The 112,951-nt window shown below is 67.2% G+C and carries 106 protein-coding genes and 3 pseudogenes (1 of these 109 cut by a window edge); 32 read left to right on the top strand and 77 right to left on the bottom strand.

Features of this window, described 5'->3' with window-relative positions; translation table 11 throughout:
- Together ACT3S2_RS01840 and ACT3S2_RS01835 are read right to left on the bottom strand one after the other, a co-directional pair.
- Positions 1–1,201, bottom strand: partial view of an NAD(P)/FAD-dependent oxidoreductase gene (locus ACT3S2_RS01840; protein WP_444561127.1) — the 5' portion only. It extends 47 nt beyond the left edge of the window; only the first 1,201 of its 1,248 coding nucleotides appear in the window; its start codon is at positions 1,199–1,201; its stop codon lies beyond the left edge, outside the window.
- Positions 1,198–2,241, bottom strand: a complete 1,044-nt coding sequence (locus tag ACT3S2_RS01835) for a Gfo/Idh/MocA family protein (protein ID WP_444553906.1) — start codon at positions 2,239–2,241, stop codon at positions 1,198–1,200. The genes ACT3S2_RS01840 and ACT3S2_RS01835 overlap by 4 nt, the downstream gene beginning before the upstream one ends.
- 179 nt (positions 2,242–2,420) lie before the next feature.
- Here ACT3S2_RS01835 and ACT3S2_RS01830 point away from each other — a divergent pair, with 179 nt between their 5' ends.
- Positions 2,421–2,849 (top strand): LapA family protein, encoded by a 429-nt coding sequence (locus tag ACT3S2_RS01830; RefSeq protein WP_444553907.1) that lies wholly within the window; start codon positions 2,421–2,423, stop codon positions 2,847–2,849.
- Positions 2,850–2,919: 70 nt separating this feature from the next.
- Here ACT3S2_RS01830 and ACT3S2_RS01825 read toward each other — a convergent pair whose 3' ends face one another.
- Positions 2,920–4,512, bottom strand: a complete 1,593-nt coding sequence (locus tag ACT3S2_RS01825) for a GMC family oxidoreductase (protein ID WP_444553908.1) — start codon at positions 4,510–4,512, stop codon at positions 2,920–2,922.
- A gap of 36 nt (positions 4,513–4,548) precedes the next feature.
- A complete protein-coding gene (locus tag ACT3S2_RS01820; protein ID WP_444553910.1) occupies positions 4,549–6,066 on the bottom strand; it encodes an aldehyde dehydrogenase family protein in 1,518 nt (505 codons plus the stop codon).
- Positions 6,067–6,374: 308 nt separating this feature from the next.
- Here ACT3S2_RS01820 and ACT3S2_RS01815 point away from each other — a divergent pair, with 308 nt between their 5' ends.
- Complete coding sequence (locus tag ACT3S2_RS01815) at positions 6,375–6,671, top strand: DUF503 domain-containing protein (protein WP_444553911.1); 297 nt, start codon at positions 6,375–6,377, stop codon at positions 6,669–6,671.
- Between the two features lie 18 nt (positions 6,672–6,689).
- On the opposite strand, the gene ACT3S2_RS01810 is transcribed toward ACT3S2_RS01815, so the two are convergent.
- Entirely contained in the window at positions 6,690–7,877 is a 1,188-nt protein-coding gene (locus ACT3S2_RS01810) for an NAD(P)-dependent malic enzyme (protein ID WP_444553912.1), read from the bottom strand.
- Positions 7,878–8,109: 232 nt separating this feature from the next.
- A complete protein-coding gene (locus ACT3S2_RS01805) occupies positions 8,110–8,955 on the bottom strand; it encodes a carbon-nitrogen hydrolase family protein (protein ID WP_444553921.1) in 846 nt (281 codons plus the stop codon).
- A gap of 83 nt (positions 8,956–9,038) precedes the next feature.
- Here ACT3S2_RS01805 and ACT3S2_RS01800 point away from each other — a divergent pair, with 83 nt between their 5' ends.
- Positions 9,039–9,449: a helix-turn-helix domain-containing protein gene (locus ACT3S2_RS01800; protein ID WP_444553922.1), complete on the top strand. Its 411-nt coding sequence runs from the start codon at positions 9,039–9,041 to the stop codon at positions 9,447–9,449.
- A gap of 58 nt (positions 9,450–9,507) precedes the next feature.
- A complete protein-coding gene (locus ACT3S2_RS01795; protein ID WP_444553913.1) occupies positions 9,508–10,803 on the top strand; it encodes an aminotransferase-like domain-containing protein in 1,296 nt (431 codons plus the stop codon).
- A gap of 31 nt (positions 10,804–10,834) precedes the next feature.
- On the opposite strand, the gene ACT3S2_RS01790 is transcribed toward ACT3S2_RS01795, so the two are convergent.
- The 6 genes from ACT3S2_RS01790 to ACT3S2_RS01765 form a co-directional block, all read right to left on the bottom strand.
- Entirely contained in the window at positions 10,835–11,557 is a 723-nt protein-coding gene (locus ACT3S2_RS01790) for an NUDIX hydrolase (RefSeq protein ID WP_444553914.1), read from the bottom strand.
- Positions 11,558–11,574: 17 nt separating this feature from the next.
- Positions 11,575–12,156 (bottom strand): isopentenyl-diphosphate Delta-isomerase, encoded by a 582-nt coding sequence (gene idi / locus ACT3S2_RS01785; protein ID WP_444561126.1) that lies wholly within the window; start codon positions 12,154–12,156, stop codon positions 11,575–11,577.
- Between the two features lie 56 nt (positions 12,157–12,212).
- Positions 12,213–13,598 carry a dihydrolipoamide acetyltransferase family protein gene (locus ACT3S2_RS01780; RefSeq protein ID WP_444561125.1) on the bottom strand — a complete coding sequence of 462 codons (1,386 nt, stop codon included), beginning with the start codon at positions 13,596–13,598 and terminating at the stop codon, positions 12,213–12,215.
- Between the two features lie 41 nt (positions 13,599–13,639).
- Complete coding sequence (locus ACT3S2_RS01775) at positions 13,640–14,614, bottom strand: alpha-ketoacid dehydrogenase subunit beta (RefSeq protein WP_444561124.1); 975 nt, start codon at positions 14,612–14,614, stop codon at positions 13,640–13,642.
- Entirely contained in the window at positions 14,611–15,774 is a 1,164-nt protein-coding gene (gene pdhA, locus ACT3S2_RS01770; protein WP_444555643.1) for a pyruvate dehydrogenase (acetyl-transferring) E1 component subunit alpha, read from the bottom strand. The genes ACT3S2_RS01775 and pdhA overlap by 4 nt, the downstream gene beginning before the upstream one ends.
- A gap of 122 nt (positions 15,775–15,896) precedes the next feature.
- Positions 15,897–17,018, bottom strand: coding sequence for a histidinol-phosphate transaminase (locus ACT3S2_RS01765; RefSeq protein ID WP_444555644.1), 1,122 nt, complete (start codon positions 17,016–17,018; stop codon positions 15,897–15,899).
- A 115-nt stretch (positions 17,019–17,133) separates the two neighbouring features.
- On the opposite strand from ACT3S2_RS01765, the gene ACT3S2_RS01760 reads away from it, so the two are divergent.
- A complete protein-coding gene (locus tag ACT3S2_RS01760) occupies positions 17,134–17,544 on the top strand; it encodes a phage holin family protein (protein WP_444561157.1) in 411 nt (136 codons plus the stop codon).
- Between the two features lie 15 nt (positions 17,545–17,559).
- Here the strand turns inward: ACT3S2_RS01760 and ACT3S2_RS01755 are convergent, their stop codons facing one another.
- Both ACT3S2_RS01755 and ACT3S2_RS01750 read right to left on the bottom strand, forming a co-directional pair.
- Positions 17,560–19,023 carry a hypothetical protein gene (locus tag ACT3S2_RS01755; RefSeq protein WP_444561123.1) on the bottom strand — a complete coding sequence of 488 codons (1,464 nt, stop codon included), beginning with the start codon at positions 19,021–19,023 and terminating at the stop codon, positions 17,560–17,562.
- Positions 19,020–19,238 (bottom strand): hypothetical protein, encoded by a 219-nt coding sequence (locus tag ACT3S2_RS01750; protein WP_444555647.1) that lies wholly within the window; start codon positions 19,236–19,238, stop codon positions 19,020–19,022. The genes ACT3S2_RS01755 and ACT3S2_RS01750 overlap by 4 nt, the downstream gene beginning before the upstream one ends.
- A gap of 201 nt (positions 19,239–19,439) precedes the next feature.
- Here ACT3S2_RS01750 and purB point away from each other — a divergent pair, with 201 nt between their 5' ends.
- Positions 19,440–20,849 (top strand): adenylosuccinate lyase, encoded by a 1,410-nt coding sequence (purB, locus tag ACT3S2_RS01745; protein ID WP_444555648.1) that lies wholly within the window; start codon positions 19,440–19,442, stop codon positions 20,847–20,849.
- A gap of 3 nt (positions 20,850–20,852) precedes the next feature.
- Here the strand turns inward: purB and ACT3S2_RS01740 are convergent, their stop codons facing one another.
- The 14 genes from ACT3S2_RS01740 to ACT3S2_RS01675 form a co-directional block, all read right to left on the bottom strand.
- On the bottom strand, positions 20,853–21,680 hold the full coding sequence (locus tag ACT3S2_RS01740; protein ID WP_444555649.1) for an ABC transporter ATP-binding protein: 828 nt from the start codon (positions 21,678–21,680) through the stop codon (positions 20,853–20,855).
- Positions 21,677–22,831, bottom strand: coding sequence for a FecCD family ABC transporter permease (locus ACT3S2_RS01735; protein WP_444555650.1), 1,155 nt, complete (start codon positions 22,829–22,831; stop codon positions 21,677–21,679). Before ACT3S2_RS01735 ends, ACT3S2_RS01740 begins: the two co-directional genes overlap by 4 nt.
- On the bottom strand, positions 22,828–23,799 hold the full coding sequence (locus ACT3S2_RS01730; RefSeq protein ID WP_444555651.1) for a FecCD family ABC transporter permease: 972 nt from the start codon (positions 23,797–23,799) through the stop codon (positions 22,828–22,830). Before ACT3S2_RS01730 ends, ACT3S2_RS01735 begins: the two co-directional genes overlap by 4 nt.
- An 85-nt stretch (positions 23,800–23,884) precedes the next feature.
- Positions 23,885–24,925 carry an iron-siderophore ABC transporter substrate-binding protein gene (locus ACT3S2_RS01725; RefSeq protein ID WP_444555652.1) on the bottom strand — a complete coding sequence of 347 codons (1,041 nt, stop codon included), beginning with the start codon at positions 24,923–24,925 and terminating at the stop codon, positions 23,885–23,887.
- A 132-nt stretch (positions 24,926–25,057) separates the two neighbouring features.
- Positions 25,058–25,669, bottom strand: coding sequence for a response regulator transcription factor (locus tag ACT3S2_RS01720; RefSeq protein WP_444555658.1), 612 nt, complete (start codon positions 25,667–25,669; stop codon positions 25,058–25,060).
- Entirely contained in the window at positions 25,663–26,796 is a 1,134-nt protein-coding gene (locus ACT3S2_RS01715; RefSeq protein ID WP_444555653.1) for a sensor histidine kinase, read from the bottom strand. Before ACT3S2_RS01715 ends, ACT3S2_RS01720 begins: the two co-directional genes overlap by 7 nt.
- An 11-nt stretch (positions 26,797–26,807) precedes the next feature.
- Positions 26,808–27,560 carry an ABC transporter permease gene (locus ACT3S2_RS01710; RefSeq protein WP_444555654.1) on the bottom strand — a complete coding sequence of 251 codons (753 nt, stop codon included), beginning with the start codon at positions 27,558–27,560 and terminating at the stop codon, positions 26,808–26,810.
- Positions 27,561–27,598: 38 nt separating this feature from the next.
- A complete protein-coding gene (locus ACT3S2_RS01705) occupies positions 27,599–28,546 on the bottom strand; it encodes an ABC transporter ATP-binding protein (protein ID WP_444555655.1) in 948 nt (315 codons plus the stop codon).
- A gap of 89 nt (positions 28,547–28,635) precedes the next feature.
- On the bottom strand, positions 28,636–30,177 hold the full coding sequence (locus ACT3S2_RS01700) for a M81 family metallopeptidase (protein WP_444561122.1): 1,542 nt from the start codon (positions 30,175–30,177) through the stop codon (positions 28,636–28,638).
- Complete coding sequence (locus tag ACT3S2_RS01695) at positions 30,177–31,382, bottom strand: aminotransferase class I/II-fold pyridoxal phosphate-dependent enzyme (RefSeq protein WP_444561121.1); 1,206 nt, start codon at positions 31,380–31,382, stop codon at positions 30,177–30,179. The genes ACT3S2_RS01700 and ACT3S2_RS01695 overlap by 1 nt, the downstream gene beginning before the upstream one ends.
- Positions 31,379–32,218: an oxygenase MpaB family protein gene (locus ACT3S2_RS01690; protein ID WP_444554762.1), complete on the bottom strand. Its 840-nt coding sequence runs from the start codon at positions 32,216–32,218 to the stop codon at positions 31,379–31,381. The genes ACT3S2_RS01695 and ACT3S2_RS01690 overlap by 4 nt, the downstream gene beginning before the upstream one ends.
- An 81-nt stretch (positions 32,219–32,299) precedes the next feature.
- Positions 32,300–33,562 (bottom strand): 23S rRNA (adenine(2503)-C(2))-methyltransferase RlmN, encoded by a 1,263-nt coding sequence (rlmN, locus tag ACT3S2_RS01685; RefSeq protein WP_444554763.1) that lies wholly within the window; start codon positions 33,560–33,562, stop codon positions 32,300–32,302.
- Positions 33,563–33,600: 38 nt separating this feature from the next.
- The gene (locus tag ACT3S2_RS01680) at positions 33,601–34,299 is read right to left on the bottom strand and encodes a DedA family protein (protein WP_444554764.1); all 699 of its coding nucleotides are present in this window, start codon (positions 34,297–34,299) and stop codon (positions 33,601–33,603) included.
- A gap of 101 nt (positions 34,300–34,400) precedes the next feature.
- Positions 34,401–34,925, bottom strand: a complete 525-nt coding sequence (locus ACT3S2_RS01675) for a universal stress protein (RefSeq protein WP_444554765.1) — start codon at positions 34,923–34,925, stop codon at positions 34,401–34,403.
- Positions 34,926–35,049: 124 nt separating this feature from the next.
- On the opposite strand from ACT3S2_RS01675, the gene ACT3S2_RS01670 reads away from it, so the two are divergent.
- Positions 35,050–35,478 (top strand): pyrimidine dimer DNA glycosylase/endonuclease V, encoded by a 429-nt coding sequence (locus tag ACT3S2_RS01670; protein WP_444554766.1) that lies wholly within the window; start codon positions 35,050–35,052, stop codon positions 35,476–35,478.
- A gap of 107 nt (positions 35,479–35,585) precedes the next feature.
- On the opposite strand, the gene ACT3S2_RS01665 is transcribed toward ACT3S2_RS01670, so the two are convergent.
- From ACT3S2_RS01665 to ACT3S2_RS01620, 10 genes are all read right to left on the bottom strand, one after another.
- The gene (locus tag ACT3S2_RS01665; protein ID WP_444554767.1) at positions 35,586–35,987 is read right to left on the bottom strand and encodes an ectoine synthase; all 402 of its coding nucleotides are present in this window, start codon (positions 35,985–35,987) and stop codon (positions 35,586–35,588) included.
- 60 nt (positions 35,988–36,047) lie between these two features.
- Positions 36,048–37,316, bottom strand: coding sequence for a diaminobutyrate--2-oxoglutarate transaminase (gene ectB / locus ACT3S2_RS01660; RefSeq protein ID WP_444554768.1), 1,269 nt, complete (start codon positions 37,314–37,316; stop codon positions 36,048–36,050).
- A 90-nt stretch (positions 37,317–37,406) separates the two neighbouring features.
- Positions 37,407–37,955: a diaminobutyrate acetyltransferase gene (gene ectA, locus ACT3S2_RS01655; protein ID WP_444554769.1), complete on the bottom strand. Its 549-nt coding sequence runs from the start codon at positions 37,953–37,955 to the stop codon at positions 37,407–37,409.
- A 169-nt stretch (positions 37,956–38,124) separates the two neighbouring features.
- Positions 38,125–39,336, bottom strand: coding sequence for a hypothetical protein (locus ACT3S2_RS01650; protein ID WP_086996669.1), 1,212 nt, complete (start codon positions 39,334–39,336; stop codon positions 38,125–38,127).
- Positions 39,337–39,457: 121 nt separating this feature from the next.
- On the bottom strand, positions 39,458–39,850 hold the full coding sequence (locus tag ACT3S2_RS01645) for a VOC family protein (RefSeq protein ID WP_086996672.1): 393 nt from the start codon (positions 39,848–39,850) through the stop codon (positions 39,458–39,460).
- A gap of 305 nt (positions 39,851–40,155) precedes the next feature.
- Entirely contained in the window at positions 40,156–40,560 is a 405-nt protein-coding gene (locus ACT3S2_RS01640; RefSeq protein WP_086996675.1) for a DUF779 domain-containing protein, read from the bottom strand.
- A gap of 101 nt (positions 40,561–40,661) precedes the next feature.
- The gene (adhP, locus tag ACT3S2_RS01635) at positions 40,662–41,696 is read right to left on the bottom strand and encodes an alcohol dehydrogenase AdhP (RefSeq protein ID WP_086996678.1); all 1,035 of its coding nucleotides are present in this window, start codon (positions 41,694–41,696) and stop codon (positions 40,662–40,664) included.
- Positions 41,697–41,784: 88 nt separating this feature from the next.
- Positions 41,785–43,308, bottom strand: a complete 1,524-nt coding sequence (exaC, locus tag ACT3S2_RS01630; RefSeq protein ID WP_444554770.1) for an acetaldehyde dehydrogenase ExaC — start codon at positions 43,306–43,308, stop codon at positions 41,785–41,787.
- 141 nt (positions 43,309–43,449) lie between these two features.
- On the bottom strand, positions 43,450–44,766 hold the full coding sequence (locus tag ACT3S2_RS01625) for a GAF domain-containing protein (protein ID WP_444554771.1): 1,317 nt from the start codon (positions 44,764–44,766) through the stop codon (positions 43,450–43,452).
- A gap of 145 nt (positions 44,767–44,911) precedes the next feature.
- On the bottom strand, positions 44,912–45,394 hold the full coding sequence (locus ACT3S2_RS01620; protein ID WP_444554772.1) for a MarR family winged helix-turn-helix transcriptional regulator: 483 nt from the start codon (positions 45,392–45,394) through the stop codon (positions 44,912–44,914).
- Positions 45,395–45,506: 112 nt separating this feature from the next.
- Between ACT3S2_RS01620 and ACT3S2_RS01615 the strand changes: the two genes are divergently transcribed.
- The 3 genes and pseudogenes from ACT3S2_RS01615 (at position 45,507) to ACT3S2_RS01605 (ending at position 47,453) form a co-directional block, all read left to right on the top strand.
- Positions 45,507–46,295, top strand: coding sequence for an MFS transporter (locus ACT3S2_RS01615; RefSeq protein ID WP_444554773.1), 789 nt, complete (start codon positions 45,507–45,509; stop codon positions 46,293–46,295).
- Positions 46,296–46,299: 4 nt separating this feature from the next.
- Positions 46,300–46,992, top strand: a pseudogene (locus ACT3S2_RS01610) (MFS transporter); the annotation flags it as partial.
- A 161-nt stretch (positions 46,993–47,153) separates the two neighbouring features.
- Positions 47,154–47,453 carry a DUF4193 family protein gene (locus tag ACT3S2_RS01605; RefSeq protein WP_444554774.1) on the top strand — a complete coding sequence of 100 codons (300 nt, stop codon included), beginning with the start codon at positions 47,154–47,156 and terminating at the stop codon, positions 47,451–47,453.
- Positions 47,454–47,514: 61 nt separating this feature from the next.
- On the opposite strand, the gene ACT3S2_RS01600 is transcribed toward ACT3S2_RS01605, so the two are convergent.
- Together ACT3S2_RS01600 and ACT3S2_RS01595 are read right to left on the bottom strand one after the other, a co-directional pair.
- Positions 47,515–47,682: a hypothetical protein gene (locus tag ACT3S2_RS01600; protein WP_444554775.1), complete on the bottom strand. Its 168-nt coding sequence runs from the start codon at positions 47,680–47,682 to the stop codon at positions 47,515–47,517.
- Positions 47,683–47,765: 83 nt separating this feature from the next.
- Positions 47,766–48,914: a lipid II:glycine glycyltransferase FemX gene (locus ACT3S2_RS01595; protein ID WP_444554776.1), complete on the bottom strand. Its 1,149-nt coding sequence runs from the start codon at positions 48,912–48,914 to the stop codon at positions 47,766–47,768.
- A 165-nt stretch (positions 48,915–49,079) separates the two neighbouring features.
- Here ACT3S2_RS01595 and ACT3S2_RS01590 point away from each other — a divergent pair, with 165 nt between their 5' ends.
- The 8 genes from ACT3S2_RS01590 (at position 49,080) to ACT3S2_RS01555 (ending at position 57,772) form a co-directional block, all read left to right on the top strand.
- Positions 49,080–49,421: a metal-sensitive transcriptional regulator gene (locus ACT3S2_RS01590; RefSeq protein WP_444554777.1), complete on the top strand. Its 342-nt coding sequence runs from the start codon at positions 49,080–49,082 to the stop codon at positions 49,419–49,421.
- Between the two features lie 19 nt (positions 49,422–49,440).
- Complete coding sequence (locus ACT3S2_RS01585) at positions 49,441–49,662, top strand: heavy-metal-associated domain-containing protein (protein WP_444554778.1); 222 nt, start codon at positions 49,441–49,443, stop codon at positions 49,660–49,662.
- Between the two features lie 24 nt (positions 49,663–49,686).
- Positions 49,687–51,948 carry a heavy metal translocating P-type ATPase gene (locus tag ACT3S2_RS01580; RefSeq protein ID WP_444554779.1) on the top strand — a complete coding sequence of 754 codons (2,262 nt, stop codon included), beginning with the start codon at positions 49,687–49,689 and terminating at the stop codon, positions 51,946–51,948.
- Positions 51,949–52,060: 112 nt separating this feature from the next.
- Positions 52,061–52,567, top strand: coding sequence for a MarR family winged helix-turn-helix transcriptional regulator (locus ACT3S2_RS01575; protein WP_444554780.1), 507 nt, complete (start codon positions 52,061–52,063; stop codon positions 52,565–52,567).
- Complete coding sequence (locus ACT3S2_RS01570) at positions 52,564–54,240, top strand: MDR family MFS transporter (protein WP_444554781.1); 1,677 nt, start codon at positions 52,564–52,566, stop codon at positions 54,238–54,240. The genes ACT3S2_RS01575 and ACT3S2_RS01570 overlap by 4 nt, the downstream gene beginning before the upstream one ends.
- 25 nt (positions 54,241–54,265) lie before the next feature.
- Positions 54,266–55,204, top strand: coding sequence for an NADP-dependent oxidoreductase (locus tag ACT3S2_RS01565; protein ID WP_444554782.1), 939 nt, complete (start codon positions 54,266–54,268; stop codon positions 55,202–55,204).
- Positions 55,205–55,375: 171 nt separating this feature from the next.
- Positions 55,376–57,403 (top strand): choline BCCT transporter BetT, encoded by a 2,028-nt coding sequence (gene betT, locus ACT3S2_RS01560; protein WP_444554783.1) that lies wholly within the window; start codon positions 55,376–55,378, stop codon positions 57,401–57,403.
- Between the two features lie 183 nt (positions 57,404–57,586).
- Positions 57,587–57,772, top strand: a complete 186-nt coding sequence (locus tag ACT3S2_RS01555; protein WP_444554784.1) for a hypothetical protein — start codon at positions 57,587–57,589, stop codon at positions 57,770–57,772.
- A gap of 12 nt (positions 57,773–57,784) precedes the next feature.
- Here the strand turns inward: ACT3S2_RS01555 and ACT3S2_RS01550 are convergent, their stop codons facing one another.
- From ACT3S2_RS01550 to ACT3S2_RS01540, 3 genes are all read right to left on the bottom strand, one after another.
- A complete protein-coding gene (locus ACT3S2_RS01550) occupies positions 57,785–58,003 on the bottom strand; it encodes a hypothetical protein (protein ID WP_444554785.1) in 219 nt (72 codons plus the stop codon).
- A 193-nt stretch (positions 58,004–58,196) separates the two neighbouring features.
- Positions 58,197–59,033: a phosphosulfolactate synthase gene (locus ACT3S2_RS01545; protein WP_444554786.1), complete on the bottom strand. Its 837-nt coding sequence runs from the start codon at positions 59,031–59,033 to the stop codon at positions 58,197–58,199.
- Entirely contained in the window at positions 59,030–60,451 is a 1,422-nt protein-coding gene (locus tag ACT3S2_RS01540; RefSeq protein WP_444561120.1) for an MmgE/PrpD family protein, read from the bottom strand. The genes ACT3S2_RS01545 and ACT3S2_RS01540 overlap by 4 nt, the downstream gene beginning before the upstream one ends.
- A gap of 337 nt (positions 60,452–60,788) precedes the next feature.
- Between ACT3S2_RS01540 and ilvA the strand changes: the two genes are divergently transcribed.
- Positions 60,789–62,042 (top strand): threonine ammonia-lyase, encoded by a 1,254-nt coding sequence (ilvA, locus tag ACT3S2_RS01535; RefSeq protein ID WP_444554788.1) that lies wholly within the window; start codon positions 60,789–60,791, stop codon positions 62,040–62,042.
- 5 nt (positions 62,043–62,047) lie between these two features.
- Here ilvA and ACT3S2_RS01530 read toward each other — a convergent pair whose 3' ends face one another.
- The 3 genes from ACT3S2_RS01530 to ACT3S2_RS01520 form a co-directional block, all read right to left on the bottom strand.
- On the bottom strand, positions 62,048–62,809 hold the full coding sequence (locus tag ACT3S2_RS01530) for an IclR family transcriptional regulator (RefSeq protein WP_444554789.1): 762 nt from the start codon (positions 62,807–62,809) through the stop codon (positions 62,048–62,050).
- A 92-nt stretch (positions 62,810–62,901) separates the two neighbouring features.
- Positions 62,902–64,122, bottom strand: a complete 1,221-nt coding sequence (locus ACT3S2_RS01525; protein WP_444554790.1) for a glycine cleavage T C-terminal barrel domain-containing protein — start codon at positions 64,120–64,122, stop codon at positions 62,902–62,904.
- Between the two features lie 188 nt (positions 64,123–64,310).
- Complete coding sequence (locus tag ACT3S2_RS01520; protein WP_444554791.1) at positions 64,311–65,255, bottom strand: EamA family transporter; 945 nt, start codon at positions 65,253–65,255, stop codon at positions 64,311–64,313.
- Positions 65,256–65,386: 131 nt separating this feature from the next.
- Here ACT3S2_RS01520 and ACT3S2_RS01515 point away from each other — a divergent pair, with 131 nt between their 5' ends.
- Together ACT3S2_RS01515 and ACT3S2_RS01510 are read left to right on the top strand one after the other, a co-directional pair.
- A complete protein-coding gene (locus ACT3S2_RS01515) occupies positions 65,387–65,935 on the top strand; it encodes a CGNR zinc finger domain-containing protein (protein WP_444554792.1) in 549 nt (182 codons plus the stop codon).
- A gap of 52 nt (positions 65,936–65,987) precedes the next feature.
- The gene (locus tag ACT3S2_RS01510) at positions 65,988–66,320 is read left to right on the top strand and encodes a hypothetical protein (protein WP_444554793.1); all 333 of its coding nucleotides are present in this window, start codon (positions 65,988–65,990) and stop codon (positions 66,318–66,320) included.
- 10 nt (positions 66,321–66,330) lie between these two features.
- On the opposite strand, the gene ACT3S2_RS01505 is transcribed toward ACT3S2_RS01510, so the two are convergent.
- The 16 genes from ACT3S2_RS01505 to ACT3S2_RS01430 all read right to left on the bottom strand — a co-directional run bounded on the left by ACT3S2_RS01505 (position 66,331) and on the right by ACT3S2_RS01430 (position 83,271).
- Positions 66,331–66,636, bottom strand: a complete 306-nt coding sequence (locus ACT3S2_RS01505) for a hypothetical protein (RefSeq protein ID WP_444554794.1) — start codon at positions 66,634–66,636, stop codon at positions 66,331–66,333.
- A gap of 37 nt (positions 66,637–66,673) precedes the next feature.
- Positions 66,674–67,240 carry a DUF308 domain-containing protein gene (locus ACT3S2_RS01500; RefSeq protein ID WP_444554795.1) on the bottom strand — a complete coding sequence of 189 codons (567 nt, stop codon included), beginning with the start codon at positions 67,238–67,240 and terminating at the stop codon, positions 66,674–66,676.
- Between the two features lie 81 nt (positions 67,241–67,321).
- Entirely contained in the window at positions 67,322–68,704 is a 1,383-nt protein-coding gene (locus ACT3S2_RS01495) for an MATE family efflux transporter (RefSeq protein WP_444554796.1), read from the bottom strand.
- Complete coding sequence (locus tag ACT3S2_RS01490; protein WP_444554797.1) at positions 68,697–69,941, bottom strand: MFS transporter; 1,245 nt, start codon at positions 69,939–69,941, stop codon at positions 68,697–68,699. Before ACT3S2_RS01490 ends, ACT3S2_RS01495 begins: the two co-directional genes overlap by 8 nt.
- Complete coding sequence (locus ACT3S2_RS01485) at positions 69,938–70,717, bottom strand: lysostaphin resistance A-like protein (RefSeq protein ID WP_444554798.1); 780 nt, start codon at positions 70,715–70,717, stop codon at positions 69,938–69,940. The genes ACT3S2_RS01490 and ACT3S2_RS01485 overlap by 4 nt, the downstream gene beginning before the upstream one ends.
- A gap of 46 nt (positions 70,718–70,763) precedes the next feature.
- On the bottom strand, positions 70,764–71,555 hold the full coding sequence (locus ACT3S2_RS01480) for a DeoR/GlpR family DNA-binding transcription regulator (protein WP_444554799.1): 792 nt from the start codon (positions 71,553–71,555) through the stop codon (positions 70,764–70,766).
- A 7-nt stretch (positions 71,556–71,562) separates the two neighbouring features.
- On the bottom strand, positions 71,563–72,420 hold the full coding sequence (locus ACT3S2_RS01475; protein ID WP_444554800.1) for a carbohydrate ABC transporter permease: 858 nt from the start codon (positions 72,418–72,420) through the stop codon (positions 71,563–71,565).
- A 3-nt stretch (positions 72,421–72,423) separates the two neighbouring features.
- Positions 72,424–73,383: a carbohydrate ABC transporter permease gene (locus ACT3S2_RS01470; RefSeq protein ID WP_444554801.1), complete on the bottom strand. Its 960-nt coding sequence runs from the start codon at positions 73,381–73,383 to the stop codon at positions 72,424–72,426.
- Positions 73,384–73,507: 124 nt separating this feature from the next.
- The gene (locus tag ACT3S2_RS01465) at positions 73,508–74,761 is read right to left on the bottom strand and encodes an extracellular solute-binding protein (protein WP_444554802.1); all 1,254 of its coding nucleotides are present in this window, start codon (positions 74,759–74,761) and stop codon (positions 73,508–73,510) included.
- Positions 74,762–74,954: 193 nt separating this feature from the next.
- Positions 74,955–75,812, bottom strand: coding sequence for a class II fructose-bisphosphate aldolase (locus tag ACT3S2_RS01460; protein ID WP_444554803.1), 858 nt, complete (start codon positions 75,810–75,812; stop codon positions 74,955–74,957).
- 49 nt (positions 75,813–75,861) lie between these two features.
- Entirely contained in the window at positions 75,862–76,824 is a 963-nt protein-coding gene (locus ACT3S2_RS01455; protein ID WP_444554804.1) for a 1-phosphofructokinase family hexose kinase, read from the bottom strand.
- On the bottom strand, positions 76,821–77,762 hold the full coding sequence (locus ACT3S2_RS01450; protein WP_444554805.1) for an ROK family protein: 942 nt from the start codon (positions 77,760–77,762) through the stop codon (positions 76,821–76,823). Before ACT3S2_RS01450 ends, ACT3S2_RS01455 begins: the two co-directional genes overlap by 4 nt.
- A 29-nt stretch (positions 77,763–77,791) precedes the next feature.
- A complete protein-coding gene (locus ACT3S2_RS01445; protein WP_444554806.1) occupies positions 77,792–78,700 on the bottom strand; it encodes an SIS domain-containing protein in 909 nt (302 codons plus the stop codon).
- A 126-nt stretch (positions 78,701–78,826) separates the two neighbouring features.
- Positions 78,827–79,492, bottom strand: coding sequence for a pentapeptide repeat-containing protein (locus tag ACT3S2_RS01440; protein ID WP_444561119.1), 666 nt, complete (start codon positions 79,490–79,492; stop codon positions 78,827–78,829).
- A gap of 23 nt (positions 79,493–79,515) precedes the next feature.
- The gene (locus ACT3S2_RS01435; protein WP_444561118.1) at positions 79,516–81,537 is read right to left on the bottom strand and encodes an ABC transporter ATP-binding protein; all 2,022 of its coding nucleotides are present in this window, start codon (positions 81,535–81,537) and stop codon (positions 79,516–79,518) included.
- Complete coding sequence (locus tag ACT3S2_RS01430) at positions 81,538–83,271, bottom strand: ABC transporter ATP-binding protein (protein ID WP_444554809.1); 1,734 nt, start codon at positions 83,269–83,271, stop codon at positions 81,538–81,540. It lies immediately after the preceding gene.
- A 221-nt stretch (positions 83,272–83,492) separates the two neighbouring features.
- Here ACT3S2_RS01430 and bcp point away from each other — a divergent pair, with 221 nt between their 5' ends.
- Together bcp and ACT3S2_RS01420 are read left to right on the top strand one after the other, a co-directional pair.
- A complete protein-coding gene (gene bcp / locus ACT3S2_RS01425; RefSeq protein ID WP_444561117.1) occupies positions 83,493–83,969 on the top strand; it encodes a thioredoxin-dependent thiol peroxidase in 477 nt (158 codons plus the stop codon).
- Between the two features lie 248 nt (positions 83,970–84,217).
- Positions 84,218–85,615: pseudogene (locus ACT3S2_RS01420) on the top strand (IS1380 family transposase).
- Positions 85,616–85,789: 174 nt separating this feature from the next.
- On the opposite strand, the gene ACT3S2_RS01415 reads toward ACT3S2_RS01420, so the two are convergent.
- Complete coding sequence (locus tag ACT3S2_RS01415; protein WP_444554810.1) at positions 85,790–86,368, bottom strand: NADPH-dependent FMN reductase; 579 nt, start codon at positions 86,366–86,368, stop codon at positions 85,790–85,792.
- 157 nt (positions 86,369–86,525) lie between these two features.
- On the opposite strand from ACT3S2_RS01415, the gene ACT3S2_RS01410 reads away from it, so the two are divergent.
- On the top strand, positions 86,526–86,780 hold the full coding sequence (locus tag ACT3S2_RS01410) for a hypothetical protein (protein WP_444554811.1): 255 nt from the start codon (positions 86,526–86,528) through the stop codon (positions 86,778–86,780).
- A 184-nt stretch (positions 86,781–86,964) separates the two neighbouring features.
- On the opposite strand, the gene allB is transcribed toward ACT3S2_RS01410, so the two are convergent.
- The 8 genes from allB to ACT3S2_RS01370 form a co-directional block, all read right to left on the bottom strand.
- On the bottom strand, positions 86,965–88,338 hold the full coding sequence (allB, locus tag ACT3S2_RS01405) for an allantoinase AllB (RefSeq protein ID WP_444554812.1): 1,374 nt from the start codon (positions 88,336–88,338) through the stop codon (positions 86,965–86,967).
- A 195-nt stretch (positions 88,339–88,533) separates the two neighbouring features.
- On the bottom strand, positions 88,534–90,339 hold the full coding sequence (gene gcl, locus ACT3S2_RS01400) for a glyoxylate carboligase (RefSeq protein ID WP_444554813.1): 1,806 nt from the start codon (positions 90,337–90,339) through the stop codon (positions 88,534–88,536).
- A gap of 205 nt (positions 90,340–90,544) precedes the next feature.
- Positions 90,545–91,441, bottom strand: coding sequence for a 2-hydroxy-3-oxopropionate reductase (locus ACT3S2_RS01395; protein ID WP_444554814.1), 897 nt, complete (start codon positions 91,439–91,441; stop codon positions 90,545–90,547).
- A gap of 42 nt (positions 91,442–91,483) precedes the next feature.
- Positions 91,484–92,275 (bottom strand): hydroxypyruvate isomerase family protein, encoded by a 792-nt coding sequence (locus tag ACT3S2_RS01390; RefSeq protein WP_444554815.1) that lies wholly within the window; start codon positions 92,273–92,275, stop codon positions 91,484–91,486.
- A 338-nt stretch (positions 92,276–92,613) separates the two neighbouring features.
- Positions 92,614–93,450, bottom strand: coding sequence for a bifunctional allantoicase/(S)-ureidoglycine aminohydrolase (locus tag ACT3S2_RS01385; RefSeq protein ID WP_444554816.1), 837 nt, complete (start codon positions 93,448–93,450; stop codon positions 92,614–92,616).
- Entirely contained in the window at positions 93,443–94,756 is a 1,314-nt protein-coding gene (locus tag ACT3S2_RS01380; RefSeq protein WP_444554817.1) for a DUF6986 family protein, read from the bottom strand. The genes ACT3S2_RS01385 and ACT3S2_RS01380 overlap by 8 nt, the downstream gene beginning before the upstream one ends.
- Positions 94,753–96,378, bottom strand: coding sequence for a malate synthase A (gene aceB / locus ACT3S2_RS01375; RefSeq protein WP_444554818.1), 1,626 nt, complete (start codon positions 96,376–96,378; stop codon positions 94,753–94,755). The genes ACT3S2_RS01380 and aceB overlap by 4 nt, the downstream gene beginning before the upstream one ends.
- A 10-nt stretch (positions 96,379–96,388) precedes the next feature.
- Positions 96,389–97,777: an NAD-dependent malic enzyme gene (locus ACT3S2_RS01370; protein WP_444554819.1), complete on the bottom strand. Its 1,389-nt coding sequence runs from the start codon at positions 97,775–97,777 to the stop codon at positions 96,389–96,391.
- A 259-nt stretch (positions 97,778–98,036) separates the two neighbouring features.
- On the opposite strand from ACT3S2_RS01370, the gene ACT3S2_RS01365 reads away from it, so the two are divergent.
- Positions 98,037–98,801, top strand: coding sequence for an IclR family transcriptional regulator (locus ACT3S2_RS01365; RefSeq protein ID WP_444554820.1), 765 nt, complete (start codon positions 98,037–98,039; stop codon positions 98,799–98,801).
- Between the two features lie 532 nt (positions 98,802–99,333).
- Here ACT3S2_RS01365 and ACT3S2_RS01360 read toward each other — a convergent pair.
- The 4 genes and pseudogenes from ACT3S2_RS01360 to uraD form a co-directional block, all read right to left on the bottom strand.
- Positions 99,334–100,809: pseudogene (locus ACT3S2_RS01360) on the bottom strand (nucleobase:cation symporter-2 family protein); the annotation flags it as partial.
- 73 nt (positions 100,810–100,882) lie between these two features.
- A complete protein-coding gene (gene pucL, locus ACT3S2_RS01355) occupies positions 100,883–101,803 on the bottom strand; it encodes a factor-independent urate hydroxylase (RefSeq protein WP_444561116.1) in 921 nt (306 codons plus the stop codon).
- 2 nt (positions 101,804–101,805) lie between these two features.
- The gene (uraH, locus tag ACT3S2_RS01350; protein WP_444554822.1) at positions 101,806–102,162 is read right to left on the bottom strand and encodes a hydroxyisourate hydrolase; all 357 of its coding nucleotides are present in this window, start codon (positions 102,160–102,162) and stop codon (positions 101,806–101,808) included.
- A gap of 68 nt (positions 102,163–102,230) precedes the next feature.
- Complete coding sequence (gene uraD, locus ACT3S2_RS01345) at positions 102,231–102,728, bottom strand: 2-oxo-4-hydroxy-4-carboxy-5-ureidoimidazoline decarboxylase (RefSeq protein ID WP_444554823.1); 498 nt, start codon at positions 102,726–102,728, stop codon at positions 102,231–102,233.
- Between the two features lie 338 nt (positions 102,729–103,066).
- Here uraD and ACT3S2_RS01340 point away from each other — a divergent pair, with 338 nt between their 5' ends.
- Entirely contained in the window at positions 103,067–103,267 is a 201-nt protein-coding gene (locus tag ACT3S2_RS01340) for a hypothetical protein (protein WP_444554824.1), read from the top strand.
- Between the two features lie 342 nt (positions 103,268–103,609).
- Here the strand turns inward: ACT3S2_RS01340 and aceE are convergent, their stop codons facing one another.
- Positions 103,610–106,297 carry a pyruvate dehydrogenase (acetyl-transferring), homodimeric type gene (gene aceE, locus ACT3S2_RS01335; RefSeq protein ID WP_444561115.1) on the bottom strand — a complete coding sequence of 896 codons (2,688 nt, stop codon included), beginning with the start codon at positions 106,295–106,297 and terminating at the stop codon, positions 103,610–103,612.
- 208 nt (positions 106,298–106,505) lie between these two features.
- On the opposite strand from aceE, the gene ACT3S2_RS01330 reads away from it, so the two are divergent.
- The 4 genes from ACT3S2_RS01330 to ACT3S2_RS01315 are packed head-to-tail and all read left to right on the top strand — an operon-like array spanning position 106,506 to position 110,074.
- Complete coding sequence (locus ACT3S2_RS01330) at positions 106,506–107,600, top strand: exo-alpha-sialidase (protein ID WP_444554826.1); 1,095 nt, start codon at positions 106,506–106,508, stop codon at positions 107,598–107,600.
- Between the two features lie 5 nt (positions 107,601–107,605).
- Positions 107,606–107,893 carry a MoaD/ThiS family protein gene (locus ACT3S2_RS01325; protein ID WP_444554827.1) on the top strand — a complete coding sequence of 96 codons (288 nt, stop codon included), beginning with the start codon at positions 107,606–107,608 and terminating at the stop codon, positions 107,891–107,893.
- Positions 107,894–107,951: 58 nt separating this feature from the next.
- On the top strand, positions 107,952–109,079 hold the full coding sequence (locus tag ACT3S2_RS01320) for a tellurite resistance/C4-dicarboxylate transporter family protein (RefSeq protein ID WP_444554828.1): 1,128 nt from the start codon (positions 107,952–107,954) through the stop codon (positions 109,077–109,079).
- The gene (locus tag ACT3S2_RS01315) at positions 109,076–110,074 is read left to right on the top strand and encodes a pirin family protein (protein WP_444554829.1); all 999 of its coding nucleotides are present in this window, start codon (positions 109,076–109,078) and stop codon (positions 110,072–110,074) included. The genes ACT3S2_RS01320 and ACT3S2_RS01315 overlap by 4 nt, the downstream gene beginning before the upstream one ends.
- Positions 110,075–110,100: 26 nt before the next feature.
- On the opposite strand, the gene dnaB is transcribed toward ACT3S2_RS01315, so the two are convergent.
- Positions 110,101–111,432 carry a replicative DNA helicase gene (dnaB, locus tag ACT3S2_RS01310; RefSeq protein WP_444554832.1) on the bottom strand — a complete coding sequence of 444 codons (1,332 nt, stop codon included), beginning with the start codon at positions 111,430–111,432 and terminating at the stop codon, positions 110,101–110,103.
- Between the two features lie 565 nt (positions 111,433–111,997).
- Here dnaB and ACT3S2_RS01305 point away from each other — a divergent pair.
- Both ACT3S2_RS01305 and ACT3S2_RS01300 read left to right on the top strand, forming a co-directional pair.
- Complete coding sequence (locus ACT3S2_RS01305) at positions 111,998–112,420, top strand: DUF1801 domain-containing protein (protein WP_444554830.1); 423 nt, start codon at positions 111,998–112,000, stop codon at positions 112,418–112,420.
- An 80-nt stretch (positions 112,421–112,500) separates the two neighbouring features.
- Positions 112,501–112,947, top strand: a complete 447-nt coding sequence (locus ACT3S2_RS01300; RefSeq protein ID WP_444554831.1) for a hypothetical protein — start codon at positions 112,501–112,503, stop codon at positions 112,945–112,947.
- The last annotated feature ends 4 nt before the right edge of the window (positions 112,948–112,951 follow it).

Genomic DNA, 112,951 nt, shown 5'->3' with positions numbered 1-112,951 from the left:
CGGGGTCCACGCGGATCCGCCGGTCGATGATCCGGCGGGCCGCCTTCACCGCCAGCCCGCCGTCGACCGCGGCACAGCCGAGCAGATAACCCTCGCCGTCAACCCGGAAGGCCATGACGGGCACGCCGTCGGCCTCGCGGATCACGGTGGTCCCCGGGGCGGTCATCGACCCCACGCCCTCGACGTGGACCCCGTGGCGGTCGGACCAGAACCAGTCGGCCCGTGGGGCCGGGGCGTCGCCCCCGATGATGGCCGAGGCGGCCTGGTGTCCGGAGTTCATGGCGTTCTCCCAGTGCTCCGCCCGGCGTTTGAGCACGCCGCCGGTGGTGCGGGTCCGGGCGCAGTCCCCCACAGCGTAGACGCGTCGGTGGCTGGTGCGTTGCCTCTCATCCACGATGATCCCGCCGTCGACCTCCAGCCCGGCCGACTCGGCGAGCGCCGTGTTGGGGGTGATCCCGACCCCCACCAGGACGGCGTCGGCGGTGATCTGCTCCCCGCTGGCCAGCGCGATCCGGTGGTGTTCCCCGTCGCGGGTGATGGTTTCGGGGATGCCGGTCACCACGGTGATCCCCTTCTCGGTGTGCATGGCGTGCAGACGCCGGGCCAGTTCCGGGCCGACGGCCGGGACCAGGGGCGGATCCATGGGGTCGATGAGGACGACGACGGCCCCGAGTTCACGGGCGGCGGACGCGGTTTCTGCCCCGATGAGTCCCGCCCCGATGATCGCCAACCGGGTGCCGGGCCGCAGCACCGTGCGCAGCCGGTCCGCGTCGGCCCGGTGGCGCAGCTCCAGCACGGTATCCAGGTCGCCGCCGGGGATCGAGAGCTTGCGGGCTGTCCCCCCGGTGGCCAGCACCAGCACGTCCGCGGCCAGGGCCGTACCGTCGGCCAGGACGGCTTCGCCGGCCCCCGGGCGCACGGTGGCCACGGTGCCGGTGAGGATCTCGACCTCGTGCTCCCGGCACCACGCGGCGTCGGCGAGCAGCAGGCCGGCCTGATCGGTGTGCCCGAGCAGATAGGCCTTGCTCAAGGGGGGCCTGTCGTAGGGCAGCCCCTCGGGATCCACGATCCGCACCCCGCCGGTATGGCCCAGGCTGCGCAATTGGCGGGCCACGGAAAATCCTGCCAGCCCGGCACCGATGATCAGGACCGAGGCTTCCGGCCCCGGTGCCGCCTGGTCGTGGCTGGCTACGGGGTTCATGCCCGGTTCCTCTCGTGGATGTCTTCGATGATCTGCAAGGTGGCCACGGCATCCGCCGGGTCCACCGGAAGCGGGCCGTGGCCGTGGACCCCGGCGGCGAAGCTGCGATAGAACTTCGGATAGGCGCCCACGTCGGAGGGCACCGTCTCCATGGCCCCCGGCACGCCGAGGCGGCCCCACTCGTTATCGGGCACCCGCCCATATCCGGCGTCGTCGGGTTCCATTCCGGCGTCGAGCGCCGCCTCCTGCCCGTCGGTTCCCCACGTTTCGAAGCCGGCCTCGGTCCCCAGGACCCGGAAGCGGGGTGCCGGGACCGCGAAGTGCAGCCCGACCGATAGATGCGAGTCCACCCCGCTGTGGTGCCGGATGACGATGGAGGCATCCTCATCGGCATCGGAACCGCCGGTGCTGAGGCGCCGGGTCAGCCCGTACACCGAGTCCGCCGGCCCGAACAGGACCAGTGCCTGGTCGATGACGTGGGTGCCCAGATCGAACAGGACTCCCCCGCCGCCGGCGATCCCCGCGCTGTCCTTCCAATCGCGCAACCCCGCGGGTTTCCACCGTTCGAACCGTGATTCGAAGGTGTGCACCTCGCCGAGCGCCCCGTCCCGGACCAGACGCGAGAGAGTCAGGAAGTCGGCGTCCCACCGACGGTTCTGGAACACCGAGAGTTTCACGGCGGCGGCCCGGGCCGCCTCGATGACTTCACGCCCCTCGGCAGCGGAAGTGGCGAAGGGCTTGTCGAGAACCACATGCAGGCCGTGGCCGATCGCTCTCAGGGCCAGGGCGGCATGGGTCGCTGGCGGGGTCCCGATGACCACCACATCGAAGTCGGCGGCCCGGGCGAAGAGGCTCTCGGCGTCCGGCATGATCAGCGTGTCGGGATGGGCCGCGGCGGCAGCAGCCGCGCGTTCGGGGTTGCCGGTGATGATCGCGTCGAGGGAATAGTCGGGGTCCGCGGCAATCAGGGGGGTGTGGAAGACCCGGCCGGACAGCCCGTATCCCAGTACGGCAGTACGCAATTTCGGGCGCGGGATCACGTTGGCTCCTTCGGGACGGTCATACGCCAAACCCTACCAATCCGGGCGCCGGCGGCGCGGGCACGTAAACTGTCCCCAGGGTCCGGAACGCATCCACGCACCGGCCCACCCCCGGCAGTCCGGGCCCGGAAACAACCGGGGACGGACGGAACCGGCCCGCGTCGACGAAAGGTAGTGCCATGGCCAAGGACCCGCAGGATCGCCCGAAGCCGGCGAAGACCCCCCGGGAGCCGGCACCCGGAACCCCCTCGGGTGGCGCACCCGCCGGAGGGACCCCCGAGCACCGCCCCGGAACCAGCGACGGGGCCGGACGCCCCGAGGACCCGATGCGGGTGACCCGCAGCGGGGTCATGTGGACGGCAACCGTCCTGGCGTTGGTGTTCCTGGTGCTGCTGATCATCTTCATCGCGCAGAACACCAATACGGTGCAGCTGCGCTACTTCGGCTGGGAGGGGACGGTCCAACTCGGACTGGCGCTCTTCGTTGGAGCGGTCGGCGGCGGCATCATCGTAGCCATTGCCGGTGCCGCCCGCATCGTCCAATTGCGCAGCCACGCCCGCAAGGGAAGAGTCAAGCCGGGCAAGCCCGGGAAGAAATCCACGCAGTAGGTCCCCACAGACGAAGGGCCGCCCCGCATTCCGCGGGGCGGCCCTTGACTTTTTCCCTGCCGGCGACCGGTCAGCCCTTGCGGGCCTGCTTGATCAGTTCGGCGCACCGCTCACCGATCATCATGGTGGTGATGTTCGGGTTCACGGTGACCTGCTCGGGCATCACCGAGGCGTCGGCCACGCGCAGCCCCGTGACCCCCTTGACCCGCAGTTCGGGGTCCAGCGGCGACAGATCGTCGTCGATGGGCCCCATGCGCACGGTGCCGACCGGATGGTAGACGGTGTTGTGCGTGCGCCGGATGTAGTCGGCGATCTCCTCGTCCGACTGGGTTTCCGTCCCCGGGTAGAGTTCGCGCCCGGCCCATTCGGCCATGGCCGGCTGGGAGACGATCTCGCGGGCCTTGCGGATGCCGGCGATCATCACGCGCATGTCATGGCCTTCGGGGTCGGTGAAGTAGCGCGGGTCGACCTTGGGCTTATCGCGGAAGTCGCCGCTGCGCAGGCGCACGGTACCGCGTGACTTCGCGTGGGTGACGTTCGGGGTCAGGCAGAAGCCGTTCTCCGTGGTCGGGTAGCCCTGACGCAGGGTGTGCATGTCGAAGGGCACCGAACCGTAGTGCATCATCAGGTCGGGACGATCCAGGCCCTCGGTGGTCTGCGTGAAGATCCCGATCTCCCACCACTGGGTCGATTCGGACACCATCGGCTGCTTCGCTTCCCACTGGATGACCCCCTCGGGGTGGTCCTGCAGGTGTTCGCCCACCCCGGGGGAATCCACGCGGACCTCGACCCGGTTCTCCTTCAGCTGTGCTGCCGGGCCGATCCCCGAGAGCATCAACAGCTTCGGCGAGTCGATGGCCCCGGTGGAAACGATGACCTCCTCGCGGGCGGTGAGGTGATGGGTCTTGCCGAATCCGTTGTCCACGACCGCGACGCCGGTGCACCTGTTGGCCTCGTCGAAGGTCAGGACCTTGGCTCGCAGCCCGGTGAGCAGATGGAAGTTCTTCCGGTCGGCAATCGGGTGGATGTAGGACACCGAGCTGGAGGAGCGGGTGCCGTCGGCCTTGCGGTTGATCTGGAAGAAGTTCGCCCCGTTGGTGACGGTGGCGTTGTCGTTGAACTTCGCCCGCGGGATCCCGGCCTGTTCGGCGGCGTCGAGCACCGCCACGCCGCTGGGATCCGCCGGGGGGACGTTCATCAGGTGCACGGGCCCGGAGTCGCCGTGGTGCGGGGCCCCGGGCCCCGCGTCTTCGTTGGTCTCCAACTGCTTATACAGCCGGAAGGCGGTCTCGGCGTTCCAACCGGTGGCCCCGTATTTCGACTCCCATTCGTCCAGGTCCTCGCGCGGGGCCCAGAAGGCGATGCAGGAGTTGTGGCTGGAGCACCCGCCCATCACCTTGGCGCGGGCGTGGCGCATGAACGAGTTGCCGTTCTCCTGCTCCTCGATCGGGTAGTCCCAGTCGTAGCCGGATTCGAGTAGTTCCATCCAGCGGTCCAGCTGCAGGATCTCATCGATTCCCCGGTCATCGGGACCGGCCTCGACCAGGGCCACCTCGAGTGAGGGATCCTCGCTCAGGCGGGCGGCGACGGCGGCACCGGCGGACCCGCCGCCGACGACGATGTAGTCGAAGGCCGAACCGTCCAACGTCTCGAAATCAGTCATTTTAAGTACTCTCCTTGGCTCAGGCTCGGAAACGGGCTAGGCGCGGTCGGCGAACCAGCCGGTGACTTGCGGGGCCGTGTTCTGGTAGATGTGCTTGGCTTCCTGGTACTCGCCCAGCCCGGTCGGGCCGAGCTCGCGACCGACGCCCGACTGGCCCATGCCGCCCCATTCGGCCTGCGGCAGGTAGGGGTGGAAGTCGTTGATCCAGATGGTGCCGTGACGCAGGCGTCCGGCGACCCGCTGGGCCCGTCCGGCATCCTGGGTCCAGACGGCGCCGGCCAGGCCGTAGACGGTGTCATTGGCGGTGGCAACGGCTTCGTCCTCGGTGGAGAACGTCTCGACGGTGACCGTGGGACCGAAGGCCTCGTCCGTGACGACGGACATGCCCCGGCTGACCTGGTCCAGGATGGTCGGCAGGTAGTAGTGCCCGGCCCCCAGCCCGGTTCCGTCCTCCTCGGTGGCGGCCCGACCGCCGGTGCGCAGACGGGCGCCTTCGGCGACGCCCCTCTTCACGTAGGCGTCCACCTTCTGAAGGTGGGCGGCGGAGATCAGCGGGCCGGTTTCGGCCTCGTCGTCGTAGGGGCCGCCGATGCGGATGTCCTCGGCCCGGCGGACCAGTTCATCCACGAAGGCTTCGGCGATGGACTCGTGGACGAGCAGCCGGGCCCCGGCTGAGCAGACCTGGCCGGAATGCACGAAGGCACCGTTGAGGGCGTTGTCCACGGCGGCGTCGAAGTCGGCGTCGGCGAAGACGACGTTGGGGTTCTTGCCTCCCAGTTCCAGCGCGACCTTCTTCACGGTTCCTGCGGCGCCTGCGGCGATCACCCGACCGGTGACCAGGCCGCCGGTGAAGGAGACCATGTCGATGTCGGGGTGGCTCGACAGCGGGGCCCCCGCGGTGGCCCCGGCACCGGTGACCAGGTTCGCGACGCCGTCGGGCAGACCGAGTTCGGCGAAGAGGTCCATGATCAGGATGGACGTCGACGGCGTCAGCTCGGCGGGCTTGAGCACGAATGAACACCCCGCGGCAATGGCCGGGGCCATCTTCCAGGCGGCCTGCAGCAGCGGGTAGTTCCAGGGGGTGATCATCCCGCACACACCGACCGGTTCGTAGGCGATGCGGGAGACGACCGTGTTGTCCCCGGCATCGACGACGCGTCCGGCATCCTGACCGGACAACCGGCCGAAGTACTCGAAGCAGTTGGTGATGTCGTCCATGTCGATCCGCGATTCGAGGATGCGCTTGCCGGTGTCACCGGTCTCGGCGCGGGCGAACTCCTCCTTGCGTTCACGCAACCGCTCGGCGACCTTGAGCAGGAAGGCCCCGCGTTCGGGAGCCGGAACCGAGGACCAGACCCCGGAGTCGAAGGCCGCCCGGGCCGCGGCGATCGCCCGCTCGGTATCGGCTGCTGCCGCCTCGGAGGCCGTGGCGACATGCGTGCCATCGGCCGGGCAGATGATCTCGCGGGTTTCACCGGAGGCTGCCGCCTCCCATTGCCCGCCGATGAACAGTGTGTGCTGGTTGGGGTACGGGGTCTGCGGCGTAGCGGTCATGCCTGCTCCTTCGGGTTGCGGGGTGCTTCGTCTTCGGGGCCGATGGCGGCGCCGAAGCAGGCGAACTGGTGGGTCAGCGTCCGGTCGGGTCCCGGGGGCCGTCACCGGCGGGTGGCCAGGCATTCGGTGGCCGGGCGGATCCGGCCGTTTTGCTCGAAGTCATATTCAGCACAGTAACAAGAAGGAGGGCCGACGTAGAGTGCCCGTGCATGTTAGCACGGGGTATCGGTGAGCAAACGCACACCGGAACCGGCCGGTCGCCGCCGGCTCCCCTTGGCCCTTCCCCCGGCATGACGCAGGATGGGGGCATGTGGTTCGGTTGGGTTGAGTTCGATGTGCTGCTCGGCGATGTGCACTCGCTGAAGGCCAAACGCGCCGTCGTCCGCCCCCTCGTGGCCGAACTGCGGCGACGCTTCGAGGTGTCCGTCGCCGAAACCAGCCACCAGGACCTCCACCGGCGGGCCGGCATCGCCGCCGGTGTCGTGGCCGCGGATGCCGGCCACGCCATCGAGGTGCTCGACGGCGTCGAACGCCTGGTCGCGGGCCGGCCCGAGATCGACCTTCTCAGCGCCCGGCGCCGGCTCCACTCCTCCGAGGACGAGTAGGGTCCTCCCCGGTCCGGCCTACTCCCCGGAGGCGACCTCCTGCACGGCCGCGGCCACCGCGGCGGCCACCCGCGGGTCCAGGGGCGAAGGGACGATGAAGTCGGCAGCCAGGTCCCCACCGACCAGATCGGCGATGGCCCGGGCCGCAGCGATCTTCATCCGTGGGGTGATCCGCCGTGCCGACGCGTCCAGGGCCCCGCGGAAGATCCCCGGGAAGGCCAACACGTTGTTGATCTGGTTCGGGAAGTCGCTGCGCCCGGTGGCGACGACCTGCCCGAAACGGGCCGCGACCTCGGGCATGACCTCGGGGTCCGGATTCGACAGCGCGAAGATGATCGCGCCGTCGTTCATGGCCTCCAGATCCTCCGCGGGGACCTGCGAGGAGGAGACCCCGATGAAGGCGTCGGCCCCGTCGAGGGCCTCGCGGATCCCGCCCATGACCGAATCGCGGTTGGTGATGGCCGCATATCTGGCCTTGATCGGGTTCAGGTCGTTCCGGTCACGGTGGATGACCCCCTGTGAATCGACCAGCACGACGTCGCCGATGCCGACATTGACCAGGATGTCGGTGATCGCGATGCCTGCGGCCCCGGCGCCGGAGACGACCACGCGCAGCCCGGCCAGCTCCTTGCCGACCACCCGGGCCGCGTTGGTCAGTGCCGCCAGGACCACCACCGCGGTTCCATGCTGGTCGTCGTGCATCACCGGGCAGTCCAGGGCCTCGATGAGGCGTTCCTCCAGTTCGAAGCAACGCGGTGCCGAGACGTCCTCGAGGTTGATCGCCCCGAAACTGGGACGCAACCGGACCAGGGTCTCGATGATCTCCTCGACATCGGTGGTCTCGAGCACCAGCGGAATGGAGTTCAACCCACCGAATTCCTTGAACAGGGCACATTTCCCTTCCATGACGGGCAACGACGCCGCGGCGCCGATGTCGCCCAGCCCCAGCACGGAGGTCCCGTCGGAGACCACGGCCACCAGCCGGGAAGCCCAGGTGTGGGTGGCGTGGCGGGCCGGGTCCTCGGCGATCGCGCGGGAGACCTGGGCGACCCCCGGGGTGTAGGCGATGGACAGGGCCCGCTTCGAATCCAGGGCCATCGTGGACTGGACGGAGAGCTTTCCGCCTTCATGGGCGGCAAAGACCTCCCCGCTGCTCACGGGCGTCGTGGGGCCGGGGGTGGTTTCAGGGGTGGTCGAGATGGACATGTGGATGCTCCTGGAGAAAGACTGCCGTTCGGGAAGCGGGCCCGGCGCGGATGAACGCGGACTGCCTGTTCTCCGGCGACCGGGTCGTCACGCGAAGGGCAGCCTGCCCTGCTCTGCGGCGGCCGGCCCGGGGTGGTGGCTCGCGGCGCTGGCGCAGTGGTCAGTACTTTCTTTAGACCGTTGTCCACCAGAGTAGGGCATCGATGGAGCCGACCCAACCATGACGGTGGCCCTAGCCGGCCTCGGCCTCGGTGGCCCCGGGGGCGACCACCCGGCCGTCGGGGCCGATCCGTCGGGCGTTGGCCAGCACCGGCAGTTTCCGGCGGGCCTGCTCGACCTCTGCGAGGTCGAGGTCCACGACGGTGAGCTCGGGGCCCTGCGGCAGGCAGGCCAGCGTGCGGCCCAGCGGTGAGATGACGGCGCTGCGGCCGACCCCCAACGGGGTGCTGTCGGTGGCGGGGCGTCCGCTGGCCGCGGGGTCGGCCTGGTCGCAGGCGACGATGAACGTCGTCGTATCCAGTGCCCGGGCCCGGATGAGGGCCTCCCACTGCTCGGCCTTGTCCGGGCCGTCGCCCCAGGAGGCACACACCAGGTTCACCGTGGCGCCGGCCGCCGCGTTCGCCCGGAACAGATCGGGGAAACGCACGTCGTAGCAGATCGACAGCCCGAAGACGACGCCGTCGAGTTCGAAGGTGGCGATCGATCCACCCGCGGTCACGGCATCGGATTCGGCGAACCCGTAGGCGTCGTAGAGGTGGATCTTGTCGTAGCTGGCCTCCACCCCGGGGCCGGTGGCCAGCAGCGTATTGCGCACGCGCCCGTCCTCGCCGGGGGTGAACATCCCGTGGACCGTGACGATGCCCAGTTCGGCCGAGAGGGCGCGGATCCGTCGGGCCCAGTCCCCGTCCAGGGGCTGGGCCACCTCGGCCAGCGGGTTGCCGAAGGCGCACATGGTGGCTTCGGGAAAGACCACGACGGCGGCACCGGCGTCCCGGGCCCGGGCCGCCCGGTCACGGACCAGACCGAGGTTGGCCTCCAGATCGGCGGTGGAGTTGATCTGGGCCAGAGCGATTTTCAACGTCATGTCTTCGAGGTTGCCATACCCCGCCGATCCGCCCAAGGGCCCCGCCGGCAGGGCATGATGGTCTCATGCCACAGGAGATGACTGCCTTGACCAGAACCACCCAGCATGAGGCGCTGGCGGGACCCGACGCCGCCCGGCTGGCCCGGGCGTTGGGGGAGTCCGCCGATGCGACGGTGTTCGTCAACGGCACGGCACTGCGCCTGCCGTCGGCGGCGGCCGGAGCCGTCTTGGATCTGCTCGGCCGCCTGGCCGACGGGGAAGCGGTCGTGCTCAGCACCGCCGAGCGATGGCTGAACACTTCCCAGGCGGCCCGGCTGGCCGGGGTGTCCAACACCTACATGCGCAACCTCACCGATGCGGGGACCATCCCGGTCGAGTACCGCGGCAGCCACCGCAGGATCAAGCCCGCGGACATCACGGCCTGGGTGGCCTCCCGGCGGGTGGAGGCCCCGCCCGCGGATCAAGGGGGCGGCGAGACCCCCGAATAAACATCTCCTCGGTAACAACTGTTGCCTCATGGTGAACCCATGTTGTTACGATGTGAGGGTGAACACAGCAGAGAACCCCACCGCCCAGGACCGCGAATCGTTGCCCACCGAATCGGAGCTTGCCCTTGAGCGGGCCGAGGCCTCGACCCGACACGAGAGCCTGTTCTCCGAACGCGCCGCCAACATCAAGCAATCCGCCGTCCGGGACGTCTTCGACATCTCGCTGCGCCCGGGGCTGGTCTCGCTGGCCGGGGGAAACCCCTACCTCTCGTCGCTTCCCTTGGAGAAGATCGGGACGATGGCCCACCAGCTCATCGCCCAGGAGGGGCTGACTGCCCTACAATACGGTGGTGGCAAGGGCACCATCGAGCTGCGCCAACACATCTGCGAGGTCATGGCCGAGGAGGGCATCACCGACGTCGACCCCGAGAACATCGTGGTCACCGCCGGCTCACAATCGGCCCAGGACGTAGCCTGCAAGGTCTTCTGCGACCCCGGCGACGTCGTGCTGTGCGAGGACCCCACCTACGTCGGGGCCCTGAACACCTTCGAGGCCCACCAGATCCAGGTCGAATCGGTCGCCATGGACGAGGACGGGCTGGTTCCCGAGGCCCTGCGTGAACGCATCGCCGAGGTCACGGCCACCGGTAAGCGGATCAAGTTCCTCTACACGATCCCCAACTTCAACAACCCCTCGGGCATCTCGCTGGCCGCCGCACGCCGTCAGGAAGTCGTCGACATCTGCCGCGAGGCCAACATCCTCGTCCTCGAGGACAACCCCTACGGGCTGCTGAAGTTCGACGGCGAGCCCTACCCGACGCTGCGGGCGGACAACCCGGACGACGTGATCTACATGGGCTCGTTCTCCAAGATCCTGGCCCCCGGCCTGCGCATCGGCTGGGCGTTGCTGCCCGAGCACCTGACCCGCAGGTTCTACCTGGCCAGCGAGGCGGTGGTGCTCTGCCCACCGACCCTGAACCAGATGCTGATCACCAGCTACCTCGACGGGCATGACTGGCGCGGCCAGATCTCCGCCTACCGCGGACTGTATGCCGAGCGTTGCACGGCCATGCTCTCCGCCCTCGAGGAACTCATGCCGGAAGGGGTCCACTGGACCACGCCGACCGGGGGCTTCTTCATCTGGGTCACCCTCCCGGAGGGGATCGACACCTACCCGCTGCTCGCCGAGGCCATCGACGACGGCGTCGTCTTCATCCCCGGGGCGGCCTTCACCCCCGGGGACGAGCCGAACAACCGGTTGCGACTGGCCTTCAGCGCCATCGACCCGGAGAAGATCCACGAGGGCGTCAAGCGTCTGGCGGTCGTGTTGAACCGGGCCATCGACGCCGCCTGATCCCTCCGTGGGCCTCCAGGCCCCCGGTTCGTTACCGCTGCCCTGCGGACTGTTCGTGGAACCACGGCCGGACATCGAGGGTGATCCGGTTCCGGGCCCCCGGGGGTCCGGGGTGCCCGTCCAGGTCGTAGGCCTCGTCGCCGGCCCAGGCCACGATCGGGTGGCCCTCGTCGTTGCGGGCCCCGACGCTTTTGAAGTCCGCCGGTTCACTGGCCCGTGCGGCGGCCACCGCCGCTGCCGCGCTCCGGTGGCCGCTCAACCAGTTCAGCGTCATCCAGGTGGGCGGGACCAGTTCCATGGACCCGCCGGCGTGGCGTTCCAGGGCCTCGGCCGGGGTCAGCCACGCGTGATCGACATGCTCCTCGGGACTGAGCCGGAGCGGCCCGGTGGCCTCTGTGTCCACCGCCGCCAGGAAGAACCAGGTGAGCAGCCGTTTCGGCACGCTGGGCGGCGGGGTCCAGATGGACAGGGCGGCCAGATCCTCCTGGGCGATCACCATCCCGGTCTCCTCCCGGGTTTCGCGTACGCCGGCACACCGGGCGGCCCCGGCGGGCGGATCGGGGCAATCCCGCGGGACCTCGTCCCGGTCCTCCGGATCGACGTGGCCTCCGGGAAAGACCCAGGCCCCGGCGAAGGAACCGCGGTGGGAGGGCCGTTCCAGCAACAGCACCTCCAGTCCGCGGGGCGCATCGCGCAACAGCACCACGGTGGCCGCATCACCGTGCAGGGCGGGCTCGTGCGTGGCCTCGGGCATCGACGGTCCTTCGTCCCTCATCGGGTGGGTTCCGGACCGGGACCCCGGTAGGGGATCTCCCGGGAGTCCAGCTGCTCCAGCTGCAACACCAGCCACGGACTGAAGGCCCAGGGGGTGGCGCGGACCGCGGCGACCAGGTCCTGCGGAGCCACCCAGTGGTGTTCGGCGACTTCGCTGGGCCGGGGGTCGACCCCGGAGGCGGCCCGGGCGAAATACACCGGGCAGAACTCGTTCTCCACCACCCCCGAGGCATCCTCGGCCCGGTAGGCGAACTCCGGCAGGACCATCTCGACGGCACCCAGCTCCATCCCGAGCTCGAACCCGGCCCGACGGTGCACGGCATCCTCGCGGGGTTCACCCGGTGCGGGATGCCCGCAGACGGAATTCGTCCACACCCCAGGCCAGGCCTTCTTGGCCAGGGACCTGCGGGTGACCAGGACGCGCCCTTCGGCGTCGAAGACATGGCAGGAGAAGGCCAGGTGCAGCGGCGTCGTCCCGGTATGTACTTCCGCCTTGTCAGCGCTGTCGATCTCCTGGTGGTCGGCGTCGAGCAGCACCACGTTTTCGGCGGGCCCTGGTGGTGGCGTCCGGGTTCTCACGATGGGTTCCTCTCCCCTGGTCCTTCGGTGAAATCCGACATCCCCGGCGGATGCGGCTAATCGAGCAGCAGTGCCGGCTCTTCCATGATCGCGGCGATGTCGGCCAGGAAGCGGGCCGATAGATCGCCGTCGACCACCCGATGGTCGAAGCTACCACCCAAGGTGGTGATCCAGCGGGGGACGACGTCCCCGTCGACCACCCACGGCTTCTGCCGGATGGTGCCGAAGGCGATGATCGAGACTTCGCCGGGATTGATGATGGGGGTCCCGGTGTCGACGCCCAGGACCCCGATGTTGGTCACCGTCAGCGTGCCCTCGCGCATGTCCTCGGGCCGGGTCCGCCCTTCCCTGGCGGTGGTGGTCAGCTCGTTCAGGGCCATCGCCAGTTCCTTCAGGCTCAGATCCTGGGCGTCCTTGAGGTTCGGGACCACCAGGCCCCGCGGGGTCGCGGCTGCGATCCCGAGGTTCACGAAGTGCTTGACGTGGATTTCGGCGCCCTGCCCGGTATCCACCCAGCTGGCGTTGACGCCCGGGTTCCGCGCCGCGGCCCAGATGACCGCCTTGGTGAGGATCAGCAGCGGGGAGACCTTGATGCCTTCGAAGTCGCGGGACTTCTTCAGACGCTGGATGAACTCCATCGTCCGGGTGGCGTCGACATCGACGAAGATGCTCACATGCGGAGCGGCGGACACGGAGTCGACCATGGCCTTGGCGGTGGCCTTGCGCACCCCGCGCACCGGTTCACGGGTGATCCGCTGCGCCGTGGCCCCACCGGTGGGCCGGTGGTTGGTCAGGTCCTCGCGGGTGATCTGCCCGTGCGTACCGGTTCCGCGGACATCGGAGAGTTCGATGCCCAGGTCCTTGGCGATCTTGCGGACCGGCGGCTTGGCCAGCACCCGCTCGGGCGCCGGGGGCCCCGGGGTCGGAGCAGGCTTCGTGGCGGCTTCGGCCACCGGTGTTCCCGCGGGGGCAGGTGCGGGGCGGGCCGCGGCGCCCGGCGGGGTCGCGGAGGCACCGGGACGGGTGCGGGGGCGCCGGCGGACGGGATCCGACTTCGGGCCCGAGCCGACCAGCGGGCCTGGGGCCTGCTCCTCGACGGACGCCTCGGCCACCTCCCCGGGGGTCGGGGCCGGCGGCGGGGCAGCGCCGTCAGTGGGCGCCGGGGCGGCCGTGGCTTCCGGCTCGGCCGGGGCGCCGGGCTGTTGCCCGATTTCGTCGACGGAGAACAGCGGCTGGCCGACTTCCACGACCTGTCCTTCGGCGGCGTGCAGTTCGGTGACCACCCCGGCATACGGGCTGGGCAGTTCGACCAGGGACTTGGCGGTCTCGATCTCCACGAAGACCTGGTTGATCTCCACATGGTCGCCGGTCTTGACCTTCCAAGAGGCGATATCGGCCTCGGTCAGGCCTTCGCCGACATCGGGCAGGTTGAAGGTACTCATGGGTGGCTCCTTGGGCGCATGCTGTTCGGGGTCCCGGGCATCTAGTACTCGAACGAACGATCCACGGCATCGAGCAGCTTGTCGATATCCGGCAGGTACTGGTCCTCGACCTTGGCCACGGGGTAGGGCATGTGGAATCCGCCCACGCGGATCACGGGGGCCTCCAGCGAAAGGAAGGCCCGCTCCGAGACCCGGGCGGCGATCTCGCCGCCGATGCCTCCGAACGTGGGGGCTTCATGGGTGACGATGAGCCGGCCGGTCTTGCGGACCGAATCGGTGATGGTGTCGAAATCGATCGGACTGATCGAGCGCAGGTCCACCACCTCGATGCTGCGCCCGTCCTCCGTGGCTGCCTCGGCGGCAGCCAGGGCCACCGGGACCAACGGACCATAGGTGACGATCGTGGCGTCGGTCCCCTCACGGATGACCTGGGCGCTGAAGGCATCCTGCGCCGGATTCTCGGTATCGACCTCGCCCTTGAGCCAATAGCGGCGTTTGGGTTCGAAGAAGATGACCGGGTCCTGGCATGCTGCCGCTTGCTGGATCATCCAGTAGGCGTCGTGGGGGTTCGACGGGGTGATGATGCGCAGGCCCGCGGTATGGGCGAAGAGTGCCTCGGGTGATTCCGAATGGTGTTCGATGGATCCGATGCCACCGCCGTAGGGGATCCGGATGACCACGGGGGCGCCGAAACGGCCCTCGGAGCGGGCGCGCATCTTGGCCAGCTGGGTCGTGATCTGGTTGAACCCGGGGAAGACGAAGCCGTCGAATTGGATTTCGGCGATCGGCTTGTAGCCGCGCAGGCTCATGCCGATCGAGGTGCCGATGATCCCGGATTCGGCCAACGGGGAATCGATGACGCGTGAGGTCCCGAAATCGGCCATGAGCCCCTCGGTGACCCGATACACCCCGCCGAGCCGGCCGATGTCCTCACCGATCAGCAAGGATTTGGGGTTCTCCTCCAGCACGCGGCGCAGGCCGGTGGACAGGGCCTTGGCCATGGTCATCCTGGTCATCGGGGACCTCCGGATCCGGGGGTTGCTGCCGGGTCGGCATCGGTGAAGCCCGCCTCGTAGCGGCGATGGAATTCCAGTTCCTCGCGGACCAGCGGGTGCGCTTCGGCGTAGACGTTGGCGAAGGACTGGGCCAGGGTCGGGTCCGGGAAGTCCATGGCCTCCCGGCGGACCCGGGCAGCCATCTCATCCCCGTCCGCCGAAAGCCGGGCGAAGAAGTCCTCGTCGACCAGTTCCGCGGCGCGCAGGTACTTCTCCAGCCGGGCCAGCGGGTCCTTGAGATCCCAGGATTCCTCTTCGTCCGTCGTGCGGTATTTCGTGGGGTCGTCGGCCGTGGTGTGGGCGCTGCGTCGGTAGGTCTGCGCTTCGATCAGCACCGGTCCCCCGCCGCCACGGGCGTGCTCGAGGGCCCACCGGGTGACCGCATGCACGGCCAGGACGTCGTTGCCGTCCACGTGGATGCCCGGGAAGCCGTACCCGGCGGCCCGCGCGGCCAGCGGCACCCGGGACTGGACCTCGAAGGGGACCGAGATGGCCCACTGGTTGTTCTGGCAGAAGAAGACCACCGGGGACTGGTTGCTCGCGGCGAAGACCATCGATTCGTGGGTATCGCCCTCGGAGGAGGCACCATCACCGAAGTACGCGACGACGGCGGTACCCTCCTGCGCCAGACGCTCCTCGTCCCAGTCGGCCTGGTCGCGTTGGATGCCCATCGCATAGCCGACGGCATGGGGCATCTGGGCGGCCAGCACCATCGTGTACATGTGGAAGTTGTTCTCCCGCGGATCCCATCCACCGTTGGAGATGCCGCGGAAGACGCGGAGCATCTGCGGGAAATCGACGTCGCGGGTCAGCGCGACGCCATGCTCGCGATAGGTCGGGAAGAGGTAGTCGCGGGCTTCGGTGGCCCGGCCGGAACCGATCTGCGCGGCTTCCTGGCCACGCAACGGCACCCAGAGCGCCAGTTGCCCCTGCCTCTGCAAGGCGGTGGCTTCCTCGTCGAACCGGCGGGTCAGCGCCATATCGCGGTAGAAGCCGCGGAGCGCATCGGCATCCACATCCGCCAGATAGGGCGAATACTCGCTGTCGGTGACGAGTTCTCCATCCGGCGTCAGCAACTGGATCAGCTCCGGTGCCGCGGCCGCCTGGGCGGTTGAGGTCATGCGCGTGGGTACCCTTCACTTAGAAATATGCCTCCCGCGGCATAGGTTCCGCAGGAGGCATATAACGGAAATACCACTCCAGCCTACTGGCCCGTGGGCCCGTGGCCGGAACCGGCTACCGGCTAGGAAACGGCGGGTCGTTTTGGATACTTGCTACAAACCTCGAGGAAACGCGTATTGGCCTCCTCCTCGCCGATGCTCACCCGCAGGCCCTCGACACCGAAGGCCCGCACGGACAGTGCCTGCTCGTCGGCAACCCGGGCGAAATCGGGGGTATCGGCCCCGAAGTCGAGCCAGATGAAGTTGCCCTGGGGGTCGGGGACCTCCCAGCCGATGGCCCGCAGACCCTCCACGACACGGGTCCGTTCGTCGACCAGGTGTTGTACCCTTTCGACAACCTGGTCGATGTTCTCGATCGAGGCGACCGCCGCCTTCTCGGCCAGACTGGATACCGCGAACGGGGTGGCGATGACGCGCAGGTACTGCGTGATGGACGGATGCGAGATGGAGTAGCCGACGCGCAGGTTGGCCAGCGAGTGGGCCTTGGAGAAGGTTCGCAGGACCACGACGTTCGGGTACTTCCGGTACATCTCGATGCCGTCGACGGCGTCCTCGAGGCGGACGAACTCGTTATAGGCCTCATCGATGACGATGAGCACGTTTGCCGGGACCGAGTTGATGAACTTCTCCACCTCGGCGGTCGTCAGCGCCGGGCCGGTGGGGTTGTTGGGGGTGCAGAGCATCACGACGGAGGTCTGGGCATTCACGGCTGCCGCCATGGCGTCGAGGTCATGACGCCCGTCGGGCAGGTTCGGGATCTCCACGGCATCCGCGCCGGTGGTCTGGACCACGATCGGGTAGGCCTCGAAGGAGCGCCAGGCGTAGATGACCTCATCGGCGACGTCATCGTCGTTCTGGCCGGCAAAGGTCTGCAGGATCTGGGTCAGCGCGCCGAGGCTGCCGGCGCCGGTGACGATGTCTTCGGCGGGAACGTCGAGGTATCCGGCCAGTGATTCGCGTAGCTTCGTTGCCAGCGGGTCCGGGTACCTGTTGTAGTCCACACCCTCGCGGATGGCCTCCATGACTGCCGGGACGGGACCCAGCGGGTTCTCGTTGGAGGACATCTTATAAGAGGTGAGGCCGGAGACGGCGGTCGGAGGTTTGCCCGCGGCATACTTCGGAAGCAGATCCAGCACCGGACGTGGTTGCACCTTGACGGGGGTGGCGGGGTTCTTATTGCTCATGTCTCTACCCTAGCGTCGCCACGGCCTCCCCCGCCGCCCGGACCCCGGCATGGCTCGCCGATCCACCGGCCCCGAAACACCGGTCCTCCGGGTGGCGGTATGGAAAGATGGCAGGATGCTGCGCTTCATCGTCAGAGTCATCGTCAACGCCGTGGCCCTCGCTGCCGCCGCCTGGATCATCCCGGGGATCTCCGTCGGCTCCTCGGCCGCGAGCCAAGCCACGGGGAACGACAGTGCGGGCACCGTGGTGGCCTACCTGTTCATCGGCCTGATCTTCGGGATCGTCAACGCCGTGGTCCGCCCGATCATCAGCTTCCTCTCGGTACCCATCACCTGCCTGACCCTGGGGCTGTTCGCGATCGTCATCAACGCGGCCATGCTGCTGCTGACCTCCTGGTTGAGCAGCTACACCCCCATCGGCCTGCATGTGGACACGTTCTTCTGGGATGCGGTCCTGGGCTCGCTCATCATCAGCATCGTCTCGGCACTGATTGGTTGGGTCGTCCCGGACCGCCACGACCGCTAGGAACCCACGCCGCCTCTAATGCGGCGGGGTGCTGTCCAAGGCCCGATGCCTGGGGCGCCCCGGCGGGCGGGGGACCGGTTTGATCCGGGCCTTGCGTGGCCCGGTCGACGGCACGCGACGGAGCTTGACCGTGGTCACGGTGGCCGTGGTGGCGCCGGCGAACAGGGTCCCCAGGGCAGTACGGGCCTCCACGACGCCGGGGTCGTCGCTGGTGGCCAGTTCCCCTGAAAGCTGCGTGTAGTTGCCCAGCTGGTGCGCGGCCCCGAACCCACCGGCTTGCAGATCGGTATCCGGGGCATACCCCTCGAAGTGCACGGTGACCTGGTTGCTGCTCTCGGGGTTGGGCCGGCCATCCAGGCCCGGCACCATGTCATCGACATGCTCCAGGTGCAGCCCGCGGGTGCCCTCGGGCAGCACCGTGCTGCCGACGGGCGATCCGGTGGTGACGACGTATTCGACGTCGTACCGGGCCGCCAGGTCCTCATCCACGGCCAGGTTCGCCGCATGGATCCCCCCTTGGCTGTATCCGGTGATGACCAGCCGGTCCCCCGGGCGGGCCCCGGACGCGTCCAGCGCCTCGGCCGCGGCCTGGGCCACCTGCCTGCTGCCCATCCCGGTCCCCTCCACGATGCCTGATTCGTCGAAGGGATTCCTCGAGGCCCAGTACCGCCCCTGCCGGGCCGGTTGGGTCCCCGGGATCGTCAGGACATGAACGGGCCCGCGCGCTGTCCGGGTGGTGGTGACCAGCACCGCCCCCTCCCCCGAGACCTGCGCCTCCGCCCGGCGTTGGAGATCCATCAGGTCCGGCACCGTGCCCTCGAAGGCCTCCGGTGCCGCCGTCGACACGGCCCCGAGGCGAATGGTCCGCACATTGAAGATCCATCGCACGGCGGCCAGCCCGGAGAGCCCGGTGGCCATCCGTTCGGCCACCCCGCTGCGGAAGGGGCCCCCATGATCCCGATCCCCCAGCAGGCGGGCGACCACCGAGGACGCGGCCGCCATCGAGGGATCCGAGGCGGGCCGGCCACCGAGCAGCAACCAGGGAAGTCCGTAACCGGGAGCCGCATTGATCAGGTCCTCGGTGGTCTGCGTATCCGGATGGCCATGATTGGAGGAGAACCGGTCCTGCACGGCGGCAGGTAGCACGGCGGAGCGTTGCTCATAGGCCTTCAAGGCCGCCCTGCGTTCAGCCTGCTCATAGATTGCCCGGCTGGCATCGAGCCCGGCCCGGCACTCTTCCACGGTGTCGCCGACCCCGATCGCCAGTTGGTTCCCCGAGCGTAGATACGCCTCGGCCGCGGAGGGGAGGAACCGCCCCTCGACGGCGACCGGGGGCCCGGCATCGGCCAGAGCGGTGGTGATCAGCATCCGGGCCGCGATCAGACACTCGCCGGCCCGGGCCAGCCGTGCCGCGGCGCGTTCGAATTCGTCGAGTTGGAAGTCGGCGCTGGGAGAACCCCCCGAGCTGGAATGGCTCACGGGGCACCGGCCAGCGCGGAGGCCCGTTCACTGGCGAAGGCCACCAAGGCGTCCTCCAATTCGCGCGGCAGGGCCTCGAGCTGGCCCAGGCATGACTCGAGCCGGCGGCGGTAGGCCATCCCGGCCGGGGACCGCCAGTCCACGTTCAAGGCGGCCAACAACTGCCCCCTGGCTTCGGAGACCTCCCCCAGCGCCAGACGCGTCCTGGTTTCCATCACCTCACGATCCACCAGCACCCCTCCCGCCTCCGGACCCCGTCCGAGGTCTCCATGTCGCCGCGGATACCCCCACGGTAGGAGAAGCACCGGACCGGCACAGGCCCCGCCGTCGTTCTTGTGGATATCCGCGCGCCCGGCCCGCCGCGGGAGAGGTCATCCGGTCCCGCCCCGGGCGCGGCTCATGAAACAATGGGCCCCATGGCTGAATCCGCGCGCACCTCCCTTGCATCCGAACCGCTGGCCCTTGGCGCCCTCGACGGACGGTACCGTCCGGCCGTGGCCCCGCTGGTCGATCACCTTTCCGAGGCGGCCCTGAACCGAAACCGGGTCCACGTCGAGGTCGAATGGCTGATCCACCTGACCTCGCGGTCAGCGCTTCCGGGCGTCTCCCCACTGACCTCCGAGCAGATCACGGCCTTGCGGCGGATCGTCACCGACTTCGATATCGACTCGGTCTCCGAACTCGCCGAGATCGAGGCCATCACCGTCCACGACGTCAAGGCCGTGGAGTACTACATCAACCGCCGCCTGCCGGGGATCGGCATCGAGGATCTGACCCCGCTGGTGCACTTCGGGTGCACCAGCGAGGACATCAACAACCTCTCCTACGCGGTCGGGGTGAAGGACGCGGTCACGCAGGTGTGGCTCCCCGCAGCCCGGGCCCTGGTGGGGCAGATCGGCGCCATGGCCGAGACCACCCGCACCGTGCCGATGCTCTCGCGCACGCATGGCCAGCCGGCCACGCCGACGACACTGGGCAAGGAGCTCGCCGTCACCGCCTGGCGGCTGACCCGCCAGCTGGACCGGATCGAACGCACCGAGTACCTGGGCAAGATCAACGGCGCCACCGGCACCTACGCCGCCCATTACGCTTCGGTCCCCGACACCGACTGGCAGGAGGTCTCCCGCACGTTCGTCGAAGGCCTCGGCCTGGACTGGAACCCGCTGACCACCCAGATCGAATCCCACGACTGGCAGGCCGAGCTCTACGCCGACGTCGCCCGCTACAACCGGATCCTGCACAACTTCTGCACCGATGTGTGGAGCTACATCTCCATCGGCTACTTCGCCCAGGTCCCCGTGGCCGGGGCCACCGGGTCCTCCACGATGCCGCATAAGGTCAACCCGATCCGCTTCGAGAACGCCGAGGCCAACCTGGAGATCTCCAACGGCCTGCTGGACACCCTCGGCGCGACCTTGGTGACCAGCCGCTGGCAGCGCGACCTCACCGACTCCTCCTCGCAGCGCAACATCGGCACCGCCTTCGGCCACTCCCTGCTGTCCATCTCCAATGTGGCCAAGGGGCTGGAACGCCTCGACGTGGCCGAGGAGGTCCTGGCCGACGACCTGGAACACAACTGGGAAGTGTTGGGCGAGGCGATCCAGATGGTCATGCGGGCCGAGGCCATCGCCGGGGTCCCCGGCATGGAGAACCCGTACGAACGGCTCAAGGAGCTCACCCGCGGACACCGGGTGGACGCGACCCGGATGAAGGAATTCGTGTCGAGCCTGGGGTTGAGCGAACAGGCGTCGGCCCGTTTGAAGGAGCTGACCCCGGGGACCTACAACGGGATTGCCGCTGAGCTGGTGGACCACCTGGGGCGGTAGTTCCTAGTCATCCCCCACGCCGGCACGGAGGTGGGGGACGACCATGGGGGTGCCCGCTTGCGGGTCGTCCATGATCTCGGCCCCCAGGCCGAAGATCCCATGCACCAGTTCCGAGGTCAGGATCGACCGTGGTGTTCCGTGCGCCCGGATCGCCCCCTCCTTCATCACCACCAGATCCGAGGCGAAGCGTGCCGCCTGGTTCAGATCGTGCAACACGGCCACGATCGTCCGGCCTTCCCGGTTGAGCTCGGCGAACAGCTCCAGGAGGTCGTATTGGTGGGCGATGTCCAAAAACGTCGTCGGCTCGTCGAGCAGGATGATGTCGGTGTCCTGGGCCAGCACCATCGCCAACCAGGCCCGCTGGCGTTGGCCCCCGGAAAGGGAGGCCACGGGCGTCTGCTCCGATCCGAGGAGCCTGGTGCGTTCCAGGGCCGCGGAGATGGCCACGTCGTCGGCCGGGGACCATTGACGCAGCAGCGTGTGATGGGGGTGGCGTCCGCGGGCCACGAGCTCCCCGACGGTGATCCCCTCCGGGGCCACGGCGCCCTGGGGCAGCAACGACACCCGGCGGGCCATGGTCCGCCCGCGCAGGCGGGCCACCGGTTCCCCGTCCAGGGTGATCCTTCCGGCGGCGGGCCGGTTGACGCGGGCGAAGGCCTTGAGCAGGGTGGACTTGCCGCAACCGTTCGGGCCCACGATGACCTTGAAGTCCCCGGCGTGGATGTCCAGGTCCAGGTTCTCCACGATGGTGCGGTTCCCGTAGCCCAGACGGATGGCTTCGGCGCAGAGGAGCGGACCGCGGTGGCCGGTTTCGGCGGGTGGGCGGCTCATGTCTGCCCCTTTCTGAATTCGTGGACGAGCAGGAGTCCCAGATAGACCCCGCCGATGGCCAGGGTCAGGATCCCGACGGGCAACGCCTTCGCCCAGGGGGCTTGTTGGGCGACGAGGTCGGCGGCCACCAGGAGCACGGCGCCGGTCAGCCCGGAGAGCAGCAATTGGGGTCGCCCGCTGGCGGCGAGGCGTCGTGCTATATGCGGGGCGGTCAGGGCGATGAAGGCGATTGGACCGGCGACGGCGACCGCCCCGCCGGCGAGGATGACACTGAGCAGGACGGCACGACGGCGGGTACTCACCGCCGGGGAACCGAGCCCCTGGGCGACGTCGTCCCCCATTTCGCTCAAGGCCAGCGGGACACTCAACAACGCCAAGGGAATCGCACAGACGGCCAGCACGATTCCGACGATGGCTGCGTGCTCCCAGGATCGCGCTTCGAGGCTTCCGTTCAGGTAGGCCGAGAGCATGGTCGCCTGGTCACGGGCGACCAGATAGACGACATAGTGGGTGAAGGCGGCGGCCATCGCCGAGACCCCGATGCCGGCCAGGATCATGCGCAGTGGATTCCCGAATCCGGTTCCGGTGCCCAGGGCGACGAGTCCTACAGCGGCAGCAGCACCAAGCACCGAGCCCACCGGAATCGAGGCAGCACCGGGCAGCAGCAGGCCGAATAGGGCCGCGCCCGCACCGGCCCCGGCGCTGACACCGATGACGTCGGGGCTGCCCAACGGGTTGCGGGTCACCGATTGGAACAGGGCCCCCGAGAGGCCCAACGCCACCCCGGCCCCGATGGCCACGACCAGACGCGGGCCGCGTAATGTTCCCAAGACGAAGGCCTGCTTGGCGTCCTCGGCCCCGCCGAAAAGGGCCCCGAGGAGTCTGGACGGCTCGATCCCGAGTCCGCCCATCGTCAAGGTTGCAAATCCTGCAGCCAGCACTGCGGCCACCAGCAGGAACCCGACGGCCAGCGGGCGTCGGGACACCGGCAGTGCGACGTGGTGGCCCAGCCGCAGGACGGGTCCGACCGCCGCAGGCCTTGGCTCTGGTTCCCGGTGCCGTGGTGGCCGGGCTGCCGGTTCCTGCGCGGATCCGGGAGTGGTCTCTTCGTCGTCCCCCCGGGATACCGGGCGCGTAGTCAGATCACTCATGAGCGGTCCCCGAGTTTCCTGACCACCAGCAGCAGGACCGGGGCCCCGACGAAAGCGGTGACGACGCCGACCATGAGTTCCTGCGGGCGCAGCAACACCCTGCCGATGACGTCGGCGGCGAGCAGCACGGCGGGCCCGACCAGGAGGGATCCGATGAGTTGGCGGCGCATGTCCAGTCCGACCAGGGCCCTGACGATATGCGGTACGGCCAACCCGATGAAGGCGATCGGCCCGACGGCGGCGGTGGCGGCGGCACTCATCAGGGTCGCGGCCCCGAGCCCTCCGGCCCGGATGAGCCCCGTATGGACGCCGAGTCCGGTGGCGGCGTCGTTCCCCAGGGCCAGTGCGTTCATTCCTCCGGCGACGGCGAACGCCATGACGAGACCCAGCAGCAGGAACGGCAGGACGGAAAAGAGCTGGGCGTAGGCGCCATGGTGCAGGGAGCCGACGACCCAGAAACGGTAGTTGTCGAAGGTCTGGGGCAGACTGAGCGCGATCCCCTGGACGTAGGCGGTGAGTACCGCGGTCACGACGGCACCGGCCAGGATCAGTCGCACCAGATTGGCGTTGCTGGATCCCGCGGTGCCCACGACGTAGACGACTATCGCTGCCATCCCGGCCCCGACCAGGGCCACCCAGACCGCCGCGGGGGATCCCAACGTCAGGCCGAAGAGTGCCGTGCAGGTGACCATGGCCGCTGCGGCGCCGGCGTTGATGCCCAGCAGGCCGGGGTCGGCCAGCGGGTTGCGGGTGGCGCTTTGCATCAGGGTCCCGGCCACGGCCAGGGCGGCACCGACGGCGACGCCGAGCAGGGTGCGTTGGTAGCGGGCGTCGAACACGGCGGCCAGATAGGGATCTGCATGACCGCCGAGGGCATCGAAGACCTGGGTCAGGGTGGTGGGCTTGGAGCCGAGGGTCAGGCTCGCCAGGACGACGACGGCCAACACCAGCAGGCAGCCCACGAACACGGGCACCCCGCGCGGCAGGCGCGGACGGGGTGTCCGGGCCTGCCGCGTGCCGTCGGTGGTGGTGCCGAGGGTGCTGATGGCGGGGTTACTTTCCGGCCTGCTCGATGGCCTCGTCGATCATCGGGAGGTAGCGGTCCACGGCATACGGGACCGTCAGCGGGTTGATCATCGAGGAGGCGGTGACGAAGGCGTTGTCCTCGCTGGCGACCACCGCGCCCTGCTTGATGGCGGGGATCTGGGCGTAGAGCTTATTCGATAGGGCCTGCTTGCGGGCTGCAGCGTCGGAGTAGAACGTGAAGATCAGGTCGCTGTCGTTGAGCTGGTCGGCATTTTCGTAGCCGATGACCGCAGAATCGGTGCCTTCGGTCTCCTCCATCTCCTCCACGGCAGCGTCGACCTTCAGGCCCAGGGCCTTGACCATGGCGGCGCGCTGCTCGGTGGGTTTGAAGACCCCCAGGGTGTCGGGGGTGGTGTAGATGTAGGAGAAGGTGTGCTCGGCATAGTCGGGGTGCTCCTCGGCGACATCGGAGAGCTGCTGCTTCAGGTCGGAGACCAGGTCCTGGGCCTCGGCTTCCTCTCCCAGCGCCTGCCCGACGATGTCCATCTGCTCATCCCAGTCGATGCTCCAGGCCTGATCCGGGTAGGCGACGGTCGGGGCAATCGCGTCCAGGGTGTCGAACTGCTCCTGGGTCAGACCGGACCAGGGGGCCAGGATGACGTCCGGTTCCAGATCGACGATCTTTTCCATGTCGAGCTTCTCCCCGGCCCCGACGAGTTCGGGCAGCTCCCCGCCGTCGTCCTCCACTGCGTCGTGGATCCACGGCAGGTAGCCGGTGTCGTCGGCGGCCCACGCATATTCCTCCATCCCGACGGGGATGGTGCCCAGGGCGATCGAGGTTTCGGTGGAACCCTGGCCCAGGGTGATGACCCGCTCCGGTTTCTCGGGGATCTTTGCTTCGCCCAGGGCACTGTCGATCGTCACGGGGAAGCCGGCGGTCTCACCGGAGGAGGCTTCCTGGCCGTTGCCGGCGGCAGCGTCGCCGCCGGCACAGCCGGTCAACACGAGGGCCGACGCGGCGGTCAGGGCCACGGTCGCCCCGAAGGAGCGGAGAGAGGGAAGGGGCATGAGGATCCTTAGGTGATGCGGTCCCGCAGGGGTCCGGCGCGACTCCGGAAATGTACGAAAGTTAGGTTACCCCAACCTAATAAGCGATGTACAACGCCACGGGTTCATCATCTAATTATCGGTGCGGTGATCCTACAGCCACCCGCGCTCGGCGGCGATGCCCGCGGCCTCGATCCGGTTGACCGCCCCGGTCTTGCCGATGGCTGCGGACAGGTGGTTCCGCACGGTCCCCGCGGAGAGATGCATGGCCGCCGAGATCGCCGCGACGGTCCGACCGTTCCGGGCCTGTGCGAGAACCTCGCGCTCCCGCTCGGTCAGCGGGTTCCGCCCCTCGGATAGCGAGGTGGCCGCCAACTGGGGGTCCACCACCCGCAACCCGGCGTGGACCTTGCGGATGGCCTCGGCCAACTCGGCCGCCGGGGTGTCCTTGACGACGAATCCGCTGGCCCCTGCCTGGAGCGCTTCACGGAGATAGCCGGTGCGCCCAAACGTGGTCACCATCAGCGTCCGGCAGCCGGGTACCTCCTGGTGGATCCGGCGGGCGGCCTCGATCCCGTCCAGGCCCGGCATCTGGATGTCCAGGACGCAGACGTCGATCTCGCAGGAGGCCGCCCGTTCGACGGCGTCCACCCCGTTATCGGCTTCGGCCACGACGTCCAGGTCGGTTTCGAGTCCCAGCAGTGCCACGAGGGCACCGCGCACCAGCGCCTGGTCGTCGGCGACGAGGATTCTGATGCTCACCAGCTGGCCTCCACCCGAGCTCCGCCGAGCTCTGCTGCTCCGATGCGGAAACCCGCCCCGGCTTCGGCCATGCGCTCGCTCATTCCACAGACCCCGTTCCCGGCCGTGCTGGTCCCCCACCCGACCCCGTCGTCTTCAATGACCAGTGAATTGGGGCCGAAACGGATCACGCAGCGGGTGGCCTGGGCATGGCGCAGCACGTTCGTGCCCGCCTCGCGCAGGAACCAGCCCAGCGGCCCATGGAACTTCTGCGGGACCTCCCCGGCGGGCTCGCCTTCGATATCCACGTCGATCCCTGCCCCGGTGAGCGTGATGCGCAGCGCCTCGAGCTGATTGGGAAGGTCATTGCCCAGCAGTCCACCCACGGTGGTCCTGACGTCGGAGAGGGCTCCACGCACCAACGAACGGATTTCGGCGATCTCCGCGCGACTACGCTCGGGGTCATCAGTGATGAGCCGCTCGGCGAGTTCGGCCTTCACGGCCACCACGGTGAGCGTATGGCCCAGGACATCGTGCACATCCCGGGCGACGCGTTCGCGTTCGGAGACCACGGCGAGGTCGGCCTGAATCTCGTCACTGCGCGTCCCGGCCTCGATGAAGGCGAAGGTGACCATGTTCAGCACGAAGATCCCCGCCTGGATGGCCACGATGTACAAATAATCAGTGATGTCTCCGGCGAGCGCCGACAGCAGGAGGGTCAACCCGATGCTGGCGATGCCCACCGCCCAAGCCCCGGCCCGCGACAGCAGGAAGCAGGCGTAGGCGATCAGGAACGGGCTCATGTAGATCGCGTCGAGGCCGATGATGGCACCCATCCCGAGCAGGATGGCGACCAGTGCGGCCAGGCCCAACGGGGTCCAGCGGACCCACTTCGCTTCCGGGTCCAGCCGGTTGCCCAGGATGAAACCGGTCAGGTAGACGCCGATGAACAGGCCGATCAGCAGGAACGCCAGGACCAGTAATCCGGGGCCGAGGTCGGCCTGGACGACGGCGGCGACGGTATAGCCCAGGAAGATGAGCCAGATGGCCGAAAGGAGCCAGCCGTGGCGTTCCCAACCGCTCCTGGCAGACGACGGCTCGGCCGACGCGACGGACGGACGGGCGGCGGCCCGGGTCTCGGGGATGGTCATCCCGTCGTCTCCTAACGGCGTGCCTGGCCGCGGCGTACGGCCAGGACCGCGACGATTCCGAAGATGAGAAGCCATGCCACCAGATTAGCGATCAACCCCCACAATGGGTCGACTTCCGGCGATTGGGCCTGTGCCCCCTCGAGGATCGGCCACCGCACCAGCCCCACATACCCGTACATGGGGGTGAAGCGTGCGACTTGCAGCAGGGTTCCGCTCAGGGGGATGAAGACGTTCCCGAGGAAGGCCAATATCACCAGGGCTCCGGAGGCGACCCCCATGGCTGAATCGCTTTTGAAAAGCATGGCGATGGCGTAGCCGAAGAGGGAGAACAGGACCGAGCCGACCAGGGCGATGAGGAAGGTGACCGGCCACATCCACGCACTGTCGACGCGGGCACCGGTGAAGGCGCCGACCACGAAGACCACGGCGATGGCCAGCGCGGTGATGGCCAGGGCGACCACCGCCTTCCCGGCCACGAATCCTGCGGGCCGCAGCGGGGTCAGGGCGATCTGTCGACCCCACCCCTGCATCAGCTCGACGGCGGCGACCCCGGTGACGGCGGTGGCGGCCACCGAGGCGCCATAGGCGGCCATCGAGGCCATGATGTAGAATTTCACGTTCCCGTGGCCGGCGGATTCCCCGCCGTAGCCGAAGGACAGCCCGAAGATCACATACATCAGGGCCGGGAGGATCAGGACGAACATCAGGTTCATGACGTCGCGCAGCTGGCGGGTCAGATCGATACGGACGAAGGTGGCATTCATGACGGTTCCTTTGGCGTGGGGGCGAAGCGGGGCGGCGTTCAGGCGCCGGCGGTCTCGGCGGCCGGCTCGTTGGTCATCTGGACGAAGGCGGTCTCCAGGCTGGGGGCGGAGATTTCCAGGTTGGTTCCGCCCGTCCGGGTCAACAGGTGCAGGGCGACGGCGTCGGAATCGCTGGCCGTGACGGTGATGCGTGGACCGTTCACCACCACCGCGGTCACCCCGTCCAGGGCCTTCAACTCGGCCAACCGCGGGTCGGCCGCATCGATGGTCCCGTGCTCCTGCAGGGTCGCCGCGACGGTTCTGCCGGAGGCCAGGGCCCTGACATTGGCGGTGGTTCCGTCGGCGATGATCTTCCCGGCGTTCATCAACACGATGCGCTGGGCGAAGCTCTCGGCCTCCTCCAGGTAGTGGGTGGCGAAGATGACTGTCCTGCCTGCCGTGGCATCCCGGCGCATGGTGGCCCAGAAGGCGCGGCGGGCGTTGACATCCATGCCGGCGGTCGGCTCATCGAGGATCAGCACGTCTGGGTCCGGCAGCAGGGCCAACGCGAATTTGAGCCGCTGCTGCTCGCCACCGGAACATTTGACCACCTTGCGGTGGGCCAGCCGGGTGATGTCGGTGGCCTCCATGACCTGTTGGACCCGGTCCTGGGCCCCGTGGAGGGAGGCGATGGCCAGTACGGTCTCCTGGACCGAAAGGTCCCGGAGCAGGCCGCCGGTCTGCAGGAGGGCGGAGACCCGGCCGGCACGGACGGCTTCCTGGGGTTTGCCACCGAAGATGGAGACCGTCCCGGAGGTGGGGTCGGTCAGCCCCAGGGCCATGTCGATGGCGGTGGTCTTGCCGGCCCCGTTGGGTCCGAGCAGGGCGACGATCTCCCCCGGGGCGACACTCAGGCTGATGCCGTCGACGGCGTTGAGCCGGCCCCCGTCCACGGAGAAGGTCTTGTGTAGGTCCTGGAGTTCGAGGGCTGCTGTCGTGGTGTCCATGGGACCAGTCTTGTGGTTGAGCCGTTCCGACGCCTCTGGCAGCGATCACCTTCCGACCATGACCGTTGTCATGGTCCGGTCTCCGCCGGTCAGGCCCGCTTCGTGCCGCTGGACGGGAGGAGCGTGGCGGTGAGATCCGGGTCGGTCATGTCGGGATCAAAGGGGAACATGGGTCGCTCGATGTTCCGGTGGCCCAGTCTCAGGAGGTCCTGGTCCACCCCTCCGGGGGTCAGTGCCAGCATCCAGTCGGCGGCCACGTCGAAGAACTCGGGGTCCAGATAGCCGATCTTCACGATCACCAGGTCCGCCTCCGAGACATCCAGCCCGGCCGCTTCGAAGTCCGAGATCCGGTGGTAGGGCTTGCGGCGTTCGGTGATGATCGCTTCGATCGAGCCGATCTGGACCACTGCCACGCGGCCCGAGGTCTCATCCCCCGCGCTGATCTGAACCACGGTCCCGTCCAGGAGAACCGGTCCGGCGTGCAGATGGTCCACCGCGGCCCCGGCCGAAACCCTGAGGCGTGCTCCGACCCCCGCCTGATGGCACGCCTCCACCGCCGCCTCATCGAAGAGGGAGGCGACCACGGTCCGCGGGCCCCCCGCAATGAACCTGGGATCCTCGATCAATCGGGTCAGCGTCCAGGTCACATCCCCCGTGCCTCCGGCCGTCGGGTTGTCCCCGGAATCGGAGAGCACGTAGGGACGCGGCGCACCGTCGGCGAGCGCTACGTCGAGACAGTCGGCCAGGGGCGCCGCCGGGGCGACGAAGGCGAAGTCGGCCCGCGCATCCCAATATGTGCGGGCCAGTTCGGTGGCCTGGGCTGCCGCGAGGTCGGCGTCGTCCCCGGTGACGACCACGCAGGCTGAGCACCGCGGTTCGTCCGCCCAGGCGTAGCCGACCCAGAGGGAGGCATCCACGATGCCATCCAGGGCTTCGATGCCGGGGATCGCCGCGTAGATGCCCCGCGCCGGCTCCAGTCGGGTGGAGGTCTTCTCCCCGGGCAGCAGCACAGGGATCCGGACGTAGGCCTTGGCCGGGGCTCCGGTGCCTTCGAGCAACCGGGCCTGCAGGTTCGCCATGGCCCGGGTCTTGGTTTGTTGCTCGTCCTCGTGAGGAGCCATGCGGTAACAGGTGATCAGATCGCAGGCGTTCACCAGTTCCGCCGAAACATTGCCGTGCAGGTCCATCGGGGCGGAGATCAGTGTCCGCGGCGTTCCCGCGGCCGCACTGGAGTCGTCGAGGGCGGTGCGGACGGCCCGGGCCAGATCGGCTTCGGCATCCTGCCGTCCCAGGACCGTCATGGCGCCATGGATGTCCAGCAGGAATCCGTCGAAGGGGCCGCAGGCACGGATCATGGACACCAGTTCGGTCTTCAACGCCTCATAGACCTCGGGAAGGACCATGCCCCCGGGCAGGGACCGGGCGTGGACCAGCGGCACCCACTCCACCTCGTCGGCGACCGCCGGATCATGTTCGGGGCCATCCGGCTGCAGGACCGCATAGCGGGAGAGCAGTTCGTCGTCGTGCGTGAACCGGAAGGCCTCGAACCCCGAACGGTGCGGGGAGAAGTTCGAGGCTTCGATGGACATCCCGCCCACACCGATGCGTGGACGTCCACCCCGACGGCGCATCAGCGCCCCGCCTGGAAGCGGATGATCCGTTCGATGGCTTCGGTGACGGCGTCTGGGCCGGCGGCGAAACTCAACCGGACCGCCCGGCGCCCGCCGACGACGTCGAAATCGGCTCCCGGTACCAGGGCGACCCCCTCCTGCTCCAGCAGCGCGGCGCAATAGGCCGTCGAATCCTCGAAGCCTTCAAGGGCCTCCCCCAGGTGCGCGTACACGTAGAACGCCCCGTCGGCCGGGGCGGCCTGGCCCCATCCGAGCCGGGGCAGGTTGTCCAGCAGGACGGCACGGGTGGCCGCGAACTGGTCTACGAAGGCTTCCGCCTGCCGGTAGGACTCCTCGGTAAAGGCCTCCACCGCGGCCATTTGTGCCGGCGCCGGCGGGCAGAGGGCCACGTTCCCGGCGAGTGCCTCGACCGCTGGCAGCAGGTCATCGGGCACCAACGCCCAGCCCAGGCGCCAGCCGGTCATGCCCCAGTATTTGGAGAAGCTGGAGATGACCACGCCGGTGCGCTCCAGTTCCCAGGCGCTCACACCCCGGACGTCGGGGTCGCCGGCGGCGGGGTAGGTGATCCCGTGGTAGATCTCGTCACTGACCAGCCGGGCCCCGTGGGCGGCACACCATTGCGTCAGTGCCGACAGTTCCTCCCGGGAGACCATGGTTCCGGTCGGGTTGGCCGGGGAGGCCAGCATCAGCCCCGAGAGCGGCCCGTGCTCGGCGACGGCCGCATCGAGCTGTTCGGGGGTGGGCTGGTACCGGGTCGCCGGACCGCAATCGAGTTCGACGACCTCGATGCCCAGGGTGCGCAGGATGTTCCGGTACGCCGGATACCCCGGCCGGGCCAGGGCGACCCGGTCCCCGGGGTTGAAGGCGGCCAGGAAGGTGAGCATGAACGCCCCGGAGGATCCGGTGGTCACCGCGACGTTGGCCGCCGGGACCTCGAGGCCGTACCAGCGCAGGTAGTGCCCGGCGATGGCCTGACGGAGTTCGGTGATGCCCAGGGCCGGGGTGTAGGTCAGCGGCATGGCCGAGGCGTGGATGGCCGCGGCCCGTGCCGAGACGTCCGATGGCGCCCCACCGCTGGGTTCACCGGCGCAGAGGGAGATGACGTCGCGCCCGGCGGCCCGCAGGTCGGCCACCCGGGAGAGGATGTCCATCACCTGGAAGGAGGGCACCTGGGCCCGGGAGGCAACGGTCAAGGGCTGGTTCATGGTGCTCCTTCGAGGTCGGGGGTGCCCGCGGCTGCTCCGTCGAGCCGGGTCAGGTAGTAGTGCATCGGGGCGTGGCGGATCCTGGCCGGAAGGCGGGGAAAGACCAGGGCGAGCCCTCGCATCAGGGCCCGGAAGACGGCGTCGTGCCCCGGCCCGTAGCGCAACCCGTAGGCGTGGCGCAGTTCGGGTGTCAGCAGGCCCGCGGTGAGGATCCTGGCCACGGGCATCGCCAGCCGGATCCAGGGCGGGGCGTTGTGGGCCTCCAGCAGGGCACGGCCCACCCGCATGGTGGTCCGATCCACCGTCAGCTCACCGGTCATGGCCTCCCAATAGGCGGCGAAATCGGCGCGGGTGGCCGGCCAGGCCCCTTCCGGGACGCGCAAGGCGGTGCCCAGCACCGAGTACCCGCGGTAGATCTTCTCGGCGGTATCGCCCGGTAACGGCCCGAAGACCGCCTCGTACACGATCATGGCCGAGTCGTAGAGGGTGGCGGCGACCCAGAGCTGGGAGTCCGGGTCATGGGCGTCGTAGGCTGGGTGGCTGCCGTCCGCGGCGGCCTCGGAATGCACGGGGGCGTGGACCCGCTCGACCCAGGTACGGGCGGCCTCGGCCTGGGCGTCGGTGCCGTTGGTGAGGGCGTAGATGTAGGTCAGGGTGCCGTGCAGCCGGGACAGGGGGTCCTGGACGAATCCCGAATGACGGGACACCCCGTGCCCGACCGGCGGGTAGGCCAGTTGCAGCAGGATGGCCCGGCCGGCCCCGGCCAGCATGACCGATTCGGGGGCCAGGTCCGCGATTGACTGTGGCCCGGTGGTGCCACGACTGAAGATCCCCATGACACCGATGCTAGTGCCATTTCACGGGCACGCGATGGCGGGGCCGCATTAGGCCACCGGTTCCTTCGTTCCGGCGCGGCCCTACTCCGAGGCGGCGAGCTGGCCGCAGGCGCCGTCGATCTCCTTGCCGCGGGTATCGCGCAACGTGGTGGGAATCCCGGCGTCGATCAGACGGTTGATGAACTCGTCGGTGATCTCCGGCTCCGAGGACGTCCAGACCGAACCCGGGGTGGGGTTCAGCGGGATCGGGTTCACGTGCACCCAACCGCGGCCGCGCTTATTGAGCTTCTTGGCCAGCAGATCCGCCCGCCAGGCGTGGTCGTTCATGTCCTTGATCAGCGCGTACTCGATCGACACCCGTCGCCCGGTGGCCTTGTAGTAGTTGTAGGCGGCGTCGATGGCCTCATCGGCCTTCCACCGCGAGTTCACCGGGATGAGCTCGTCACGCAGCTCGTCGTCGGGGGCGTGCAGGCTCAACGCGAAGGTGATCGGGATGTCCTCGGCGGCCAGCTTATTGATCGCCGGGACCAGCCCCACGGTGGAGATGGTGATGTTGCGTGCACTCATGCCCAGCCCCTCGGGGGCGTCGTTGATCATCCGGTGCACGGCGTTCATGACCCGCTTGTAGTTGGCCAGCGGCTCGCCCATGCCCATGAACACGATGTTGGTGACGCGTTCGGCGTCGTATCCTCCATCGCGGCGGCCGCCTCCGAGTCCGCCCTCGGCGATGACCCGGTTGGCCTGGACGATCTGGTCCAGGATCTCCGCGGCGGACATGTTCCGGGTCAGTCCGGCCTGGCCGGTGGCGCAGAAGGGGCAGTTCATGCCGCAACCGCATTGGCTGGAGACGCACAGGGTCACCCGGCCCGGATAGCGCATCAGCACGGATTCGACCAGGGAACCGTCGAAGAGCCGCCACAGGAACTTGACCGTGTCCCCGTTGTCGGTGGTCAAGCGCTTCACCTGGGTGAGCAGCGTCGGGAACATGGCGTCCACCAGTTCCTGGCGGCGTTCCTTGGGCAGATCGCTCATCTGCTCGGGGTCGGTGGTGTAGTGCTGGAAGTAGTGCACGGAGAGCTGCTTGGCCCGGAACTTCGGCAGACCGAGTTCGACGAGCTTGGCCTGGCGTTCGGCCAGCGTCAGATCGGCCAGGTGCACCGGCGGCTGGGAAACGCGCGCCTTGGACTTGAACTCCAGCTTCGGCCGGCCGTCGGGGGCCATGGCCTGGGTCCAGCCTTCTGCGGTGGGACGGACCTGGGCGCGGCCTTCCTGCCGGGCGCGGTTCTCCGACTGGCGGGAACGCTCGGTGGAATCGGGGGCTGCGGTCTCTTCAGGGGTACTCATTACACCCATTCTCCCATGCCCGTCCACCCGGCGCCCATTCAGGCCTCGGAGACCGGGTTTTCCGCGGGTGCTTCCTGCGCGGATGCGGCCCGTTTGACGGCACGACGACGGAGTTTCGATTTGCCCGCGACGGTGGGTGCGGGCAGGTTCCGGGTTTCCCACCAACTGATCACGTTGTTGATGGCCCGACCCAGGACCAGCGAGACGACGATGGCCAACAGCACGGCGACCTCGGTGGACAAACCGTCCCAGGCCCCGGACAGCAGGCCCACCCCGACGGAATACACCGACCAGAGGACCCCGGCAATGAGCGAATGCTGGAGGAAGACCCGCCAGGTGTGGGGAACCAAGGCGGAGCCGATGTTCATCGTCAACCGGCCCATGGGGATGAACCGCGAGGTCATCACCAGGGGAAGATCGTGGTCCTTGAGCCTATTGCGCGTCGCGGCCAGGGCCGCCTGCCAACGCCGTCCGGCCAGGATCCGCCAGTTCACGACGTCGAAGCGCACGGCCAACGCGTAGATCGCCGCGTCCCCGGCGATCGCGCCGACGAGCATGGAGGCGGCGAGCAGGAGCGGGTTCAGGGTGTCCGTTTGCGCGGCCAGGGCGCCCAACGCGACATACAGCGTCGTACTGGGCACCGGGGGGATCAGCGCGGACAGGGCCACCATCACCGCCCCGAAGAGATACACCCACGTCCCGTCGAGGGAACGCAGTCCCTCGCCTACTTCATTCACCGGTACTCCCTTGATTGCACGCCGTGGCTTCGCGGCCGAACAACGATCCTAGTGCAGTAGCCGTGGCGACCCGACCCCGCGGCGTCGCTCCGGGGCCCGGCTCAGGAAGCTTCCCACGGCAGCCGGGCGTCCGTGGCCACCGGGTGCAGTGGAACCACCAGGACCGGTCGATCCTGCCGGTGGGCCAGATGCACCGCCACGGATCCGCCCAGGAACTCACGAAAGCCCGAGCTGACGCCCGGCTCCCGCGTGCCGACGACGATCATCGCGGCCTCTTGTTCCGCGGCGAAGGCCGCCAGGGCCGTCGCCGTGTCCCCGACCAGGCAGCGCGTGGACCATTCCACGTCCAGCCCGCCCATGAGGCCTTCGATCCTGCGACGCACCTCGGGGTCGAAAGTGGGTTCGGCTGGTTCGTCGCTGTCCGGGTCGATCGGTGCGAACCACGTCGAGCCGTCGGCGCCGTTAACGGCATATCGGCTGGGATCCACGGTGGCAAACAGTGCCAACGCCCCATACTGCTGGGCGACCTCCGCCGCGGTCCGGATCAGTTCGTCCCGCGGCCGTGGAGGGACCCCGACGACGAGGCAGGCCCGGCGCGGGGACCCGGTGGATGGTGGCGTGCTCACGACGGTCCTCCAGTTCAGCGGATATGCTGCCCACTATCCCAGACCCGGGACAGCGCGTGAAGCGTTCCGGCCGCGTTGTGCGCCGGGAGGGCGGCCCCGGGGGGAATGTGGATACGATACCCCCATGCGCCTCTGGTCCCTGCACCCCCGGTATCTGGATTCCAAGGGTCTGGTGGCGTGCTGGCGTGAAACCCTGCTGGCGCAAAAGGTCCTTGGCGGCGACACCGTTGGCTATCGGAACCACCCCCAATTGACGCGGTTCCGTGCCGGTGGCGACCCGATCTCCTTGATCGGCGCCTACCTCGAGGGCCTGGCGGCCGAGGCCGATTCCCGCGGCTACCGGTTCAACCGTGCCCTTGTCCTGGTCCCGCACGTCCCGGCCGGGCCGCTGCTGACGGTGACCGCCGGCCAGCTGGAGCACGAGCGCGACCACCTGCTGGCCAAACTGGCCGTCCGCGCGGTCGAGCTCAGGGGTTCGGTCCCCACGCCACCCGAGACGCATCGCCTTTTCTCAACGATTCCCGGCCCGATCGAACCGTGGGAGGTTCCGTAGCCGGCCGACCGGGTATCGCAGCGAGCTGCCGTGGGGCCGGTCCCGGACACGCAAAAGCGCGGCACACACCGAAGTGTGTACCGCGCTTCGCGGAAATCCGTCGGGACCTAGCCCTCGGCGGGATCCTCGACGACCAGCGGGTAGACGCCGTTCTCGTCGTGGACTTCGCGGCCGGTCACCGGCGGGTTGAAGACGCAGGCCATGCGCAGCTCGGTGGTGGCACGCACGGTGTGCTTCTCGTGGCCATCCAGCAGGTACATGGTGCCGTCGGCCAGGTCGTGGACCTCGCCGGTCACTTCGTTGGTCAGCGTTCCCTCGCCCTGCACGCAGTACACGGCTTCGATGTGGTTGGCGTAGTGGAACGTCGAGGTGGTTCCGGCGTAGATCACGGTGTCGTGGAAGGAGAAGCCGACTCCTTCGCGGGCCAGCACCATGCGGCGGCTGCGCCAGGTCTCCGACTTGATGTCGCGCTCGGTTTCGTTCAGGTCATCGCGGTTGATTACCTTCATCTGGTGTCCTCCTGGGGAAGTTGGGGAAAAGTCGGGGTGGTTATCGGGGTGCTGCGGAGCCTAGGCCGAGGCCAGGGCCGGCTGTCCGGTCACGGTGCGCACGGCGTTGCCGAGCACGGTCAGCCCGCGCTGCAGCTCTTCGGCGGTGATGGTCAGCGGCGGCATGATCTTCAGGACCTCGTCCTCCGAGCCGGAGGTCTCCACGAGGAGGCCGTTGGCGAAGGATTCGGCGGCGACCTTCGTGGCGATGGAGTGGTCCGGGAAGACGACGCCGGAGAGCAGGCCACGGCCGCGCAGTTCCGCGCCGTCGACCAGGGCGACGATCTCGGCCAGGCCATCACGCAGTGCGGTGACGGTGCCGGCGAGCTCGTTCTGGAAGTCGCCGGTGGCCCAGTACTTCTTCAGTGCGGCGGTCGCGGTGACGAAGGCCGGGTTGTTGCCACGGAAGGTGCCGTTGTGCTCGCCCGGGCCCCAGATGTCGAGTTCGCGCTTGAACAAGGTCAGCGCCATGGGCATGCCGTAGCCGGAGATCGACTTGGAGATGCACACGATGTCCGGCTCGATGCCGGCTTCCTCGAAGCTGAAGAACGTGCCCGTACGGCCGCAACCGGCCTGGACGTCGTCGACGATCAGCAGGACGTCGTGGCGCTTGAGCAGCGCGGCGAGGCTGCGCAGCCATTCGGCGCGGGCGGCGCGCAGGCCACCTTCGCCCTGGACGGTCTCCACGATGACGGCGGCGGGCTTGTCGACGCCCGAGCTGCTGTCTTCGAGCAGGTGCTCGAGCCAGACGAAGTCGGCCTGTTCGCCTTCGAGGTAGCCGTCGAAGGGGATCCGCGAGCTGTTGGCCAGCGGGACGCCGGCCCCGGCGCGCTTCATCGAGTTGCCGGTCACCGACAGGGCGCCCAGCGTCATGCCGTGGAACGCGTTGGTGAAGGACAGGACGTTCTGCCGTCCGGTCACCTTGCGGGCCAGCTTCAGCGCGGCTTCGACGGTGTTGGTACCCGTCGGGCCGGGGAACATCACCTTGTAGTCGAGCTTGCGCGGCTCGAGGATGAGGTCCTGGAAGGTCTGCAGGAAGTCCCGTTTGGCCGGGGTCATCATGTCCAGCGAGTGCACGACGCCGCCGCTGGTCAGGTACTCCACGAGCGGCTGGGTCAGGGCGGGGTTGTTGTGCCCGTAGTTCAGGGCACCGGCCCCGGCGAAGAAGTCCAGGTATTCCGTGCCGTCTTCGGCGGTCTGCGTGGCGCCGGAAGCGGTCGCGAACACTGCCGGCCAGCTGCGGCTGTAGGTGCGAACCTCTGATTCGCGGATTTCAAAGATGTCAGTCATGGTCATTCCCTTTCATAGGTCGATGACAGGCTTCAGGAGGGCGCAGGGCATCACGGTGGAGCCCGGGGCGCCGGAAGTCGTGGTGGGGGATCAGCCCTTGGAGTTGCTGGACGCCAGGTTCAGCGTGCGCAGATCGGCATCGAGTCCCAGCGGGGCGATGCGGTACAGGTACTCGGTGTCATGGCCATCCGGGTACATGCCCGGGGTGAACAGCGGCTCACGCTCGCATTCGGCCTCATGGCGTTCGGCGAAGCGCTGGAACAGGTGGTTCGACGCGCCGTTATCGGCCGTGATCGTCGTTTCCAGACGATCGGCATGGGTGCGCTCGGCCAGCTCGTCGAGCATCTTGGCGGCCAGGCCGCGCTTCTGGAAGCCGGCGCCGACGGCGACCTGCCAGATCAGCAGGGTTCCGGGCTCGTCGGGGCGCATGTAGCCGATGACGAAGCCGGCTGGCTGGTCGTCGATGACGGCCATCAGCGAGCTCTGCGCGAAGTCACGGCACCAGAGCAGGTAGTAGTAGGAAGAGTTCAAGTCCAGCACTTCGGAATCCTTGGCCATGTTCCACATGGCTGCTCCGTCCTCGGTGGCTGGGTGGCGAAATGTAGCCTCGGACTGTGTGTTTGCGAGTTCATTTTCCATCCCTACAAACCTAACGCGCTCAGGATTTCGATCAAGCCGGGGTGTGGCGATTTGACACGGATTCTGCCCGAGAGGACACTTTCGCCGCACCGACCCCATTCGGAGGCATCCCAAAGCTGCCAAGGGATGCCGCCGAGCGCCCCGTGTTGTTTTGACCCGCTAGCTATCGTTACCTGTTCGTTATATGACCGGAGCCGTCGTTGCGGGGTTTTTCGTCCTCCAGGGGGCCTGCGGGCAGACCGGGGACCGCGGGCTCGACGCCGGCAGAGGCCACCACGGCGGTGGTATTGCGGATGAAAACCACGAGCCAGGCGAACACGATTCCGGCCGCTGCGAGCTCGAGAGCCGTGAGGTTGTAGTACTGCAGCGGACGCCACAGGGCCGCTGCCGCCACGAGCGCGCCGACCGCCAGATAGGTGAGCAGAAAGAAGGCCTTGGGGAACCCCGGTAGCCACAGCGGAACCCCGGCCAGCAACACCAGCAGGAACACCGCGAGGACCCGCACAAAGAATGTATGCACCGGCTCGAATGTATTGACGGGGAACAGTCCGATGCCGACCATGCACACCCCGCCGGCAACCAGGCAGGTACGCACCACCCCGGGGCGGGGGCGCATGAGCCGTTGAACGCCCAGGGTCCGGTGCCAGCGCCGGGCACCCGATTCGTCGTGGCGTTTGGCGGCGGCGACGACGTCGGCCCATTGCTTCAGGTCACGCGTGATGAACGCGGAGAGAGTGGTCAGGATGATCCCTGAGGTCGTGATGGTGGTGTTGAACGTCCAGAAGGACGTCAATCCGGCTTGCCCGGTGCCCAGCTCGCTGAACATGGAGTGCCACCACAGCGGGTTCTCCGCATACAGCATGCTCACCAGCATCCCGGAGGACATGAAGACCGCCAGCATCACCGACAGGGCGATGGCGGTGATACGCGCCCCGGAGATATATCCGAAGTAGCCAGCGACACCAGCTGAAACAGCCAACATCACCGTTCCGGCCACCGGATCCACGGTCAGGCCCGAGAATGCCTGCTGGAAGAGTCGGAAAAGCACCAAGGCGGACATCGTCGCGATCGAGGCGTGCACCACCAGCAGGGCTGCGACGTCGAGGATCTGCCGGATGACCGGACGCGCACCGAGCCACAGATGGACGGTACGGATGTTCTGGACGTATCCGGCCACGAATCCGGCACCGGCCATCACCCCGGAGACCACCGAGGCATAGATCGCCACCGACCCGTCCCCGGCCAAGGGTGGCCGGTATCCACGAAACGCGATGGCACCGACGATGACAGCCAGGATCCCCGCGACGACACCGGCCCAGATCGACCGGGATTCGATGTCCAGTTGGCGCCGGGCAGCGCCGGGCGTTCCCTGGTCCTTCATCGGTCGGGGGCCTCCTGACGGCTACCACGGGGCGGGGGGGTGTTCACCTCGATTCTGTCATGGTTGCCCCCGCGGGGAGGACGCGCCGGGTCGCCTCAGTGGCCGATGAGTTCGCTGCGGATCAGGAAGCGGGTGCGAAGAACTCGAGCGCGTTTCCGTCGGGATCCGCAAACGAAAGCCCCGAACCATAGTGGGCTTCGACGATTTCGCCGTGCTCGATTCCCCAGGTGTCCAGCTGATCCCGCCAGCGCACGAGTTCTTGATAGTCGGCGCATCCGAAACCGACATGGTCCATCCCCGCTCGTCGGGCGTCGAACCGGTCGTTGGAGTCCGTCACCGGGTGGAAGTGCAGCCCCAGCAGCATTCCGCCGTCCAACGGATAGACCTTGTGCCAGAAACCGCCAGCGTCCTCATCCAACACGGGCGAAACACCCAGGAGCCGTTCGTACCAGGCCGAGCTGCGGTCCAGGTCTGTCACGGTCAACGCGACGTGGGCGATGGGAGGGAAAGTCATGGGAACTCCTTAGTTTGTTGATGGCGGCAGCTTCGTATACCAGCCGTCGGATCCGGTCTGACGGTAAGTGAGGCAAGGAAATTGGTTCCAGCCCAGGCGACTGGAAGAGGTGAGAATACTGGCCGGGTTGTCTCAGCAGGAACACCAGCCTGACGAAACATCTCGCGATTGTGGCCTGCCGGCCACCCGCCGGGGACTTCCCTGTCCCGAGTGATCTGTCCTCGCCAAGGAGCGCGGGTACCGGGTGGCCGATGGTCCCAGGCTCCCTGCGCCACGGGTCGGCCACCGGCTTGCAAGGTCGGGCCTCAGCCGTCGATGAGTTCGCTGCGGATCAGGAAACGCTTGCCTTCCGGAGCCTCGAGAGAGAAGCCCCCGCCCCTTCCATCAACGACATCGACGGTGAGCAGGGTGTGTTTCCAGTATGCGAACTGTTCCTTCGACATCCAGAAATCAATATCACCCAGCGGGGTGCCGTCGTCGTCCTTCAGTCCGAAGACACCCAAGCGGATATCGGCGTCGCCGGTGATGAAGTCCCCTTCCGGGAAGCACATCGGCGATGAACCATCACAGCATCCACCCGACTGGTGGAACATCAGCGGCCCATGGCGGGCCCAGAGGCTGCGCAGCAGCACCTGGGCGTCGGCGGTGAGCCGGACGCGGGTGAAGTCCTCACCTTCTATGTCGGGGCGGGCGTCGAGCACGGTATCCACGGCGTTCTCCTTCTCCTCAGGGGCCGTGACCCCGGTCCGGAACCGCTGGATTGCGGCTCCGGACCGGGGGCATGACGGCAGTGTTCCTTCCCGGAAACCGTTTAGACGGTGGTCCCCGTGTAGTCGATGACCACTCGGCCATCGATCTTGGCGTGGCGCATTTCGTCGAAGACCGCGTTCACGTCCTCGAGCGGGCGAGTGTGGAAGGTGGGCTTGATCTTGCCCGCCGCATAGAACTCCAAGGCTTCTATCATGTCCTGACGGGTGCCAACGATGGACCCCCGGATGGTCAGGCCCTTGAGCACAATGTCGAAGATGGGGGCGGGGAAATCTCCCGGTGGCAGTCCGTTGAAGACGATCGTGCCGCCGCGCCGGGTCATGCCGATGGCTTGACCGAACGCGTCCGGATGCACGGCCGTGACCAGCACTCCGTGGGCACCACCGGTGGCTTCCTGGATGGCTTCGACCGGATCGGCGGCGAAGGCGTTGACCGTCACTTCGGCGCCATGGCTGCGCGCCAGGGCCAGCTTCTCCTCGGCGACGTCGACCGCGGCGACCCGCATGCCCATGGCAACCGCATACTGCACGGCGATATGCCCGAGACCGCCGATCCCTGAGATGACCACCCACTGACCGGGCTTGACCTCGGAGCGCTTGAGCCCCTTGTAGACCGTGACCCCCGCGCAGAGGACCGGGGCGATCTCGTGCGGATCGGAGCCTTCCGGGATATGGGTGGCGAACTTGGCCTCAACCAACATGTACTCGCCGAACGATCCGTCGACGGAGTATCCACCGTTGGTCTGGGATTCGCAGAGCGTCTCCCAGCCAGTGCGGCAGAACTCGCAGTTCCCGCAAGCGTTGGCGAGCCAGGCGTTGCCGACCATGTCGCCGACCTTCACCTCGGTGACGCCTTCGCCGATCTTCTCGACATAGCCGACACCCTCGTGTCCCGGGATGAGCGGAAGCTTGGGTTGGACCGGCCAGTCGCCACCGAGCGCGTGAAGGTCGGTGTGACAGACGCCGGAGGCGATCAGCTTCACCAATGCCTGGCCGGGGCCCGGCTCCGGGACCTCGGCGGTGGTGATGTCGATGTCGTTGCCGAACTCGTGGACGATGGCTGCATTCATGGTACTCATGGTGTTTCCTGCTCTTTCGGGGTTCGGGGTTCGCGGGTTCCGGCGTCGGTGCCGGAACCCGTGGACTGCGGTTGGGGCAATAAATGGTTTAGAAGAACCCCTGCTTTTCCTGCGCGTAGGAGACCAGCAGGTTCTTGGTCTGCTGGTAGTGGTCCAGCATCATCAGGTGGTTCTCGCGCCCGATGCCCGAGGACTTATAGCCACCGAACGCCGCGTGGGCCGGGTAGGCGTGGTAGTTGTTCACCCAGACCCGGCCGGCCTGGATCTCGCGCCCCGCACGGTAGCCGGTGGCTCCGTCGCGGGTCCACACCCCGGCACCGAGACCATAGAGGGTGTCGTTGGCGGTCTTCAGCGCATCGTCATAGCCACTAAAACGGGCCACGGAGACGACTGGCCCGAAGATCTCCTCCTGGAAGATCCGCATCGAGTTGTCCCCGGCGAAGATCGTCGGTTGGACGTAGTAGCCTCCGGAGAGTTCGCCTCCGAGGTCGGCACGGCCTCCACCGGTGAGGATCTGGGCGCCTTCCTGCTTGCCGATGTCGATGTAGGACAAGATCTTCTCCATCTGGTCGTTAGAGACCTGGGCGCCCATCATCGTGTCCGTATCCAGCGGGTGTCCCTGCTTGATGGCTTCTGTCCGTGCGGTGACGTCGCCCATGAACCGGTCGTAGATCGAGTCCTGCACCAGGGCGCGGGAGGGGCAGGTGCAGACCTCGCCCTGGTTCAGCGCGAACATGGTGAACCCTTCCTGTGCCTTGTCGTAGAACGCGTCGTTCTGCGCGGCAATGTCCTCGAAGAAGATATTCGGGCTCTTTCCCCCCAGCTCAAGGGTGACGGGAATGAGGTTCTGCGAGGCGTACTGCATGATCAGCCGGCCGGTGGTGGTCTCACCGGTGAACGCGATCTTGCGGATGCGCTTATTCGACGCCAGTGGCTTGCCGGCCTCGGTGCCGAATCCGTTGACCACATTGAGCACTCCCGGTGGAAGCAGGTCCCCGATCAGCTCCATCAACACCAGAATCGACACCGGGGTCTGCTCGGCGGGCTTGAGGACGACTGCGTTGCCCGCGGCCAACGCGGGTGCCAGTTTCCAGGTAGCCATCAGGATCGGGAAGTTCCAGGGAATGATCTGTCCGACCACGCCGAGCGGCTCGTTGAAGTGGTAGGCGACGGTGTTCTCGTCGATTTGCGAGAGCCGCCCCTCCTGCGCGCGGATGGCCCCAGCGTAGTAGCGGTAGTGGTCGGCTGCCAACGGCAGATCAGCATTAAGGCACTCGCGGATGGCCTTGCCGTTGTCCCAGGTCTCGGCGACGGCAAGCATCTCGAGGTTCTCCTCGATGCGGTCGGCGATCCGGTTCAGTACGCCCGCCCGCTCGGCGGCACTGGTCCTGCCCCAGGCCGGTGCCGCGCCTTCGGCGGCATCGATGGCCGCCTCGATGTCCTCGGACGTGCCGCGGCCGACCTCGCAGAAGACCTTGCCGGTGATGGGGGTGATGTTCTCGAAGTATTCGCCCTTCACGGGGGCCTTCCATTCACCGCCGATGTAGTGCTCGTAGCGCGGCTTGAAATCCAGTAGTGCCCCATCGGTTCCGGGGGTGGCGTAAACGGTCATGACAACTCCTTTGTTGGCCACCGCTGGCATTGCCGGGCCGAGCGGCCCGGAGCCGCGATGGCGGATTCCGCGTGATGTGGATCACGGTACGTGGTCAGGGGTTGCATCGACGTTGCATCGCCGACCGGCCACGGCCGAAGGTCAGGCCAGTTCCGCGTCCAGCCGCTGCAGCCGGGCCACCACGACCGATCGGTGCGGTGAGCGCGCGGGAAGGACCTGCAGGGCGGTGCGCAGGCCCTCGACGTCGGTGCCGGCCTCCGGCAATTCGAGGTAGTCGAGCAACGTGTCGGGATCGGCATCATTGAGCATCGACTCGCGCAGGGCGCCGGCCACCTCGCCGCGGATGTCGATGATCCCGGGCGCCTCGGAGCGGGGCAGGACCGGACCGGTGTAGGCCGCCAGGGCCTGCCGATGGCGCCCCGCCCCGAGATGGCGCAGGACGTCCCGGGCATCGACCGTGACGGCGGGGCCGATGCGGTAGGGACGCGACTCCAACCCGATCCGTCCCGCCTCGGGTCCCAACGCCTTGCGCAGTCGGGCCATTTCGGCCCGGACACTGACTAGTTGTCCGACGTCCCCGAACAGCAGGTCGGCGAGTTCGGAGGCACCCAGCCCACCGCGGTTCCAGCCCAGCAGGGTCAGGATTTCGGCGTGGCGACCGCCCAGCACCCTGGCTGGTGCCGCACCATCGAGGGTTCCGGCCGCGGAGCCCAGGACCTGCAGCCGGGTCGCGGGCGAGGAGGCCCGCGGGGACGGCAGCACGAGTTGATGACCGCGGGCGGCGGCCTGGAGGGCGTCGACGTGCAACTGCGCTTCGGCGGCGGCGACCGCCGCCCGCAGCAGCGTCAACGAGTGGCTGGCCACCGCGTCGTCGTGGCCCGTCAGATCGACCACGCCGAGCAGTCGGCCGGTCACCGGGCAATGGATGGGGACCGCGGAGCAGCTCCAGCGGTGCGCCTCCGGGCTGAAGTGCTCCGCCCCGCTGACCTGCACGCCGGTCCCGGTGACCAGGGCCGTGCCGGGGGCCGAGGTCCCGACGGAGCGTTCGGACCAATCGGCTCCGGGGACGAAGTCCATCCGTTCGGCGGCGTTGCGCACCGAGGTGTCGCCTTCGACCCAGAGGAGGTGCCCGGCGTCGTCCCCCACGGCGACGAGCAGTCCCGTGTCCTTCGCCGGCTGGACCAGCAGGCGGTCGAAGACGGGCATGAGCGAGACCAGCGGGTGGCTGCGTCGGACATCGGCGAGCTGAGGATCGCTCAACCCGTGGCGGGCGGCGGCCCCGGAGGGGTCGTCGTGGAAACCCAACGAACGGATCCATGAGTCATGGACGACCGGACGCAGCCGGGGGAACCCGGGGTCCTGCACCCCCGCGGGCAGGGGTTGCCCCGAGGACAACCGGGCGTGGGCGCGCTCCGCGGAGCGTTGCCATCCCGGCGATGCCGGTGACGTCCAGGCCATGAGGCAATACCACCCTGACTGTGAAGGTGCGCGGCGGTCCGCCCTCGCCACGGGCACCGGGGACCAGAACCACGGATGTGGCCCATGACACACAGTCTAGGTCACGTCCCCGACCTTGGATAGCGGCGCGGATGCCGAGGGGACCCTACGGCGTGGAACCCCCGTCGGGGTCCTCGGGCGCCTCGGGGTACACGTCGAGAAACCGACGCAAGGTCTGCAGGAAGGTGGCGGCATCGTCGGGTCCCAGCTGCTGCAGTGCTGTTTCGTAGGCGCCCAGGCTCGTGACCAGGTCCTCCTCGAAGGCCGCCACGCCCGCGGGGGCCGAGAAGAAGACGTAGGCGTTCCCTCCTTCCGGGCGTGAACGTCCCAGCAGTCCAGCGGCATGCGCCGCGTTGACCTGACGGTTCACGGTGGATTGCTCCAGCCGGAGGCTGTCGGCAATCTCACGCAGGGTCCGATGCCGGCCGTCGGAAAACAGCCACAGGATGCGCAATTCGGAGGTGCTCAAATGCAGCTGGGCCTCCAGGGCCCGGCGTTGCAGATCAAGGCTCGCGAGATAACTGGCCAGCAGTCGGGCCCGCGATACGCCGCCCGCCTCGGGCAGTGGCCACCGGTCACCCATTCTCATCTCCGCATCGTGTCGATTAGGTACACCTCTTCCAACATGTGTATTCTACATATCTTAGCTTATGTAACTTACACACCCAGGTGGGGTCGGGCCCACGCAACGAAAGAAGTACATGGAAGAATCAACGTCCACCGTCAACACCCCCCAGGAAGAATCCTCGGGCATGGCCCGGCATCCCCTGCTGGCGGTCGTCGTGCTCGGCTTCTCGAGCCTCTGTGCGGCCCTCACACAGTCGCTGGTCATCCCGATCCAGCCGGACCTGCCCGCCTTGCTGGACACCTCCGGGAGCAACGCCGCCTGGGTCGTCACCGCCACGCTCCTGGGCGGGGCCGTCGCCATGCCGGTGGCCGGCCGCCTGGCCGACATCAAGGGCAGGAAACCCGTTCTGGTGGTCTCCGCGCTCACCTTGCTGCTCGGCTCGCTCGTGGCCGCCGTTTCCAACGCCTTCATCCTCGTGGTCATCGGCCGGGTCCTGCAGGGACTGGCCATGGGATACATCCCGGTGGCCATCAGCTTCGCCCGCGAACTCTCGGCTCCCCGGATGAGGAATGCCGCGGTGGCCGGGATCAGCGCGACCCTGGGCGTCGGGGGCGCCCTCGGCCTGCCCCTAGCCGCGTGGATCTCGCAGGAATACAACTGGCACGCCCTCTTCTGGCTGACGGCCGGACTGGGCCTCGTGGTCACCGTGCTCTCCGCCACGGCGTTGCCCCACCGGGCCATCCAGCACCCCGCCACCTTCGACGCCATCGGCGCCCTGGGTCTGGCGGCAGGCATCGTCGGCATCCTGGTCGGCGTCTCGAAGGGCAACGACTGGGGCTGGCTCTCCATCGGAACCCTCGGCGCGATCGTCGGCGGCCTGCTGGTGCTGGCGTTGTGGGGGGGTCTACGAACTCCGGCATGACGAACCGCTGGTGGATCTACGCTCCACGGCCCGCCGCCCGGTCCTGCTCACGAACATCGCCGCGGTCCTGATGGGCTTCGGCATGATGGCCCAGTCCATCGTGATCCCGCAGCTGCTCGAGATGCCCTCCTCCACCGGCTTCGGCCTGGGCCAGAGCGTCCTGGAAGCGGGCCTCTGGATGGCACCGGGCGGACTGATGATGCTGCTGTTCTCACCGATCTCGGCCGGGTTGATGACGCGGTTCGGCGGGCGCACGACGCTGGCCCTGGGGGCCTTCGTCATGGCCGCCGGCTACGGCTTCGCGTTCCTGCTCACCGACGCCCCCTGGCAGCTCATGCTCGCCTCCTGCATCGCCTGCGCCGGCATCGGCATCGGTTACGCGGCGATGCCGATGCTCGTCATGGACAACCTGCCGGCCGCCGAGGCCGGATCCGGGGTGGGCGTCAATGCCCTGATGCGCTCCATCGGCACCACCAGCGCCGCCGCGGTGATGGCCATCGTCCTGACCAGCAATTCGGTCACGCTGTCCCCGGGGACCACCCCGGTCCCCACGCAGGACGCCTTCAGCCTGTGCTTCCTGATCGGCGCGCTGGCCGCCGTGGCCGCCGGTGCCGTCACCCTGACCATTCGTCGTCGCCCCCTGTTCGAGGCGACGCCCGAGGAGTCCGAAAAGGTCCCGGAACCGGCAGGCGTCTGATCCTGCCGCCGGCAGCCTGCACCGCAGGCCGCCGGCGGCAGGACCCGGGGGGACCACCCACGTCCCCGCCGAGACCCCTGCCCATGAAACCCGGCTTGTGTCGGCCACTTCCCGTCGCCTACCATGTCGCTTTCGATCCGTTGAATGCTCAGGAGAAACACATGGCTGTTGAATACGATGAGGTCCGTCCCGACGTTGCCGAACGTGACGAGGAAACCCTCAAGCAGGTCAAGCAGATTGACGCGCCCAACAAGAAGACCGCGGTCGAGGAGCTGGACGAGGAAGAGCCCCTTGATGGCGACGAACTGCCCGGAGCCATCATCGACGAGGAGCTCGTCGTCCAGGTGCGTCCACAGGCCCAGGACGAGTTCACCTGTGGTGAGTGCTTCCTGGTTCGCTACCGGTCTCAGCTGTCCCGCGAGAAGGACGGCATGATGATCTGCAAGGAATGCGACGGCTGATCACCGCCGGAAGGAATTCCACCGTCCGCGAACGGTGGAGCCGCTGCCCGGAGCGGGTAGCTCAGGCGGTGCAGGCCTCGTTGGAGCACCCCGCATCCCTGCGGATCCAGTGCGCCTCGGCCGATCCGGTGTCCTCCCAGACGACATGTCGATGCTGGCCGCAGGAATCACAGGCCGGAGCCACGTAGGCGGCCTTCTCCGCATCGGTGTATGCACGGTAATCGCCCATTGCTGCCTCCAGGTCTCGGTCGCTATGGCGCCACCATATGCCCGAACTCCGGCGGGCGGTACCCCCTCGGCAGCGGCGGAGGCTCAGCCCCGGTCGCGCAGGCGCATATAAAGATTGAACGCCGCGGCCACTGCCTTGTTCAGCGGGTAGTCCCACTCCCCCAGCGTCTGCACCACATCACAGCCCAGGGTGGTCTTGAACTGCGTCAGGCCGGCCAGGTGGTGTTCGTTGTCCAGCGTCGCAGAGACCCCGCCGAGGTCCAGGAACGTGCATCCTTCCGCCAGCGAATCGGTGATCATGCGGTGGATCAGCGCCTTGGGGGCATAGAGTTTGCGCTCCGCGCTCGAGGAGGCCCCATAGGTGTACCAGGCACCCTGTCCGGTGCGGACCCGGATGGCCGCAGCCAGGTCCCGCCCCTCGTGGACGGCGAAGTAGACCGTGAAGGTGCCTGGCGCGTGGGCGTTCAGGGCCTTCATCATGGTGGTGAAGTAGCTCGCCGGACGCCCGGTGAAACCATCACGTTCGGCTGTTTCCTGGGACAACGCGTGGAACCGTTCGATGTCGGCGATCCCCCCGACCTGGATCTCCAGCGGACCGGCGGCCGCCTTGCGGGCCTGCCGCCGGGAGTTCTGGTTCATCTGGGCCAGCACCCCGTCGAGGTCCAGCGCCTGGCCGTCGGCTGAGATCAACGGGATCCGTCCCGAGAACTCGGGCTGTCCGGCGGTGAAGTCCTCGCTGACCTCCTGCTTGGTCCAGCCCAGTCCGCGCAACTGCTCGGCGAGCGCGGCGGCCCGGTCATCGACCTGCAGAGGTTCGAGCTCGGTCACCAATGAATATCCGCCGGCTGCGAGGGCCTTCCGGACGGCGGCCGTCCCCCAGCTCCGGGTGATCACCGGCGGGCCCATGCGGACCAGGAACACCCGGCTGGCCTTGAAATGGGCCAGCATCGGCGTGGTGATATCCGTCGGATCCAGTACGGACCAATCGGCAACGGGCCCCTCGGGCAGGTAGGCCAAGGTGTACTTCAGGACCGGGACCGGGCGGTGCAGCACCTGCACCGACGCCCGCAGGGCGCCCTGTGGATCAAACCAGCCGAGGTACTCGGCGCGCCATTCGCTCTTGACCCCGGCCCAGGCCGGGAGCTGCATGAAGCTGGTCTCTGGAAATGAAGCAAGGTGCGCGAGGTGGTCGGCTGCGGGAATCTGGCGGACCGAAAGCTGGGTGGATGTCACGCAGGTCAGCATAGCAATGCCTGGCGGCTCGTTTGCGGTCCCACTCCGCACGACGCGGCACCGCGATCCTGGACACCCCGGCGTCCATGCACCGCCGTCACCCCGGGTCCCCATACCCCTATGGGGTACTTGACCAGATACCCTAGGGGGGTATAACTTGGCGTCATGGACACCACCTTGCCGACCGCTGGCCAGCCAGCAGACGAACATCGCGAGCACGGCTACACCGCCGATAAACAGGCCCTGCTCAAGCGGCTGGGCCGCGTCGAAGGGCAGGTCCGCGGGATCGCACGGATGGTGGACGAAGAAAAGTACTGCATCGATATCCTCACCCAGATCTCGGCGATCAACGCGGCACTGCACAAGGTCAGCCTCGGCCTGGTCGAGGAGCACATCGGCCATTGCGTCGTCGGGGCCGCCCAGGATTCGCTGGAGACCGGTGACCCGGAAATCGTCAACGACAAGGTCCGCGAGGCCTCGGCCGCTATCGGCCGCCTCCTCCGCTGACCCCCGAACAGGAGCATAAGTGAGCACCACCATCAGCATCACGGGCATGACCTGCACCCACTGCGTCGCCTCCGTCACCGAGGAACTCTCGGAGATCGAGGGCATCACCGGCGTCGAGGTCGATCTCGTCGCCGGAGGAGTCTCCACCGCACGCATCGAGTCCACCGGGCCGCTCGGTGAAGCGAGCCTCCAGGAGGCCGTCACCGAGGCCGGCTACGCCCTCGTCCCCACGAACACCTAAGTCGTCCCCGCCAGGAGCATCACCATGGAACAGCACGTCGACCGCACCACCGCTGAAGCCCGGGTCCTGGACCTGGACATCCAGGGGATGAGTTGCGCCTCGTGCGTCTCACGGATCGAGCGCAAGCTGGGCAAGATCGAGGGCGTGGAAGCCAGCGTGAACCTGCCGCTGGAATCAGCGCGGGTCACCGCCCCGGCCTCGGTCAGCGACGCGGACCTGCTCACAGCGGTCGAGGCCGCCGGCTACGGCGCCTCGGTCAGGCAGGATCCACACCACCACCCCGGGGCCGCTGCGCAGGACCACCCGGGCGACCCCGGCGAAGCCGACGACCACCTGAACCACGGCGGAAGCGCCGAGGACCTGCGCCCGCGACTGATCGGCGGGGCGATCTTCACCATTCCGCTGTTCCTGATCTCCATGGTCCCCGCCCTGCAGTTCCCCCATTGGGGCTGGGTGGCCCTGGCCTTGGCGACCCCGGTGACCTGGTGGTCGGCCTGGCCGTTCCACCGGGCCGCGGCGGTCAGCGCCCGGCACTTCTCCTCCACCATGGACACCCTGGTCTCCATCGGCGTGCTGGCCGCCTATCTCTTCTCCCTGTGGCAGCTGCTCCTGGACCCGGCCATGACCGCCGAGACCGGGATGGGCATGTCCGACCACCAGCTCTACTTCGAAACGGCCGGCGTCGTGGCCACCTTCCTACTGCTGGGCCGGTGGCTCGAGGCCCGCGCCAAGACCACCGCGGGCGATGCCCTGCAGTCGCTGCTGAGCCTGGGCGCCAAGGACGCCACCGTGCTGCGCGACGGTGCCGAAGTGCGCATCCCCGCCTCGGATCTGGTCCCCGGCGATGAGATCGTCGTGCGCCCCGGGGAGAAGATCGCCACCGACGGCTACATCCTCGAGGGGGAATCGGCCATCGACACCTCGCTGATCACCGGTGAATCCGCCCCCACCGACGTCGGCCCCGAGGACACCGTCACCGGCGCCACCATCAACACCTCGGGCCGGCTGCTGGTCCGGGCCACCCGGGTCGGCGCGGAGACGACGCTGGCCCAGATGGGCCGGATGGTCTCCGATGCCCAGACCGGCAAGGCGCCGATCGCCCGGCTGGCCGACCGGATCTCGGCGGTATTCGTCCCGATCGTGCTGGCCATCGCCGTGGTCACGTTCATCCTGTGGTTCACCCTGTCCGTGGACCTCCAGTCGGCCTTCACCGCGGCGGTATCCGTCCTGGTCATCGCCTGCCCCTGCGCCCTGGGTCTGGCCACCCCCATCGGCCTGCTCGTGGGTACCGGACGGGGTGCACAGCTGGGCATCCTCATCCGCGGGCCCCAGGTCCTGGAGGACACCCGCCGGGTCGATACCGTCCTGCTGGACAAGACGGGAACCGTCACCGAAGGCCGGCTGGCCTTGGCCGACGTGATCGCCACCGCCGACGTCGACCGGGAAACCATCCTCGCCTTCGCCGGGGCCGCCGAATCCGGGTCCGAGCATCCGATCGCCCAGGCCATCACCGCGGCCGGCCGCGCCACCGGCACCATCTCCGCCTTCACCTCCTCCCCCGGAGGCGGGGTCCGCGCCACCGTGGGTTCCTCCGTCGTGGTCGTGGGTTCACCCGCCTGGCTGGAGGACAACGGGACCGCGCCCGACGCCGCCTCGCTCACCGCCCTGTCCTCGGCCCGGAAACAAGGCACGACGGCGGTGCTGGTGGCCGTGGACAGCTCCGCCATCGGAGTGATCGGGCTGCGCGACACCGTCCGCGAATCCTCCCCGGCAGCGATCAAACGCCTGCGCTTCCTCGGCTTGCGACCCATGCTCCTGACCGGGGACAACCAGGAGGTGGCCGCCCAGGTGGCCACCTCGGTCGGCATCGACCCGGCCGACGTCTTCGCCGGGGTCCTGCCGGCGGGCAAGGTCGACAAGGTGGCCGAAATGCAGGCCACCGGCGCCGTGGTGGCGATGGTCGGCGACGGCGTCAACGACGCCCCGGCCCTGGCCCGGGCGGACCTGGGACTGGCCATGGGCTCGGGAACCGACGTGGCCATCGAAGCGGCGGACATCACCGTGATGGGCAACGACCTGGCCCAGATCCCGCAGGCGATCGAGCTCTCCCGCAGAACGCTGGGCATCATCAGGACGAACCTGTTCTGGGCGTTCCTCTACAACACGATCGGCATCCCGGTCGCCGCCCTGGGGCTGCTCAACCCCATGATCGCCGGCGGTGCCATGGCGGCCAGCTCGGTGCTGGTGGTCCTGAACAGCCTGCGTCTGCGCGGCTTCGGGAAGTAGCCGGGGCCCTCCCTTCCAGGGCTTTGTGCCAGCATTTTCCGACGCGGCAACTTGTTTGCTTACCCTAAACAAGTAAGTTATCGTGGTCCGGTAGCAACGCAAGGAGCCAATAGTGATCAATGACCAAGAAGCCGGCAAGATCCTCTCGGAAATGGTGCAGACCAGTCGGACTTTCCGCCTGGCCGGCCAACGCAATAAGGACCAGAGCTTCACGGGGACCAGGTTCGGATTCCTGCAGCATCTGCGCCACCGTGACGCCCGTTTGGGTGAGCTGGCGTCCCAGCTTTTCGTCTCGGCACCCGTGGCCTCGCGGGCCGTGGACTGTCTGGAAGCCGACGGACTGGTCGGGCGCCGCCCCGATCCCGAGGACGCCCGGGCCCAGCTCATCTCCATCACCGACCACGGGCGAACGAAGCTCACCGACAGTGAAACGCACGCCGTACGCCGGTTCGCCGCCTCCCTGACCGACTGGTCCACGGAGGACGCCGAACAGGCCATCAACCTCCTGCAACGCCTGAACCTGCACCTGGAAGAAATCACCAGGGACCCCGAACTTCATGGACCCCACGGGGCCGACAAGCTAACCACCTCCGACACCGGAAGCGAGTTGATGGGATGACGTCCTCCACCTCCACCACCGCAGCAATCAACACCGAAGAACCACGGGAGTATTCGCATCGCGAAATCCTCCAGGTGATGACCGGTCTGCTCGCCGCACTTTTCACCGCGATGATCTCCACCACCATCGTGTCCACAGCACTGCCCACCATCATGGCCGATTTGGACGGCACCCAGCGTCAGTACACCTGGGTCATCACCGCCAGCCTGCTGGCGATGACAATCGCCACCCCGATCTGGGGCAAACTCTCGGACCTCTTCAACAAAAAGACCCTGGCGCAGATCGCGATCATCATGTTCGTGGCAGGCTCCATCGCCGCCGGACTCTCCACGACCATCACCTTGATGATGACCGCTCGCGCGGTCCAGGGCGTGGCCATGGGCGGGCTCATGGCGCTGGTGCAGTCGATCATGGCCTCCATCATTGCCCCTCGTGAACGTGGACGCTACGCCGGCTACATGGGTGCCGTCATGGCCGTGGCCACGGTGTCCGGGCCGCTGATCGGTGGGGTCATCACCGATTCCCTGAACTGGCGCTGGACCTTCTTCGTCAGCGTCCCCTTGGCCGTCGTCGCGTTGATCCTGCTTCAACTCAAGCTCCATCTGCCGACCATCAAGCGTGCCAACCTCAGCATCGACTACCTCGGCGCCATCCTGGTCTCCGTATCGGCCGCCATTCCGATGCTCTGGGTGACCTTCGCCGGGAGCGAGTATGACTGGATCTCCTGGGAGTCCGGCGTCTTCTTGGCCGCCTTCCTCATCGCCGCCGTCTTGGCGGTGATCGTCGAGTTGCGGGCCCCCGAGCCGATAATCCCCATCCGGGTGCTGCGCAACCCCACTGCTGCGTGGATGATCGTCGCCAGCGTCGGTGCCGGTGTCGGCATGTTCGGTTCCGGCGTGTTCCTGACCCAGTACTTCCAGCTCGGTGACGGGCGCACGCCCACAGCTGCTGGCCTGATGACCATTCCGATGATCCTCGGCCAGACGCTCTCAGCCATGATCGGCGGACTCATCGTCACGCGGATCGGACGGTGGAAGCCGGTGATGATGATCGGCAGCGTCATCATGCTCATCGGCCTCGTCGGTTTGGGCACCATCAACCACGACACCTCCTACCTCTACGTCGCGATCTTCATGGCCCTCATGGGTCTGGGCATCGGCACTCTGGTCCAGAACGTCGTGCTGGCCGTGCAGAACACGGTCGACGTCACCGAGGTCGGTGCGGCCTCAGCGGCCATCGCCTTCTTCCGCTCCTTGGGCGGGGCCATCGGCGTCTCCATCCTTGGCGCCGTGTTGACGAGCCGCGTCAGCACCAACATCTCCGAAGGCCTCGAAAAGCTAGGCATTCCCGCCGGCGCCATGTCAGCAGGAGGCGGGGACACCGAACTGGATATCAGCGGGTTGCCCGCACCGGTTCAGGAAGTGTTCCACAATGCCTACGCCGATGCGTTCGGCCCGATCTTCATGATCGCCGCCATGATCGCCGCCGTCTCTGTCATCGCCATCGCCATCGTGCGCGGCGCCCCGTTGCGCACCACGGTGGCCATGAACCCCTCGCCCAAGACCCCGGTGCCCGACAGGAGTCAGGACGAGGACGGAACCCTGGAGGGCGACGGCGCGACCCAGCCGGGGACATCGCCCACAACACCACCATCCTCGGGTCACCAAGACTGAGAACGAGGAGAAACAGGAGTCGAACATGCAGGACATCAACACGATGAAGGCCTTCGTCCTTCCACATCGTGATGCCCAGACCGTGGAACCGGCCCGCGTGCCGGTTCCACGGATCGGCTCCGACGAACTGCTGGTGCGTGTGCACGCCATTGGCGTCGGGATCCACGATTCCTATTTCCTGCCCGGGGACGCCCAGTACCCCTACCCCATCGGGATCGAGGCGGCCGGCGTCGTCGAGGAAGTCGGCAACGACGTCACAAGCCATGCCGTCGGCGACCGCGTGTCCTTCGTCAGCGCCATGCAGCCGGGCGGAGGCACGTGGGCCCAGTGGACCGCAGTGAAGGCGGAATCAATGATCCTGCCGATACCCCAGGGCATGAGTTTCGTTGCGGCAGCGGCTGTTCCGGTGGCCGGGAACACTGCGTTGAAGGCGCTGCACACCGTGGCCGATGTCCCGTCAGGTGGGTCACTCTTTATCGCCGGCGGATCCGGGGCCATCGGCACGTTCGCCATCCAACTGGCCCGTCAGCGGGGCTTGCGGGTCGCCGCCTCGGCATCGGCTGCCAACCACGGCTACCTTCAGTCGATCGGGGTTGAAAAGGCCGTCGACTACCACGACTCCCGATGGCGCGAAGAGGTGCTGGCCTGGATGCCCGGAGGGGTTTCGGCCGTGATGGCAGTCCAACCCGGCACGACGGCGGACAGTCTGCCAGTGCTCAGGGACGGCGGGACCCTGGTCTCGATTTCCGGTGACCCGCTGGTATCCGAGCGCGGGGCCCACCTGACCGGGCTCCCCTACCAGCTCGACGTCCGGACGGAGCTCGGTGAACTCATGACCCGGATCGCCTCCGGACGGGTCCACCTCGAACTCGAGCGGGTGTACCCGTTCGACGAGGCCCTGGAGGCCCTGGCAAAGGTGCAGACCCGTCGGGCTCGAGGAAAGGTCGTCCTGGAGCTGGTCTAGCCTCCGGCGGCCCCGGCAGGCATGGGCGTGTTTTGGACCGCTCGTATGCCGTTTTGTGGATATGTGACAAAGCCCCGTGTTAACGTGTCCTAAGCGTCGGCCCGGGCTATCTCCGGGCCATGGGGCGCGTGATCCATCGAATAACCCGACTTGAGGAGCGCCAAAAACGCGATGAGCGATCTACATCCGGCACCTGCAGACCAGGCCGACAGCGAATCCGGTGGTGAGCCGCCCAAGGGTTCGGCGCCGGTCAGGTGGCCGGTTTTCATCGCCTCGCTCGTCGGGGTCCTTGCCGTCGCGATCTGGACCCTGTCCGCGCCGGATCAAGCCGAGGCAGTCATCGGTGAACTGGTCGCCTTCGTCTCCACCAGTTTCGGCTGGTTCTACATCCTGCTGGCCACCGTCATCCTGGTCTTCGTGATCTACCTGGGGATGTCCCGGTTCGGGCACATCAGACTGGGACCCGACGATTCCCGCCCCGAGTATTCGACGTTCGCCTGGGCCGCGATGCTCTTCGCCGCAGGCATCGGCACCGACGTGATGTTCTTCTCCGTCTCCGAGCCGGTCTCGCAGTACCTGAACCCGCCGGTCGGCCAGGGCGAAACCATTGATGCCGCGCGGGAAGGAACCTTCTGGACCCTGTTCCACTACGGAATCACCGGTTGGGGCATGTACGCGTTGATGGGCATGGCCCTGGGGTACTTCGCCTACCGGTTGAATCTGCCGCTCGCCGTCCGTTCGGCCCTCTTCCCGCTCTTCGGGCGACGCATCAACGGCGTGCTCGGTCACGCCGTGGACACCGCCACCGTCCTCGGGACGATCTTCGGCGTCGCGACCAGCCTGGGCATCGGCGTGGTGCTGCTCAATGCCGGACTCAACATCATCTTCGGCATCGCCATCGGAACGGCGGCGCAAGTCGGACTGGTGGTCCTGGCCGTGATCATGGCAGCCATCTCGGCGACCACAGGTGTCGACAAGGGCATTCGCTTCCTTTCCCAACTCAACGTGATCCTGGCCATCGCGCTGGCCGGCTGGGTCCTGGTCACCGGAAACACCCGTTTCCTGCTTGATGCGATCGTGATGAACGTCGGAGACTTCATCAGCATGTTCCCGGGCATGACGTTGCAGACCTTCGCCTTCAACGACGTCGACGAATGGATGTCGCTGTGGACGTTGTTCTTCTGGGCCTGGTGGGTCGCCTGGGCTTCCTTCGTCGGCATGTTCCTGGCCCGCATTTCGCGCGGTCGGACGATCCGCCAGTTCGTCCTCGGCACCATGGTCATTCCCTTCAGCTACATCGTGATGTGGGTATCGATCTTCGGAAACGCCGCCCTGTCCCGCGTTCGTGGCGGGGATACGGAGTTCGCCGACACGGCAGCATCGGGCAGCGGCCTGGGCTTCTTCAACCTCCTGCAGCAGTACCCGCTCTCCGGGGTGGTCATTGCCGTCGCAGTCCTGGTCGGCCTGCTGTTCTATGTCACCTCCGCCGACTCCGGCGCCCTGGTCATGGGCAACCTGTCGTCGCGCCTGCGGAGCGTCCAGGAGGATTGTGCCCCCTGGTTGCGCATCACCTGGGCCGGGACCACCGGCCTGTTGACGATGGGCATGCTTCTGGTCGGCGGGATCACCGCGCTGCAATACGCCACGATCATCATGGGCCTGCCGTTCTCGATCGTCTTGATCCTGGTGATGATCAGTCTGTGGAAGGCGTTGCGGGTGGAGGGCCGCAGGGCCGATACGACCACCGGCACCCGGGCCCATATCCTGGCGGCACGGTTCGAAGGCCGCGAAACCTGGAAGACGCGACTGTCCAGGGTCACCAACTTCGTGAGCCCCGATGATGCTCGACGAGATCTCCGGGACCTGGTGCTCCCTGCCTTGCAGGAGGTCTCCAAAGAGCTCAACGAGCGCGGCGTGCCCGCCCGGGTATCGGTGGAAGAGGGCGAGAGGCCGGCAGTACAGCTGACCACCAACGCCTCGTCGGACCCGTTTGTCTACCGGGTGCAATTCGAGCTCGTTCCGGTGCCGGCCTACGGCGGCCGGATGGTCGGGAGCAGGGACCAATACGCCCGGCTGGAGGTCCACCTGTCCGCCGGCGGGCAGGACTACGACGTGATGGGCTTCTCCAACACCCAGCTGATCCACGACTGCCTCGACCACTACGAGGAACATGTGGAATTCCTGAGGACCGCGGACTAGACACCACGGGGCAGGCGCCCTCGCAGCCGCTGCTCAGCGGAGTCCGTTCCCTGCCGAACGGGCTCCGCTGCCCTTTTTAATTGCTGCCCCGCGGAGCATGAACGCCCCGGCCAGGGCAATCGTCACGCAGTAGGAGACCGCCGGGGGCTCCTGCGGCCGCAGGGAAAGAGGGGAGTCAACGCGGTGGCGACCGCCCGGGTCGATGCCGACTCATCCGCATGGGTGCGGGTCCTCTACGACGGCCTGTCCCTCGAGGACGCAGGGGTGCAGCTCGACGGTCGGCTCGAGGACGCCCGGACACTGATCGACCAATTCACCACCGCTGGCACAGCGAAGGCCGGGTCGCGAACTCCTCGCGGCCCGGCCTGAGACATCACGGCTCTAGCGCCAGGCGTTGCCCGACTTCTCCTCGTAGCCCGCGAAGGCCTTCTCCAAACCGGCCAGGACTTCGGCGGATGTTTCGAAGAGGGCCTTGAAGCGCGGTTCGTCGACCTTGTCGACGTCCTCGCGTAGATGCTCGGCCAGCTCCGTCAGCCGGGAACGAACCTGCATGGTGTGCCGGCGCGGATCGCTTTCGGGCAGGGACTTCGGGTCGGTCATGGCGTACCTCCATTTCATGGCTCCGGTCGGGAGGCCGGGGCCGAACGAACCATCGTCATCGATGGCCTACCCCCATGATCCCACCGCTCCGGCTCCCCGGACAGGGAACGTCTCGGAGATCACCCGGGGCAAAAAAGCACCGCCGACGCATGGCCTGGCCATGCGCGCGACGGTGTTGATTTCCTTCCGGGGCCTAGGGGGCCGGGTTGATGACACGCCCCCAGGTGGACTTGTTGCCCCAGATGTTCTGCCGCAGGCCCTCCAGCTGGAGGATCTGCGAGTGGTCCACGAACAGGTTCACTTCGTTCCCGTAGTTCTTGATGTACCACTCGAAGACCGGTCCGTCGGCAGCCTCGAACATCACGTTTTCCAGCCCCACCGAGTTGATGATGGATGCGGCGGCACCGGTGTTCCATTCATCGACGTTCTCGGTGATGCCCTCGGATTCGATCATGATGATCTCGGCCCCGGCCTCCAGGCACCGGGTGGCACGGTCCGTCAGGTCGCCGATGTCCTTCATCGACTCCGCCGCCAGTTCCGCCTCCCCGGAGTCCCCTCCGGAACCGACCTGGATGCCCAGCTCCGGTTTGGCCTTCAAACCCGCCTGGGTGACCTTTTCGACCAGACGCAGCAGCCCGGTGGTGTTGAGCATGATGAAGCCGGTGGAGATTTCGATGGTGTCGAACCCCACGTCCTTGGCCTCCTTCAGATACTGGTCCACGGCGTCGTTCCCGTAGCGCAGCACGGTCTCGATCCACCCCCCGGAGGAGACGTAGGATCCGTGGTCGTGGGCGATGTCGCTGAATTTCCTGACCTGTTCGGGTGGCACCAGGGCGAAGGAGCCGCCCGCCCATTTGATGCCGTCCACCCAGGGGCCCGCCACGTCGAAGACGTCCTGCAGATGGCGGGTGCCGAAGGTGGAGTAGTAGGGGGCGCGGATCTCGGTCAGTCCCGTGGTGCGCGGCTTCGCCGGACGGTACGCCCGGGGAACGAAGTTGAATGAAACGTCTTGGGCAATCTGGTTGGTCATGCTGTCTCCTGAGAAAACTCGCGCCGATTCGGGCTCGAGGGTGTACTGGACCGCCGGGTGCCGACCTGGGCCAGCAAGACGGTCAGATCCGAGACCTGGTGTTCGTCGATGGTGTGCACCGTCTCGGCGATGCTGTCGCGCAGCTCGTGGCTGGCGAAGGGTGCGGCGAGGGCATCGAACTTCTCTCGTGCCCCCTCCCAATCCAATGGGTCGTCGTGGAAGCCCTGGTAGGAATCCCGGGCCGAATGCAAGCGGGTTCCATCGGCCAGGATGACTTCCAGGTCCGCCGGCATGTGCTGCGGGAAACGCCGGGAGAATTCCGGGTCCTCGCTGATCTCCACCCGGCCCATCAGATCCTGGACGTCCCGGGCGACGATGCGCTCGGGGGTGTACTGCCCGGGGGTAACCTCACCATCCAACAGGGCGACGGCGAGCATCCACGGCAGGGAATGGTCGGCTTCCTCCTTGGTGGTGATGTTGCGCTTATCGCCTTCCTCCCCACCCCCGATGATGTTCCAGGCGACATCGAAGGTCCGGAGACGGACCGAACCCACCTTGGCGGCGTCGAAGCCTTCCTGGCTGCGGATGTCCAGGGCGGCCTCCAGCGCGGACTGCGAATGGATTTCGGCATTGTGCTTCTTGATGATCGTGCGCAGCACGCTTTCCAGGTCCTCGACCGACCAGTCGATGCTGAAATCGCCGGCGATGGTTTCCTTGAAGCCCTTATTGCCTTCGAAGACCTGGGCCGGGCCGGTGATCCCGCGTGAAGCCAGCAGTGCCGACCAGGTCCCTTCCTTCGCGACGTGCGGGTAGGCCAGACCCTTCCAATGGCTGAGGTCCCCGGTCCGGGTCACCCGCAGGGCGTTGTTGGCGGTGCCGGCCATTGCGATGGCGTTGGCCGTCTGCTCCGCCGTAAGGCCCATCGCCTTGGCGGCGGATGCGGCGGCCGCGTAGGCCCCTTGGGTCGTGTGGTCGAAGCCCTTGTCCCGGACCGGGGCGACATCCGAGAGGCGGGTGTGGACCTGGTAGGCGACCGCCAGGGCGTCCAGGAAGGTCTTGCCGCTGGCCCCGGCCATTTCCGCCGCGGCGAGCGCCGCGCCCAGGTTGTCGGAAGGGTGGTTGGTCTCCTTGGGGGCCAGATACGAATCCATGAAGTCCAAATAGCGTGAAAGTGCCGAGTTGAAGAAGGCCACCCGTTCGGCAGTGGACTTCCCGCCTCCGATCATGGTGGCCTGCTCGGTGCCTCCCAGATCCTCCAACAGGCCCCGGATCGAGGAGATGGGTTCGGCGTCGAGGGCCCCGATCGCGACCCCGAGCGTATCCAGGACATGGATCTTCAGCTGCTCGCGCGCCGCGGCCGACATCCTGGCCGAGTCTGCTTGATGGACGAAGGCTGCTAGTTCCTGTACCTCAGTCATGTGCACTCCCCACTGTTGAAACGGAACCCTAATTATTTATTAGGTTTACCTTACTTAGTTTAGTCACGTCTTTATGCCCTATCAAGGGTGGGGGTGTGTGATGTTGAACGACCCACCGGGGACGCCGGCTGGCCGTCGGCGGGCCGGGGCTCTCGCGCACCCCAAATATTTGATTTATGGTGAAGGGGATTACTCCCGAACGAGGTGGGTGGATCCACGTCGGCCAGGGCGCGGGTGCCGAAGATCCGAGCATCCGACCTCCTGGTCCCCCGCTCCTGCGGACGAGTCGACCCCTGGCCTTCGGGAGTTCCGTTCTTCGAGGTGGAGGAGTTTCATCATGTGCGCATCGGGTCCGGTCAACGACGGCGTCTCGCCGATCGCCCTGTCCGACATCAAACAGGCCAGGGAACTGCTCAGCGGGGTGACAGCCTGCACGCCGATCGAAACCAGCTCCTCGGTCAGCGACCTCGCCGGGGTGCCGGTGTTCCTCAAATGCGAGAATCTGCAGCGGACCGGCTCCTTCAAACTGCGCGGGGCCTTCACCCGGCTCTCGGCGCTCGGCCAGGACGAACGCCGACGCGGGGTCATTGCCGCCAGCGCGGGCAACCATGCCCAGGGGGTGGCCCTGGCCGCCCGCGAGTTGGGGATTGATTGCCTGGTCTACATGCCCGTGGGGGCGGCCCTGCCCAAGGTGACGGCCACCCGCGCCTACGGTGCCGAGGTGCGCCTGGCCGGTGGCGACCTCGCCGAATCCATCGAGTTCGCCCAGGCGGAGGCCGCCACCAGTGGACGCGTCTTCATCCCCCCGTTCGACCACGTCGATATCGTGACCGGCCAGGCCACCCTGGGCCTCGAGGTGTTGGAGCAGGTCCCCGACGTCGGGACGATCATCGTCCCCACCGGGGGCGGGGGCCTGTTGGCCGGGGTCGCCACTGCCGTGCACCTCTCGGGATCCCGGGCCCGGGTCATCGGGGTGCAGGCCGAAGGGGCCGCCGCCTTCCCTGCGTCACTGCTTGAAGGAGCCCCGGTCCGCCTGGACAAGATGTCCACCATTGCCGACGGGATCGCGGTGCCTTCGCCCAGCGAACTCACCCTGGGCATCGTGCGCGATCATGTCGCCGAGATCCGTACGGTGACGGAGGAGCAGATCGGCGAGGCGATGCTGCTGCTGAGCGAGCGGGCCAAACTGGTCGTCGAGCCCTCGGGGGCGGCGGGCGTCGCCGCCGTGCTCGAAGGGGGCGGGGATCTGGAGGGGCCCGTCGTCGTCGTGCTCTCCGGCGGGAACGTCGACACGCTGGTGCTGAACCGGGTGCTGCAGCATGGCCTCGTGGCGGCGGGACGCTTCATGCAGATGATCGTCCGCGTCCCGGACCGGCCGGGGTCGCTGGTCGAACTGCTGACCGTGCTGGCGCGTACCGAATGCAATGTGGTGAACGTCGAACACGACCGCACCACCAGCGGGCTCGCGGCCACCGAGGTGCAGATCGGGGTGAAGGTCGAGACCAAGGGCCAGGACCATAAGGTGGAGATCGTTGCCGAACTCAAACGGCTCGGCTACGAGGTCTCCTACCCGGCCTTCGAAACCGCCTGAGGCCCCTAGACGGAGGCCCGGCGGCCGGCTTCCTGGACGAGGGCGATCGTCATCTCCAGCGCGTCCCCTCCCAACCGGTAGGAGGGGCCGGCGACACCGATCTGGGCTACCATGAGCCCGTCCGCCCCGAAGACCGGTGCCGCCACGGAGGTCAATCCCGCCTCGAACTCCTCCAGCGAGAGTGCATAGCCGCGCTGCGCCGTCGTTCTGATTTCCTCGGCCAGCACCGCACGGTCGGTGATCGTGGAGTCGGTAAAGCGTTTCAACGACCGGCGCAGCAGCCGCTCACGATCCGAGGCGGACTGGAAGCCCAGCGAGACCTTCCCCGGTGACGTGCAGTGCAGCGGGGTGCGGCGCCCCAGCCAGCTGCGCCCCACCACCGAGGACGCGGGAAGGATCTGGTCGATGGTCACCGATTCCCCCGCCTCCGTGACGTTCAACGTGACCGTTTCCAGGCATTCCGCGGCCAGCCAGATGCACGCCTGGTGCACCTGCGGGCTGAAGCTGGCGGTCGTCGGGACGGTTTGGGCCAGTCGGACCAGGCCGTGGCCCAGCTGGTACTCGGTGCTGTCGGAGCGCTGCTCGACCAGACCGTGCCCGGCCAGCGTGTTCAGGATCCTGAAGGCCGTGGACTTGTGCACCTCGAGTTCCTGGCCGACGGCGCTGACGGTGCTGGCCCCTTCGGTGGCAAGGAACTCCAGGATCAGGGCGGCCCGATCGACGGACTGGATGCTTCCCCTGGCGATGCGTTCACTCGGTGCCGTCATGGCGCTCACGCTACCAGCAGGGCTTGCCGCGATGGTGCCGGCGGCTTCTGCTGGTCCACGGCTCCTCCTGACGGTTCCGGGTCGGTGGCCCATCAGGCCTTCGGCGTCTCCTTGGTCGGGTCGATGAAGGGTTTGCGCACCACGGTCCCTTGCCGGGCGCCTTCGGGGGTGTGCACCACCATGGTGGTCCCCTCGGCGCTCAGGCCGATCGGGACCATGGCCAGTCCGATGTTCGCCTCCAGCCGCGGGGAGAAGCAGGCGCTGGTGACCCGGCCGAGTTCGTCGCCCCCGGCCTCGGACACCGGGAAGTGTTCGATCATGGAACCGTCGTTGTAGCTGCCCATGGGTGGACCGTCGATCCGCAGGCCGACCATCAGCCGCTTGGCGCCCGCCGCACGAATCCCGCGCAGGGCCTCCTTGCCCACGAAATCCGCCTGCTGGTCCAGGTTGATCATCCAGTTGTAGTCGTAGCCGACCTCCAACGGGTTGGTGTCCAGGGTGATGTCGCATCCATAGGCGAGCATGCCGGCCTCGATGCGGCGGATGTGGCAGGGGCCGATGACGCGTAGGTCGTGGGCCTGTCCGGCATCCCCGACCAGATCCCAGAGCTTGCCGCCGTCGCGGCTGGCGTTCTCCAGATAGATCTCATATCCGGTTTCCCCGGTGTAGCCGGTGCGGGAGACCACGACCGAGAGGTCTCCGAGCATCCTACGGGTCAGATAGTAGTATCCGAGGTCCAGGATGTCCTCGCCGAAGAGGTCGGCCATCAGGGCCTTGGCCTTGGGGCCCTGGATCTGGATCGGGGCCACGTCGACTTCCTTCACCGACACGTTCCATCCGCCGGCATGGGCCAGACCCATCGCCCAGAGGTGGACGTCGCTATCGGCCAGCGAGAGCCAGAACCTGTCCTCCTCGACCCGGAGCAGTATCGGATCGTTGATGATCCCGCCGTCGGCCGCGGTGATGAAGACGTATTTGCACTGCCCGACGGCGCATTGATGCAGATCGCGCGGGATCAGGTAGTTCGTGAAGGCGAACGCGTCGGGACCACTGATTTCCAGCTGTCGTTCGACCCCGACGTCCCAGAGCGTGACATCGGTCAGCAGCGACCAGTATTCGGAGACCGGATCCCCGTAGTGGCGGGGGTGGTACGTGTGGTTGTAGACGCTGTAGGCGGCCACCCCGTGTTCACGGGATTTCCAGAAGTACGGCGACTTGCGCAGCCGGGTATACAGGGTCACCGCGGGATGCGGATTGACGAGGGACCCCGTGGTGGATGAATGGAAGGCACCGGTATCAATGGTCTCGGACATGATCACTCCCTGATCTGGCCCCCCGGCGCCGACCTGCTGTCGATTGTTGCGCATGGTGCGCGACACTGCGCCATGTGCAACCAGTGTGAACCCGGATCGGGGCTGGGTCAAGGGTCCTTGGCCGCACCGGGCCGCGGCTCCGCCCGGCCGCGGGGAACAGTTTCCGGCGTGGGCCACAAAGGGCCCAGTCAGGGGGTTTTGAGCTCGTCGGCGCGTACCAGCAGGACCCCGGCCACAATGGCGGCGCCTCCCAGCAGTTGGACCGGTGCCGGCAGCTGCCCCAACAGCAGCCAGGCCCACAGCACGGCGAAGAGGACCTCGGTCAGCGAGATGAACGAGGCGACCTTCGAGCCCAGCGCCCGGGCGGCCATGATCCCCGAGACATAGGCCAGTACCGTGGACAGCAGGACCAGCCCGGCCAGTGCGACCCACCAGCTGGTTTCGAAACCGGCGAACCCGACCCGGCCGAAGGTCGCCGTGAACGGCAGCAGACCGCTCACCCCGAAGACCAGCATCAGCAGGGCCCCCACCAGCAGCCCCCCGGTGGCCAGCACCAGCGGCGGCAGCGACTCATTGGCCTTGGCCGTAACGAAGAAGTACACCGCCAGCCCGACCGCGGCGCCGAGCCCCCAGAGCACCCCGATGAAGTCGATCGTCTGCGCTCCGGCCAGATCCAGCACCAGCATCAGCCCACCCAGGGACAGCAGCGTCCCGATGATGGTCAGCGGTTTGGGCATGCGCCGGCTGTTGGCCCAGAGGACCAGGACGATGAGCACCGGCGCCATGAACTCCAGCAGCAGGGCCACCCCCACGCTCAGGCGGCCGACGGCCTGGAAGAAGGCGAATTGGCAGACGCCGACCCCGAAGACCCCGAAGAGCAGGATGGGCTTCCAGTTCGCGGGCACCGAACGCCACCGCCCGCGCAGGGTCAGCACGGCCGGGACCAGCAGGACCAGGAAGGCACCGAACATCCGGGCGGCCACGGCCGCCCCGCTGCTCCACCCCGCCTCGAGCAGCGAGCTGGCAAAGGAGCCGGAGATCCCGAAGACCGCCGAGGAGAACAGCGCGATCCACACCCCCGGGACCCCCGGGCGGGACACGGCGCCGGACCGGGTCCTGACCTGCTCGGTCATGCTGCTCCTCGGGGGTCGTTGCGGATGGGTTCGAAGCCCGGCCTCCGGGCTTCAGCGGCATCAGGAGTAAAACTCCGTATACTAGTGACATACTATACGCCGCCGGGTTCATGCGAGGTAAAAGGAGTCATATGAAGTTTGCCCCTGACACGGAAACGTCGTTGCAGACGGTCGTGAACCTCCTCAATACGGCGCTGCCCGAGATCGATGGGCTGCGCACCGGCGCCGACCTGGACGAGTTCGTGGCCCGGGAGGAATACACTGGTGCCAGGGCCCACGACGAGGCCGAGCTACGCAGCGTCAGGCATTTGCGCGGGACCCTGCGCGCCCTGTGGATCGCCGAGGAGGACGAGGCGGTGGTCATCGTGAACAACATCCTGCGCAATGCCCGCGCCTTGCCGCAGCTGGTCAAGCACGACCACTGGGACTACCATCTGCATGCCACCAGTCCGGCGGCGCCCCTGGCCGAACGGATGGCCGTCGAGGCGGCCATGGCCATCGTGGATGTGTTGCGCTCGGGGGAGAAGCAGCGTCTGCGCATCTGTGCCGGGACGGGCTGCGAGGCAGCGGTCCTGGACCTCTCGCGGAACCGGTCGAAGCGGTACTGCCAGACGGGGAACTGCGCCAATCGCGAGCATGTGCGCGCCTACCGGCAGCGCCGGGCGGCCCTGCGGCCCTAGACTGGTGGCAAGCGGCCTCGTCGCAGGCACCGGCGTCGGAAAGGAAGAGATTGTGAACACCTCTGAACAACCCCAGGAACACCATGCCTCGGAGAACTACGAGGTGGATCTCGAGCATGCCTCGGACGGCACGTTCAAGGCGGCCGGACGGTGGTTCGTCGGGCTGGCGGATGCGGTCCTGGGCGGCGACGGCTCCGATGTCATGGGGGCCACCGCCGTAGTGCGCCGCCTCGACAACGATGCCGAGATCCTGCGGGTGACCGGGAACAACATCGACGAGGCCGAAGGTCTGGCGGCGTTGCTGCGCAAGGACCTGGCGGAGATGACGCGCGAACAGTTCCTGGAGGAATGGAACGGCAAGGACGGCGTGGAGACCACCGACTGAGCCCGGGAGGCTACTCCTGGCCGGGCTGCTTCTGCGTCGGTCGATCCGAGGCCCGGTTCACTCCCGAGCCTTCGCTGAGTTCACTCGGGTTCTCCTTGCTGGCCATGGCCAGCACGGAGATGACCACCAGGCTGGCGACGAATGCCACACCGAAGGCGATCAGTCCGATGTCCACGCGCAGGGGGTTGTCCCCACCGCCGGTGGCCGAGATGGACGCGACCGCTGCGGCGATGATGCCTGCAACCAGCGCGAAGATCAACGGCGATTTGATGCTCTGCTGCCATGTGGTCTTCGGCCGAGACGGGTTGGAACCCACGGGGATGCCTCCTGAAAGAATTTGGAACGACTCCAGTCTACCGCTCCGTGGCTCCCTCGCGTGCATCGTGCCGGTAGCCGAATGCAGCGATGAGCAGGAAGACCGCGACGATGATGGAACCGCCCCCGGCGATCCCGAGGACCCCATGCTGGTCCAGGCCCGGCCAGGCCAGCAGCAGCACGCCGGTGACCAGCGAAACGGCACCGGTGAGCAGGAATTCCCGCACGGGGACCAGGTCCCCCCGATGGCGGAAGTAGGTGGTCAGTTCCAGCAGGCCGGCCACCGCCAGGCCGAGTCCCCCGGCGATCACGGCGGCGGTGGTGCTGGCGAACACGAGCAGGAAGACCGCGCTGAACGCCCCGGCGATCGCGGCGCCTCCGAGCAGCCCGCGGACCGCGAAGGGCACGATGCGGGCCACCGCGAAGTCCCATACGGATTTCGCGCTGAGCACCAGGAAGGCGGCAAAGAGGTAGGCCACCACCGCTTCGCTGGGATCCTGCCAGAAGACCGACAGAGCTCCGAAGGCCGTGGCCACCACGGCGCGGAACATGACTGGTTTCCAGACGGCGGAGGCTTCTTCAGGGGGGGTGGGGATGGCAGGCACCCTACGATCCTAATGGGAATCGGCGCTGGCCTGCTCCACCTCCCCGGGGGCTTCCCGGCTTCTGGTCGGGACGGCGCGGGATCAGGCCGGTGCGCCCAGGGCCATCCAGCGGTCATTGCGGATCCGCCACAGCAGGGTCGCGCCCCGCAGGGCCATGTACCCGAGGCCGAAGGCACACCACAACCACAGGATCGGCAGATCCGGCAGCAGGGGCAGCCAGGCGGCACCGGCCAGCAGGGGAAGGTAGAGCACCAGGGCGATGACCCCGGCCAGGGCCAGATAGCGGGCGTCGCCGGCACCGATGAGGACCCCGTCGAGCACGAAGACCAGTCCCGCCAACGGCTGCGAGGCCGCCAAAACCCACAACCCGATGGCCGCCGCCCGCTGCACGTCGGGATCGGAGGTGAAGACGGCACCCAACACCGGGGCCACCAACGCCAGGACCACCCCGGTGCCCACCCCGAAGATCAGGCCCCACCGGGTCATCAGCCGGGTCAGTGCCGAGGCGGTGGCCCGGTCCCCCGCCCCGAGTTCCTTGCCGATGAGCGCCTGGGCGGCGATGGCCAGGGCGTCCAACGCGAAGGCCATCAACGTGAAGATGGTGAACACCAGTTGATGGGCCGCCAACGTCAACGCCCCGTCGGAGGTGGCGACCCAGACCGTGGCCAGGATGCCGGCCCGCAGGCTCAGCGTGCGCAGCATCAGCCAGCTGCCGACCTTGCCGGTACCCACGACCCCGCCGGGATGCGGGCGCAACGGAACCCCTTCGGCCCGCAGCCGCGGGACCAGCATCGCCAGATACACCACTGCCATCCCCCATTGGGCGATGGAGGTGCCGATGGCCGAACCGGCCACCGATAGCCCGGCCCCGTAGACCAGGGAGAAGTTCAGCACGATGTTCACCCCGAACCCGGCCCCGGCGACGATCAGCGGGGTCCTGGTGTCCTGCAGCCCGCGCAGGACCCCGGTGGCGGCCAGCACCAGCAGCATGGCCGGCAACCCGGGCATGGACCAGCGCAGGTAGTCCAGCGCGAAGCCCAACACCTGGCCCTCGGCGCCCAGGGCGCCCAGCAGTGCGGGCCCGGCGAACCAGCCCGCCACGGCCAGCACGAGCCCCAGGACCACGGCCAGCCAGATCCCGTCCCGGCCCGCGGCCAGGGCGAGGTCCAGACGCCTGGCCCCGAGCCAGCGGGCGACGGCGGGGGTGGTGGAGTAGGCCAGAAAGACCATGAGTCCGACGGCGGTCTGCAACACCGTGGTTCCCAGTCCGGCGCCCGCGAGTTCATTGATCCCCAGATGCCCGACGATGGCGGTGTCGGCCATCAGGAACAGGGGCTCGGCGATCAGGGCGCCCAGGGCAGGAACGGCCAGGGCCAGGATCGTGCGACCGAGCCGGGCCGGGATGCGGGCCGGGCCCTCGGCGGTGGTGCCGGTATCCGGCGTCGTGTCTCGGTCTTCAGTCATGGACCGTCGCTCCCGTCATGGGTCGGCGGGCCCCGGAGGCCCGAAGGAAGATGGCTGCCACCCCGACGGCGACCCCCTGCAGCAGGAGCACGAACAGGACCGCGCCGGCCCAGCCATGGGGGGCGAAAGCCAGTCCCACGGCCCAGCCGAACAGGGAGGAGCCGGTGTAGTAGGCGAGGTTGTAGAGGCTGGCGGATTGGGCCCGGCCCGTGCGTCCGATCAGCGGGACCCAGCCACTGGCGATGGCATGGGCCGAGAAGAAGCCTGCCGTGAAGATCACCAGGCCCACCAGCACGACGGCGATATGCGGCACCAGGGTCACCAGCAGGCCGACCGCCATCACGGCGATGGACCCCAGCAGGGAGGGCAGCCGGCCGAATTTCCCGACCAGGCGCCCGGCCTGCCGGGAGGACCAGGTCCCCGAGAGGTAGGCGAGGAACACCAGTGAGGTCAGCGAGGCGGGGATCAGGAAGGGCGCGGCCTCGAGCCGGAAGCCCAGGAAGTTGTAGACGGCCACGAAGCCGCCCATCAGCAGCAGCCCCTGCGCGTAGAGGGCGAGCAGCCGGACGTTGGCCAGGTTCGTCCATAGTTTCCGCCCCAGTCCGGGGGTGCCCGGGGAGCGGCGCGGGACGGGGGCGAATCCCTGGGGTTTCGGGGCCAACGCGATGAAGACCGCCGCGGCCACGGCAGCCAGCAGGGACACGGCCAGGGTCCCGACCCGCCAGGAGACCAGTTCACTCAGCGGCCCGGCGACCAGCCGTCCCGAGAGCCCGCCCAGCGTGGTGCCCGAGATGTAGGTGCCGGCGGCGATGGCCGAATGCAGCGGATGGATTTCCTCGCTGAGGTAGGCCAGGGCGACGGCGGGGATCCCTCCCAGCGCCACGCCTTCCAGGAAGCGCAGTCCCAGCAGGGCCTGGAAGCCCGGGGAGGCCGGGACCAGCAGGCCCAGGATGACCGCGGCCACCACGGCGCCTTGCATCGCCTTGAGCCGTCCGACCCGGTCCGCGACGGCGGACCAGCCGATGACCGAGACCGCCAGGCCCAGGGTGGCGGCCGAGACCCCCAGTGCCGCCCGGGCTTCGGAGATCCCTTCGGAGCGGGCCAGGGCCGGGAGCACCCCCTGGACCGAATACAGCTGGGAGAACGTGGCGACCCCCGCGGCGAAGAGCGCCAGGATCATGCGTCGATAGCCGGCCGAGCCGCGCTGGTGCCCCGGGAACTGGCCGGTTTCGCTCATGCCCCGGGCACCAGGGGAAGCAGGTAGTAGGCCACCGTCAGGGCGATCAGGTTGTTCAGCAGGTGGATGAGGTAGGAGTAGGCCAGCGAACGGCCGGTCAGCACGTAGGCGACGCTGATCACCGCCCCCAGGCTCAGATAGGGCACCGCTGCCATCGGCTCGAAGGAGCCCGTGCCCAGGAAATGCATGCCGGCGAACAGGATGATCGAGATGGCCACGCATACCCAGACGTTGAGTTTGCGGCTCAGCTTGCCGATCAGCAGGTGCCGGAAGATGTATTCCTCCACGAACGGCCCCATGACCACCGCCATCACCAGCATGGTCGGGAAGGGGACCGTGGTGGTCATCCCCTCGATGGCCAGCTGGTTCTCGCTCTTCACTCCCCCGCCCAGGGACATGATGATGATGGTGGTGACCACCAGGTTCGCCACCCAGGCCCCGGGGATCATGAACACCTTGGCCCAGGGGTTGGATCCGAAGGTGCCGAAGGAGTGTTTCAGCGTGGGGAAGGCCATGATCATGGCCCCGCTGAACAGCACGGCGTAGACGATGAAGTTCATGGCCGCGGAGGCCGTCTCCGCGGTGCTGAAGGTGTCCGTGAAGCCCGGGATGAGCCTCAGCAGCGAGGCGGCCCCGGCGACGAAGAGCACCACGTAGGCCAGGACCATGACCGCATCCCCCACCCGGAAGGCCCCCGGGAGGAACCGTGCGTTCCTGCCGGGCCGCGGCACACGGGGGGAGGGTCCCGGCGCGGCCGGCTGCGTGGTGGGATGCATGGTTCCACCCTAGCGACTGTTGCCGACAGCGACCGTCTCGACCGGCTCAGGTTTCGGGGGCGATGAGGACCTTGTATCCGCTCTCTTCCAACTGCTGCCGCTGCTGCGCGGTGATCCCCGGGTCGGTGATGACGTGGCGCAGATCATCCCCGTCCACCGAGGCGAAGGAGCGCACCCCGATCTTGGAGGAGTCGACCACCAGATAGCTGCGCAGGGCCCGGACGCCCATGAGTTCGTTCACGGCGGCCTCCCCTTCGTCGGCCACGGTGGCCCCGGCCTGCGCATGCAGGCCGCCGACCCCGATGAAGGCCAGATCCAGGGTGACCCGGCCCAGCGTCTGTTCGGCGAAGGGTCCCACGAGTTCGTAGGAGCGCGGGTTGAGCACCCCGCCGGTGACCATGACCTTCACATGGTTGCGCACCGCCAGCGTCGAGGCGATGTTCACCGCATTCGTCACCACGGTCAGGGTCGGCCGGGCCGGCTCCTGCTGCAGGTCGGCCCTCAGCCCCAGGGCGGTGGCGATCGCCGAACTGGTCGTGCCCCCGGAGAGCCCGATGCTCATATCTGCTTCGACCAGCGAGGCCGCGTAGGCCCCGATCCAGCGTTTGCGGGTGGCCGCCGGGTCCCTGTTGTATTTTCCGGGCAGATCGTAGGCCAGGGCATTGGTCGTGGCCCCGCCATGGGTGCGGGTCAGCAACCGCTGGGAATCCAGCGAATCCAGGTCCCGGCGGGCCGTGGCCGGGGAGACCCCGAGCTTGTCCACGATCTCGTCGACCTCCACCTGTCCGTCCTGGGACAGCAGGGCGAGGATGGAGCTGAGCCGCTCGTTGCGTGTCATCCCGGCGCTACTTCGTCGCCCCGGCGGCCAGGCCGCCGATGAGACGCTTCTCGATGAGCATGAACAAGATGATCACCGGCAGGATCGCGACGATCGAGACCCCGAACACGTACTGCCATGCGGTGGAGTACTGTCCCACGAAGCGGGTCAACGCGACCGACAGCGGCTGGTTCTCCGCCGTGGACAGGATGACCAGCGAGGCGGCGAATTCGTTCCAGCAGGCGACGAAGGTGAAGATCAGCGCGGTGACGATCCCCGGCCACACCAGCGGCAGGTTGACCGTGAACAGCACCCGGAGCTTTCCGGCGCCGTCGAGCTGGGCCGCTTCGTCGACCTCCTTGGGGACCCCCGCGAAGAAGGTGTGCATGATCCACACGGCGAAGGCCAGGTTGAAGGCGGCGTTGATCAGGATCATCGCCAACCAGGTGTCGTAGAGGTTGAAGACCAGCATTTCCTTGAACAGCCCGACCGTGAGGATCGCCGGCTGCAGCATCTGGGTCACGATGACCAGGAACATGAAGGCCATTTTTCCGCGGTACTTGAACCGGGCGCTGTAGTAGGCGGCAGGCATGGCCACCAGCAACACCAGCAGGGTCGCCGCGACGGCGATCACCACGGTGGAGATCAGGTTGTAGGCCACCGGGGTCTCGGGGGTGTCCCACATGGTCAGGTAGTTCGACCACTGGGCTCCATCGCGCGGCAGGTAGTCCGGGGGCACGGAGAGGATCTCCGAGCGGGTCTTCAGGGACCCGATGAACATGACGGCATAGGGGATCAGGAAGATGGCGGCCACGATCAGCCCGACCGTCATCCGGCCCACGACGACCCGTCGGCTCGCGTGGTCTTCGGTGGTGAGAAGTGCCACGGTCTAGACCTCCTTCATGGGTTTCACGGCCCAGACGTAGATGGCCACGATGACGACGACGATGCCGAAGTTGACCACCGACAAGGCACTGGCGATGTCGATCTGGCGATCGAACTGCAGGACCTTGAAGATGTAGGTCATCAGGGTGTCGGCGTCGTAGCCGGGGATCGACCCGGTCATGACCTTCAGGATCGGCAGGTTGTTGAAGACGTTGATGATGTTGATCAGTACCGAGACCGCCAGCGCGCCGCGCAACTGCGGCAGCACGACCAGGAAGTACGTCCGCCAGCGTCCGGCGCCGTCGACCTTGGCCGCCTCCAGCGTGTCACCGGGAATGGCCTGGATGCCGGCCAGGATCGTGTAGGTGGTGAAGGGGATGGACACGAAGACGGCCACCGCCATGGCCACCATCAACGCCGATGAGGCGTGCTGGGTGAAGCCGTAGGAACTGTCCAGCAGCCCGGTATCGGTGAGGAACTTGTTGAAGATCCCGTAGTTGGGGTCCATCGAGTAGTAGAACAGCGTGGTGGTCATCACGACGCTGGCCGCCCAGGGGACGATCACTGCCATGCGCACCAGGGTGCGGCCGGGGAACGGCTTGGACAGGAACTGGGCCAGGCCCAGGGAGATCAGCACGGTGAAGAACACCACGACCACGACCCACAGGACCGAGTTCAGCATGATCCTGGGGATGTTCGGGTCGCTGAAGACCTGGCTGAAGTTCGCCAGCCCCACCGAGCCCAGATCGGTGCCGATCTGGCTGATCTTGCGCGTGGAGTTGTAGATCATGTACCCGGCGGGGAACACCACGATCACCAGGATCAGGACCAGCGCCGGGGAGATCCAGGGCAGGGCGGATCTGAAGGAGGAGCCCTCGGCCGACGTGCGCCGTTTGGAGCGCCGGGGTTTCGGGGGCCCGGGGGGATCGGCCACCCCGGTCCTGGCCGGTGCGGTGGTGCTCATACTGGTCTCCTGACCTGGTCTTCGTCTGTTCCGGGCCCCACGAGGCTCCGCGGCCCGCCGGCTATGCCAGCGGGCCGCGGAGTCGGTGGGCCCTTCCGCCGTGGTCGGCGGGTCCGGCCGCGGGCTACTTGGCCGCGTCGGCCTTCTTCTGGATCTCGGCGAGCACGTCGGATGCGGACTTGCCGGTGGCGATCTGGCCCATGAGCGACTTGAAGGCGCCATCGGTGGCGTTCCAGGCCGGGTTCGTCGTCGGGTAGAAGACGGCGTTGGGCAGCAGTTCCAGGAACGGCTTCAGCGTCTCGTCGGAGGACATCTCCTCGGAGACCGAGGTGGTGGTGGGCAGGAAGCCCTCGGTCTGCACCCAGTTGCTGTACACGTCGTCGCTAAAGAAGTAGTCCATGAACTTCTTCACGGATTCGGACTTGCTGCCGTCGTTCTTGAAGGAGAGCATGCGGTCCGCGACGCCCAGCGTTGCCGGGTCACCGGTGTTGGTGGCGACGGGGGCGATCCCGTACTTCAGGTCCGGGTTCTCCTCCTCGATCTGCCCGACGGTCTGCGGCAGCACGTAGGCGAAGCCTAGCTTGCCCTGGATGAAGGTGTTCAGCATCGGGGTGCGCTGCGTGGAGCCGGGGTTCTTCTGCGTGGCGCCTTCCTTGACCATCTTCTGCATGAACTCGGCGGCCTCGACGTTCTTCGGGGTGTCGACCTCGATGGACTTCTCGTCACCGAAGTCCCCACCGTTGCCGGCGAACCAGATCAGCGATTCACCCTGGGCCTCCTCGGACCCCAGCGGCATGCCGTAGCCGTCGGCCTTGGTGTCCTTGCTGATGGCCTTGGAGGCGGTCAACAACTCGTCCCAGGTCGTGGGGACCTCGTCGACGCCGGCTTCCTTCATGAGGTCTTCGTTATAGGCCAGTGCGCGGGCCGAGGCGATCAGCGGCAGACCGTACTGGGTGCCGTCGAACTTCTCGTTGTCGGCGAAGGAGGTCTGGAAGTTCTCCAGCGTATCGGCGGAGGCGATGTCCTCGGCCGGGGCCAACAGGTCCTCTTCGGCGAAGCCGGCGAAGGCGCCGCCGCCGTAGATGTCCGGGGCCTTGTCGCCCTGCAACTTGGTCTTCAGGACGCTTTCGATGTTCTCCCAGGACTGGATCTCCAGATCCACCTTGACCTCGGGGTTCTCCTTCTCGAAGCCGTCGATGACGTCTTGCCACAGCGCCTTGGTGCCATCGGAGTAGCTGGGCACCAGCATGCTCAGCGTGGTGGTGTCCCCGGAGGCGTCCCCGCCCTCGTCGCCGCCGCCGAAGCCGCAGCCGGTCAGGACCAGCGAACCGGCAGCCACGCCGGCCAGCAGGGTTGCGCGTAGTGAACGTTTCTGCATGATTCCCCATCTCGAAGGTGTGCGTCGGCGAGTGATCCGAAGCCAATTCATAATTGAAAATGCTCTAATCGACCTTAAGTCGATCAATAAAGAACATGATTATGACAGTAATGTGACTGGGGTCTCGTCGTCAAGTCCCCTTGTCAACTGCTTTGGCACGACGTTCCGACCCCCTCGAAGCGGCGGGAACGGGCTAGGCCGGTGCGCTTCCGTCGTCCTGCAGGGCAAACAGCCCGAGCATGCGGCCGGCTTCCTTCGCCATGCGGGCCCGACCGGCTCCGACGTATTTGCGGGAGTCGACCACGGTCTCGTCGGCTGCCAGGTACTCGCGGATCCCGGCGGTGAAGAATCCGTTGAGATGGGTGGAGACGTTGATCTTGCGCATGCCTGCACGGATGGCGGCCACGATGTTCTCGTCGGAGACCCCCGAGGAGCCGTGCAGCACCAGGGGAACGTCCACGGCATCCGCCAGCCGGGAGATCAGCTCCACATCCAGTTCGGCGGATCTGCTGGTCATGGCATGGGAGGATCCGACGGCGACCGCCAGGGCGTCGACCCCGGTGGCCGCGACGAAGGCGGCGGCCTCGGCCGGATCGGTGCGCACGCCCGGCGCGTGGGCCCCGCCCTTGCCCCCGACCTTGCCCAGCTCGGCCTCGATGTAGACCCCCCGGTCATGCGCGTAACGGGCCACCCGGGCCGTGGCGGCAACATTGTCGTCATAATCCAGATGGGCGCCGTCGTACATGACCGAGCCGAAGCCCAGCTCCACGGCCTGGAGGGCCAGCTCCTCGCTTTCGGCATGATCCAGGTGCACGGAGACCGGCACGGACGCGCCGCGGGCGATCGCCAGGCAGGCCAGGCCGATCGGCTCCAGGGCACCGTGGTAGGCCACGCAGTTCTCGGAGATCTGCAGGATCACCGGCAGACCCGCTTCCTCGGCCCCGGCGACGAGGGCCTCGGCCGTTTCCAGGTGGATCACGTTGAAGGCGCCCTGCCCCCGCCCGGCGTCGGCGGCGGCGGTCATCAGTTCACGGGTGGTGCTCAAGGCCATGGAGGGTCCGGCTTTCGGTTGAAGGGGTGGTTCTGGGTGGCTGCGGTTTCTAGTGCCGGGTGACCACGAGCCGGCGGGCCAGCTCCGGATGGCTGGGGTGCAGTTCCCCGGCGGCCGGCATGAGTACCGCCGAGGCGGACCAGGCGGCCGCGCGGCGGACCAGGGCCTCGGCATCGAGCCCCTCGGCCACCCCGGAAGCCAGGGCGGCCACGCAGGCGTCGCCGGCCCCCGTGGGGTTGCCGTGAAGGGGTTCGGGTAGCCGGGCCGATATCGACCGTCCGGGGGTTGCGGCCTCGAAGAGGCTCAGCCCGTCTTCACCGGCGCTGACGACCACGCGCCGTGCCCCCAGTTCCAGCAGGAGCCCGGCGCCCCGGGCGATCTCCGATTCCCCGGTGGCCTCGAGGAGTTCGTGATGGTTGGGTTTGAGCACATCGGCCCCGGCCCTGGCCGCGGCCAGCAGTCCGGCCCCCGAGGTGTCGATGAGGCAGGGGACCCCTCCGGCGCGGGCGGCCCGGACCAGCCAGGGGTAGAAACCGGAGCCGTATCCGGCCTCCTGATCGGCTTCGGCCTCCCCGGGCCCGGCGGCCCCACCGGGGAGCGAGCCCGATCCCACGACGACGTCGGCCCCGGGGATCGAGTCCAGGACGGCACGCTGGACGGCGTCCCATTCGGCGGCCTCGAGGCCTCCGCCGTGTTCGTTGAAGATCGTGGTCATCCCGGTCCCGCGGTCGACCAAGGCGAAGCTGCGTCGGGTGCCGGGGGCCACGGGGACCAGCGTGTTCCCGATGCCGGAGGCGTCCAGTTCGGTGGCGAAGGTCTCCCCGGCCCCGCCACCTCGGGTGGCGATGGCGTGGACGGAACTGCCCTGGCGGTGCAGGATGCGGGCGACATTCAGCCCCTTGCCTCCGGCGCGGACGCCCGGGGCGGGGACCCGGTTGGTCCCACCCACGGCGAGATGATCGACATCGTAGGTTTCGTCCAGGGCCGGATTGGGGGTGATGGTCAGGATCACGGGGTCTCCTTGGTTGCGGCCGACCGGGCGGCCTCGGCCCGCAGATACGCCCCACGCAATCCGGCGTCCTGGCCCAGTTCGGCGGTGATGATCCGTGGTGTGCGGTGGAAGGACAGCCGGGCGTCCACGGCGGCGCGCAACGGAACCAGCAGGTCGTCCCCGGCCTGGGCGAGCCCGCCGCCGACGATGACGGCCTCGGGGCCCACGGAGGCACAGAGCTGGGCGATGGAGAAGGACAGGGCCTCGACGGCCGCGTCCCAGCAGTGCGCCGCGTCGGTGTCCCCGGTACGCCGGCGTTCGAGGACTTCGCGGGCACCATCGACTTCCGTTCCGGTGGCCCGCGTGTAGTTCCGGGCAATGGCGGCGGCGGATCCCACGGTTTCGAGGCAGCCGTGGGCGCCGCAGGGGCAGTCCAGGCCCCCCGGGACGGCGGCGTGGCCGATCTCCCCGGCAAAACCTCCGGCTTCGAGCCGGCGGCCGTCGACGAAGAGCGCCCCGGCGATGCCGGTGCCGATGACCAGGACGGCCGTGTTGGCCGCCTGCCGACCCAACACCCGGCCGGCGCCCAGGGCTAGTTCGGCCTCCCCGGCGGTTCCGACGTCGTGGCCGAATCCGGTGGGGATCCCGAAGCGTTCGGTGCACAGCCGACGGAAGGGCACGTTGCGCCATCCCAGGTTCGAGGAGAAGACCCCGGTGCCGGCCTGCTCATCGACGGTTCCGCACACCACGACCCCGGCGGCCACCGGGGTCAGCGACGGGGATCCGGCCAGCAACCGGCCGCGCAGCACGTCGAGCTCGGCCAGGACCGCGGCGGCCTCCGGGTCCCCGGCCTGCGGGGTCGGGGACCTCAGGACCGTATGCAGGGTGCCGTCGGGGGTCGCCAGGGCGGCCTTGATGTCGGTGCCGCCGATGTCGAAGAGCAGGTAAGCCGGTTCCATGGGTGTGGTGCGCCAGACCGGGGCGGACCCTAGGCCTGCTCCTCGAGGATCACCGAACGCGAGAGGTTGCGCGGGGCGTCCGGGTCCAGGCCGCGGTGGCGGGCCCGGTCCAGGGTGACGCGGTGCAGGCGGGCCAGCTCGGCCAACGGGTGGCGCGAGGATTCGACATAGAGGGCCCCGGTGCGTTCCACGTCCGCGGCCAGTCCCTCGGGAGCCGGCCCGAAGGACCAGGTGACCCGGCCGGGGGCGGCGATGGCGATGGGTCCGTGGCGGTAGTCCATGGCCGGGTAGGCCTCGGTCCAGCCCTGGACTGCTTCACGCATCTTCAGGGCGGCCTCATGGGCGAGCCCGACGCTCCATCCCTGTCCGAGGAAGGTGAACTGCTCGGCCTCGAGCAGATCGGTGCCGGTTTCCTGGTCGACGGCGGTGCGGGCCTGTTCGATGGCCTCGCCCAGGTCCATGCCGACACTGCTCAACAGATAGGCCAGCGCGGTGGTGGCGAAGCGCGTCTGCACCACCGACTGCTCGTCGGCGTAGGGCAGTTCCACGACCCGGTCGACCATTTCCACGATCGGCGAGGAGGTGTCCCCGACCAGGGCGATCGTGGTGATGCCCGGTTCGAGTTCCTTGAGCAGCGTCAGGACCTCGGAGGTGGTGCCCGAACGGGTGATGGCCACGACCGCGTCGTAGCCGCGGCCGGCGATGCGGGCCTCGGAGGCGGCGAAGGCGTCGGTCACGCCGTGGCCGGCGGTCTCCCGGGCCGCGGCGTAGGACTCCGCCATGAACCAGGAGGTGCCGCAGCCGACGACGGCGACGCGGGCCCCGGAGGCGGGCAGCAGGTTCTCGGAACCGGCCTGGGTGACGGCGCGCTGCCAGACGTCGGGCTGGCTGCGCAGCTCCTCGTCCATGTGCTGGCCAAGTGATGCGTTCGTGGTCATCGATACTCTCCTGGGGTGGTTCCGCCTGGCGGGATTCGGCATTGATCTCCCCCTATGATCGCTTATGAGCGTTCGCTATGTCTAGTAATCATAGTTGCTCACATTCTGGACGGCCGGTCAGCACGTTTACAGCACCCGCAAACCCGCCTCGGCGGCGAGGAGCGGGGCCAGGTCCTGCAGCTGCAGTTCGCCGACGGTCGCACCCCGCAAACCGCCGACCCCGGACAGTCCCGCCAGCGCGGCCCCGCGCAGGTCCACATCCTTGAGCTTCGCCCCATGCAGGGACAACATGCCGATCCGGCAATCCTGGAACGCCACCCTCTCGGCCTGGACCGCCCCGAGATCGAGCTCGTCGATGATCTTCGAGCGTAAGAGCACGTCCTTGAGCTTCGCCCCGCGCAGGTTCACCAGATCGAGTTTGCCGCCGTCGAAGAGCACCGAACGCAGGCCGGCCCCATGCAGTTCGGCGGAACCGATGCGGGTGCGGGCCAGGCTGGTGTTCCACCAGCCGCTGTCCGGGGCCCGCAACGAGGCGGCCCCCAGATCGGTGAACTCGCAGTTCCCGAAACTCGCCCGGTTCAGTTCCGCCCCCATGAGCGAGACCCGCCGGAAGGTGCACTCGGTGAAGACGGTGTCTTCGAGGTCCTGCCCGTCGGCGTCGTCGGAGTCGAACAGCAGGCCGTCGCTGCGTCCGTCCAGGTCCAAGCCCGTCAGGTCCCCCGGCGGACGGTTCCCCGGGGCGTTGAAGGAGGGAATCCTGGGCGGTCGGGGTTCAGCGGGCATCCGGTTCATGGGCCGAGACTACCGGGGCCCGCTCAGAGGTCCGAAACCGGCACGGCTCCGGCCCCGTCCCCGGCGTCGGGGTCGATATCTGGGTCCTCGGCAGGTCCGGCGAACTGGGACATGTACAGCCGGTAGTAGGCCCCGCGGGCCGCCAACAGCACCTCGTGGCTGCCTTGTTCGACGATCCTGCCCGCTTCCATCACCAGGATGGTGTCGGCGTCGCGGATGGTCGACAGCCGGTGGGCGATCACGAAGCTGGTCCGGTCGGTGCGCAGCGCGGCCATGGCATGTTGGACCAGCACTTCGGTGCGGGTATCCACCGAGGACGTCGCCTCGTCCAGGATGAGCAGCGACGGGTTGGCCAGGAAGGCCCGGGCGATGGTGATCAGCTGCTTCTCACCGGCGGAGACGTTGGTGCCCTCGTCGTCGATGATGGTGTCGTAGCCCTCGGGCAGCGCCTTCACGAAGCGGTCGACGTAGGTGGCGGTGGCGGCCTCGTGGACTTCCTCGTCGGTGGCATCGAGCCGACCGTACCTGATGTTCTCGATGATCGTCCCGTTGAACAACCAGGCGTCCTGGAGCACCATGCCGACCTTGGAGCGCAGTTCGGCCCGGGACAGTGCCGTGATGTCGATCCCGTCCAGGGTGATGGCCCCGCCGTCGAGCTCGTAGAAACGCATCACCAGGTTCACCAGCGTGGTCTTCCCGGCCCCCGTGGGGCCGACGATCGCCACCGTATGGCCCGGATGCGCCTCGAAGGACAGGTCCTCGATCAGCGGCCTGGCCGGATCGTAGGAGAAGGTGACGTCGGTGAACTGGACGTGGCCTTCGGTGCGGGCCGCCAGCCGGGCGGTGGGGGTTTCCGCCTCCTGCTCCTGGGCGTCCAGCAGCTCGAAGGTCCGTTCGGCGGAGGCGACCCCCGACTGGACCTGGTTGGCCATTCCGGCGATCTGTCCCAGCGGCTGGGTGAATTCGCGGGAGTACTGGATGAATGCGGTGGCATCGCCCAGGCTCATCTGCCCCGAGGCCACCCGCAGGCCGCCGACGACGGCGATGCCCACGTAGGCCAGGTAGGAGATGAACTGCATGACCGGGAAGATGGTGCCCGAGACGAATTGGGCGCCGAAGGAGGCCTTGAACAATTCCTCGTTGCGCTCGTCGAAGCGGGCCACCGATTCCTCCTCGCGGCCGAAGACCTTCATGAGGTCGTGGCCGGAGAAGGACTCCTCGATCTGCCCGTTCAGCGTCCCGGTGGACTTCCACTGCTCGGCGAACAGGCCCTGGGCCCTGGTCCCGATCAGCGCCGCGGCCACCGCCGAAAGCGGCAGGGCGACCAAGGCGATCAGTGCCAGCTGCCAGGAGACGATGAACATCATGATCACGATGCCCACCACGGTCAGGATCGATTCGAGCAGCTGCGAGAAGGCCTGCTGCAGGGCGGTCTGGATGTTGTCCACGTCGTTGGTGACCCGCGAGAGCAGGTCCCCGCGCTGACGGGTGTCGAAGTAGTTCAGCGGCAGTTTGTTGAGCTTGTCCTCCACGTCCTTGCGCAGCCGGTAGACCACGCGCATGACCAGTTTATTCAGCAGGTAGCCCTGGGCCCACATGAAGACGTTCGCCACGAAGTACATCATCAACACGAAGGAGATGATGACGCCGAGCTGGTGGAAGTCGATGCCTGTCCCGGGAACCAGGTCCATCCGCTCGAGCATGTCGGCCAGATTGGTCTTGCCTTGGGCCCGCAGCCCGGAAACGGCCTCCGCCTTCGAGGTGCCCGGAGCCATTTGTGAACCGATGACGCCCGAGAAGATGACGTCCATGGCCCTGCCCAGGATCTTGGGGGCGATGACGGTCAGCACCACGCCGACGGCGACAAATAAGAGTACGACGGCGATGCCGGCCTTTTCGGGGGCCATGAGCCCCATGAGGCGTTTGGTCGCGGGCCAGAACGCCTTGGCCTTGCGCACCGGCCGCTGGTCCCCGAATCCGTCATCGGCGGATACGGCGAAATCCTCGAGATCCTCGACCTGTGCGGCCGGTTTCTTCTCGGCCATCTAGGACACCTCCTCCGCACTGATCTGGGATTCGACGATCTCCAGGTAGGTCGCCGAGCTTTCCAACAGTTCCTCATGGGTGCCGCGCCCGACGATTTCGCCGTCGTCCAGCACCAGGATCTGGTCGGCGTCGATGATCGTGGACACGCGTTGGGCGACGACGATCACCGTGGCCTCACCGGTGGTCTCCTTCAACGCCGCCCGCAGCCGGGAGTCGGTGGTGACGTCCAGTGCCGAGAACGAATCGTCGAAGAGGTAGACCTTGGGCCTGGCGGCCAGGGCGCGGGCGATGCACAGGCGCTGGCGTTGTCCGCCGGAGACGTTCGTCCCGCCCTGGGCGATTCCCGACTCCAGTCCACCCTCCTTCCCGGAGACGAAATCCCGGGCCTGGGCGATCCGCAGGGCCTCCCAGAGTTCGGGATCCGTCGCCTCCCGGTTGCCGTAGCGCAGGTTGGAGGCGACGGTTCCGGAAAAGAGGTAGGGCCGTTGCGGGACGGCGGCCACCCGTTCGGAGAGTTGTTCGCGGGTCAACGCCGACACGGGGGTCCCGTCGATGAGCACCTGCCCGGCATCGGCGTCGTACAGGCGCGGGATGAGGTTCAGGAGCGTGGATTTACCGGACCCGGTGGATCCGATGATCGCGGTCATCCGACCGGGTTCGGCGGTGAACTGGAGATCCTTGAGCACCGGTTCCTCGGCGCCGGGATAGCCGAAGGAGACCCGGCGGAATTCCACGGTGCCATGCGCCGGGGCGTCCACCGTGGTGACCTCGGGGTCGCGGAGCGAGGGTTCGGCCTGCAGGACCTCGTCGATCCGTTCCGCGCAGACGGCGGCGCGCGGGATCATCATGGCCATGAACGTACCCATCATCACGGCCATGAGGATCTGCAGCAGGTACTGCAGGAAGGCGGTCAACGAGCCGACCTCCATGTTCCCGTCGGCCACGCGGTGTCCACCGAACCACAGCACCGCGGCGGTGGCCAGGTGCAGGATCATCCCGATCAACGGGAACATCAGCACGAACAGTTGTCCGACCCGGACCCCCACCTCGGTCAGGCGTTCGTTGGCGGCCCGGAAACGCTCGGTCTCGTAGGGTTCCCGCACGAAGGCCCGCACCACGCGGATGCCGATGATCTGCTCGCGCAGCACCCCGTTGATGGAGTCGATGCGTTCCTGCATCAGGCGGAACAGCGGCATCAGCAACCGGATGAGGAAGCCGACGATCACCACCAGCAGCGGGACCGACACCCATACCAGCCAGGACAGCCCGGCATCCTCACGCAGGGCCATGATGATCCCGCCCACGCACATGATCGGGGCGGAAACCATGAAGTTCAGGCCCATCAGCACCAGCATCTGGACCTGCTGGACGTCGTTGGTGCCGCGGGTGATCAGGGTCGGGGCGCCGAATTCGTTGACCTCCCGGGCCGAGAACCCGGCGACCGAGTGGAAGACGCCACGGCGGATGTCCCGGCCCACGGCCATCGAGGTCTTCGCCCCGAAGTAGACGGCGGCGATCGCGGTGAGGACCTGGATGAAGGCCACCATCAGCATCATCGCGCCGGTGCGCCAGATGAAATCGGTATCGCCCTGCGTCACTCCCTCGTCGATGATCCGCGCGTTCAGGCTCGGCAGGAACAACGTGGCCATGGTCGTTCCGAGCTGGAAGACCAGCACCGCGATGATCCACGGTCGATAGGGTTTCGCGTGCTTGAGGATCAGGCGCAGGAGCATGCAGGGGTGACTTTCTGGACTAACCACACCGGGGGCTGGGTCGCGTCGGCGGGTGATGGCCCGGGCGGCTGTGGCCGTTCGGGGCACTGGCAACTGTACTCGGCGCGTCGGGCCTTTCAATCCCTCCGCCGAAGGATTTGCCCCCCGGGCCCTATCGCGACACCCAAACACCCTTATAATGGTAATGGAATACCACCATGCGAAAATCTAAGGAGAATCACATGTCAGAGGCCCCCACCCAGCTTCAGGCCGGCGATCGCGCACCGGACTTCACCCTCACCGACGCCGACGGCGCCACCATCAGCCTGTCCAACTACACCGGCCGTTCGGTCGTGGTCTACTTCTACCCCAAGGCCGCAACCCCGGGCTGCACCACCGAGGCCTGCGATTTCCGGGACAACCTGAGCTCGCTGGCCGGCGCCGGCTACGACGTCCTGGGCATCTCCTCCGACGGGGAGGACGACCTGCAGGCCTTCGCCGATGACCAGTCACTGACGTTCCCGCTGCTGTCGGACCCGGACCACCGGACCGCCAAGGCCTACGGCGCCTACGGGGACAAGGACCTCGGCGGAAAGACCGTCACCGGGACCCTGCGCTCCACGATCGTCGTCAACCCCGACGGGACCGTGAAGTCCGCCGAGTACAACGTCGCCGCGGAGGGCCACGTCTCCCGCCTGCGCGAGCAGCTCGGGGTCTAGGACCCGCGACCGCGGCGCCGCACGACGGCGCAGGCACCGCCCACGCAGAATGCCCATGGGGACTTCGGTCCCCATGGGCATTGTGCGTGGTGGCGCCGACCGGACCGTTCGACGTCCGGGTCTCTAGCCTCGGCATTTCATGAGGTCGTCGCCCCGGAGGCGTGTTTAAGCCCGTAAAGGTGCTCCTGACCTGCGAAAATAGTAGTTACGACACAACTGCTTTCGACAGGAAAAGGAGCACCCTTACGGTGAAGAAGTCTACCCGTTTCTACCCGGACCTCGACGTCGACGACGCAGGGACCGGGATCGTGTCCCAAGCAGGCGCCGTATTGCTGGCCGAGACCGCGAAGGCCGTTGCCCTGCCAGCAGCGTTGAGCACCGCCATGAAACCGTGGCGCAAGCCCTACGCCATCCACGACCCGGGCAAGATCCTGCTCGATGAGGTCCTGTCCCTGGCAATGGGCGGGGACGCGTTCTCCGACGTCGACCGGCTGCGCACCCAGCCCTGGGTGTTCGGCCCCGTCGCCTCCGATCCCACCGTTTCCCGCCTACTCAAGGCCCTCGCCGACGACGCCCCGGCAGTGCTGGAGGCGATCAACACCGCCCGCGCCCAGACACGTGCCCGGGCCTGGGACGCTGCCGGGCACGATTCACCGGTCCACGCCGCCAGCGATGAAAACCCGCTGGTCGTGGACCTGGACGCAACCCTGGTGACCTCCCACAGCGAGAACAAGGAACAAGCGGCCCCGACCTACAAGCGCGGCTTCGGGTTCCACCCTTTGGCCTCGTTCGCCGACCACGGCGCGAAGGGCACCGGGGAGCCGTTGGCGATGCTGCTGCGCCCGGGCAACGCCGGGTCAAACACGGTGGCGGACCACATCACCGTGACCGACGCCTCCCTGGCCCAGCTCCCACCCGGACACCGTACGGGCCGGGCGATACTGGTGCGCACCGATACCGCCGGTGGCACCCACGGATTCCTGGATTGGCTCACCGACCCGGTGCGGGACCTGGCCTATTCCGTGGGCTTCGGATTCTTCCCGGCCATGGAAAAAGCCCTGGGAAGCATCGACAACAACTCCTGAGTGAAGGCCCTGAACAGCGACGGGATCGAACGCGAAGGGGCCTGGGTAACCGAGCTGACCGGCGACCTGTACTTGTCCTCGTGGCCGGCCGGGATGCGGGTGATCGTGCGCAAGGAGGAACCCCACGTCGGGGCGCAACTGCGCATTACCGACATCGACGGGATGCGCTACACCGCGTTCGCGACGAATCAGGCCGGGGACGATCTGGCCCGGTTGGAAGTCGCACACCGTTTGCGGGCCCGCTGCGAGGACCGGATCCGCAATGGCAAGGACACCGGATTGGAGAACCTCCCGTTGAAGGCCTTTGCCGGCAATGAGATCTGGGTCCACCTGGTGATGCTCGCCCTCGAGCTCACCGCATGGACGCAGATGCTTGCCCTGACCGGGACCGAGGCACGGCGGTACGAACCCAAGCGCCTGCGAACGCGGATCTTCGAAACGGCCGGCAAAATCATCACCACCGGCAGGCGCAAGATCCTGCACCTTGCGGCAACGGCTCCGGAAACACCATTGATCCTCAAAGCCCTGGAGCGACTTCGGAGCCTCCCGGCACCTGGCTGACCAGCCCCCGGACCATCCCGACGAAGCAAGAAGCACATACAGCGGAACCAGTGGAGATTCCGGCCCGATCCGAGGCTATCGGGCAATCCGTCACACCCTCATGCCAGAATCAGTACCGCTAGGCAGAAGGTAAGTCCTGGCCCGCAACCAGCACAGCCCGATGAAAGATCGAGGCTAGGGCCTGGGGCGCGGCCGTGTGGCCACCAACTCGGCAAAGCGGCTGATGTAGTCCTGCAGGAACCCGACCGTGGACTCCTGGCTGATTCCGCCCTCCTCGTCGATCAGCCCCGGGGACCGGGACAGGAACACCTCGGGCTGGCCCGGGGTGGGCATGTCGAAATAGGACAGCGCCAGCCGCAGGTTCTTCTGTGAGCTGTACCCGCCCATGCGGCCCACCGAGTGGCTGATGATCCCCGCCGGGAGGTTCTTCCATGCGACGTCGGCATTGGGCTTGGAGCCGATGTCCACCGCGTTCTTGAGGCAGGCCGGGATGGTGCGGTTGTTCTCCGGGGTGACGAACAGGACGCCGTCGGAGGCCTTGATCGTTTCGCGGAAGCCGGTGTATTCCCCGGGCAGGGGTTTATCGGCGACCTCGGGGGTGTCGTAGTCGAAATCATAGAGCGGCAGGTCGCGGATCTCGACGATGCGGGCCTGGTAGCCAGCGGGGAAGAGGTCGATGGCGTTCAGTGCGATCTTGCGCGCATAGGAGGCACGGCGCAGGCTGCCGACGATGACGGAGATGTTCCTGGTCATGGAAATGGGGTTCCTTTCGGGACGGTGGGCAGGCCGGGCGGGCGTCGGGACGCACCCGTGGTGCCTGCGACTCCCACCCTGGCCTACGAAGAACCGTACTTGAAAGTTCGATAGACCCAACATTAGGCTGGCCCCACGACATGAAAGGAGGTGCCGCATGCACCGGGACGGCATATGGCTCGAGGCGATCACCCTGTTCCAGGCCATCCGCGAGGGCAATCAGCCTGCGGCCAAACGACTACTGGACTCCTCCGCCCATCGGGACGAGGTCTTCGAGGGGCTGCTGAGCATGCTCGGGATCTTCCTGCGCGGACAGCAGGCCACCGAACTGGACCATTTCATTTCCGCGGCCCACCGCGCCGGCCCTCCCCCGCCCTTCGGGGCCCGCCCGTATCTTCCTCCGTTGAGCTGAACCGTCCGCGGCGTTAAAACACGGTGCCCCCTCCACCGGGAAGAGTGGTGGAGGGGGCACCGTCATGCCCACCCCGGATGGATCGACCATCCCGTCCGGGATGAACACCCGGGCTGCGAGGTAGGAGCTCGTTGGCCCGGGAGCCTACCGGCACCGCGCCGGTCACCGGGCGGTGTCGTGGAGCCTAGGATTCGCCGCGGCGCAACAATTGTCCGTGGGGGGTCGTGAAATCGACCTTCTCCCCGCGCAGCCAGGTGCCGGCGACGACGCCGTCCAGGGTCTTGCCGGCGTAGGCGGACACGGGGTTGCGGTGCTGGAGCTTGGCGACGTCCACGACGAAGTCCTCTTCCGGGGAGAAGATGGCGAAGTCGGCATCGGAGCCTGGCGCCAACTGACCCTTGCGCTCCAGACCGGCCAGCTTCGCCGGCCCCGAGGACATCCAGGCCAGCACCTGATCCAGGGCGATGCCGCGTTTCCGGGCTTCGGTCCAGATCAGCGACAGACCCAGCTGCAAGGAAGCCACCCCGCCCCAGGCGGTGCCGAAGTCCCCGCCTTCGGGATACTTCAGCTCCACCGTGGACGGCGAGTGGTCGGAGACGATGAAGTCGATGGTCCCGTCGATGAGTCCCTGCCAGAGCAGCTCGCGGTTGGCATCCTCACGGATCGGCGGGCAGCACTTGAATGCCGTGGCCCCATCGGGGATCTCCTCGGCGAGCAGGGTCAGGTAGTGCGGGCAGGTCTCGACGGTCAGCCGCACGCCTTCGGCCTTCGCCGCGGCGATCACCGGCAGCGAATCGGAGGAGGACAGGTGCAGGATATGTGCCCGGCCCCCGGTCCGCCGTGCCGCGTCGATGACCCGCTGGATGGCCAGGTTCTCGGCCACCCGCGGGCGTGAGGCCAGGAAGTTGGAGTACTCCCGGCCACCGATCTGCGGCGCTTCCTCGATGGTGTGCGCGTCTTCGGCGTGCACGATCATCAGCGAGTCGAAGGAGGCGAGCTCGGCCATGTCGGCCTCCATCTCCTCCGGCTCCAGGGCGGGGAATTCATCCACCCCCGAATGCAACAGGAAGCACTTGAAGCCGTACACGCCCTCGTCGTGCAGTTTGCGTAGTTCCTCGCGGTTGCCCGGGACGGCACCGCCCCAGAAGCCGACGTCGATGTACGCCTTGCGCCCGGCGACCTCGCGCTTGAGCTCCAGGGCCCCGACATCCACCGTCGGGGGGATCGAGTTCAGCGGCATGTCGATGATGGTGGTCACCCCACCGGCGGCGGCGGCACGGGTGGCGGAGTCGAAGCCCTCCCACTCGGTGCGCCCCGGCTCGTTGACGTGGACGTGGGAGTCCACGAGGCCGGGGATCATCACTTCCCCGGCACCGAGTTCGATGGTCTCGCGTCCCACCAGGCCCTGGCCCGGGCCTTCAATCGCTGCGATCCGTCCATCACGGATGCCGACCTCGTGGGCGCCGATGCCCTCACCGGTGAGGATCCGCTCGCCGCGGACCACCAGGTCGAATTCCTGGTTCTTTCCTGCCGGAGCAGTGCTGCTCTGGTTGCTCATATGCCGATTCCTCCTCGAATCCTGGCTGTCGGGCCCTGGATGTCCCGACTTCTTCCCTGACGATTATCCGCCCTCGCCTCCGCGGGGCGGGAACCGGCCAGGACCTGGGCCCTGCCGGTGGATGGACGCGGAACGGCGGACGGACCCCGTGGAGCATGGCTCCCGGTTCCGCCCGCCGTTGACCGTTTCCGGTGGCTACGCGCCGGCCGTTGCCGCCTCACGGGCCGGCTTCAGCGGAACGAGCGCCGTCGGGGCATCGGCCACGGTCTCGGCCAGATCCTCGAATTCGGTGACGTTGTTCAGCTCGGTACCCATGGAGATGTTCGTGACGCGCTCGAGGATGACCTCGACCACGACCGGCACCGAGTGCTCCTCCATGAGGCTCTTGGCCTCGGCGAAGCCCTTGGCCAGGTCCTTCGGGTCCTTGACCCGGACGGCCTTGCAGCCCAGCCCCTCGGCCACCTTGATGTGGTCCACGCCGTAGCCCTCGGTCTCGGGGGAGTTGATGTTATCGAACGCCAGGGACACGTGGTAATCCATCTCGAATCCACGCTGCGACTGACGGATCAGTCCCAGGTAGGAGTTGTTCACGACCACGTGGATGTACGGCAGCTTGAACTGCGCGCCGACGGCCAGCTCCTCGATCATGAACTGGAAGTCGTAGTCACCCGAGAGGGCGACGACCGGCTTGCCGGGCTTGCCGCGGACGACGCCGAGTGCTGCCGGTCCGGTCCAGCCCAGCGGGCCTGCCTGTCCGGCGTTGATCCAGCGGCGCGGGCCGAAGACGTGCAGCATCTGTGCCCCCTGGATCTGGCTCAGGCCGATGGTGGAAACGTAGGTGGTTTCCGGACCGAAGGCCGAGTTCATCTCCTGGTAGACACGCTGCGGCTTGACCGGGACGTTGTCGAAGTTGGTCTTGCGGTGGCCCTCGCCCTTGCGGTCCGCGGTGGTCTGCGCCCACTCGGAGTAGTCGGGCAGGGTGCCGGCGTCGCGACGCTCGGTGGCCACCTCGATGAGAACCCGCAGGGCCTCACCGGCGTCGGAGACGACGCCGAGGTCGGGGGAGAACACGCGGCCGATCTGCGTGGGCTCGATGTCCACGTGCACGAACTTGCGTCCGGCGGTGTAGGTGTCCAGGCCACCGGTGTGGCGGTTGGCCCAGCGGTTCCCGACACCGAGGACGAAGTCCGAGTCCAGGTAGTTCACGTTGCCGTAGCGGTGGTGGGTCTGCAGGCCCACCATGCCGGCCATCAGGCGGTGGTCATCGGGGATGGCACCCCAGCCCATCAGCGTGGGCTGGACCGGGACGTTGAGCAGTTCGGCGAGGCGGACCAGGTCGTCGGAGGCATCGGCGTTGATGATGCCGCCGCCGGCGATGATCACCGGGTGCTCCGAGGCGAAGAGCATGTCCAGGATCTTGCCTGCCTGCTTGCGGCTGGCCTTGGGCTTCTCGACGCCGAGGGGCTCGTAGGCATCGATGTCGAATTCGATCTGCGCCATCTGGACGTCGATCGGCAGGTCGATCAGCACCGGGCCGGGACGGCTGGAGCGCATGAGCTGGAAGGCCTTTTGGAAGGTCCCGGGAACCAGTCCCGGCTCCAGGACGGTGGAGGCCATCTTGCACAGCGGCTTGGCGATGGACTCGATGTCCACTGCCTGGAAGTCCTCCTTGTGCAGCTTGGCAACCGGGGCCTGACCCGTGATGCAGAGCATCGGGATGGAGTCGGCCTGGGCGGCATACAGGCCGGTGATCATGTCGGTGCCGGCGGGCCCTGAGGTACCCAGGCAGAGCCCGATGTTCCCGGCGGCAGCGCGGGAGTAGCCGTCGGCCATATGCGAGGCGCCCTCGACGTGGCGGGCCAGGGTGTGGCGGATGCCGCCGTGGGCCTTGATGGCCGAGTACAGCGGGTTGATGGCCGCCCCGGGAAGGCCGAAGGCCTCGGTGGCGTTCTCCTTCTCGAGGATGAGGACGATCGCGTCCACGGTGCGCATCTTGGTCATGGTGTTCTCCTTGGTGGAGGGCCCCGGAGGGGGGCCGGAAATAGTGAAGTTTGGGCGGCCGCCGGTACGAACCGAACATAGGTACCGGCGGCCGGGCTGTGGGGACCGCCCCGTGCGGGGCGGAAGCCGGCCGGTGAGCGACGTGCGGCGGACGCCGCCTAGCTGGCGGAGGAAGCGCGGGGCCCGGTGCCGGACCCCGGGCCACTTACTTGGAGTCGGAGCTACCCGACAGGCGCTCGACACCACGGAACAGACCCGAGTGGTCCAGCGAGCCGTCGCCGCTGGCGACGGTGGAGGCCACGAGCTGGGCCACGAGGGCCCCCTGCGGGAGGACGACGCCGGCTTCGCGGGCTGCGGAGGTGACGATGCCCATGTCCTTGTGGTGCAGGGCCAGGCGGAAGCCCGGGTCGAAGTTGCGGTCCAGGATCTTCTGGCCCTTCTGGTCCAGGACCTTGGAGCCGGCCAGGCCGCCACCGAGGACCGATAGCGCGGCCTGGGTGTCGACGCCGTAGGCCTCCAGGAAGACCACGGCCTCGGAGAGTGCCTGGATGTTGGAGGCCACGATCAGCTGGTTGGCGGCCTTGACCGTCTGGCCGGATCCGGAGGGACCGACATGGACGATCGTCTTGCCGATGGCATCGAGCACGGCCGCGGCATCGTCGAAGTCGGCCTTCTCGCCACCGACCATGATGGACAGCACGCCGTCGACGGCTCCTGCCTCGCCACCGGAGACCGGTCCGTCGAGGGGGCGCAGGCCGGCGGCGCGGGCGTCATCGGCCAGGACCACGGCGACATCGGGGCGGATGGTCGAGTTGTCGATCCACAGTGCGCCCTTCTTGGCGTTGGCGAAGACCCCGTCTTCACCGTGGACAACTGCTTCCACGTCCGGGGAGTCCGGAACCATGGTGATCACGACGTCGGCATCGGCGACAGCTTCGGCGACGCTGGCTGCGGCGGTTCCGCCGGCCGACGCCAGATCCTTGGCCTTTTCGGGGCTGCGGTTGAAGCCGGTCACCTGGAACCCGGCCTTGACCAGGTTCTTGGCCATGGGCAGGCCCATGATCCCCAGGCCGATGAAGGCAACGTTCTTGTTTTCGCTCATGTTGTTCTCCTTGAAGTTTTGGTGGTGCGTACCGGTCGGGGCCTAGGCGCCCTGGCGAATCAACCAGTCGAAGGCGACATCGGAGGAGGCCTTGTATTCCAGGCCGATCGGTCCTGTGTAGCCCTTGGCCCGGCTGCTCTCGATCCACTCGCCCAGCGGCAGGTTCCCGGTTCCGGGAGCCCCGCGTCCCGGGTCGTCGGCGATCTGGATGTGGCCGAAGTCGGCGGCGTGCTTGTTCACGACGTCCGCGACATCATCGCCGTTGACTGCCATGTGGTAGAAGTCGGCCAGCAGCTTGACGTTGTCCACGCCGGCTTCCTGGGTCTTCGCGATGACGCCCAGAGCGTCGGCGGCGGTCTTCAGCGGGTAGGCCTCGGTGCCGGAGACCGGCTCCAGCAGGACGGTGCCGTCGATCTTGGCGACCCCGCGCGCGGCGGCCACGAGGTTGGCCAGGGCCAGCTCGTCCTGCTCGGCGGCCGACTGGCCGTCCTGGCGGTTGCCGTAGAGGGCGTTGAAGCCGCGGCAGCCCGTGGCCTGTCCGATGGCGGCGACGACGTCGATGTTGTCGGCGAATTCCTTCTCGCGGCCGATCCAGGAAACAATCCCGCGGTCTCCGGCGGGCATTTCGCCGGCCAGGAAGTTCAGTCCGGTCAGCTGGACGCCGGCGTCGGCGAGCGAGCTGACGAACTTTTCCACCTCGGCGTCGGCCGGAACGGCCTCGGCGAAGGGCCACCAGAACTCGACGTTGTCGAAACCGGCCTTCTTCGCTGCCGCCGGGCGCTCCAGCAAGGGGAGCTCGGTCAGCAGGATGGAGCAGTTGACGGTGTAAGCCATGTGGATTCCTTTCGGAACGGTCATTTCCAGATTGTGGAAGTTTACTTCTGCCTACTGAAAACATTAGGTGAGTCCCGCATCACCTGTCAAGACTTCGGGGTCACGGCCGGTCGGCGCGCGGACCGGCCGTCCGGGAGCACCGGACGCTGCCCCCGGCACCTTCAGGGGGCGTGGGAGGGCTGGATTCGGCCTCTGATCAGGGCCTCGGCTGAAATGGGTGTGGGCCTCCGCGGTGGTGGGGCCGCGGGCCAGTGGCCCGCAGCCCAACCACGGTCGGTGGCCCACGAAAAAACCGGCCACCGGGACGAAGCCCCGACGGCCGGTTTGTTCATTGGTCGCTACAATGCAATCTGGCGATTGACGTCCTTGTAGAGCAGGTAGCGGAAGTTCGCCGGCCCACCGGCGTAGCAAGCCTGCGGGCAGAAGGCGCGCAGCGACATGTAATCGCCTTCCTGCACCTCGACCCAGTCGGCGTTAAGCCGGTAGACGGCCTTGCCTTCCAGGACGTAGAGGCCGTGCTCCATGGTGTGGGTCTCCGCGAACGGGATCGAGGCGCCGGGCTCGAAGGTCACGATGTTCACGTGCATGTCGAACGCGAGGTCCTCGGGGTCGAGCATGCGGGTGGTGCGCCATTTATTGTCGGTACCCGGCATGGCCTTGGGCTCCAGATCGCGCTCGTTGCCGACGACCGGACGGGCCGTATGCCCCTCGAGCGGCTGGTAGCGCTTGCGGAACCAGTGGAAGCTGGCAGCCTCCGTGCCGTCGTTGTTCACGCTGTAAGCGGTCCCGGCGGGGATGAAGGCAAAAGCACCTTCGCTGAGCTGGTGGGTCGTTCCGTCGATCACCAACCGCAGCGATCCCTGCATGACGAAGAGGAATCCCTCCACCTCGGGCTGCGGCTCGGGGTTCTGCGAGCCGCCGCCGGGGGACACCTCGACGATGGTCTGGGAGAACGTGGTCGCCCCACCGGACACCGGACGGTTCAGGACCCAGGAACGGGTTCCCGTCCACTCCGGAAGAACCGAGGTCACGATATCGCGCAGGACCCCGCGCGGGATGACCGTATAGGCCTCGGTGACCACGGCGCGGTCGGTCAACAGATCCGTCTGGGGCGGATGACCACCCTGGGCCGTGTAGTAGGGGGCCTCCACCGGAGCGGTGCTGGTTTTAGACATGGGTTTCCTTTGCGTTGATCGCGGGACGACCCAGAGCCAGGGCCCCGAGTTGTGCCTGGGTGATTTCGACGCCGTTCTCGACTTCGCTGGCCGTCAACGCACCGCAGGTCAGACCGCGGTAGATGAACATGGCCAGGGCCCGCGCGGTGGCCGGCTCGTCCATGATCGAGGATTCGACCTGGTGCACGTAGTTGCGCAACCGGTTGGCCGCTGCGTCGAAACCGTCGCGGTAGAAGGCGTAGGTCGCGAGGTAGCGGGTGGCCAGTTGGGCCGGGTGGAGGTCCCACCCCTGGTAGATCCCCCGCTCCAGATGCCGGCGCACCAGCCGGGCGTGCAAGGCAAACGCCTTGCTGACATGGTCCGGCTCGCCGATGGGCAGGATGTTCGTGGACCCATCGGAGAGATGGACCCCCGTTCCGGCGACCGCGACCTGGAGCACGTTCTTGGCGTGATCCGCAGCGGGGTGCTCCATCGACTGGTACTCCGCGGCGATCCCCAGCGACGCCGAGTAGTCGTAGGTTCCGTAGTGCAGCGACGAAACCCTTCCCCGTCCTGCGTGGATCAGCTGGGCCGACGGCACCGTGCCTTCGGCCGAGAGGATCAGCTGCGGGGTTTCCATCTGGACCTCGAAGCGCAGCCGCCGTGCCGGCAGCCCGTGGGCGGCCTCCAGCTTCTCGCATACGAAGACCATCGCCTCGACCTGGGCCACCGTGGTCACCTTGGGCAGCGTCAGGACCAGCCCGTCGGGCAGTCCCCCGGTGTCCATCAGCGAGCCAATGAACAGGTCGAGGGTGCGAAGGGCACGCTGCCGGGTGGGCAGCTCGAAGCATTTGAAGCGGATCCCGATGAACGGCGGGGCGATGCCCGCGGCAACGGCCCGGTTCACTTCCTGGGCGGCCCGGATGGCGTGGGCGTCCTCTTCCTCGTCGGGCCGGTCCCCCAACCCGTCTTCGAAGTCGATGCGCAGGTCTTCAATCGGCTCGTTGTCCAGCTTCTGGGCCACGAGCTCGGCCAGCAGATCGGCGCGCGACCCGGCGGTGACGTCGGCGCCACCTTCGGCGTCGAGGCCCACGGAGCGGGCCAGCACGGCCAACCCACCGAACTCGCGGGCGGCCGCCAGGGCCTGCCGGCCCCACTGGGCCGGCGTGTCGGCCGTGAACTTATCGGCGGGGACGTAGGCGGTATGCACCGGCTGACGGACTCCGCTATCCCCCGGGTAGGAACGCTCCAGGAGCTTGTCGGTGGCCGCGAGCCGGGTTTCGACCGTCTTGAGGATGGTCTCGTCCAGGACCGGGCTTACGCTCATCGGTTCACCAACTCGGTGGACAGGAGGCGGTAGGCCGGCAGCGTGAGGAAGTCTTCAAAGTCCTCATCGCGCCCGGAAACCAGACGACCGATGAGCTCGCCCGCCGGAACGTAGTACTTCTCGAAGGTTTCCTTGTCGTCGACTTCGGTGCGCAGCCGCTCGATCTCCTCGGCCAGGGCGGCCTTGACGAGTTCGGCGGTGATGGTGTTTCCGGTGTCGTCGGCCACGACGCCGTTGCGGATCTGCTGCCACACCTGCGAGCGGGAGATCTCCGCCGTGGCGGCGTCCTCCATCAGGTTGTGGATCGCCACCGCACCATTGCCCGAAAGCCAGACGGCGGTGTAGGCGACCGCGACATACAGGTTCGCGTGGACCCCCTGCTCGGTGACCTGGCCCGGAGCAGAAGCGACATCCAGGAGGTCCTCGGCGCCGACGGAGACCTCGGGACGCTGCTTGTCCAGCTGGTTCGGGCGATCGCCCAACACGGATCCGAAGACCTCGGAGCAGATCGACACCAGATCCGGGTGCGCCACCCATGAACCGTCGAAGCCGTCACCGGCTTCACGGGTCTTGTCGGCCCTGACCTTCTTGAAGGCGGCCTCGGTGGTTTCCGGTTCGCGGCGGTTCGGGATGAAGGCGGCCATGCCGCCCATGGCGAAGGCACCACGCTTATGGCAAGTCTGCACCAACAGGTCGGTGTAGGCACGCATCATCGGGGCCGTCATCGCCACATCGGCGCGGTCCGGCATGATGAACTTATCGCCGGAGGAGCGGAAGTACTTGATGATGCTGAACAGGTAGTCCCAGCGTCCGGCGTTCAGGCCCGACGCGTGGTCGCGCAGTTCGTAGAGGATCTCGTCCATCTCGAAGGCGGAGGGGATCGTCTCGATCAGCACGGTGGCCCGGACGGTCCCGTGCTCGATGCCCAGTTCTGCCTCGGCGAAGGTGAAGACGTCGTTCCACAGCCGTGCCTCGAGGTGGGATTCCATCTTGGGCAGGTAGTAGAAGGGCCCGTCGCCCTTGGCGGCCAGCTCCTTCGCGTTGTGGAAGAAGTGCAGGCCGAAATCAACCAGCGCACCGACGGTGGGGGCGCCATCGACGAGCACGTTGGCTTCGGGAAGGTGCCAGCCGCGCGGGCGCACCACCACGGTGGCCAGCTCGGCATCGGTCCGCAGGTTGTATTCCTTGCCTTCGGGCGAACGGAACGACAAGGTTCCACGAGCCGCCTCGCCCAGGTTGACCAGTGCGTCGACGACGTTGTGCCAGGTGGGGGTCGACGCGTCTTCGAGGTCGGCCAGCCAGACCTTGGCGCCGGAGTTCAGCGCATTGATGGCCATCTTGGCCGGTGAGGCCGGTCCGGTGATCTCCACACGGCGGTCGCGCAGCTTCTCGGGGGCTTCGGCGACCTTCCAGTCTCCGGCGCGCACCTCTGCGGTCTCGGGAAGGAAATCGATGGTCCCCTTCTCGGAGGCGGCCTGCTGGGCCGTCTGACGTGCGGTCAACAGCTCGTCGCGGGTCGCCGCGAAACGACGCTGCAGCTTCTCCACGAAGGCCAGGGCCTCGTCGCTCAGGACGTCCTGGGCTCCGTCTACGTCGGGAACGTGCGTTAGTGAAATGCTCATGATGATCCTCCTACTTGCTGCCGCGTGCTGCGGCGACTACGGCGTCGGCCACGTCTCCGGCGACGTGCGGGTCGAACACGCTGGGAATGATGAATCCGGAGTTCAGCTCGTTGTCGTCCACCCGCGCGGCGATCGCGTCGGCTGCGGCAACCAGCATTTCCGGGATGATATCAACCGCGTGGGCGTCGAGCAGGCCACGGAAGAAGCCCGGGAACGCCAGCACGTTGTTGATTTGGTTCGGGTAGTCACTGCGGCCGGTGGCCACCACTGCTGCGTGGCGGCCAGCAACGACCGGGTCGACCTCGGGGTCGGGGTTGGCCATGGCAAAGACGATCGCGCCGTCGTTCATGGACTCGATGTGCTTCTCCTCGAGGATATTGGGGGCGGAGACACCGATGAAGACATCGGTGCCGACCATGGCCTCGTGGAGGGTGCCGCTGAAGTTCTCCGGGTTGGTGTTCTCCGCCAACCAGGCGCGGTGGGAATCGCTGTGTTCGGTGTTGCGGTCGATGGCACCATTGCGGCCACAGGCAATGACGTTCTTCGCCCCACGGGCCAGCAGCAGCTGGACGATGGCGTTGCCCGCAGCGCCGACACCCGAGACGACGATGCGCACGTCCTCGATCTTCTTGTCCACCACACGCAGCGCATTCTGCAGGGCCGCCAGGGTGACGATGGCCGTCCCGTGCTGGTCATCGTGGAAGACCGGGATGTCCAGTTCCTCCCGCAGGCGGGCCTCGATCTCGAAACAGCGCGGTGCGGCGATGTCCTCGAGGTTCACGCCCCCGTAGACCGGGGCAAGGGCCTTGACGATGCTGACGATTTCATCCGTGTCCTGGGTATCCAGGCAAACCGGCCAGGCATCGACGTCGGCGAACTGCTTGAAGAGGGCCGCCTTGCCCTCCATGACCGGCAGGGACGCCTCGGGGCCGATGTTGCCCAGCCCCAACACCGCGGAGCCGTCGGTGACCACGGCGATGGTGTTGCGCTTGATCGTCAGGTTGCGTGCCTTGGAGCGGTCGTCGGCGATGGCCTGGCAGACGCGGGCGACGCCGGGGGTGTAGGCACGGGAGAGGTCATCGCGGTTGCGCAGGGCCACCTTGGGAACCACTTCGAGCTTGCCGCCCAGGTGCATCAGGAACGTGCGGTCGCTGACGTTGCGGACCGTGACGTTCTCGAGGTCGTCCAGTGCCTCGCGGATGCGTTCGCCGTGCTCGGCGTCCGTGGTGTTGCAGCTGACGTCGATCACCATGATGCTGTGGGTTGATTCAGTGACATCCAGCGCCGTGATCGCACCGCCTGCAGCACTGACGGCTGCGGCAAGATCGCTCGTGGCCGTGAAGCTGGCCGGTGCCTCGACCCTCAGGGTCATTGAATATCCGGGGCTGGGATTCGCCATGAATTCCTCCTACTAGAACTGATGGTCGGTCTGCTTTTGCAGTACCTGCCATAAAAAACATTTCCGTATAGTGGATAATATTATTTGTACTACGGAAAATCAAGGTCAGCGTACAGATTCGTTCCTCGAACGCTGGATGAACTTTCTCGGCTAACGGAAAAAGTTTTCCCACTTCAAGTACTCTGGATCAAAACGCCGCTCCATATCCGGCCAGACCGTGCGGCATCCCCGGCCGGCGACCACGTTTCAAGGAGAAACCATGCCCACCAAACCAGCCACCGGTGTCCAATCAGTGGAGCGCGCCTTCGATTTGCTAGAACTCATCGCCCGGGCCGGCGGGGAATGCACCCTGAGTGAGTTGGCGGCCGAAACCCCGATGCCGCTGCCGACGATCCACCGGCTGCTGCGCACGCTGGTGGGCATCGGGCATGTCCGCCAGCTGCCCAACCGCCGCTACGCGCTGGGCCCGCGCCTGATCAGGTTGGGCGAGGTCGCCAACCGCCAACTGGGCTCGGTCGCGGCGCCGCTGTTGAAGACGCTCGTCAACGAGCTGGGCGAATCGGCGAACCTCTCGGTGCTCGACGGCGACATGATCACCTACATCAATCAGGTCCCCTCCCCGCACAGCGTGCGGATGTTCACCGAGGTGGGCCGCCGGGCCAACCTCCACGACACCGGGGCCGGCAAGGCGATCCTCTCGGTCATGGATACCGAGCGCGTCGACCGCCTGGTCGGCCAGGCCGGCATGCCGACCCCCACGCCCCACAGCATCGGGACGTTAAAGGAACTCCACGCCGAGCTCGACCGCATCCGCAAGGCGGGCTATTCGATCGACGAGGAGGAGCAGGAGTTGGGAGTGCGTTGCTTCGCCATGGCCGTTCCGGGCGCCCCGACCCCGATGGCCGTTTCCATTTCCGGCCCGACCACCCGTGTCGATCGTGATTTCGGTGATCGCGCCGTTCCTGCCCTGCAGCGGGTGGCCGATGCCATCGCCACTGCCTTGCGCGGCTCCAACGGCTCCTAGGCCCACGGCACCGGCTGCGGGCCCGGCTGCGGGCCCGGCTGCGGGCCCGGCTGCGGGCCCGGCTGCGGGCCCGGCTGCGGGCCCGGCTGCGGGCCCGGGCTTCCCGCCTCGAGGCCCGGGGCCCGCAGCCGGTCAGCCAGGGCCCGCGCACTGCGACTGCGCCACCACGGCAGGATGATCCGGGGTTACAGAGCCGCATCGGACAAAGAACAGCCCGCCTTCACCAGGTTTCCCTGGTGAAGGCGGGCTGTTCTCATTCGTGGGGCGGCGGGGCCGGACCCTAGGCCCTATGGGCCCCGTGTTCCGAGGAACCCGTCTCGCCCTCGTCCTGCTCGTGGAGGGCGTCGGCACGTAGTTCCTGGCCAGCAGCCTCGGGCTGCGCGGCAGTGGCTTCCGTGGCACCGTTCTCACGCACGGCCTTGACGTTCTCGGCTTGGCGCTTGACCTCCTCCGGCTCCATGCCCTCGGGCAGGGCCGCAGGGATGCCTTCGGCCTCACAGGCCTTCACATGCTCGGCCATGACCACGGTGTACTCATCGACGCTGACCACCGGGATCTCGTCGCCGTCCACCGAGATCAGCTTGCCGGATTCGTAGTGGTCCCCGTCCTGCAGGCTGTGCACCTGGTCCTCACGGACCATACGCGGCGGGGACGCAGCGAACACCGAGGCGTTCTTGGAAGGATTACCCAGCTTGAGCTCGTTGAACAGGATGTTCAACAGCACGGCCATCAGGGCTGCGGAGCTGATGCCGGAATCCAGGATCGTGGCCAGCCAGGTGGGGAAGGCATCGTAGAAGTCGCCCTTGACCACGGGGATCAAGCCGAAGGCCAGCGACGCGGAGACGATGATCATGTTCATCCCCTTGTCGTAGTTGACCTTCGACAAGGTACGGATGCCGCTGGCTGCCACCGTGCCGAAGAGCACGATGCCGGCGCCGCCGAGTACGGGAAGCGGGATGGCTGCCACCACGCGCCCCAGGATGGGCAGCAGGCCCAGGACCACCAGGATGCCGCCGCCGGCAGTGACCACGAAGCGGCTCTTGATGCCGGTGATGGCGACCAGCCCGACGTTCTGGGCGAAGGCACTCTGCGTGAACGTGTTGAAGAACGGTGCGACGAAGCTGGAGATCATATCGGCGCGCAGGCCGTCTCCGATGCGCTTGGAGTCGACACGCGTCTTGGCGATTTCGCCGACGGCCAGGATGTCTGCCGTGGTTTCGGTCAGGATCACCAGCACCACGATCGTCATGGAGATGATGCCACCGATTTCGAAGACCGGCATGCCGAAGGCCAACGGCTTGGGGATCTCGAAGATGGGGCCGTCTCCGACCGTGGCGAAGTCGGCAATGCCGACCGCCCAGGCCACCAGGGTCCCGATGACGATGGCCAACAGGATCGACAGGCGTGAGATCGCGGCATTGCCGACCTTGCTCAACAGGAGCACGATGAGCAGCGTCAACGCGGCCAAGCCGATATTGGCCAGGGAGCCGTAGTCGTCCGTCGTATCGTCGCCACCCATGGACCAGTTCGCCGCCACCGGGGTGAGCGAAAGGCCGATCATGGTGATGACCACACCGGTGACCACCGGCGGGAAGAATCTGATGATGCGGGCAAAGAACGGTGCCACAAGGAAACCGATGGCCGCGGCGACCATGACGGCCCCGAAGACCGCTTGGATGCCACCATCACCCTTGACGATGGTGACCAGCGTCGCGACGGACGCGAAGGACGTGCCCTAGACCAGCGGCAACTGGGCGCCGAAGAAGGGGACGCCGACCGTTTGCAGGATCGTGGCCAGACCGCCGATGAACAAGCAGGATGCGACCAGCAGGGCCAGATCGGTGCTGTCCATGCCCGCGGCCGCGCCGATGATCAGTGGCGGAGCAATGATGCCGCCATACATGGTGAGCACATGCTGCAAGCCATAGGCGAGGGTGCGCCCCAGTGGTAGCTTCTCGTCTTCCGGACGGGCTACTGCTGTGGCGTTTCGATGTTGCTTGGCTTTCACGGCTGACCTCCTTGTGCACTTCCGTGAGGGCCGGGCGCCCGCAATGCTGCGGGCGCCCGGCGTGTACTACCGCTTAGCAGAAGCCTGCGGCATTTTCCCAGATCGGGTGCGTGGGCGAAACGCCTTCACGCTGGATGGTTGCTTCAATGAGGCCGTACGGGCGATCCGCCGCGAAGAAGACCTCGTTGGGGTTGTCCTGGCCGAACGGCGACAGGTCCACCAGGAAGTGGTGGCTGTTCGGCAGCGAGAAACGGATTTCCTCGATCTCGGGATGCGTCTCGAGAACCAGGCGGCCCATTTCGTACATCGTCTGCTGCAGGGCCATCGAGTGGGTCTCGGCGAAGGCCTTGAGCAGCAATTCACGCACGGAGGCGTAGATGCCGTTGAAATCGGTGTCCTCCGAGGTCGAAGCCTCGGTGTTGTAGCGCCACCGGGTGTTGACATCCGTGGCGAGAACGCGCTCGGAGGTCTCCTTCAAGGTCGTGTACTTGTCGACCGGGAAGCCGCGGAACTCGCTGCCCGTGGACTTGAGCACGGTCAGTCCGGAGATGCCGGCCAGGATGCTCTTCTGTCCGTCGGCGATCTCCAGGATCGCCGTGCGGACCTCGCTCATGTTGCGCGAGAAGGAGTGGTCGTGGTCCTGGATGCGGTCCCAGAAGTACTGTTCCGCGGCCCAGCGCCCACCGGTCACCCAATCGAACTCGGAGACGAAGTGGTCACCGAGACGCTTGATGAACTTCTCCGGGGACCCGACTCCGTCACGGGCGAAGCCATAGACGGTGTTCTTCTGCGTGTCGGTGGGGACGACGTGGCCGTTGTCTCCCTCGGTGTGCGCGGCTTCGAAGTCGCCGTGCAACTGCGAGGAGACGTTGAGGTCCTCGATCTCGTGGCGGGCGGTGTCGCGGGTGATCTTGACCAGGCGGACCTCGGCCTTGCCGTATTGATTCTTTGCCAGGACGATCTTGGTGCTGGGCTTAGAAGCGGTGGTAGACATGTCTAGCTCCCTCGGTATGTCGAATATGCAAACGGGCTGATAAGAAGAGGTACGTGGTAGTGCTGGCCTTCGTCGGCGATGACGAATCCCAGCGCGACCTCGGGGAAGAAGGTTTCCGTTCCCGTCTTCCCGAAGTAGGCCCCGGTATCAAAAGTGATTCGGTATTGCCCTACTTCAACCGCGACCGGCCCGAGGTTGTTGATCCGACCATCCTGGTCGGTGCTTCCTGAGCCGATTTCTTGCCAGCCGGACGCCTGCTTGGCTTCCAGCGTGGCCTTGACACCGGAGGCGGGCCTCCCGGTCCCGGTGTCGAGAATGTGGGTAGTGATGTGACTGCGTTCGGACGCTGCTGCGCTCATCGAATTGCTCCTTGGGATGGGTCGCTGGGTGCGGGGGCGGGCCAAAGACGGGGGCCCGGCGCCGATGCTTAGGTGGTGGCGAAGAGTCCGCGGAGACGCAACAGTGCGATCTCGCGCAATTGCACGGCGACCTCGGCACTCTCGGCCTCCTCGGAGTTCGCCTGGCGGCGTTCCAACTCGGCCAGGATCTCTTCCGCGCTGCGACCTGCAGCACGGATGAGGAACACCCGGCCGAACTTCTGCTCGTACTCCTTGTTTCCCTCCAGGATCCTGCGTGCCGTTTCCGACTCCGCATCCACCGCTGATTGTTCGTCCCGGCTGAGCGTGGCTTCGGCCGACTGGCCCTTGGCCTTCTCCCCGATGCGGGGGTGATGCGCCAAGGCGGCATCTACTTCACCGGCACTGAAGGGGGTGGCCTCCGCTTCGGCGCGGGCGAGGAGGTCCTCGACCCCGGCATACGGCCGGTTGTCGACGACGCCCTGGATCCAGCGGTCGATGTCTGCGCAGGGGCGCAACGTGGCAACGGCCTGCTCGGCAGTGGCATTGTTGAATTCCTGGAGATCCATTGGTGTCAGCTCTTTCACAGTCAGACTGCTTCCACCTTGGCGCTGAACACCCTTACCGTCGAGGGTTGGCCCTCAAGTTGACTCGATGTTTCTGTATGGTGGAATTTTTATTTCGTTATCTACTGTAACCCCGCTCACATATCGATTGTCAAGACGCAGGGCGGATCATTCTTCACCCCTTCCGCCCGCCGGCGGCTTGACCTGGGCGCAGAACTTGCCGCGCCATTCGAAAAAATCCCAGCACCCCTTGCCAGACCATCAAATCGAGTCCATACTTATTCCATATCCCAAAATAGTTTTTCCGACTACCGGAAAACGAGCATATCGAGGAGGACCGCATGACCACAGATCAGGATCGCCGGGACGACACCGGGCACCAGCCGCGGGTCAGCCACTCGACGCCACGCCCCTGCACCGAGCCCTTCTACGCCGTCGGAGGCCTCGACCCCGACTTCGCCCCGCCGCTGCACACCCCCAGCAAGCCGGGCCTCTTCTCCCGGCTGGGCGCCAGCTGGCGCCGCGCCACCACCACCCGCTAGGCGTTCACGGGCAGGACCGGGCAGAGGACCGGCCCCCAACGGAACCGGAGCGGCACAGACGATTATTCGGACAGCGAAGCGCTGGCCGGGGAGCACTCGACCCCGACCAGCGCTTTATTGCGTCCAGGGCACGGGCCCCGGCAGCATGCGGCGGGGCCCAGCGGGCAGCGGCGATGAGCCTTCGCACCCTCCTCCGTCGGCGGCCCCCTTCACGAGGGACACGGACCCGCCACCAGGACACTCGCCCGACGCCAGCCGCCCGTCTCGCCGCGCCGCCGCCCACGCCCCACACATGACACCGCCGCCCGCCCCCAAGGGGACGGGCGGCGGTGCTGACGGTCTCTATTCGGCGTTCTGGTCGAAGCCGTAGCGCTCGTGGGCCTGGCGGGCGACCGAGGCATCGATCTCCCCGCGGCGCGCCAGCATCTGCAGCGTGCGCACCACGACCGATTGTGCGTCGATCCCGAAGAAGCGCCGAGCCGCGGGACGGGTGTCCGAGAAGCCGAAGCCATCGGCCCCCAGCGTCGCGAAGTCGTTCGGGACGAACTGTCGGATCTGGTCCGGAACCTGACTGGCATAGTCGCTCACGGCGACCACCGGCCCCTGGGCCTCGGCGAGCTTCTCGGTGACGTAGGCCTGCCGCGCCTCGTTTTCGGGGTGGAGGAAGGAATCACGTTCGGCGGCGACGCCGTCGCGACGCAGTTCGTTCCAGCTGGTCACCGACCAGACATCGGCGGAGACGCCCCACTCCTCGGCGAGGAGCTGCTGGGCCTCCAGGGCCCACGGCACCGAGACGCCCGAAGCCAGCACCTGGGCCTTCGGGCCCGCGGTTTGGGAGGGCGATAGGAGGTAGATGCCCCGCAGGACCCCCTCGACGTCCAAGCCCTCGGGCTCGGCAGGCTGCGCAATCGCCTCGTTGTAGACAGTGAGGTAATACATGACGTTGGGGTCTTCGTGCTCGCCCCCGTACATGCGCTCCAGGCCGTCCCTGATGATGTGCCCGATCTCGTAGCCGTAGGCCGGATCGTAGGTGACCACTGCCGGGTTGGTGGAAGCCAGGATCGGGGAGTGCCCGTCGGCGTGCTGTAGGCCCTCGCCGGTCAGCGTGGTCCGCCCGGCGGTGGCTCCGATGATGAACCCGCGGGCCATCTGGTCACCGGCAGCCCAGAAGGCGTCGCCGGTGCGCTGGAAACCAAACATCGAGTAGAACACGTAGACGGGGATCAACGGTTCGCCATGCGTGGCGTAGGAGGTCCCTGCCGCGGTGAAGGCAGCCACCGCGCCGGCCTCGTTGATGCCCGGATGGATCAACTGGCCTTGCGGGGATTCCTTATAGGCCAGCACCAGATCCCGGTCCACGGACAGGTATTCCTGCCCGCCGGGGTTGTAGATCTTCGCGGTCGGGAAGAAGGCATCCATGCCGAAGGTCCGGGACTCGTCGGGGACGATCGGGACCACCCGGTTGCCGAACTTCTTATCGCGCATGAGGTCCTTGAGCAGACGCACGAAGGCCATCGTGCTGGCCGCCTGCTGCTTGCCGGAACCGCGTTTGGCGACTTCGTAGGCCTTGTCCTCGGGGAGATGGACTTCTGCATGCTTGGTCCGGCGTTCGGGAACCGCCCCACCCAGGGCCGCCCGGCGATCCATCATGTACTTGATCTCCGGGGCGTCCATGCCCGGGTGGTAGTACGGCGGGGTGTACGGATCGGCTTCGAGCTGCTCATCGGTGATCGGGATCCGCAGCAGGTCGCGGAAGGCCTTCAGGTTGTCGGCCGTGAGCTTCTTCATCTGGTGGGTCGCATTGCGCCCCTCGAAGCTCGTGCCCAGGCCGTAGCCCTTGACCGTCTTGGTCAGGATGACCGTGGGCTTGCCCTTGAACTCGGTGGCGGCCTTATAGGCGGCATAGACCTTGTGGTAATCGTGACCGCCACGCTTGAGGTTCCAGATCTGGTCGTCGCTCAGATCCGCGACCATCTCCTTGGTCGCCGGGGTCTTGCCGAAGAAGTGCTCGCGCACGAATCCGCCGGATTCGGCCTTATAGGTTTGGTAGTCCCCATCGGGGGTGGTGTTCATGATGTCCACCAGGGATCCGTCGACGTCCTTCTCCAGGAGGTCGTCCCATTCGCGGCCCCAGACCACCTTGATGACGTTCCAGCCGGCACCGCGGAAGAAGGCCTCCAGCTCCTGCATGATCTTACCGTTGCCCCGCACGGGGCCATCGAGGCGCTGCAGATTGCAGTTGATCACGAACGTGAGGTTGTCCAGCTTCTCGTTGGCCGCCAGCTGCAGGAAGCCACGCGATTCCGGCTCGTCCATTTCGCCGTCGCCCAGGAACGCCCAGACGTGCTGGTCGGAGGTGTCCTTGATGCCACGGTTCTGCAGGTAGCGGTTCGACTGGGCCTGGTAGATCGCGTTCGCCGGGCCGATGCCCATGGAGACGGTGGGGAATTCCCAGAAGTCCGGCATCGAACGGGGGTGCGGGTAGGAGGGCAGGGCATGGCCCTTCTTGGACTTCTCCTGCCGGAAACCGTTGAGGTCCTCTTCGCTCAGCCGGCCTTCCATGAAGGCGCGGGCGTACATGCCGGGGGAGGCGTGGCCCTGGAAGAAGACCTGGTCGCCGCCGCCGGGGTGGTCCTTGCCACGCCAGAAGTGGTTGAACCCGACCTCGTACATCGTCGCGGCACCGGCATAGGTGGAGATGTGCCCGCCGACCCCGATGTCGGGGTGCTGGCCGCGGTGGACCATGATGGCGGCATTCCAGCGCATCCAGGCGCGGTAACGACGCTCGATCTCTTCATCGCCGGGGAACTCCGGCTCACGGTCCACCGCAATGGTGTTGACGTAATCGGTGGTCTGCGGCCGCGGAACCTCCACGCTGCGGTTGGAGGCCCGTTCCCAGAGGCTGCCCATGATGTCCGAGGCGTGCCTCGTCCCCCTGGCCTCCACCAGACCGTCGAAGGACTCCAGCCATTCGGCGGTCTCCTCCGGATCGGATCCGGCGGCGGTGGGCGAATCGTCGATGATACTCATGCATGCCTCTCTGACGTGTCCGGAACGGGTGACATTCCGCGGTCAACACCATCTAAAATAAATCTCGCCTTGTGGAAGTTTCTTCTCACAGAGCAATATCAAGTGAACGCGGTCACGGCCACGCTGTCAATCCATCAACGAAATATTGATTCTCCATCCCGGTGGAACAACTATTGCCCACGCCCTCTTCCGGTGATGCACTTCTCCCATGACCACCACCATGATTGCCATCGGAACGAAGAAGGGCCTCTGGATCGCCACAAGCGGGAACGGGCGCGACTTCACCCTGGGCGAGCCACATTTCCTGAACCAGGAAGTAGCCTCCGTCGCCATCGACAGCCGCGGCCCGCAACCGCGGATCCTCGCCGGACTCAACGACTGGCACTGGGGCCCGACCGTGGTCCATTCGGATGATTTCGGGGCCACCTGGTCCGAACCCGAAGACGGAGCCATCGCCTTTCCCGCAGATACCGGCGCCGCACTGGAGCGGGTCTGGCATCTACGTCCCGATACCCCGGAGCGGCCCGGCGTCATCTGGGCCGGCTGTGAACCGACCTCCGTCTGGAAATCCACCGATGGCGGCGAGAGCTTCGAATTGAATCGTGGCCTCTGGGACCATCCACACCGCCCCGAATGGGGAGCGGGATTCGGCGGTGCCGCCGTCCATACGATCGTCCCCCACTCCACCGACGCGGGGACCGTCCACGTGGCGATGAGCACCGGCGGGGTCTACCGCACCCACGACGGGGGCAGCACCTGGCAGGCCAGGAACCGGGGGATCTCCGCAGGGTTCCTGCCCGCCGAGGAACCGGAGTTCGGCCAGTGCGTCCACCGGATCACCGCCGATTCGACCAATCCCGACCGGCTCTACGCGCAAAACCATGGCGGCGTCTACCGCAGCGACGACGGCGGCGACCACTGGGCCGATATCGCCTCCGGCCTGCCCTCCGACTTCGGCTTCACGTTCCTGACCCACCCGCACCGTGCCGATACGGCCTGGACGCTGCCGCTGGAGGCGGACATCCAACGCATCCCACCCGGAGGCAGACTCAGCCTGTACCGCACCACCGATGCCGGTTCCACCTGGACCGAACAGCACCGCGGACTACCGGACCACGAATACAACGTCGTGCTGCGCGACGCCGCCGACGTCGACGTTCCTGACCCCGAGGGCCCCGCTTGCCTCTATCTGGGGACCCGCGGAGGCGAGGTCCACACCAGCAGTGACGAAGGTGGGAGCTTCCACCAGGTGGCCTCCCGTCTGCCCGACATCCTCAGCCTGCGCGCCGGCTCGGTGCGGTGACGGCCATGGCCCACGCCAACCTCGAGATCCCCGCGACGTTGGCCCCCCTCTGGGGCCGGCAACGCCGGGCCGTGATCGAGTACGACGCCGGAACCCGGCTGGAGGGGTTCCTGGACCTCGCAGGGCAGGGACACCCCCGATTCGCCCGGCGCTTGCGCGACGAGACCGGAGCGATCCGCCGCTACGTCAACGTGTTCATCGACGGGGAGAATGTCAGGGTCCTGGAAGGTCTGGACACGGTGGTCCCCGACGGGGCGAACGTATTGATCATCCAGTCCGTCGCCGGAGGCTGAATCCAGCGGCCAAGGATAAGCTGACAGCACCCGCCAGCAGCCCGAAGGGATCCAGACCATGCCAGCCGCACCCCTGACCTCGCCACGGCCCCCCACCCCCGGCACCACACCGGCGGGCCTCCGACGCAGATTCGCGGCGACGATCTCCGATCTCCCACCCTCGTGCTTCGCCTTCGTGATGGCCACCGGCATCGTCTCGGCGGCCCTGCTGAAGTCCGGCCGACCGGTGCCGGCGGAGATCCTGTTCTGGGTGGCGATCACGGCGCTGGTGATCCTGATCGCCGCAACACTCTGGCGCGCCATCGCCCACCCCGGGAAGTTTGCCGCGGACATCATCTCCCCGGCCAAGACCTTCGGGTTCTTCAGCTTCGTCGCCGGGCTGGACGTCCTGGGGCTGCACTACGTGATGACCGACCGGGCGGACATCGCCCTGGTCCTGGGCTGCCTGGCAGCCCTGGCCTGGCTGGTGCTGACGTACCTCATTCCCGGCGTACTGCTGCTGCGCCCGCAAGGCACCCCCGTCCTCAACGCGGCCAACGGCAGCTGGTTCCTCTGGGTCGTCGCGACCCAATCGCTGGCGTCGGCCGCCGCGGGCGTCGCCAGCGCCCATTCCAGCAACGGACTGGCAACCCTGGCGGCGGCGCTGTGGGGGGTCGGGGTGATGCTGTACATGCTGATCGGCACCCTGATCACCCTGCGGCTGATCACCCGGGCCAACCGGCCCGCCGATCTGAGCCCCACCTATTGGATCTTCATGGGGGCGACAGCCATCTCGGTATTGGCCGGTAGTGCCCTGTTGAAGCTGCCGGACAGCTTCGAGGCCATCGCCGCGACGCGCGGCTTCATCAGCGGAACCAGCTTCATCCTCTGGTCCCTGGGCCTGTGGTGGGTCCCGCTGCTCATCCTCTTCGGGATCTGGCGCCACGTCGTGCACCACCACAACATGCGCTACGAAACCGCCCTGTGGTCCATCGTCTTCCCCCTGGGGATGCTGGCCACATCGTCCATGATGTTCGGTCAGGGTCAGGGGATCGGGATCATCGACCGGATCGGCCACGTGACCGTCTGGGTCGCGGTACCGGCCTGGAGCATCGCCGTGATCCTCATGGTGGTCGCGGCGGCCCGGTGGCTGCGCACGCCGCCCGGGGAACCCACGCCGCCGGTCCAAGAACCCGGCATACCGTGAGTAACTTCGAGAAGGACCCCCCGGAAATCCTCTGCGCGGACCGTCCCACCACCGGGTCCGGAACCACCACACCCGAACTTCTGGTTCCCCGCGACGTCCCCCTGGGAGGGCCCCGAGGCATGAACGTGCGACGGACGCTCCCCCAACGCCGCCGCAGTCTCATCGGCTCCTGGTGCTTCCTTGACCACTACGGTCCCCGGGATCTGACGGACAGCCAGGGAATGAACGTTCCCCGCCACCCGCATACCGGCCTGCAAACCGTCAGTTGGCTATTCTCCGGGGAAATCGAACACCGCGATTCCACCGGAACACTGGCCGTTGTCCGCCCCGGGGAACTGAATCTCATGACGGCCGGCAGCGGCATCAGCCATTCGGAGTTCTCCACGCCCGAGACCACCATCTTGCATGGAGCCCAACTTTGGATTGCCCTACCGAATACTTCCCGCGACACCGCACCCGCGTTCGAGCACTACCGCCCCGACCCCATTTCGGGTCAGGGCTGGGTCGCCAGGGTTTTTCTCGGATCATTGCTCGGTGACAGCGCCCCCAGCGCCGTGCACCGCCCATTGGTGGGCGCCGAGCTCCGGCTCGAGGAAGGCGCCACGCTCGTCGTAGATACGGAACCGGGTTTCGAATACGGGCTCCTGCTCGACGCCGGGAGCCTCCTGGTAGATGAAACCGAGGTCCCGATGGGCCATCTGGCCTACCTCCCGCAGGGTTCGACATCGATGTCGTTGCGGGGGCTCGACGGCGGGGCCCGCCTGCTCCTCATCGGCGGGGAACCGTTGGGTGAACAAATCGTGATGTGGTGGAACTTCGTGGGGCGTTCACACCAAGAACTCGTCGACTTCCGGACCGCGTGGCAGCAGCAAATCGACCCTGAAGCCTCTCAGTGGTCGTCAGATGGCCACGATTTCGGACCCTTCCCAGCCGGGCAGCCAGCGGCTCTGCCGGCACCGGAAATGCCCAACGCCCGGCTGAAACCGCGGAGCTAGGGGGAGCGGCAACCCGCCCTTGCGGGTTAGAACCCCCCGCCGCCTTCGGTGGCCATGTTGTTGAAGCGCTGGTAATGGCCCTGGAAGGCTACGACGATGTTCTTGGTCGGACCGTTGCGGTTCTTGGCCACGATGATGTCCGCTTCGCCGGCGCGTGCGGATTCCTTGTCGTAGATATCCTCGCGGTGCAACAGGATCACCAGGTCGGCGTCCTGCTCGATCGAGCCCGACTCACGCAGATCCGAGACCATCGGCTTCTTATCGGTGCGCTGCTCGGAACCACGGTTGAGCTGCGAGAGGGCGACGACGGGAACATCGAGTTCCTTGGCCAACAGCTTCAGTGCCCGAGAGAACTCCGAGACTTCCTGCTGGCGCGATTCCACGCGTTTGCCCGAACTCATCAGCTGGAGGTAGTCCAGCACCACGAGCTTCAGGTCGTGCCGCTGCTTCAGGCGCCGGCACTTGGCCCGGATCTCCATCAGTGACATGTTCGGGGAGTCGTCGATGAACAACGGCGCCTCGTTCAACCGCCCCATGGTGGTGGCGATCTTGCCCCACTGCTCGTCCTTGATGGTGCCCTTGCGCAGATCCTGCAATCCGATGCTGGCTTCGGCCGACAGCAGACGCATGGCGATCTCGTTGCGCCCCATCTCCAGGGAGAAGACCACGGTGGTCATGTTGTTCTTGATGGATGCCGAACGGGCGATGTCCAGGGCGAAGACCGACTTGCCCACCGCGGGTCGGGCGGCCACCACGACCATCTGTCCTCCGTGGAGGCCCTGGGTCAGTTCGTCGAGTTCATAGAGGCCGGTCGGCACCCCGATCATTCCCTCGCCACGCTGGCCCGCCGATTCGATCTCGTCTACGGTGCCTTCGATGATGTCGCGGAGCGGGACGTAGTCCTCCGAGGTGCGTCGTTCGGCCACCGCGTAGATCTGGGCCTGCGCATCGTTGACGATCGCGTCGACCTCGCCGTCCTGGCTGTAGCCCATCTGCACGATCTTGGTGCCCGCTTCAACCAGCCGGCGTAATACCGCCCGTTCACGGACGATCTCCGCGTAGAACCCGGCGTTGGCCGCGGTCGGCACCGACTGGATCAGTGTGTGCAGGTAGGCGGGTCCTCCGACACGGGAGATCTCCCCGCGTTTGGTCAAGTGGTCGGACACCGTCACCGCGTCGGCGGGTTCGCCCCGGCCATAGAGGTCCACGACGGCCTCGTAGATCGCCTCATGCGCGGGCCGATAGAAATCGACGCCCCGCAGGACCTCGACACAGTCCGCGATGGCATCCTTCGAGAGCATCATGCCACCGAGCACGCTTTGCTCCGCCACGAGGTCCTGGGGCGGGGTCCGCCCCATGTCCGATGAATTCGACGACCCTGATTCGGTGTGCGTGAGCGTCACGTCCGGTTCCTTCCCTCTCAGCGCGGCGCCGGTGATGCGGCGCAGCCACGTCCCTCTAGTATCCCAGTGAATGCGACCCACCGACACAATGGTGCCGCGGGTGACGAACGGGGAATCCAGCCCGGTTGGAGCCGGGGACCCTGTCACCCTATGCCCCCGACGGGCAGAACCAAAGAGAGTTATCCACAGCCCATGTGGAGAACCTGTGGGTGACGCGGCGTGTTGTGTGCACAGTCTGGGGACGGGCTTGTGGATTACTTTTATTTTCCTTCAATAACCCTGCTCTGACTAGGCATTTTACTTGTGGATAACAACTGATGGAAGAAAACTTTTCGTCAACATTCACCCCCTACTTGCAGGTTGCCAAGCAGCACACATGTGTGCAGGCGCCACTTATCCACAAGTTGGCCATGGTTCTCCACAGACACGCCGCCAGCTGTGGGTAGCTTTGACTTTCGCGTCCTCGGGCCGGGCCGGGACATCCATTGCCGTCGCCGAATCGCACTGGCACGCTGGCACGATGTCAGCAGCGAAGACCCGACCGACAGAGGTGGATCCACGTGATTTCCTCGCTGCCATCGAGCACCCCGCGCGGCGGGACGACGCCCACGCACTTCTGTCGATGATGCAGGAAGCCAGCGGTCGGCCCGCGATGATGTGGGGAACCAGCATCGTCGGGTTCGGCTCCTACCATTACCGCTACCCCAGCGGGCGTGAAGGAGATACCCCGGCGATCGGGTGCTCTCCCCGCGCCTCCTCGCTGGCCCTCTACGGGCTGACGGACCCCCCGGCCGCGGCCGGGCTCCCGGCTGGACTCGGCAAGCACCGACTGGGCGCTTCGTGCCTCTACGTCAACAAGTTGGCCGACGTCGGGCTCGGGATCCTGCGTGAACTCATGGATACTGGACACCACCACGTGATGACCGAACTTCACCAGCCCTGAACGGGTCCGGAGCCAAGGCACGTGAAATAATGGAGGAAAGACCGTCGCCCGCGCGGCGGCCCCGAACCCCAGGAGGGGACATGTCTGAAATCAGCGGTTCCGAACTGCTGACGGCGATCGTCGCGATCGTCGTCCTTTTCGCGGTGTTCGGTGCCTTGACCTGGATCTTCAAGACACGACCCTCGGGCCACCCCAGCGATGCCGAGCAATACATCGCCCGCCTCAATGCCACGGCGGCCCACCAACAGCAGATCGACACGGAGAAGGCGGAAAAGCTCCGGGCGGCGACGACGGCTCGGGCGGCCCAGGCCGCCCGCAACTCCCCCGGACGCACCGGCCAGAGCACCGGGTTCGACCTCGAACATCCCCCGGGGATGGCGCCCGGTCCGGGAAACCCCAATTTCGACCGCGTCATGCAGCTGATCAATCAAGGAAACTACGTCGGCGCGGTACGTAAGATCAGGCAGGACACTGGCCTGGGGCTGCTCCAGGCCAAACGATACGTGGACATCCTGCGGGGCATGTAGCCAC

The organism is Arthrobacter sp. AOP36-A1-22 (assembly GCF_052377615.1).
In the GTDB taxonomy this organism is placed as follows: domain Bacteria; phylum Actinomycetota; class Actinomycetes; order Actinomycetales; family Micrococcaceae; genus Arthrobacter_H.
This window is presented reverse-complemented; position numbering and strand designations above follow the sequence as displayed.

What these genes read in the sequence shown, in the direction of transcription:
- ACT3S2_RS01775 (WP_444561124.1), bottom strand. Translation starts at nt 14,614, where the DNA reads ATGACCAGGATGACCATGGCCAAGGCCCTGTCCACCGGCCTGCGCCGC.
- ACT3S2_RS01790 (WP_444553914.1), bottom strand. Translation starts at nt 11,557, where the DNA reads ATGCCCGAGGCCACGCACGAGCCCGCCCTGCACGGTGATGCGGCCACC.
- ACT3S2_RS01760 (WP_444561157.1), top strand. Translation starts at nt 17,134, where the DNA reads ATGCTGCGCTTCATCGTCAGAGTCATCGTCAACGCCGTGGCCCTCGCT.
- purB (WP_444555648.1), top strand. Translation starts at nt 19,440, where the DNA reads ATGGCTGAATCCGCGCGCACCTCCCTTGCATCCGAACCGCTGGCCCTT.
- ACT3S2_RS01750 (WP_444555647.1), bottom strand. Translation starts at nt 19,238, where the DNA reads ATGGAAACCAGGACGCGTCTGGCGCTGGGGGAGGTCTCCGAAGCCAGG.
- ACT3S2_RS01540 (WP_444561120.1), bottom strand. Translation starts at nt 60,451, where the DNA reads ATGACTGAGGTACAGGAACTAGCAGCCTTCGTCCATCAAGCAGACTCG.
- ACT3S2_RS01645 (WP_086996672.1), bottom strand. Translation starts at nt 39,850, where the DNA reads ATGACTTTCCCTCCCATCGCCCACGTCGCGTTGACCGTGACAGACCTG.
- ACT3S2_RS01800 (WP_444553922.1), top strand. Translation starts at nt 9,039, where the DNA reads ATGACTGCCTTGACCAGAACCACCCAGCATGAGGCGCTGGCGGGACCC.
- ACT3S2_RS01495 (WP_444554796.1), bottom strand. Translation starts at nt 68,704, where the DNA reads ATGACTGAAGACCGAGACACGACGCCGGATACCGGCACCACCGCCGAG.
- ACT3S2_RS01710 (WP_444555654.1), bottom strand. Translation starts at nt 27,560, where the DNA reads ATGAATGCCACCTTCGTCCGTATCGATCTGACCCGCCAGCTGCGCGAC.
- ACT3S2_RS01590 (WP_444554777.1), top strand. Translation starts at nt 49,080, where the DNA reads ATGGACACCACCTTGCCGACCGCTGGCCAGCCAGCAGACGAACATCGC.
- bcp (WP_444561117.1), top strand. Translation starts at nt 83,493, where the DNA reads ATGTCAGAGGCCCCCACCCAGCTTCAGGCCGGCGATCGCGCACCGGAC.
- ACT3S2_RS01820 (WP_444553910.1), bottom strand. Translation starts at nt 6,066, where the DNA reads ATGACCGCTACGCCGCAGACCCCGTACCCCAACCAGCACACACTGTTC.
- ACT3S2_RS01365 (WP_444554820.1), top strand. Translation starts at nt 98,037, where the DNA reads ATGCCCACCAAACCAGCCACCGGTGTCCAATCAGTGGAGCGCGCCTTC.
- ACT3S2_RS01525 (WP_444554790.1), bottom strand. Translation starts at nt 64,122, where the DNA reads ATGTCCGAGACCATTGATACCGGTGCCTTCCATTCATCCACCACGGGG.
- ACT3S2_RS01780 (WP_444561125.1), bottom strand. Translation starts at nt 13,598, where the DNA reads ATGAGTACCTTCAACCTGCCCGATGTCGGCGAAGGCCTGACCGAGGCC.
- ACT3S2_RS01480 (WP_444554799.1), bottom strand. Translation starts at nt 71,555, where the DNA reads ATGACACGCAACGAGCGGCTCAGCTCCATCCTCGCCCTGCTGTCCCAG.
- ACT3S2_RS01385 (WP_444554816.1), bottom strand. Translation starts at nt 93,450, where the DNA reads ATGTCTAAAACCAGCACCGCTCCGGTGGAGGCCCCCTACTACACGGCC.
- ACT3S2_RS01580 (WP_444554779.1), top strand. Translation starts at nt 49,687, where the DNA reads ATGGAACAGCACGTCGACCGCACCACCGCTGAAGCCCGGGTCCTGGAC.
- ACT3S2_RS01625 (WP_444554771.1), bottom strand. Translation starts at nt 44,766, where the DNA reads ATGGCCTGGACGTCACCGGCATCGCCGGGATGGCAACGCTCCGCGGAG.
- ACT3S2_RS01445 (WP_444554806.1), bottom strand. Translation starts at nt 78,700, where the DNA reads ATGACCACGAACGCATCACTTGGCCAGCACATGGACGAGGAGCTGCGC.
- ectB (WP_444554768.1), bottom strand. Translation starts at nt 37,316, where the DNA reads ATGACTGACATCTTTGAAATCCGCGAATCAGAGGTTCGCACCTACAGC.
- ACT3S2_RS01380 (WP_444554817.1), bottom strand. Translation starts at nt 94,756, where the DNA reads ATGAGCGTAAGCCCGGTCCTGGACGAGACCATCCTCAAGACGGTCGAA.
- ACT3S2_RS01320 (WP_444554828.1), top strand. Translation starts at nt 107,952, where the DNA reads ATGCCAGCCGCACCCCTGACCTCGCCACGGCCCCCCACCCCCGGCACC.
- aceE (WP_444561115.1), bottom strand. Translation starts at nt 106,297, where the DNA reads ATGAGTATCATCGACGATTCGCCCACCGCCGCCGGATCCGATCCGGAG.
- gcl (WP_444554813.1), bottom strand. Translation starts at nt 90,339, where the DNA reads ATGACCAAGATGCGCACCGTGGACGCGATCGTCCTCATCCTCGAGAAG.
- ACT3S2_RS01740 (WP_444555649.1), bottom strand. Translation starts at nt 21,680, where the DNA reads ATGAGCCGCCCACCCGCCGAAACCGGCCACCGCGGTCCGCTCCTCTGC.
- rlmN (WP_444554763.1), bottom strand. Translation starts at nt 33,562, where the DNA reads ATGAGTACCCCTGAAGAGACCGCAGCCCCCGATTCCACCGAGCGTTCC.
- ACT3S2_RS01395 (WP_444554814.1), bottom strand. Translation starts at nt 91,441, where the DNA reads ATGAGCGAAAACAAGAACGTTGCCTTCATCGGCCTGGGGATCATGGGC.
- ACT3S2_RS01650 (WP_086996669.1), bottom strand. Translation starts at nt 39,336, where the DNA reads ATGAAGGACCAGGGAACGCCCGGCGCTGCCCGGCGCCAACTGGACATC.
- ACT3S2_RS01825 (WP_444553908.1), bottom strand. Translation starts at nt 4,512, where the DNA reads ATGACTGATTTCGAGACGTTGGACGGTTCGGCCTTCGACTACATCGTC.
- ACT3S2_RS01305 (WP_444554830.1), top strand. Translation starts at nt 111,998, where the DNA reads ATGTCAGCAGCGAAGACCCGACCGACAGAGGTGGATCCACGTGATTTC.
- ACT3S2_RS01670 (WP_444554766.1), top strand. Translation starts at nt 35,050, where the DNA reads ATGCGCCTCTGGTCCCTGCACCCCCGGTATCTGGATTCCAAGGGTCTG.
- ACT3S2_RS01515 (WP_444554792.1), top strand. Translation starts at nt 65,387, where the DNA reads ATGAAGTTTGCCCCTGACACGGAAACGTCGTTGCAGACGGTCGTGAAC.
- ACT3S2_RS01450 (WP_444554805.1), bottom strand. Translation starts at nt 77,762, where the DNA reads ATGGAACCGGCTTACCTGCTCTTCGACATCGGCGGCACCGACATCAAG.
- ACT3S2_RS01440 (WP_444561119.1), bottom strand. Translation starts at nt 79,492, where the DNA reads ATGAACCGGATGCCCGCTGAACCCCGACCGCCCAGGATTCCCTCCTTC.
- ACT3S2_RS01410 (WP_444554811.1), top strand. Translation starts at nt 86,526, where the DNA reads ATGCACCGGGACGGCATATGGCTCGAGGCGATCACCCTGTTCCAGGCC.
- ilvA (WP_444554788.1), top strand. Translation starts at nt 60,789, where the DNA reads ATGTGCGCATCGGGTCCGGTCAACGACGGCGTCTCGCCGATCGCCCTG.
- ACT3S2_RS01430 (WP_444554809.1), bottom strand. Translation starts at nt 83,271, where the DNA reads ATGCTCCTGCGCCTGATCCTCAAGCACGCGAAACCCTATCGACCGTGG.
- exaC (WP_444554770.1), bottom strand. Translation starts at nt 43,308, where the DNA reads ATGACCGTTTACGCCACCCCCGGAACCGATGGGGCACTACTGGATTTC.
- ACT3S2_RS01415 (WP_444554810.1), bottom strand. Translation starts at nt 86,368, where the DNA reads ATGACCAGGAACATCTCCGTCATCGTCGGCAGCCTGCGCCGTGCCTCC.
- ACT3S2_RS01700 (WP_444561122.1), bottom strand. Translation starts at nt 30,177, where the DNA reads ATGCGCCGTCGGGGTGGACGTCCACGCATCGGTGTGGGCGGGATGTCC.
- ACT3S2_RS01735 (WP_444555650.1), bottom strand. Translation starts at nt 22,831, where the DNA reads ATGAGTGATCTGACTACGCGCCCGGTATCCCGGGGGGACGACGAAGAG.
- ACT3S2_RS01695 (WP_444561121.1), bottom strand. Translation starts at nt 31,382, where the DNA reads ATGAACCAGCCCTTGACCGTTGCCTCCCGGGCCCAGGTGCCCTCCTTC.
- betT (WP_444554783.1), top strand. Translation starts at nt 55,376, where the DNA reads ATGAGCGATCTACATCCGGCACCTGCAGACCAGGCCGACAGCGAATCC.
- ACT3S2_RS01665 (WP_444554767.1), bottom strand. Translation starts at nt 35,987, where the DNA reads ATGAAGGTAATCAACCGCGATGACCTGAACGAAACCGAGCGCGACATC.
- ACT3S2_RS01530 (WP_444554789.1), bottom strand. Translation starts at nt 62,809, where the DNA reads ATGACGGCACCGAGTGAACGCATCGCCAGGGGAAGCATCCAGTCCGTC.
- ACT3S2_RS01460 (WP_444554803.1), bottom strand. Translation starts at nt 75,812, where the DNA reads ATGGCCTTGAGCACCACCCGTGAACTGATGACCGCCGCCGCCGACGCC.
- ACT3S2_RS01470 (WP_444554801.1), bottom strand. Translation starts at nt 73,383, where the DNA reads ATGAGCACCACCGCACCGGCCAGGACCGGGGTGGCCGATCCCCCCGGG.
- uraD (WP_444554823.1), bottom strand. Translation starts at nt 102,728, where the DNA reads ATGGATCTCCAGGAATTCAACAATGCCACTGCCGAGCAGGCCGTTGCC.
- ACT3S2_RS01300 (WP_444554831.1), top strand. Translation starts at nt 112,501, where the DNA reads ATGTCTGAAATCAGCGGTTCCGAACTGCTGACGGCGATCGTCGCGATC.
- ACT3S2_RS01435 (WP_444561118.1), bottom strand. Translation starts at nt 81,537, where the DNA reads ATGGCCGAGAAGAAACCGGCCGCACAGGTCGAGGATCTCGAGGATTTC.
- ACT3S2_RS01725 (WP_444555652.1), bottom strand. Translation starts at nt 24,925, where the DNA reads ATGCCCCTTCCCTCTCTCCGCTCCTTCGGGGCGACCGTGGCCCTGACC.
- ectA (WP_444554769.1), bottom strand. Translation starts at nt 37,955, where the DNA reads ATGGAAAATGAACTCGCAAACACACAGTCCGAGGCTACATTTCGCCAC.
- ACT3S2_RS01340 (WP_444554824.1), top strand. Translation starts at nt 103,067, where the DNA reads ATGACCACAGATCAGGATCGCCGGGACGACACCGGGCACCAGCCGCGG.
- ACT3S2_RS01520 (WP_444554791.1), bottom strand. Translation starts at nt 65,255, where the DNA reads ATGACCGAGCAGGTCAGGACCCGGTCCGGCGCCGTGTCCCGCCCGGGG.
- ACT3S2_RS01830 (WP_444553907.1), top strand. Translation starts at nt 2,421, where the DNA reads ATGGCCAAGGACCCGCAGGATCGCCCGAAGCCGGCGAAGACCCCCCGG.
- ACT3S2_RS01600 (WP_444554775.1), bottom strand. Translation starts at nt 47,682, where the DNA reads ATGGGCGATTACCGTGCATACACCGATGCGGAGAAGGCCGCCTACGTG.
- ACT3S2_RS01565 (WP_444554782.1), top strand. Translation starts at nt 54,266, where the DNA reads ATGCAGGACATCAACACGATGAAGGCCTTCGTCCTTCCACATCGTGAT.
- ACT3S2_RS01810 (WP_444553912.1), bottom strand. Translation starts at nt 7,877, where the DNA reads ATGTCCATCTCGACCACCCCTGAAACCACCCCCGGCCCCACGACGCCC.
- adhP (WP_086996678.1), bottom strand. Translation starts at nt 41,696, where the DNA reads ATGAGTACCATGAATGCAGCCATCGTCCACGAGTTCGGCAACGACATC.
- ACT3S2_RS01390 (WP_444554815.1), bottom strand. Translation starts at nt 92,275, where the DNA reads ATGGCTTACACCGTCAACTGCTCCATCCTGCTGACCGAGCTCCCCTTG.
- allB (WP_444554812.1), bottom strand. Translation starts at nt 88,338, where the DNA reads ATGAGCAACCAGAGCAGCACTGCTCCGGCAGGAAAGAACCAGGAATTC.
- pucL (WP_444561116.1), bottom strand. Translation starts at nt 101,803, where the DNA reads ATGTCTACCACCGCTTCTAAGCCCAGCACCAAGATCGTCCTGGCAAAG.
- dnaB (WP_444554832.1), bottom strand. Translation starts at nt 111,432, where the DNA reads ATGGGGCGGACCCCGCCCCAGGACCTCGTGGCGGAGCAAAGCGTGCTC.
- ACT3S2_RS01690 (WP_444554762.1), bottom strand. Translation starts at nt 32,218, where the DNA reads ATGGGGATCTTCAGTCGTGGCACCACCGGGCCACAGTCAATCGCGGAC.
- ACT3S2_RS01715 (WP_444555653.1), bottom strand. Translation starts at nt 26,796, where the DNA reads ATGACCATCCCCGAGACCCGGGCCGCCGCCCGTCCGTCCGTCGCGTCG.
- ACT3S2_RS01570 (WP_444554781.1), top strand. Translation starts at nt 52,564, where the DNA reads ATGACGTCCTCCACCTCCACCACCGCAGCAATCAACACCGAAGAACCA.
- ACT3S2_RS01815 (WP_444553911.1), top strand. Translation starts at nt 6,375, where the DNA reads ATGTGGTTCGGTTGGGTTGAGTTCGATGTGCTGCTCGGCGATGTGCAC.
- ACT3S2_RS01705 (WP_444555655.1), bottom strand. Translation starts at nt 28,546, where the DNA reads ATGGACACCACGACAGCAGCCCTCGAACTCCAGGACCTACACAAGACC.
- ACT3S2_RS01325 (WP_444554827.1), top strand. Translation starts at nt 107,606, where the DNA reads ATGGCCCACGCCAACCTCGAGATCCCCGCGACGTTGGCCCCCCTCTGG.
- ACT3S2_RS01765 (WP_444555644.1), bottom strand. Translation starts at nt 17,018, where the DNA reads ATGAGCAATAAGAACCCCGCCACCCCCGTCAAGGTGCAACCACGTCCG.
- ACT3S2_RS01370 (WP_444554819.1), bottom strand. Translation starts at nt 97,777, where the DNA reads ATGGCGAATCCCAGCCCCGGATATTCAATGACCCTGAGGGTCGAGGCA.
- ACT3S2_RS01490 (WP_444554797.1), bottom strand. Translation starts at nt 69,941, where the DNA reads ATGAGCGAAACCGGCCAGTTCCCGGGGCACCAGCGCGGCTCGGCCGGC.
- uraH (WP_444554822.1), bottom strand. Translation starts at nt 102,162, where the DNA reads ATGAGCGCAGCAGCGTCCGAACGCAGTCACATCACTACCCACATTCTC.
- ACT3S2_RS01620 (WP_444554772.1), bottom strand. Translation starts at nt 45,394, where the DNA reads ATGAGAATGGGTGACCGGTGGCCACTGCCCGAGGCGGGCGGCGTATCG.
- ACT3S2_RS01545 (WP_444554786.1), bottom strand. Translation starts at nt 59,033, where the DNA reads ATGACCAACCAGATTGCCCAAGACGTTTCATTCAACTTCGTTCCCCGG.
- ACT3S2_RS01605 (WP_444554774.1), top strand. Translation starts at nt 47,154, where the DNA reads ATGGCTGTTGAATACGATGAGGTCCGTCCCGACGTTGCCGAACGTGAC.
- ACT3S2_RS01615 (WP_444554773.1), top strand. Translation starts at nt 45,507, where the DNA reads ATGGAAGAATCAACGTCCACCGTCAACACCCCCCAGGAAGAATCCTCG.
- aceB (WP_444554818.1), bottom strand. Translation starts at nt 96,378, where the DNA reads ATGAGCATTTCACTAACGCACGTTCCCGACGTAGACGGAGCCCAGGAC.
- ACT3S2_RS01330 (WP_444554826.1), top strand. Translation starts at nt 106,506, where the DNA reads ATGACCACCACCATGATTGCCATCGGAACGAAGAAGGGCCTCTGGATC.
- ACT3S2_RS01485 (WP_444554798.1), bottom strand. Translation starts at nt 70,717, where the DNA reads ATGCATCCCACCACGCAGCCGGCCGCGCCGGGACCCTCCCCCCGTGTG.
- pdhA (WP_444555643.1), bottom strand. Translation starts at nt 15,774, where the DNA reads ATGACCTCAACCGCCCAGGCGGCCGCGGCACCGGAGCTGATCCAGTTG.
- ACT3S2_RS01550 (WP_444554785.1), bottom strand. Translation starts at nt 58,003, where the DNA reads ATGACCGACCCGAAGTCCCTGCCCGAAAGCGATCCGCGCCGGCACACC.
- ACT3S2_RS01465 (WP_444554802.1), bottom strand. Translation starts at nt 74,761, where the DNA reads ATGCAGAAACGTTCACTACGCGCAACCCTGCTGGCCGGCGTGGCTGCC.